This window comes from Ramlibacter pallidus (assembly GCF_015070875.1).
In the GTDB taxonomy this organism is placed as follows: Bacteria; Pseudomonadota; Gammaproteobacteria; order Burkholderiales; family Burkholderiaceae_C; genus Ramlibacter; species Ramlibacter pallidus.
Genome location: NZ_JADDIV010000005.1, coordinates 439270 through 531084, shown reverse-complemented (window position 1 = coordinate 531084; position 91815 = coordinate 439270). Strand labels below are relative to the sequence as shown.

The following is a 91815-nucleotide window of genomic DNA, read 5'->3' as shown; positions in this document are numbered from 1 at the left end:
GTCGGCGGCGGTGCCGGGGTCGGCGGCGGTGCCGGTGGCGGTGGCGCCGGCGCCGGCGCCGGTGCAGGCGTTGGCGGCGGCGGCGGTGGCGGCGTCGGCGGCGGCGGAGCGGGTGTCGGCGCGGGCGCCGGCGGCAGCGGCAGCGGCGGCGCGGGCGTCGGCGCCGGCGGCGTGGGCGTCGGTGCTGGCGGCACCGGGGGTGCAGGCGTCGGCGTCGGCGTCGGCAGCGCCAACGGCGGGGGTGCCGGCGGTGCGCCGGCCGGCAACGCAGGCGGCAACGGCGGTGCCAACGTCGGCACGGGCAACAGCGGCAACGGCGTGGGCAACACCGGCCTGGGCAACCAGGGCAACGGCCCGAACGCGGACACCGCCGGCAACGCATGCTGCGGTGGCGGTGCGAACGCCGGCGTCGGCGGTGGCGCGAACGCCGGTGGTGGTGCCAGCGTCGGCGGCGGTGCGGCAGTGGGCGGCACCGGATCCGTCGGCACGGTCGGCACGGTCGGGACCACCGGCACGGTCGGAACCACGGGCACCGTCGGAACGACGGGCACGGTGGGCACCGTTGGAACGACGGGCACGGTGGGCACCACCGGCACGGTCGGCGTGACCGCACCGGACACGGTCACCGTCACCGGCCCGGCCACGGTCACGACCGTCCCGGGCTCGCTGAGCGCACCGTCGGTGGTCGCCGTTCCGGGCGCACCGGCCACCGTCCTCGGCGGGCCGGCCACCGTGACCACGGTCCCCGGCAATGCACTCAGCCAGGACGTGGGCGCCAGTTCCACGGCGCTCGGCGCCGGCAACAGCACGGCGATGGGTGCGGGCGCCGACAGCGGCGCTTCCTCCGCGATGGGTGCGAACGCGGGCAGCACCAGCATGGGCGCGCCCATGAGCCGTGGCCGCCTGCCGGCCAAGGCGGACCGCGGCTGAGCACGCAGCGTCCATGAAAAAAGCGGCCCGCGGGCCGCTTTTTTTTGGACAGCGTGGCCGCTCAGGCCGCCACTTCCCGCGCCGTCTCGGCGTACTCCTCGATCTGGTCGAAGTTCATGTAGCGGTAGACCTTGTCGCCCTGGCTGTTGATCACGCCCATGTCGGACGCGTACTCGGCGACCGTCGGGAGGCGTCCGAGCTTCGACGCGATCGCGGCCAGTTCGGCGGAGGCGAGGAACACGTTGGTGTTCTTGCCCAGGCGGTTGGGGAAGTTGCGCGTGGAGGTCGACACCACGGTGGCGCCTTCCTTCACCTGCGCCTGGTTGCCCATGCACAGGCTGCAGCCGGGCGACTCGGTGCGTGCGCCGGCACCGCCGAAGTTGGCGTAGTGGCCTTCGCGCGTCAGCTGCTCCGCGTCCATCTTGGTCGGCGGCGCGATCCACAGCTTCACCGGGATGTCGCGCTTGCCTTCCAGCAGCGTGGAGGCCGCGCGGAAGTGGCCGATGTTCGTCATGCACGAACCGATGAAGGCCTCGTCGATCTTCGTGTTCTGCACTTCGGACAGCGGCTTGACGTCGTCCGGGTCGTTCGGGCAGCACAGCAGCGGCTCGGTGATCGTGTTCATGTCGATCTCGATCACCTCGGCGTACTCGGCGTCACGGTCGGCCTCCAGCAGCTGCGGGTTCGCGAGCCACGCTTCCACCGCCTTGATGCGGCGCTCCAGCGAACGCTTGTCCTGGTAGCCCTGCGCGATCATGTTCTTCATCAGGACCACGTTCGACTGCAGGTACTCGGCGATCGGCTCCTTGTTCAGCTTCACGGTGCAGCCGGCGGCGGAGCGCTCGGCCGACGCGTCGCTGAGTTCGAAAGCCTGTTCCACCTTCAGGTCCGGCAGGCCCTCGATCTCGAGGATGCGGCCGGAGAAGGCGTTGACCTTGCCCTGCTTGGCGACGGTCAGCAGGCCCTGCTTCATCGCGAAGTAGGGGATGGCGTGCACCAGGTCGCGCAGCGTGATGCCGGGCTGCATCTCGCCCTTGAAGCGGACCAGCACCGACTCGGGCATGTCCAGCGGCATCACGCCCGTGGCCGCCGCGAAGGCGACGAGGCCGGAGCCTGCCGGGAAGCTGATGCCGATGGGGAAGCGGGTGTGGCTGTCGCCGCCGGTGCCCACGGTGTCGGGCAGCAGCAGGCGGTTCAGCCAGCTGTGGATGACGCCGTCGCCCGGCTTCAGCGCGACGCCGCCGCGGTTGCTGATGAAGGCCGGCAGCTCGCGGTGCGTCTTGACGTCCACGGGCTTCGGGTAGGCGGAGGTGTGGCAGAACGACTGCATCACCATGTCGGCGGAGAAGCCCAGGCAGGCCAGGTCCTTCAGTTCGTCGCGCGTCATCGGGCCGGTCGTGTCCTGGCTGCCGACGGTCGTCATGCGGGGCTCGCAGTACGTGCCCGGGCGCACGCCCTTGCCTTCCGGCAGGCCGCAGGCGCGGCCGACCATCTTCTGGGCCACGGTGAAGCCCTTGCCGGAATCGGCGGTGGGCTTGGGCAGGCGGAACACGGTGGAGGCGCCCAGGCCCAGGAATTCGCGGGCCTTCGCGGTGAGCGAGCGGCCGATGATCAGGTTGATGCGGCCGCCGGCGCGCACTTCGTCCAGCAGCACGTCGTTCTTCAGCTGGAAGCGCTCGATGACCGCGCCGTCGCGCTCGATCGTGCCTTCGTACGGATAGATGTCGATGACGTCGCCCATGTTCAGCTTCGCCACGTCGACTTCGATCGGCAGGGCGCCGGAGTCCTCCTGCGTGTTGAAGAAGATCGGCGCGATCTTGCCGCCCAGGGTGACGCCGCCGAAGCGCTTGTTCGGCACGAACGGGATGTCCTGGCCCGTCGCCCAGATCACGCTGTTGGTAGCGGACTTGCGCGAGGAGCCGGTGCCGACCACGTCGCCGACGTAGGCGACCTGGTGGCCCTTGGCCTTGAGCTCCTCGATGAATTTCATGGGGCCGCGCTTGCCCTCTTCCTCGGGCTGGAACGCGGCGCCGGGACGGCTGTTCTTCAGCATCGCCAGCGTGTGCAGCGGGATGTCGGGACGCGACCAGGCATCGGGCGCGGGCGACAGGTCGTCCGTGTTCGTCTCGCCCGGCACCTTGAAGACGGTGACGGTGATCTTCTGCGGCACTTCGGTGCGGGTGGTGAACCACTCGGCCTCGGCCCAGGACTGCATCACTTCCTTGGCGAACGCGTTGTTGGCCTTGGCCTTCTCCGCGACGTCGTGGAAGTAGTCGAACATCAGCAGCGTCTTCTTCAGGCCGTCGGCGGCGACCTGTGCCACCTCCGCGTCGTCCAGCAGGTCGATCAGCGGCTTGACGTTGTAGCCGCCGACCATGGTGCCGAGCAGTTCGGTCGCCTTGGCCTTCGAGATCGCGTTGACGGTGAGGTCCCCATGCGCGACGGCCGCCAGGAAGCTGGCCTTGACCTTGGCCGCGTCGTCCACGCCCGGCGGCACCCGGTGCGTCAGCAGGTCCAGCAGGAAGGCTTCTTCCTTGGCCGGGGCCGACTTGATCAGCTCGATCACGTCGGCGGTCTGCTTGGCGGACAGGGGCAGCGGGGGAATGCCGAGCGCAGCGCGTTCGGCAACGTGTTCAACGTAGGCTTGCAACATGGGGTTCTCCGTTCAAATCGGTGTCGGCGTCATCGCGCCGGCGCCGGGGCCGCCGCGGGTGCGGGCGCGGCCGGCGCGGCGGAGGGCGCGGTGTCGGTGGGGGCCGGCGTCGCGGCAGGCGCGGCGGCGGGTGCGGTGGTGGCAGGTGCGGTCGCGGCCGGTGCGGCGGCAGCGGCAGGGGCCGGTTCGAGCAGGTTGACCGCCTTCATGTTCTTCGCGAACTCGGCCTGCTCGGGGCTCACGCACTCGTCGGCGAGGCGCTTGCCTTCCTTCTGGTTCATGAGCATGGACTTGTTGCCGATCTGCAGCCACAGCGCGCCGCGGGCGGGATCCTCCAGGCGGATCGCGCCGGTCTTGCTCTCCACCGGGTGCATCACGAAGCGGTTGATGCCGTGGGACACCAGGAAGTAGCCGGCGCGGCGGCGCGGCGTGACCTTCACGTGCGCGCCCAGTTCGCACTTGATCTCGCCGGTGTAGACGCGCTTGGCGATCTCGAGTTCGGCGGGCGTGAGCTTGTCGGCCGGATCGTTCTCCTCCAGCGGCGTGGACAGCTCGATGGCCTCGCGGCGCGAAGCCGGTGCCGCCTTGGCGGCCGCCGGCTTGCCGGACTTGGCCGCGGGCTTCGCGGCGGGCTTGCCGGCCGGCTGCGCCGGCGCCTGCGCGAACGCGGCGGTGCACAGCGAGGAAATCAGGACGGTGGCGAACAGGAACTTCATTGACGTCTCTCCGTTGGACTGGGGACGCGGGCGGCGAACCATTCCCGCGCTTCATCGGGGAGCTGCCTGCCGGTCTGGTGTGCCCTCTCCAGCACCTGCCAGTAGTAGCGGTAGCTCGCCCTGTCCTCGAGTTTGCCGTCGAAGCTGATGGGCGCCCATTGCGCGGCTTCGGCGGCCCGCAGAAGTTGTGACGCCTTGTGTATTTCGTCAGCAGCGGGAGCGAACACTTCGACGATGGCCCTGATCTGGTCGGGGTGGATGCTCCACATGCGCGTGTAACCGAACTCGTTGGCCGCACGCGACGCCGCGGCGCGGAAGGCGGCCTGGTCGCGGATCTCGGTGACGACGCCGTGCGACGGCACCTTGCCGTGCGCGTGGCAGGCGGAGGCGATCTCCAGCTTGGCGCGCACCACCAGCGGATGCGTGAACTGGCCCTGCACGCCCATGCCGGCGGACGGGATCGCGCCGCCGTGCGCCGAGACGAAGTCCATCAGCCCGAAACTGAGGGACTGCAGGCGCGGATGCGCGGCGATGTCGAAGGCGCGGTGCACCGCCGCCGGCGACTCGACCAGGCCTTGCAGCGGCAGCTGCTTCGCGCCGGCGGCATCGAGCGCACGGGCGGCACGTTCCACGTCCTCGGGCCGTTCGACCTTCGGCAGCATCACGTGCACGAGGCGGTGGCCCGCCCGCCCGGCGATGGTGGCGATGTCGGCTTCGAACGCCGGATGGTCGACGGGATGGACGCGGACCGCGACGCGGGCGTCGGGCGCGGCGCCCAGCGCGAGCTCCACCACCAGGGCGGCGTGCTCGGCCTCCCCGCCGACCGGCGCGCCGTCCTCGCAATCCAGCGTCACGTCGAACACGCACGCGCCGAATTCCTGCGTCATCTCCTGCTGGAGCTGCAGGCTCTTGCGCATGCGCGCCTCCACGCCGCTGTAGTGGTCGCACACCGGCAGGGTGCCGGTGCGCGCCTGGGCGCCGAGGAGGATGTCGCGCGGGTGGGCCATCCGTCCGTTTGCCTTACAGGAGGTGCGCCACGCCCTGCTGCTCTTCCTGCAGTTCCTTCAGCGTGATGTTGATGCGTTCCTGCGAGAAGGCGTCGATCTCCAGGCCTTCGACGACCTTGTACTCGCCGTTCTGCGTCGTGACCGGGAAGCCGAACATGGTGTCCTTGGGGATGCCGTACTGGCCGTCCGACGGGATGCCCATGGTGACCCACTTGCCGTTGGTGCCCAGGGCCCAGTCGCGCATGTGGTCGATGGCGGCGTTGGCGGCGGAAGCGGCGGACGACAGGCCGCGCGCCTCGATGATGGCGGCGCCGCGCTTGCCGACGGTGGGCAGGAAGGTGTTGGCGTTCCACTCCTGGTCGTTGATCAGGTCCTTGACGGCCTTGCCGTTGACCGTGGCGAAGCGGTAGTCGGCGTACATCGTGGGCGAGTGGTTGCCCCACACCGTCAGCTTCTCGATGTCCTTGACCTGGGTGCCGGTCTTGGCGGCGACCTGCGACAGCGCGCGGTTATGGTCCAGGCGGAGCATGGCGGTGAAGTTCTTGCGCGGCAGGCTGGGCGCGCTCTTCATCGCGATGTAGGCGTTGGTGTTGGCGGGGTTGCCCACGACCAGCACCTTCACGTTGCGCGACGCCACCTTGTCGAGGGCCTTGCCCTGCGCGGTGAAGATGGCGGCGTTGGCGGACAGCAGGTCCTTGCGCTCCATGCCGGGGCCGCGCGGGCGGGCGCCGACCAGCAGCGCGTAGTCGGTGTCCTTGAACGCCGTCATCGGGTCGCCGTGGGCTTCCATGCCGGCCAGCAGCGGGAACGCGCAGTCTTCCAGCTCCATCATCACGCCCTTGAGGGCCTTCTGCGCCTTCTCGTCCGGGATCTCCAGCAGCTGCAGGATCACGGGCTGGTCCTTGCCCAGCATCTCGCCGGAGGCGATGCGGAACAGCAGGGCGTAACCGATCTGGCCGGCGGCGCCGGTGACGGCGACGCGAACGGGCTTCTTGCTCATGGGAATCTCCGAAGGAAGGTTGGCGAATACGGCAGTCGCAAGGGGCGCGGCGGGGGTGGCGGAGGCCCTGCGGACAGCCTGCGAGTTTACCCGTAGCCCCGCAGGCGGTCAATTTGTCTTATGTCTTATATAAGATATGATTGCCCGCACCGACGGCGTCCGCGCCGTCCCGTCGCCATGGCCGTGCACCAACCCTCCTCCACCGAACCCGCGAGCGATGCCGCGGGGCCGGCGACGCCCGCCTTCAGCCCGCTGTACCAGCAGATCAAGGGGCTGATCCTGCAAAGCCTGCAGGCCGGCGAGTGGAAGCCCGGCGAGGCGATCCCCAGCGAGATGGACCTTGCCGCGCGCTTCCGCGTGAGCCAAGGCACGGTGCGCAAGGCCATCGACGAACTCGCGGCCGAGAACCTCGTGGTGCGCCGCCAGGGCAAGGGCACCTTCGTCGCCACGCACGCCGAGCAGCACGTGCGCTACCGCTTCCTGAAGCTCGTGCCGGACAGCGGCGACGAGGGTCCGGCGCAGCGCACGATCCTGGAATGCCGCCGCGGCCGCGCCAGCGCCGAGATCGCGCGCGCGCTGGCCCTGCGCACCTCCGACCCCGTGGTGCAGGTCCGGCGCGTGCTGTCCTTCGGCGGCGTGCCGACCATCCTGGAGGACATCTGGCTGCCGGGGAATGCCTTCAAGGGGCTGACGGCCGAACAGCTGGCCAGCCACCAGGGCCCGACCTACGTGCTCTTCGAAGTGGAGTTCGGCGTGCGCATGGTGCGGGCGGAGGAAAAGATCCGGGCGGTCGCCGCCGACGCGCAGCATGCGCGGTTGCTCGCGGTGGACGCGGGCGCGCCGCTGCTGTCGGTGGAACGCCTTTCGCACACCTACAACGACGTCCCGATGGAACTGCGCCGGGGGCTGTATCGCACCGACACGCACCACTACCGCAACGACCTGAGCTGACCCGCCGGCGGGTCGCGAAAACGCAACCCTGGTGTCAGGTTGTTGCGTTGCAATAGAATTTTGGGCTGTCCGCCTTTCCTCCCCCTTCCCGTTTTCCCGCGCAGCCCCTGAAAGAACCACCCATGACAGTCGCCCAGAAGCGGCCGGAATTCCGCAACATCAACGCGTTCAAGGATTTGCCGACCTACCGGCTGCCCGCCCCCGGCTGGGTGTCGATCCTGCACCGCATCAGCGGCGTGCTGATGTTCGTGCTGCTGCCGCTGGTGATCTGGATGTTCGACACCTCGGTGTCCTCCGAGATCTCCTTCGCGCGCTTCCGCAACGCCTTCAACAACGGCGCGCTGGGCGTGCTGATGAAGCTGGTCGCGCTGGGCCTCATCTGGGCCTACCTGCACCACTTCATCGCCGGCCTGCGCCACGTCTGGATGGACGTGAGCCACAAGGCGGTGAGCAAGAGCTGGGGCGGCAGCTCCGCCAAGTTCACCCTCGTCGCCAGCCTCGTGCTGACCGTCGTCCTCGGCGCGAAGCTGTTCGGCGTCTACTGACCCCCGGAGCAAGAACCCCATGGCAGTCAACTACGGTTCCCGGCGCACGGTCGTCGGCGCGCACTACGGCACCCGCGACTGGCTGGCGCAACGCGTCACCGCCGTCCTCATGGCGCTCTTCACCCTGGTGGTGCTGGCGCAGGTGATCTTCTCCCGCGGCCCGATCGGCTACGACAGCTGGGCCGGCATCTTCCACCCGCAGTGGATGAAGGCCCTGACCTTCGCCACCGTCGTGGCCCTGATCTACCACGTGTGGGTCGGCATGCGCGACGTGCTGATGGACTACGTCAAGCCGGTCGGCATCCGCCTCGCGCTGCAGATCCTGGTGATCGTGTGGCTGCTGGGTTGCGCGGCTTGGGCCATCCAGGCCCTGTGGAGAGTCTGAAGAACATGGCATACACCACCAACAACATCACGACGCGCAAGTTCGACGTCGTCATCGTCGGCGCCGGCGGCTCCGGCATGCGCGCCTCCCTGCAGCTGTCCCTGGCCGGCCTGAATGTGGCCGTGCTGTCCAAGGTGTTCCCCACCCGCTCGCACACCGTGGCGGCGCAGGGCGGCATCGGCGCCTCTCTCGGCAACATGTCCGAGGACAACTGGCACTACCACTTCTACGACACCGTCAAGGGCTCCGACTGGCTCGGCGACCAGGACGCCATCGAGTTCATGTGCCGCGAGGCGCCGAAGGTCGTGTACGAGCTCGAGCACTTCGGCATGCCCTTCGACCGCAATCCGGACGGCACGATCTACCAGCGTCCCTTCGGCGGCCACACCGCGAACTACGGCGAAAAACCGGTGCAGCGCGCCTGCGCCGCCGCCGACCGCACCGGCCACGCGATGCTGCACACGCTGTACCAGCAGAACGTCAAGGCACGCACCAGCTTCTTCGTCGAGTGGATGGCACTGGACCTGATCCGCGACGCCGAGGGCGACGTGGTCGGCGTGACCGCGCTGGAGATGGAGACGGGCGACCTGCACGTGCTGCACGCCAAGACCGTGCTGCTGGCGACCGGCGGCGCCGGCCGCATCTACCAGGCTTCGACCAACGCCTTCATCAACACCGGCGACGGCCTGGGCATGGCGGCCCGCGCCGGCATCCCGCTGGAAGACATGGAGTTCTGGCAGTTCCACCCGACCGGCGTGGCCGGCGCGGGCGTGCTGCTCACCGAAGGCTGCCGCGGCGAGGGCGCGATCCTGCTGAACAGCAAGGGCGAGCGCTTCATGGAGCGCTACGCCCCGACGCTGAAGGACCTGGCGCCGCGCGACTTCGTCTCCCGCTCCATGGACCAGGAGATCAAGGAAGGCCGCGGCTGCGGGCCGAACAAGGACTACGTGCTGCTCAAGCTCGACCACCTGGGCGCCGAGACCATCCACAAGCGCCTGCCTTCCGTCTACGAGATCGGCGTGAACTTCGCCAACGTCGACATCACGCGCGAGCCGATCCCGGTCGTGCCCACCATCCACTACCAGATGGGCGGCATCCCGACCAACATCCACGGCCAGGTCGTGGTGCAGAAGCCGGGCGACGACAACCAGCCCCTCAACGGCCTGTACGCGGTGGGCGAATGCTCCTGCGTCAGCGTGCACGGCGCCAACCGCCTGGGCACCAACTCGCTGCTGGACCTGCTGGTGTTCGGCAAGGCTGCCGGCAACCACATCGTCGACTTCGCCAGCCGCACCAAGTCGCACAAGCCGCTGCCCGCCGGCGCCGCCGACCGCACGCTGGAGCGCCTGAACCGCCTGGAGAACGCTTCCAGCGGCGAGTACGCGCAGGACGTCGCCAACGACATCCGCGCCTCCATGCAGGCGCACGCCGGCGTGTTCCGCACCCAGGCCAGCATGGACGAGGGCGTGCGCAAGATCGCGGCCATCCGCGAGCGCGTGAACGCGATCGGCCTGAAGGACAAGTCGCGCGTCTTCAACACGGCGCGCGTCGAGGCGCTGGAAGTCGAGAACCTGATCGAGGCCGCCCAGGCCACCATCGTCTCGGCGGCCGCCCGCAAGGAATGCCGCGGCGCCCACACGGTGAGCGACTACGAGCGCCCGGCCGACGACGCCACGGCGCCGCTGGGCCGCGACGACGCCAACTGGATGAAGCACTCGCTGTTCTACAGCGAAGGCGCGCGCCTGGCGTACAAGCCGGTCAAGCTGAAGCCGCTGTCGGTGGACTCGGTGCCGCCGAAGGTCCGCACTTTCTGAGCACCTTCGCGTTACGTACTTCTGCGGACCTGCAAACGGCCTAGATTCAAAGAGATCCAACATGCAAAAGCGCACCTTCCACATCTACCGATACGACCCGGACAAGGACGCCAAGCCGTTCATGCAGACGGTGGAGATCGAGCTCGAGGGCAACGAGCGCATGCTGCTCGACGCGCTGATGAAGCTCAAGGCGCAGGACCCGACGCTGTCGTTCCGCCGCTCCTGCCGCGAGGGCGTCTGCGGCTCCGACGCGATGAACATCAACGGCAAGAACGGCCTGGCCTGCCTGACCAACCTGCTGCAGCTGGGCGACAAGCCGATCGTGCTCAAGCCGCTGCCGGGGCTGCCGGTGATCCGCGACCTGATCGTGGACATGACCGACTTCTTCAAGCAGTACCACTCGATCAAGCCCTACCTCGTGAACGAGGACATCCCGCCCGAGAAGGAGCGGCTGCAGTCGCCCGAGGAGCGCGACGAGCTGAACGGCCTGTACGAGTGCATCCTGTGCGCGAGCTGCTCCACCAGCTGCCCCAGCTTCTGGTGGAACCCGGACAAGTTCGTCGGCCCGGCCGGCCTGCTGCAGGCGTACCGCTTCATCGCCGACAGCCGCGACCAGGCCACCAACGACCGCCTGGACAACCTGGAAGACCCGTACCGGCTGTTCCGCTGCCACACGATCATGAATTGCGTCGACGTCTGCCCCAAGGGCCTGAATCCGACCATGGCGATCGGCAAGATCAAGGAGCTGATGGTCCGCCGGTCCGTCTGAGCGGGTGCAAAATGACCGAAGCGCTGCTGGATGAACGGGGCCTGAGCAAGCTGCGCTGGCGCTGCCGGCGCGGGCTGCTGGAGAACGACCTGCTCATCGAGCGGTTCTTCGACCGCCATGCCGTGGGCCTGACCGTGCGGCAGGCCGACGCGCTGTGCGAACTGATGGACCTGGCGGACAACGACCTGCTGGACCTGCTGCTGCGGCGCAAGGACCCGGAAGGCGCGCTGGACCGGCCGGACGTGAAGGAAGTGCTGGAGATGCTGCGCATGCCGCCGGCCGCATCCCAGGTTGGGCATTGAAACTGACTAGGAATCAACCATGAAACTCGCCGACAACAAGGCCACCCTGTCGTTCAGCAACGGCGGCCCGAGCGTGGAGATGCCCGTCTACCAGGGCACCATCGGCCCGGACGTGATCGACATCCGCAAGCTGTACGCGCAGACGGGCATGTTCACGTACGACCCGGGCTTCATGTCCACGGCGTCGTGCCAGTCGACCATCACGTACATCGACGGCGACAAGGGCGAGCTGCTGTACCGCGGCTACCCCATCGAGCAGCTCGCGACCTCGTGCGACTACCTCGAGACCTGCTACCTGCTGCTGTACGGCGAGCTGCCCAACCCGCAGCAGAAGTCCGACTTCGTGGCCCGCGTGACCAACCACACGATGGTCAACGAGCAGATGCAGTTCTTCCTGCGCGGCTTCCGCCGCGACGCGCACCCGATGGCCGTGATGACGGGCCTGGTCGGCGCCCTGTCGGCCTTCTATCACGACAGCACGGACATCAACAATCCCGAGCACCGCGAGATCTCCGCGATCCGCCTGATCGCGAAGATGCCGACGCTGGTGGCCATGGCGTACAAGTACTCCATGGGGCAGCCGTACATGTACCCGAAGAACTCGCTGTCCTATACGGCGAACTTCATGCGCATGATGTTCGCCACGCCGTGCGAGGAGTACGAGCCCAACGACGTGCTGGTGCGCGCGATGGACCGCATCTTCATCCTGCACGCCGACCACGAGCAGAACGCCTCCACCTCCACGGTGCGCCTGTGCGGCTCCTCCGGCACCAACCCGTTCGCGGCCATCGCGGCCGGCGTGGCCTGCCTCTGGGGCCCCGCCCACGGCGGTGCCAACGAAGCGGCGCTGAACATGCTGGAAGACATCCAGAAGATGGGCGGCGTGGCCAAGATCGGCGAGTTCGTGGCCAAGGTGAAGGACAAGAACAGCGGCATCAAGCTGATGGGCTTCGGCCACCGCGTGTACAAGAACTACGACCCGCGCGCCAAGCTGATGCGCGAGACCTGCCACGAGGTGCTGTCGGAGCTGGGCCTGGAGAACGATCCCCTCTTCAAGCTGGCCATGGCGCTGGAGAAGGTCGCGCTGGAAGACGAGTACTTCGTCTCCCGCAAGCTGTACCCGAACGTCGACTTCTACTCCGGCATCGTGCAGCGCGCGATCGGCATCCCGGTCAGCCTGTTCACCGCGATCTTCGCGCTGGCCCGCACCGTCGGCTGGATCGCCCAGCTCAACGAGATGATCGGCGACCCCGAGTACAAGATCGGCCGCCCGCGCCAGCTGTTCACCGGCGCGACCAAGCGCGACGTGGCGCCCATCGGCAAGCGCTGATCGAGCGCTCGCAGGAAGAGGCCCGCTCGCGCGGGCCTTTTCTTTTGTGAAGGCCCTGGATCCCCGCCTGCGCGGGGATGACGGTGGCTTGGGCGGGGCCATTCGGGGAATCCGTCATTCCCGCGCAGGCGGGAACCCAGGGCATTCAAGGCCGCGCCAGCGGATACCGAGGCTTTTCATCCGCTCCCACCATCAGCTGGTTCACCACGCCCATCACGTCGTCGACCAGCAGCACGGCCCGCTCCATCTCCTCCTTTTGCCGGGCGGTCCGCACGCAGCCCATCAGCGTCACCAGCCGGCGTTCGCCTTGCACCCACACCGTGGTGTCGTCGAAGCGGCCGTCCATGCGCAGGTACTGCTGCACGCGCGGGATGATCTCCTTGTCGTAGAGGTAGCTGTTCGGCAGCCGGCAACGGCCCACGCGGTAGCAGCTGCCGCCGTGCTGCGAGCGCACGTGCGCTTCCTTGCGGACCTCTTCCTCGGTGAATCCCGGCGGCCGGGGCGCCGGGCAGCCGGCCAGGGCGGAGGTGACCTGCAGGGAGGGGTCGTCGAAGGCGTTGCGGCGGTCCTGCGCGCTGGAAGGCAGCACCAGCAGGAGGGCCAGGAGGCAGGGCAGGAATTTCATGGCGCCGGATGCTCGCGCGAACCGACCCGGCCAGGCAAGGAGGGCATCGCGGATCGCGATGGCGGAGCAGGCGCTTCTCATGGACAATCCGCATTCGCCATCGCCATCCGCGATGCCTCACCGCCATGCCCGCCTCCGAACGTTCCTTCGCCCGCCGGATCGACCTCACCTCGCTGCAGCTGTTCGTGGCGGTGTGCGAGCTCGGCTCCATCGGCAAGGCGGCCGAACGCGAATTCATCGCCGCCTCCGCGGTGAGCAAGCGGCTGTCGGACCTGGAGGCGACGCTGGAGACGCCGCTGCTGTATCGCCACACGCGGGGGGTGAAACTCACGCCGGCCGGCGAAAGCCTGCTGCACCACGCACGCACCGTCCTCTTCAGCCTGGAGAAGATGCAGGCGGAACTGTCCGAGTACGCGGACGGCGTGCGCGGACACGTGCGCATCCACGCCAACATTTCCGCCATCGTGCAGTTCCTGCCGGAGGACCTGGGCGCCTTCAGCCGCGAGCACCCGCAGGTCAAGATCGACCTGGAGGAACACCTGAGCAACGAGGTGGTCCGGGCCGTGCAGGAAGGTGCGGCGGACCTCGGCATCTGCAACGTCCCCGCGGCCGGCCGCGACCTCCAGACCCTGCCCTACCGGCGCGACGAGCTGGTGCTGATCGTGCCGCGCGGCCATGCCTTGGCCGGCCGCCAGCGGGTGCCGTTCGAGGCTTCCCTGGAGTTCGACCACGTCGGGCTGCACGCCAACAGCTCCATCCACCTGGCGATGCGCGAGGCCGCCGCCGCCGCGGGCCGGGCGATCCGCCTGCGCATCCACGTCACGGGGCTCGACGCCATGTGCCGCATGATCCACAACGGGCTCGGCGTCGGCGTCATGCCGCACCGCGCCTTCACGCTGATGCACGGCGTCGGCGACCTGGAATGCGTGCGCCTCGCCGACCCCTGGGCGACGCGCGACATCCGGCTCGTCGCGCGCGATTTCTCCACCCTGCCCCTCACCGCCCGCCTGCTGGTCGACCACCTGCGGTCGCGCGCCGAAGAGGGCGAAGCGCTGGCCGCATAGAATTTCTCGCAAAGGAAAGCCCCCCATGGGACGCACGCTGTACGACAAGATCTGGGACGAGCACGTCGTCCACACCGAGGAGGACGGCACGGCCGTCCTCTACATCGACCGCCACCTGGTGCACGAGGTCACCAGCCCGCAGGCCTTCGAAGGCCTGCGCGAAGCCGGCCGCAAGGTCTGGCGCATCAGCTCGGTGGTGGCCACTGCCGACCACAACACGCCCACCACCGGCTGGGACCGCGGCTACGACGGCATCACCGACCCGATCTCCAAGCAGCAAATCACCACGCTCGACCAGAACATCGGCGAGTTCGGCGCGGCCGCCTACTTCCCCTTCCTGTCCAAGCGCCAGGGCATCGTGCACGTCATCGGCCCGGAGTCCGGCGCGACGCTGCCCGGCATGACCGTGGTCTGCGGCGACTCGCACACGTCCACCCACGGCGCGTTCGGGGCGCTGGCCCACGGCATCGGCACCTCGGAGGTCGAGCACGTGCTGGCCACGCAGACGCTGCTGGCCAAGAAGGCGAAGAACATGCTGGTGCAGGTGGAGGGCAAGCTCCCCCTGGGCGTGACCGCGAAGGACATCGTGCTGGCCATCATCGGCCGCATCGGCACCGCCGGCGGCACGGGCTACACCATCGAATTCGCGGGCTCGGCCATCCGCAGCCTGTCGATGGAAGGCCGCATGACCGTCTGCAACATGGCCATCGAGGCCGGCGCCCGTGCCGGCCTGGTGGCCGTCGACGAGAAGACGATCGAGTACGTCCGCGGCCGGCCGCTGGCGCCCAAGGGCGTCGAATGGGACCAAGCGGTCGCGTACTGGAAGACGCTGCAGTCGGACGCCGACGCGAAGTTCGACGCGGTGGTGAAGCTGGACGCCGCGCAGATCGTGCCGCAGGTCACCTGGGGCACCTCGCCCGAGATGGTGACATCCATCGACGGGCGCGTGCCCGACCCGGACAAGGAAAAAGACGCCAACAAGCGCGACGCGATCGAGCGGGCGCTGACTTACATGGGGCTGCAGCCCGGCAAGCGGATGGACGACATCTACGTCGACAAGGTGTTCATCGGCTCCTGCACCAACAGCCGCATCGAGGACATGCGCGAGGCCGCCGCGATGGTGAAGAAGCTCGGGCGCCGCGTCGCGCCGAACATCAAGGCGGCGCTGATCGTGCCCGGTTCGGGCGTGGTGAAGGACCAGGCCGAACGCGAGGGCCTGCACGAGATCTTCCAGGCCGCGGGCTTCGAATGGCGCGAGCCGGGCTGCTCCATGTGCCTGGCCATGAACGCCGACCGGCTCGAGCCCGGCGAGCGCTGCGCCTCCACCAGCAACCGCAATTTCGAAGGCCGCCAGGGCGCCGGCGGCCGCACGCACCTCGTGAGTCCCGCCATGGCGGCCGCTGCCGCTGTCCATGGCCATTTCGTCGACGTCCGGCAGTTCGCCTGAAACCTGAAGGAGCCCCCATGACCAAGACCATCGCCACCCTCCTCGCCGCCGCGTTCGTGCTGGCCGGCTGCAACACCGTCCGCGGCGTCGGCCAGGACGTGCAGAAGGCCGGGGAGAAGATCGAAGACGTGGGCAAGAAGAAATAAGGACCTGGGGACGGACCACCAGCGAAGCGGTGCTCGGCCCCTCTGATCATGGAATCATTTCAAATCCACAAGGGCGTGGTCGCCCCCATCGACCGCGAGAACGTCGACACCGACGCGATCATTCCCAAGCAGTTCCTCAAACGCATCACCAAGACGGGGTTCGGCCCGAACCTGTTCGACGAGTGGCGCTACCTGGACCCGGGCCAGCCCGATTCCGACCCGGCGTCCCGCAAGCCGAACCCGGACTTCGTGCTGAACCAGCCGCGCTACCGCAACGCTTCGGTGCTGCTGGCGCGCCGGAACTTCGGCTGCGGCTCCTCGCGCGAGCATGCGCCGTGGGCGATCCAGCAGTACGGCTTCCGCGCCCTGATCGCGCCCAGCTACGCCGACATCTTCTTCAACAACTGCTTCAAGAACGGCCTGCTGCCGATCGTGCTGCCGGAATCCACCGTCGCGAAGCTGTTCGACGAGGTCTACGCCTTCCCGGGCTACGAACTCACGATCGACCTGGAGCGCCAGGTCGTGGTGAAGCCGCAGGGCGAGGAGATCCCGTTCGAGGTCCAGGCGTTCCGCAAGTACTGCCTGCTCAACGGGCTGGACGACATCGGCCTCACGCTGCGGCAGTCCGACAAGATCAAGGCCTTCGAGGCCCGGCGCCTGGCCACCAAGCCCTGGCTCGCCCACACCCTGCAAGGATAGGAAAGCAATGAAGATCGCAGTGCTGCCGGGCGACGGCATCGGCACCGAAATCGTGGCCGAGGCCGTGAAGGTGCTCCAGGTCCTCGACCTGCAGTTCGAGATGGAGACCGCGGACGTCGGCGGCGTGGCCTACGACCGCCATGGCCATCCGCTGCCCGAGGCGACGCTGAAGCTGGCCAAGGAAGCGGACGCCGTGCTGTTCGGCGCCGTGGGCGACTGGAAGTACGACAAGCTGGAGCGGCAGTTCCGCCCGGAGCAGGCCATCCTGGGCCTGCGCAGGAACCTCGGCCTGTTCGCGAACTTCCGCCCGGCGATCTGCTACGAGCAGCTGACGCACGCCTCCAGCCTCAAGCCGGAGCTCGTGAGCGGCCTCGACATCCTGATCATCCGCGAGCTGACCGGCGACATCTATTTCGGCCAGCCGCGCGGCCGGCGCGCCTCGCCCGACGGCGCGTTCGCCGGCGCGGAGGAGGCGTTCGACACGATGCGCTACACCCGCCCGGAGATCGAGCGGATCGCGCACGTTGCCTTCCAGGCCGCGCGCAAGCGCAGCAAGAGGGTGACCAGCGTCGACAAGGCCAACGTGCTGGAAACCTTCCAGTTCTGGAAGGACGTGGTCACGGAAGTCGGCCAGCAGTATCCCGACGTGAAGCTGGACCACATGTACGTGGACAACGCGGCCATGCAGCTGGTCAAGCAGCCCAAGGCCTTCGACGTGGTGGTCACCGGCAACATGTTCGGCGACATCCTGTCCGACGAGGCCGCGATGCTGACCGGCTCCATCGGCATGCTGCCCTCGGCCAGCCTGAACGCGTCCAGCCAGGGGCTGTACGAGCCGTCCCACGGCAGCGCGCCGGACATCGCCGGCAAGGGCATCGCCAATCCTTTGGCTACAATACTGTCAGCCGCCATGATGCTCCGCTTCTCCCTGAACCAGCCCCACGCCGCCGACCGCATCGAGTCCGCGGTGAAGGACGTGCTGGCGCAGGGGCTGCGCACGGCCGACATCTGGTCGGAAGGCACCCGCAAGGTCGGTACCCGCGAGATGGGCGACGCGGTGGTTGCGGCCATCACCAAGAAGACGATTACCAAGAGCTAGCAGGCTCCGGTTCGTCGCGCCCGTTCCCCGGCCAGACGAGCCGGGGAAACACAGGACTTCCACTGAAAGGCGCGACGATGACTCTCTCCAACGCACAACAACCGCTGGTCGGCCTCGTCGGCTGGCGCGGCATGGTCGGCTCGGTCCTCATGGACCGCATGCAGGCCGAAGGCGACTTCGGCCTGATCGAGCCGGTGTTCTTCTCCACCTCCAATGCCGGCGGCAAGGCCCCGGCCATGGCGAAGAACGAGACCGCGCTGAAGGACGCCTTCGACATCGAGGCGCTGAAGAAGTGCGACATCGTCATCACCGCCCAGGGTGGGGACTACACCACCGAGGTGTTCCCCAAGCTCCGCGCGGCCGGCTGGAGCGGCCACTGGATCGATGCGGCCTCCACCCTGCGCATGAAGGACGACGCGGTCATCATCCTGGACCCCGTCAACCTGCCCGTCATCAAGAACGCCCTGGGCAAGGGCGGCCGCAACTGGATCGGCGGCAACTGCACCGTCAGCTGCATGCTGATGGGCGTGGGCGCGCTGTACAAGGCGGGCCTGGTCGAGTGGATGACCAGCATGACCTACCAGGCGGCGTCCGGCGGCGGCGCCCAGCACATGCGCGAGCTGCTCACGCAGTTCGGCACGCTGAACGGCGAGGTGCGCGCGCTGCTGGACGACCCGAAGTCCGCGATCCTCGAGATCGACCGCAAGGTGCTGGCGCGCCAGCAGTCGATGTCGGGCGAAGAGACCACCAACTTCGGCGTGCCGCTGGGCGGCTCGCTGATCCCCTGGATCGACAAGGACCTGGGCGGCGGCGTGTCGCGCGAGGAATGGAAGGCCGGCGCCGAGACCAACAAGATCCTGGGACAGGGCGAGGCGTTCGGCACGCAGGCCGTACCGGTCGACGGCTTCTGCGTGCGCGTGGGCGCCATGCGCTGCCACTCGCAGGCGCTCACCTTCAAGCTGAAGAAGGACGTGCCGCTCGCCGACCTCGAGGCCATGATCGCCGCCGACAACGAGTGGGTGAAGGTGGTGCCCAACACGCGCGAAGCAACGCTGCAGGGCCTCACGCCGGTGGCCGTCACAGGCACGCTGCAGATCCCCGTGGGCCGCATCCGCAAGCTCGCGATGGGTTCCGACTACGTCGGCGCGTTCACCATCGGCGACCAGCTGCTGTGGGGCGCGGCGGAGCCGCTGCGCCGCATGCTGCGCATCCTGCTCGACGCCTGAACGGCGTCGCGCGGGGTGACGAAAAGCGCCGCGATGCGGCGCTTTTTTCTGGACCATCGGCTGTATCCACGCGTTACGGCGCGTTGTCCAGCGACAACAAGGACGCGTGCGACAAGCTGTGTGCAAGCGTTCCACGGACGTTAAGCGGTGTCTCAGCTTGTCAGTCTAAGACGTTGCTGCTATGGTCCTTTTTCGAATTAAGCCTCGAGGCAATGGCCCGCATGAAGAGAACAAGACTGCCTCTCGAACGAGCAGTGGGGACGCCGAATCCGAAGAGCCTGCCGAAGCACCGGCTGTCCGCGCTAGCACTGGCCGCGGCAGTCACCTTCGGCTTCGCGCCTTCCGACGCGCAAGCCCTGGCCCTCGGCCGTGTGCAGGTCCAGTCCGCGCTGGGCGAGCCGCTGCGTGCCGAGGTCGACGTGCCGCAGATCTCGCCCGAGGAGATCAACTCGCTGCGCGCGAACATCGCCGCGCCGCAGGCCTTCCGTTCGGCAGGCCTCGAATACAGCCCCGCGCTCGCCAACGTCAGCATCACGCTGCAGCGCCGTCCGGACGGCAGCTACTTCCTGCAGCTGGCGAGCGACCGCGCCGTCAACGAACCCTTCGTCGACGTGATCCTGGAAGCCGCCTGGTCGTCGGGCCGCGTGCAGCGTGACTTCACCATGCTGTTCGACCCGCCGAGCCTGCGCCAGCCCGGCGCCCCGCTGACGGCCCGGGTCACCCCGCCGGCGCAACGCGCGCCCGGCGGCTCCGCCACCACGCGACCGGCCCCTGCCCCGCGCGCCGCCAGCCCGGCGCCCGCCGCGCCGGCGCCCTCGTCTTCCGCTCCCGCGCCTTCCGCCTCCGCCCCGGCACCCGCCGCCGCGCCCACGCCTTCCGGCGACGGCAAGCGCGTGACCGTGCAGGCCGGCGACACGGCCGGCCGCATCGCGGCGGCCAACAAGCCGGCCAGCGTCTCGCTGGACCAGATGCTGGTGGCGCTGCTGCAAGCCAACCCCGACGCATTCGTCGACGGCAACGTGAACCGCTTGCGCGCCGGCGCCGTGCTGGAAGTGCCCAGCGGCGACCAGGCCAGCGCCGTGGCGCCCGAGCAGGCCCGCCAGACGCTGGTGGTGCAAAGCCGCGACTTCAACGAGTTCCGCCGCCGCCTCGCCGAAGGCGTGCCCGCCTCCTCGGCGCCCACCGCCGGCCGTGCCGCCAGCGGCCAGGTGCAGGCGCAGGTGGAAGACCGCCGCGCCGGCCAGGCCAACGCCGACCGCCTGCAGCTCTCCAAGGGCGCCGTGCAGGGCAAGGCCGCCGCCGACCAGATCGCCCGCGACCGCGCGGCCCGCGATGCCGCCACGCGCGTCGCCGAGCTGAACAAGAACCTCTCGGACCTGAACCGGCTGCAAGGCGCCACGCCGGGTGCCGCCGGTACCGGCACGGGAACGGGCACCCGCCCGGGCGCCGGCATCCCGACGCCGCCCGGCGTGACCGCACCCGCACCCGCACCCGCGCCCCGCCCCGGCACGACCACGGCCGCGGCGCCTGCCGCGGGGACGCCCGCCACCGCCGCGCCGCGCGCTGCGGCGCCCGCCCCGACGCCTGCACCGACCCCGGCGCCTACGCCGGCGCCCACTCCGGCTCCGACGCCGGCCCCCACTCCGGCTCCGACGCCGGCACCGACGCCTGCCCCCACGCCCGCACCCGCACCCGCGGCAGCGGCCGTGACCACGCCGGCGGCGAGCGCCGCCGCCCCGGCTCCGTCCGAAACCCCGGCCGCCGCCGGCACGCCCGCTGCGTCCGCGGCGGCCGCGGCCGTGGCGCCCGCCGCAACGACCGCTGCCGCCCCCGCGGCGGCGCCTGTCCGCCGCCCGCCGCCGCCGCCCGAACCCGAGCCGAGCCTGCTGGACGACCTGCAGGAGAACCCGCTGGTGCCCGCGCTGGCCGTGGCCCTGCTGGCCATCCTGGCGGGCTTCGGTTTCTACAAGCTGCGCCAGAAGCGCAAGACGGCCGCCGTCGACAGCTCCTTCCTCGAAAGCCGCCTGCAGCCGGATTCCTTCTTCGGCGCCAGCGGCGGGCAGCGCATCGACACCGCCGAGACCAACAACCCCACGGGTTCGTCGATGGTCTATTCGCCCAGCCAGCTCGACGCCGCCGGCGACGTCGACCCGGTGGCCGAGGCCGACGTGTACCTGGCCTACGGCCGCGACCTGCAGGCCGAGGAAATCCTCAAGGAAGCGCTGCGGATCAACCCGCAACGCGTCGCGATCCACGCCAAGCTGCTCGAGATCTACGCGAAGCGGCGTGACGTGAAAGCGTTCGAAGTCGTCGCCGCCGAGGCCTACAACCTCACGCGCGGCTCCGGCCAGGAGTGGGAGCACATCTGCGACCTGGGCCGCGACCTCGATCCGCAGAACCCGCTGTACCGCGGTGGCCAGCCCGGCGCAGGGGCCGTGGCCGCCGCCGCCGGTGGTGCCGCTCTGGCAGCCGCCGCGCGCCCCGCGCCGGCCCCGGCTCCCGCCGCGTCCGACATCGACCTGGACCTGGACTTCTCCCTCGGGGACGAGCCGGAGACGCTGCAGCCGCCGGCACCGGCGCCCGTGGCGGCCGCCCGCCCGGCGCCCGCGCCGGCACCGGTGGTGGAACCGCCGCCGATGGTCATGGACTTCAGCAGCGCGCCCAGCCTGGACCTCGGCAAGACGCAGCCGGTGCAGCTCGAATCGCCCTCGCTGAACGTCGATGCCAACAGCCTCGACTTCTCGCCGTCCCCGGTCCCCGCTCCCGTCGCCAAGGCGGCACCGGCCCCGGCACCGGCCGCTCCCGACAACGGGATGATGGAGTTCGACCTCGGCGGCCTGTCCCTGGACCTGCCCGGCAGCGCTGCGCCTGCGCCCGCACCGGCCGCGAAGGCCCCGGCGTTCGCCGCGGACCCGGCGCTGAACCTCGACGTCGCGCCCCCCGCTGCCTCCGGTGACGCGGACGGCGACAGCCCGCTGGCCACCAAGCTGGCCCTGGCGGAGGAGTTCAACGCGATCGGCGACGCCGACGGCGCCCGCAGCCTGGCCGAGGAAGTGCTGGCCGAAGCCTCGGGCGACCTGAAGTCCCGCGCGCAGCGCCTGCTGGCCGAAATCGGCTAAGGTCGCCATCCGCAGACGCAAGAAGGGCCGCGCAGCGGCCCTTTCCTTTTGGCTCCAGTGAGAATCGCCCTCGGCATCAGCTACAACGGACAGGCCTATGACGGCTGGCAGAGCCAGCCGTCGGGCCGCACCGTGCAGGACCACCTGGAGGCGGCGCTCGGGCGCTTCACGACGCAGCAGGTCGCCACCGTCTGCGCCGGCCGCACCGATGCCGGCGTGCACGGCCTCATGCAGGTGGTGCACTTCGACACCGAACTGGCGCGCGAGCCGTTCTCCTGGGTGCGCGGCACCAACACCTTCCTGCCCGCGGACATCGCCGTGCAGTGGGCGCACTCCGTGCCCGAGGCCTTCCATTCGCGCGCCAGCGCCAGGGCGCGCCGCTACGCCTACGTGCTGCTCGAATCGCCGGTGCGGCCGAGCGTCGACGCCGGCCGGGTCGGCTGGGTCTTCCGGCCGCTCGACCTCGCGGCGATGCAGGCCGCCGCCGCGCACCTGGCCGGCGAGCATGACTTCACGTCGTTCCGCGCGTCCTCCTGCCAGGCGAAAAGCCCGGTGAAGACGCTGGAGCCGGTGCGGATCACGCGCCGCGGCGCCTACTGGCGCTTCGATTTCCAGGCCAACGCGTTCCTGCACCACATGATCCGCAACCTCATGGGCTGCCTGCTGGTGGTGGGCCAGGGACTGCAGCCGCCCGGTTGGATGCGCGAAGTGCTGGCGGCACGCAGCCGCGACGCGGCGGCGCCGACCTTCTCGCCCGACGGCCTGTACTTCCTCGGCCCGCTGTACGACGCGCACTGGGGCCTGCCCGACCGGGTGGCTGCGTATGATGGACTGCCATGAGCCCCCTGGCGCACCGGACACGCATCAAGATCTGCGGCCTCACGCGCGAGCAGGACGTGGATGCCGCGGTGGAAGCCGGCGCGGACGCCGTCGGATTCGTGCTCTATCCGAAGAGCCCGCGCTTCGTCGAAGCCGCGCGCGCCGCTGAACTCGCGCGGCGGCTGCCGCCTTTCGTGACGCCGGTGCTGCTGTTCGTCAACGAAACCCCGGAGCGCGTGCGGGACGCGTGCGGGCAGGTGCCGGCGGCGATGCTGCAGTTTCATGGCGACGAGACACCGGCCCATTGCGCGCAGGCGAGCGCCGGCCGCCCCTACCTGCGCGCCGCCCGGATCCCGCTCGACCCGTCGGCCTCCTTCGACTTGCTAGAATTCGCGGCAGATCACTCCCGGGCGACCGCCCTGCTCCTCGACGCGCACGTCGAAGGCTACGGCGGCGCCGGCAAGACATTCCCTTGGTCACGCCTTCCTCCAAGCGCCAGCTTTCACGCCGTTTTGTCTGGTGGGCTCACACCTGCAAACGTGGGCGATGGCATCACGCAGGTGCGGCCGCGTTTCCGGACGCTGGCCGTTGACGTGAGCTCCGGCGTCGAGTCCGACAAGGGCATCAAGGACGCCGGCAAGATCCATCGGTTCGTCGCGGCCGTGCGGGCCGCCGACGCGCTTCTTGCAAGGTCCCCGAATGTCCAGCTACCACCAGCCTGACGCCACCGGCCACTTCGGCATCTACGGCGGCAGTTTCGTCAGCGAGACGCTGACCCACGCGATCAGCGAACTGCGCGACGCGTACGCGAAATACCGGAACGACCCGGAGTTCCTGCGCGAATTCCACTACGAGCTCAAGCACTTCGTCGGCCGGCCCTCGCCGGTCTACCACGCCGAGCGCATGAGCCGCGAACAGGGCGGCGCGCAGATCTACCTCAAGCGCGAGGACCTGAACCACACCGGCGCGCACAAGATCAACAACGTGATCGGGCAGGCGATGCTGGCGCGGCGCATGGGCAAGCCGCGCATCATCGCGGAAACCGGTGCCGGCCAGCACGGCGTGGCGACGGCGACGATCTGCGCGCGCTACGGCCTCGAATGCGTGGTCTACATGGGCAGCAACGACGTGCAGCGCCAGAGCCCCAACGTCTACCGCATGAACCTGCTGGGCGCCCGCGTGGTGCCGGTGGACTCGGGCAGCAAGACGCTGAAGGACGCGCTGAACGAGGCCATGCGCGACTGGGTCACGAACGTCGAGAACACGTTCTACATCATCGGGACCGTCGCCGGCCCGCACCCCTATCCGATGATGGTGCGCGACTTCCAGAGCGTGATCGGCAAGGAATGCATCGAGCAGATGCCGGAACTGGCCGGCGGCCAGCCGGATGCCGTGATCGCCTGCGTCGGCGGCGGCAGCAACGCCATGGGCATCTTCCACCCGTACATCCCCTTCGGGAAGACGCGGCTGGTCGGCGTGGAGGCGGCGGGGGAAGGCCTCGAAAGCGGCAAGCACTCGGCGTCGCTGCAGCGCGGCAGCCCCGGCGTGCTGCACGGCAACCGCACCTACATCCTGCAGGACGCCAACGGGCAGATCACCGAGACGCACAGCGTGAGCGCCGGCCTCGACTATCCCGGGGTCGGCCCCGAGCACGCGTGGCTCAAGGACAGCGGCCGCGCCGAATACGTCGGCGTGACGGACGCGGAGGCGCTCGAGGCTTTCCACTACCTGTGCCGCACGGAAGGCATCATCCCCGCCCTCGAATCCAGCCACGCGATCGCCTATGCGATGAAGCTCGCGAAGACGATGCGCAGCGACCAGTCCATCCTGGTCAACCTCTCGGGCCGCGGCGACAAGGACATCGGCACCGTCGCCGACCTGGCCGGCGTCGATTTCTACGACCGCCCCTCCATGCGCGGACTCTCGCTCAAGGGAGGGCCCAAACAATGAGGTGCCCCCACGCTCCGCACTTCGTGTCGTCGCTGCCCCCCGAGGGGGCGCCTGCCCCCCTAGAGGCGGCTCGTCGGGAGGCAGAATGAGCCGCATCGGAAAGACCTTCGAGCGGCTGGCGCGCGAACAGCGCAAGGCCCTCATCCCCTACATCACCGCCGGCTTCCCCTTCGCCGACATCACGCCTTCGCTGATGCACGCGATGGTCGAAGCCGGGAGCGACGTGATCGAACTGGGCGTGCCCTTCTCCGACCCCATGGCCGACGGGCCGGTGATCCAGAAGGCCGGCGAGCGCGCCTTGGCCCTGGGCATCGGGCTGGCGCAGGTGCTGGAGATGGTGCGCACGTTCCGGACGAAGGACGCGGACACGCCGGTCGTGCTGATGGGTTACGCCAACCCGGTGGAGCGCTACGAGCTCACCCACGGTGCGGCAAGCTTCGCGCGCGATGCCGGCGCGGCCGGCGTCGACGGCGTGCTGATCGTCGACTACCCGCCGGAGGAATGCGAGGCTTTTGCCGCGCAGCTGAAGCAGCACGGCCTCGACCTGATCTTCCTGCTGGCCCCCACCAGCACGGAGCAGCGCATCCAGCAGGTCGCGCGCGTCGCCAGCGGCTACGTCTACTACGTGTCGCTCAAGGGCGTGACCGGCGCCGGCCATCTGGACACGGCGGCGGTGGAAGAGGCGCTGCCGAGGATCCGCAAGCACGTGAAGATCCCGGTCGGCGTCGGCTTCGGCATCCGCGACGCCCAGACGGCGCGCGCGATCGGCCGCGTCGCCGATGCCGTCGTGATCGGCACGAAGGTCATCCAGGTCGTGGAAGAGCAGCCGCGCGAGCAGGTGCTGCCGGCCCTGTCCAGCTTCCTGTCCGGCATCCGGAACGCGCTAGACTCCAGAGGTTGATGGAGGTACCCAGATGAGCTGGTTGGAAAAACTGCTGCCCCCGAAGATCCAGCCGACGGATCCGAACGAGCGCCGCAGCGTGCCCGAGGGCTTGTGGATCAAGTGCCCCAGCTGCGAGTCGGTGCTTTACAAGAACGACCTGGAGCAGAACCAGAACGTCTGCCCGACCTGCAGCCACCACCATCGCATCGGGGCCCGCGCCCGCCTGAACGCCTTCCTCGACCCGGAAGGCCGCTACGAGATCGGCCAGGAAGTGCTGCCGGTCGACGCCCTCAAGTTCCAGGACAGCCGCAAGTACCCGCAGCGGCTGAAGGAAGCGCTGGAGAACACCGGCGAGACCGACGCGCTGATCGTGATGGGCGGCTCGGTGCACAGCATCAGCCTGGTGGCCGCCGCCTTCGAGTTCGACTTCATGGGCGGCAGCATGGGCAGCGTGGTCGGCGAGCGTTTCGTGCGCGGCGTCGAAACCGCCATCGAGCAGAAGGTGCCTTTCCTCTGCTTCACCGCCACCGGCGGCGCCCGCATGCAGGAAGGCCTGCTGTCGCTCATGCAGATGGCCAAGACCAACGCCGCGCTCACGCGCCTGGCGAAGAAGGGCCTGCCCTACATCAGCGTGCTGACCGACCCGACCATGGGTGGCGTGAGCGCGGGCTTCGCCTTCGTCGGCGACCTCGTCATCGCCGAGCCGAAGGCGCTGATCGGCTTTGCCGGCCCCCGCGTGATCGAGTCGACCGTGCGGGTGAAGCTGCCGGAAGGCTTCCAGCGCGCCGAGTTCCTGCAGGAAAAGGGCGCCGTCGACTTCATCTGCGACCGCCGTGAACTGCGCAAGACCGTGGCCAACGTGCTGGCGATGCTGACGCGGCAGTCGGCCGACGCGGTCGACTGATTTTTCCGCTGCGAGTGACAGGGCGGGACCGGGGAGCCTGGACCGGAGGGCGGGCCCCCGGCCCCCGACCTCGCCCTGAACACCGGAGAGCCACGGAACGGCAGCCCTACCGCAACACCGCCGCCTGCAAGTTCGCCAGGATGATGAGCAGTACCTGCAACACCACCAGCAGCGCCAACGGCGACAGGTCGAAGCCGCCCACCAGCGGAATGATCTTCCGGAAAGGCCGCAGCATCGGCGCGGCCAGCCGGTCGATCACGTCCGTGATCGGCGAGTCCGCGCGCACCCACGACAGGATCGCGTAGACGATCACCAAGCCGATCGCACCGGAGATCGCCAGCCGCACCAGCCCGAACAGCGCCAACGCCGGCAGCACCGCGGGCGAGCCCCGCACGAACAGCCAGAGGATGGCGAACTGGGACAGCTCGATGAGGTAGGCCGCCACGATGCTCGCGAGGTCCCAGCGCTTCACGGATGGCAGCACCCGCCGCAGGGGCAACACGATCCAGTCCGTCAGCGCGAAGACGAAGCGCCCGACCGGGTTGCCGAAGGGGATGCGCTGCAGCTGCATGTAAAGCCGCAGCAGGCAGGCGCCGCCGAGCAAGCCCGCCGCGACGTCGAGCAGGAAGGAAAGGATCTGGAAGAACATGGATCAGGTGGGTCGTGGGATGATAGCGGCAGCCACTGGACCCGTCGTGCCCGCTCCCCTCACCCTGCAGTCGCTCCCCCTCTTCCCGCTCGGCGCCGTCCTCTTCCCGGACGGGCTGTTGTCCCTGCGCGTGTTCGAGGTGCGCTACCTCGACATGATCTCCAAGTGCCACAAGGCCGGCGCGCCGTTCGGGGTGGTGTCGCTCACCCAGGGCAGCGAAGTGCGGCAGCCCGGCATGCAGGAGGCCTTTTCGCAGGTCGGCACCCTGGCCACCATCCACGAGTTCGAGAACCCGCAGGCCGGGCTGATGCTGGTGCGCGCCAAGGGCGCGCAGCGGTTCCGCATCACGGCCAGCGACCAGCTCAAGCACGGCCTGTGGGTCGCCGACGTCGAAAGCATCCCTGCCGACCTGTCGGTACCGGTGCCCGAGGACCTGCAGCCGACCGCCGAGGCCCTGCACCGCCTGATCCAGTCGCTGCAGCTGAAGCCCGACCAGGCGGGACCGATGCCGCTGCTGCCGCCCTGGAAACTGGACGACTGCGGCTGGGTGGCGAACCGCTGGTGCGAGCTGCTGCCGTTGCCGGTGGCCCTCAAGCAGCGCCTGATGGAACTGGACAACCCCCTGGTGCGGCTCGAGCTGGTGAGCGACGTCCTGGCCCGCACCGGCATCACGATCTGAGGCCTCCGGGCGCCGCCGGCGGGGCCGCGGCGGCAAAAACTTAGAATCGACGGTTTCGCCTTCTCGCGGCGCCGCCGCGCGCCCGCCCCCGATGTCCGACCAGACCACCCCGCCCACCGACGAGAACCAGCTCATCGCGGAACGCCGCGAGAAGCTCAAGGCCCTGCGCCAGGCCCACCGGCAGGGCGGCGTGCCCGCCTTTCCCAACGACTTCAAGCCGGGGCAGCACGCGTCGCAACTGCACGCGCTGCACGCCGCAAAACCGGCCGAGCAGCTGGAAGCCGACGCGCCGGCCGGCAGCGTGGCCGGCCGCATGATGCTCAAGCGGGTGATGGGCAAGGCGAGCTTCGCCACGCTGCAGGACCAGAGCGGCCGCATCCAGATCTACGTCACGCGCGACGCGGTCGGAGAGGAAGCCTACGCGGCGTTCAAGCACTGGGACCTGGGCGACATCGTCGGCGCCGAGGGGCGCATGTTCAAGACGCGCACCGGCGAGCTGTCGCTGCACGCCACCTCGATCCGCCTGCTCACCAAGAGCTTGCGCCCGATGCCGGACAAGTTCCACGGCGTCGCCGACCAGGAGGTGAAGTACCGCCAGCGCTACGTCGACCTGATGACCGACGAGGACGCCCGCAAGCGCTTCGTCGCGCGCAGCAAGGCGCTGTCGGGCATCCGGGAGTTCATGGTGCAGCACGGCTTCCTGGAAGTGGAGACGCCGATGCTCCACCCGATCCCCGGCGGCGCCAACGCGAAGCCCTTCGTCACGCACCACAACGCGCTGGACCAGGAAATGTACCTGCGCATCGCGCCGGAGCTGTACCTCAAGCGCCTGCTGGTGGGCGGCTTCGAGCGCGTGTTCGAGGTGAACCGGAACTTCCGCAACGAGGGCATCTCCGTGCGGCACAACCCCGAGTTCACGATGATGGAGTTCTACGCGGCCTACTGGAACTACCGCGACCTGATGGACTTCACCGAGGCGCTGGTCCGGGACGCGGCGCAGAAGGCCGTGGGGACGCTGCAGCTGTCGTACGGCGGCAAGGCCATCGACCTGTCGCAGCCGTTCGAGCGGCTGACCATTCCCGAAGCGATCGTGCGCCACGGCGACGCCGGCGACAACGTCGGCAACCGCGAGTGGCTGGTGCAGCAGCTGCGCAAGCTGGGCATGACGGAGGAGAAGGAGCGCCTGTCGGCACGTTCGCTGGCCTCGCTGCAGGTGCTGTTCTTCGAGGAGAAGGTGGAGGAGAAGCTGTGGCAGCCGACCTTCATCATGGAGCACCCGACCGAGATCTCGCCGCTGGCGCGCGCCAACGACGAGCGCCCGGAGGTGACGGAGCGCTTCGAGCTGTACATCACGGGACGCGAGATGGCGAACGGCTTCTCCGAGCTGAACGACGCCGAGGACCAGGCGGCGCGGTTCCAGGCGCAGGTGAACGCCAAGGATGCGGGCGACGACGAAGCCATGTTCTACGACCATGACTTCGTGCGGGCGCTGGAGTACGGCATGCCGCCCGCCGGCGGCTGCGGCATCGGCATCGACCGGCTGATGATGCTGCTGACCGACAGCCCGAGCATCCGCGACGTGATCCTGTTCCCGGCCCTGCGCCGGGAATCCTGAACCCGCGCGCGCCGGCCACGGTCGGCATCGATTTCGGCACCTCCAATTCCGCCGTCGCCTGGCTGGACGCGGAGGGAGCCGCGCGCCTCGTGCCGCTCGAGGGCACGGCCACGGGGATGCCCACGGCCGTCTTCTTCAATGCGGAAGACCGCACGACGCACTTCGGGCGCCAGGCGATCGGCCTGTACCTGGCCGGCGTCGAAGGACGGCTGCTGCGTTCGCTCAAGAGCCTGCTGGGAAGCAGCCTCCTCGAGGAGGAAACGGCGATCGGCAGCGGCGCGCTGAGCTTCCGCGCGATCATCACGTTGTACCTGTCCCGCCTGCGGGCGCAGGCCGGCGCGCACCTCGGGACGGTACCGGCGCAGGCGGTGATCGGCCGGCCCGTCCACTTCGCCGACGACGCGCCCGAGCGGGACCGCCGCGCGCAGGCGGCGCTGGCGGACTGCGCCGCGGCCGCCGGATTCACCGGCGTGCGCTTCGAGCTGGAGCCCATCGCCGCGGCGCTGGACTACGAACGGCGCGTCACGCGCGAAGTGCTGGTGCTGGTGGTCGACATCGGCGGCGGCACGTCCGACTTCACGGTGGTCCGCCTGGGACCCGAGCGCGCGGCACGGGCGGACCGCAGCGGCGACGTCCTGGCGACGGCCGGCATCCACATCGCCGGCACCGACTACGACCGGCGCCTGAACCTGCGCAACGTCATGCCGCTGCTGGGCTACCACCACGAGGGGCCGGAAGGCCGCGAAGTCCCGAGCGGGCCCTTCATCGACCTTTCCAGCTGGCACCTGGTCCAGTGGATGTACGTCCCCCGCCGCGTGCGCGAAGTGCGTGCGCTGCGCAGCGACTACGCGGACCCGCGCCTGCACGATCGCCTGATGGCGGTGCTGGACCAGCGCCTCGCGCATCTCGTGCTGGACCAGGTCGAACGCGCGAAGATCGCCAGCTCCACCAGCGGGGGCCGCGCGCCGATCGACCTGCCGGCCGTGGAACGCGGACTGCAGGCGCAGCTGGACGCGGAAGGCATGGCACGCGACCTCGATCCCCTGCTCCTGCAGGTCGTCGACCGCGCGGCCGACTGCGTGCGTGCGGCCGGATTGCAGCCGGACCAGCTGGACGCGCTCTACCTCACCGGGGGTTCGTCGTCGCTGCGGCCGTTCCTGGCCAGGCTGCGGCAGCGCTTCCCGGGCACCGACATCGTGGAAGGCGACCTGTTCGGCGGCGTGGCCACTGGCCTGGCATACGCCGGGGGGCGCGCATGATCCTGCGCTACCTGGCGCACTACCCGGCCGCCGTGCAGGACGAGGTGCGGCAACTGCTGGCCGCCGACCGGGTGGGCGCCCTGCTGCTGCGGAAGTACCCCTGCGCGCACGACGTGCGCACCGACGGGGCCCTCTACACCTACGTCATGGGCCTCAAGGCGGAGTACCTGCGCAGCTCGGAACCCCTGAGCAAGGTGGTCTACGACGGCCAGCTGCACGTGATCCGCAATGCGTTGGGCACGCACACCACGGTGTCGCGGGTGCAGGGCGGAAAGCTCAAGGCCAAGCGGGAGATCCGCATTGCCGCGCTGTTCCGCGAGGGGCCGCCGGAGTTCCTGCGGATGATCGCCGTCCACGAGCTGGCGCACCTGCGGCAGCGCGAGCACGACAAGGCCTTCTACCAGCTTTGCACGCACATGGAGCCGCGCTACCACCAGTTCGAGTTCGACCTGCGCCTGTACCTCACGCACCTGGAGACCCACGGCAAGCTGGCGTGGGGCTGAGGGGCGCCGGGCGGGTTTACGGCAGCAGCTGCAGCGCGCGCATGTAGCGCGGCTCGGTCATCAGCGCGTCCCAGGTGATGGAGGGCCCGCAGGGCAGGAGCGCGAGGCGGCGCTGCTCGCCGGCTTCGCTCGCCTGCCACTCGCCGCGCGCCTGCGCTTCCGCGAGACCGTCGAGCAATTCGTCGATCGACTGCCCGCCGGGGCTGTTCACCGACTCGTTGCACAGCAGCACCATGTCGCAGCCTGCATTGAGCGCCACCACCGCCGCCTCGGTGTAGCTCACGTCGCGCCCCTCGATCCGGCGTGCGCCGGCCATGCTGAGGTCGTCGCTGAAAATCGCGCCCTGGAACTGCAGCTGCTCGCGCAGGATGTCGTTCAGCCAGCGCGGCGAGAAGCCGGCCGGCCGCGGATCGACCTTGCGGTAGATCACGTGGGCCGGCATCACGCTGGTGAGGGTGTTGCCCAGCCACTCGTACGGGATCGCGTCGTCCTGCAGGATGGCCTTGAGGCTGCGGTCGTCGACCGGGATCTCCAGGTGCGAGTCGGCCTTGACGAAACCGTGCCCCGGGAAGTGCTTGCCGCAGTTCGCCACGCCGGCCTGCAGCAGGCCGTGCATCAGGCTGCGCGCCAGCAGCGTCGCGACGCGCGGGTCGCGGTGGAACGACCGGTCGCCGATGACGGAACTCGCGCCGTGGTCCAGGTCGAGCACCGGCGTGAAGCTGAAATCCACGCCACAGGCGCGCAGCTCGGCACCCAGCACGTAGCCAGCGGCCGTCGCGGCGGCCATCGCCTTCATCGCCCCGCTGCCTTCGCCGGCCTTGCCGTCCTTCATCCACAGATCGCCGAAACGGCGCATGGGCGGCAGGTGCGTGAAGCCGTCGGTGCGGAAGCGCTGCACCCGTCCACCCTCGTGGTCGACGGAGATGAGGAGGTCGCCGCGCACCTCCTTGACCTCGGCGCAAAGGGCGGCCAGCTGCTCGCGGCTTTGCCAGTTGCGCCCGAAGAGGATCATGCCGCCCACCAGCGGGTGCGCCAGGCGGCGGCGGTCGTCGGCACTGAGTTCGAGGCCGGCGACGTCGATGACCACCGGTGCGTGTTCGCTCATGTTCTGGCTTCTTTCTGTTCCACCACCACGAAGCTGGCGGCGTAGTCGGTTTCGTCGGTGACGCTCACCTGCGCGCTCAGGCCGCGCGCGGCGCACCAATCCTTCAATTCCCCGTGCAGCACGATCACCGGCTTGCCGCTCGCGAGCTTGCCCACTTCGCAGGAACGCCACGTCATCGGCATGCGCATGCCCAGGCCCACGGCCTTGCTGAAGGCCTCCTTGGCCGAGAAGCGCGTGGCGAGGTAGCGGAGGCCGCGCTCCGGCCAGCGGGCGCTGCGCGCCTGCCAGGTCGCGAATTCGGCGTCGCTCAGGATCTTGCGCGCGAAGCGGTCGCCGTGGCGCTCCAGCGAAGACCGGATCCGCCGCACGTCGCAGATGTCGGTGCCGATGCCGTAGATCACCGCGTGCCCGGCTCCATGGCCTGGAGGTAGGCGCGCACCGTGGCGGCGTAACCGAGCTCCAGCGCGTCGGCGACCAGTGCATGGCCGATGGAGACCTCCTGCACGCCGGGAACGGCCCGCAGGAAGTCGGGCAGGTTGGCGCGGCTGAGGTCGTGGCCCGCATTGACGCCGAGGCCCGCCGCCTGCGCCGCGCGCGCGGCAGCGGCGAAGCGCTCCAGCTCCTGCGCCTGCCGCGGCGTGCCCCAGGCGGCGGCGTACGGCTCGGTGTAGAGCTCGATGCGGTCGGCGCCCACCGCCTTCGCCAGCGGCATCGCCTCGGGATCGGCATCCATGAAGAGGCTGACGCGCACGCCCAGCGCCCTGGCTTCCTCGATCAGCGGCTGCACGCGCCGCGCATCGGCCCGCAGGTCCCAGCCATGGTCGCTGGTGAACTGGCCTTCGCTGTCGGGCACGAAGGTGCACTGGTGCGGCCGCAGTTCGCGCACGAAGTCCATCAGGTTGTGGAAGGGGTTGCCCTCGATGTTGAACTCGGCGCGGGGCCAGTCCCGGCGCAGCAGCGCGTGCAGTTCGCGCACGTCGCCGGCGCGGATGTGGCGCGCGTCCGGCCGCGGATGGACCGTGATGCCGTGGGCGCCGGCCTCCAGGCACAGCTGCGCTGCGCGGGTGACGCTCGGGATGCCCAGGTGGCGGGAATTCCGCAGCAAGGCGACCTTGTTGACGTTCGCGGACAGCAGCGTGGTCATAGGGCTTGCAGGTCCATCATCAGTTGCCGGGTGCGCAGGGTGTTCACGCCGCAATGGTAGTGCAGCAGCGCGCGCAGCTGCGGCTTGAGCTCGCCGAGGACCGCGGCCTCCCGCAAGGTGGCGTGGAAGGGCGCCGGGTCGTCCAGCGCGGCCTGCAACGCCCGCCACTGGGCGCCGGCGAGGCTGCCGCGCTCCTCGCCGTCGTGCGCCTCGACCAGTCCGCCTTCCGGGCGCAGGGTGTAGGGCACATCGTCGCCGAGGGGCGCCAGGGTGGCGGTCTGCAGGTCGAGCGACGGCAGCAGGCCGATCTCGCGCAACAGCAGCAGCTCGAAGGCCCGCAGCGCCGCCTGCAGCAGCGTGCCCTCTTCTCCCGCGAGGATGCGCACGGCCGCCGCGTACACGTCGAACAGCACGGGGTGCGGGTCGTCGCGGGCCAGAAGGCGCAGCAGCAGCTCGTTGAGGTAGTAGCCGGACAACAGCGCATCGCCGGTCGGCATCACCTGCCCGCCCATCCATTCCGCGGACTTGAGCGTGCGGATCTCCGCGTCGCCGCCGAAGGCGATGTGCAGCGGCTGCAGCGGCAGCAGGACGGGCCGGAAGTTGGAGCTCGGCTTCTTCGCGCCCTTGGCGACCACGGCGATGCGCCCATGGTGGCGGGTGAGCACCTCCAGGATCAGGCTGGACTCGCTCCAGTCGTAGCGGTGCAGGACGAAGGCGGGCTCGTCGCCGATGCGCCTGGCCATGGCGTCAGGCCTCGCGAAGCATGGTCACTCGTAGCCGAAGGACCGCACGCGCGCCTCGTCGTCGGCCCAGCCGGAGCGGACCTTCACGAACAGCTGCAGGAAGACCTTGGCGTCGAACAGCTGCTCGAGTTCCTGCCGCGCCTCGGTCCCGACGCGCTTGAGCTTTTCCCCGCCCTCCCCGATCACCATGGCCTTGTGGCTGTCGCGCTCGACCACGATGGTGGCGGCGATCCGCACCATGCGCTTGAACTTGGGACTGGGCTCTTCCTCGAACTTGTCGATCACCACCGTCGAGGTGTACGGCAGCTCGTCCCCGGTCAGGCGGAACAGCTTTTCGCGGACCATCTCGCCCGCCATGAAGCGCTCGCTGCGGTCGGTGAGCTCGTCCTCGCCGTACCACCAGGGCTGCTGCGGCAGGTATTTCGCGCAGACATCCAGCAGGCGGTCGACGTCCTTGCTCGCCTTGGCGGAGATCGGCATGAACTCGGTGAAGGCATGGCGCTGCTGCATGTCGCGCAGCCAGGGCGCCAGTTCGCCGCGGCGGTGCACCAGGTCGAGCTTGTTCGCCACCAGGATCGCCGGGATGCCGGGGCGCAGCAGCGACAGCACCTTGGCGTCGCCCAGCGTGAAGCTGCCGGCCTCCACCACGAACAGCACGACGTCGACGTCGCCGATCACGCCGGTGACGGCCTTGTTCAGCGAGCGGTTGAGCGCGGAGCTGTGGCGCGTCTGGAAGCCGGGCGTGTCGACGAACACGAACTGCGTGTCGCCCTGGGTGCGCACGCCGGTGATGCGGTGGCGGGTGGTCTGCGCCTTGCGGGAGGTGATGCTGATCTTCTGGCCGACCAGCGCGTTGAGCAGGGTGGACTTGCCCACGTTGGGCTTGCCCACGATCGCGACCAGGCCGCAGCGCTGCGCGGGGGCGTCCGGCGCGCCCTCGGGTGCCGGGGGACGTTCCTGCTCTGTCATTTGATTCGGGCCTTCAATGCCAGCAGCATAGCCGCTGCCGCGGCCTGTTCGCCCGCGCGGCGCGAGGCGCCGATCCCGCGTTCGACCAGGCCGAGCTCGCCCACCTCGCATTCCACGTCGAAGGTCTGCTTGTGGGCGGCGCCCAGGGTGCCGACGACCCGGTACACGGGCAGATGCATCTTGCGGCCCTGCAACACTTCCTGCAGTTCCGTCTTCGGGTCCTTGGCGGCCGCCTGCATCTCCGGCTTGATCTCCACCTGCGCGAACAGGCGGTGCACCAGGGCCTCGGCCGCCGGATACCCCGCATCGAGATGCACGGCGCCGATCAGGGCCTCGAGCGCGTCGGCGAGGATGGAGGGGCGCTTGTGGCCGCCGGAGCGGGCTTCGCCCTCCCCCAGCTTGAGCATGCCCGGCAGGCCGAGCTCCACGGCCACCTTGTGCAGGGTGTCCTGCTTCACGAGGTTGGCGCGCACGCGCGAAAGATCGCCTTCCGGCAGGTCCTTCAGGCGCTGGTAGAGCAGCGCCGCCACGGCGAGGTTCAGGACGGAGTCGCCCAGGAACTCCAGCCGCTCGTTGTGTTCGGCGGAGAAGCTGCGGTGCGTGAGCGCCCGTGCCAGCAGGCGGGGATCCTGGAAGCGGTGCTGCAGGCGCTCCTGCAGCGCCGCGAGCGCGTCAGCCACGGGCGATCCGCACCCCGCTACCGGCCGGGGCGCGAACGCCCCTCGTACTTGAGCGTCAGCCAGGCGGGCCCGACCATGTGGAATTCCTTCTGGTAGGCGAAGGACACCACCGCCTGGTCGCCGTCCTTGGCGATTTCCAGGTCCTTGCCCGCGATGGACGTGATGTTGTCGATGTCCGCGGCGCGGTCGAAGGACTGGCGGATGGCTTGCGGCGTCCCCTCGGACTTGGCCTTGTTCACCGCCTTGACCACGGCCTGGTATTCGAGAAACGAGGGAAACGCCTTGATGCCCACCGCGCCGACCACACCCAGCACCGCCAGGATGAAGATCAACGTGATCATCGAGATACCGCGCTGCCGCGACTTGCCTGCCATCGAACCCTCCGTCCAGCTTATTAGTCGAATGTGCCCACGCGCCCGAGGTCGCCGAAGTTCATCCAGATCAGGAAGGCTTTCCCGACGATGTTCCGGTCCGGCACGAACCCCCAGTAACGCGAGTCGAGCGAATTGTCCCGGTTGTCGCCCATCACGAAGTAGTGCCCCTCCGGCACCTTGCAGACGACCCCCTCGACACTGTAGCGGCAATTCTGCCTGTTCGGAAAGGGCTCCGCGCCGGGGATGAAGGCCGGCCTGTCGTCATCGTTCAACAGCCTGTGCGTCTTGTCCCCCAGCGTCTCCTCGAAGTGCTTGAAGTAGCGCATGGCGTCGCGCTCGAAGTAGTCCGGCAGCCGGCGCTGCTCCACCGCCTGGCCGTTGATGGTCAGCTTCTTGTTCAGGTAGGCCACCTCGTCGCCGGGCACGCCGATGACGCGCTTGATGTAGTCCAGCGAAGGCTTGGGCGGGTAGCGGAACACCATCACGTCCCCGCGCCGGGGCGCGTTGCCCTCGGTGAGCCGCGTGTGGAGCACGGGCAGCCGCAGGCCGTACGTGAACTTGTTCACGAGGATGAGGTCGCCGACGAGCAGCGTGGGGATCATCGAGCCCGACGGGATCTTGAAGGGCTCGAACAGGAACGAGCGCAGCACGAACACGGCCACGATCACCGGGAACAGGCCCGCCGTCCAGTCCAGCCACCAGGGCTGCGCCAGGACCTTCTGCTTCGCCTCCGCGATGTCGGCATCTTCGCCGTCGGTGCCGCGGCGCTGCGCCGCGCGGGCCTCGAGTTCGGCGGCCGCGCGCCGCCGGCGCGGCAGGTACCAGAGGCGCTCGGCCACCCAGTACACCCCGGTGACGATGGTGGCCAGGAACAGCAGCAGCGCGAAGTTGCCTTCGACGAGCTCCATGTACCAGGCGGCGGCGTAGCCGACGAAGGCCGCGAGGACCGCGGCCGTGATGAAAGGCATCATTCGTTCTGTTCTTCTAGTCTTCGACCTGGAGGATGGCGAGGAACGCTTCCTGCGGCACTTCCACGGAGCCGATCTGCTTCATGCGCTTCTTGCCCGCCTTCTGCTTCTCGAGCAGCTTCTTCTTGCGGGTGATGTCGCCACCGTAGCATTTTGCCAGCACGTTCTTGCGCAGCGCCTTGACCGTCTCCCGGGCGATCACGTTGGCGCCGATCGCCGCCTGGATCGCCACGTCGAACATCTGCCGGCTGATGATCTCGCGCATCTTCGCCACCACCGCCCGTCCGCGGTACGGCGCCTGGCTGCGGTGCACGATGATCGAGAGCGCGTCGACCTTCTCCCCGTTGAGCAGGATGTCGACCTTCACGACGTCGGAAGCCCGGTACTCCTTGAACTCGTAGTCCATGGAGGCGTAGCCGCGGCTCACCGACTTCAGCTTGTCGAAGAAGTCCAGCACGATCTCGCCCAGCGGCAGTTCGTACGTCAGCATCACCTGCCGGCCGTGGTAGGCCATGTTCATCTGCACGCCGCGCTTCTGGTTGGCCAGCGTCATGACGGCGCCGACGTACTCCTGCGGCATGTACAGGTGCACGGTCACGATCGGCTCGCGGATCTCCTGGATCCGCCCGACGTCCGGCATCTTGGCCGGGTTCTCCACCATCAGCAGTTCGCCGTCCGGCTTCAGCACCTGGTAGACGACGCTCGGCGCCGTGGTGATCAGGTCCTGGTCGAACTCGCGCTCCAGCCGCTCCTGCACGATGTCCATGTGCAGCAGGCCGAGGAAGCCGCAGCGGAAGCCGAAGCCCAGCGCCTGGCTGACCTCCGGCTCGTAGTGCAGCGACGAGTCATTCAGCTTGAGCTTCTCCAGGCTGTCGCGCAGCGAGTCGTACTGGTTGGCCTCCACCGGGTAGAGGCCGGCGAACACCTGCGGCTGGATCTCCTTGAAGCCCGGGAGCGGCTCGGTGGCCGTGAAGGCGGCGCCGCCGGTGCCGGGCTTGATCAGGGTGACGGTGTCGCCGACCTTGGCCGCCTGGAGCTCCTTGATGCCGGCGATGATGTAGCCCACCTCGCCCGCCTCCAGCGCTTCGCGCGGCGCGTTCGCCGGCGTGAACACCCCCAGGCTGTTGGCCTCGTAGGTGGCTTCCGTCGCCATCAGCTTGATGCGGTCGCCCTTGGCCACGCGGCCGTCCACCACGCGCACCAGCATCACGACGCCCACGTAGCTGTCGAACCAGCTGTCGATGATCATCGCGCGCAGCGGCGCATCCGCCTTGCCCTTCGGCGCCGGGATGCGGGCGACGATCGCCTCGAGGATCTCGTCGATGCCCATGCCCGTCTTCGCGGAGCAAGGGATCGCCTGGCTCGCGTCGATGCCGATCACGTCCTCGATCTCCGCCTTCGCGTTCTCCGGGTCCGCCTGCGGCAGGTCCATCTTGTTCAGGACCGGCACGACTTCGACGCCGAGGTCCAGTGCGGTGTAGCAGTTGGCGACGGTCTGCGCTTCCACGCCCTGGCTCGCGTCCACCACCAGCAGCGCGCCCTCGCATGCGGACAGCGAGCGGCTCACCTCGTACGAGAAGTCGACGTGGCCCGGCGTGTCGATCAGGTTCAGGTTGTAGACCAGTCCGTCACGCGCCTTGTACGACAGTGCGGCGGTCTGCGCCTTGATGGTTATCCCACGCTCCTTTTCGAGATCCATCGAGTCCAGCACCTGCTCTTCCATCTCGCGGTCGGAGAGTCCGCCGCAACGCTGGATCAAGCGGTCGGCGAGCGTGGATTTGCCGTGGTCGATGTGCGCGATGATCGAAAAGTTTCTGATGTGATTCATCAACGGGAACGTTCAAGTGATTGATTCAAAAGGCGCGCACAAAGAAAAAAGGGCGCGTCAAGAAGGTGACGCGCCCTGAACCAACAATCTATGGCAACTGCGATAGTTGGAACTTCATTGTAGGCAAAACGGGCCGGGCGTACAGTCTCGGGGCCGGCCGGACTCGGCCGTTGCGGGTCAGCAACTCGCATCTTGTTCACAGCTTTTCAACAATCCGTGGAGACCCCTGGTGGGACAACATGTGGGCGATCTGTGGATCGGCGACGTGACTTACGCCACGCATCTCGCATGGTGGTGGACCGTGCCCCCGATATGCCCTGAATGCCTGCTGGGCTGGCCAGATTCTACCCAATCCGGTTCTTAGGGCCCGCCAAGTTAGCGGCTGCCAACTGCTTTGCACCCCGCCGAGGCCTCCAGCAAATCTTCAGGAGGGCCTGTCTTTTTTTGACCATGAGGCGAAAAAAAGCCCCAAACCCGACCGCGGGCTGGGGCTTTGGACGAAGCCGAAAGATTTAACCGCGCGCGGGACGGATGAGCAGATAGCTCGCCATCTCGCCGCGCCGCAGCAGGATGGGCACCGCCTTGCTCTTGTCCACCCGGGCCACCGCCGCCTCGAACTCGCGCACGTTGTTCACCTCGGTGTTGCCGATGGCGACGATCACGTCGCCCTCGCGGATGCCCGCGCGCTGCGCGCCCTCGGTGGCGGTGTCCACGCGCACGCCGCCCTTGACCTTCGCTTCGCGCTTTTGCGCTTCGGTCAATTCGCTCACGGCCAGGCCGAGCGTCTGCGCGGCGGGGCTGGTGGCGCGTGCCGGCTCGCCGCCCTGCGGTGCGTTGCGGCGCGGCGTGGCCGCCGCCGTGCGCTCCGGCTCGATCTCCGCGACGGTGACCGCCAGGTCACGCTGGCCGCCGCGGCGGAACACCGTGAGGTTCACGCGGCTGCCCGGCTTGGTGTTGCCCACGAGGCGCGGCAGCTCCGTCGCGCGGTCGATGGCCTGCCCATTGAACTTGGTGATGATGTCGCCCGCCTCGATGCCGGCCTTCTCCGCCGGGGAACCGGTCTCGACGTTGCGCACCAGGGCGCCCTGCGGGCGGCCGAGGCCGATCGATTCCGCGACGTCCCGCGTGACCTGGTCGATCTGCACGCCGATCTTTCCGCGCGAGACGCGGCCGGTGGCGCGCAGCTGCTCGGCGACGCGGGTGGCCTCGTCCATCGGGATCGCGAAGGAGATCCCCATGAAGCCGCCGGAACGCGAGTAGATCTGGCTGTTGATCCCCACCACCTCGCCGCGCATGTTGATCAGCGGCCCGCCGGAGTTGCCCGGGTTGATCGCCACGTCGGTCTGGATGAAGGGCAGGTAGTCGCCGGTGTCCCGGCCGATCGCGCTGACGATGCCCGCCGTCACGGTGTTGTCCAGGCCGAAGGGCGAACCGATCGCCATCACCCATTCGCCGACCTTCAGCCTGCGGACGTCGCCGACGCGCACGTGCGGCAGGCCGGCCGCCTCGATCTTGACCACCGCCACGTCGGTGCGCTTGTCGGCACCGACGATGCGCGCCTTGAACTCGCGCTTGTCCGACAGCGTCACGATGACCTCGTCCGCGCCCTCGACCACGTGCGCGTTGGTCATCACGAACCCGTCGGGGGTGAGGATGAAGCCGGAGCCCACGCCGCGCGGGCTCTCGTCCTCGCCCCGGGGATTGGGCCGCTGCTGGCGCGGTGCGTTCGGGTTCGGGCTCGGCATCGGCACGCCGAAGAAGCGCCGGAAGAACTCCTGCATCTCCTCGTCCATCGGCCCGCCCCCGGGTCCCGCGCCCGGGCCGGCCGGGGTGCGCGCCCGTTCGGTGGTGCGGATGTTGACGACCGCCGGGCTCACCTGGTCCACCAGCTCGGTGAAATCCGGCAGCGAACGGGGTTGCGGGGCGGACTGCGCGAACGCCGGCGCGGCCGGCGTGAGGGCGGCGGCGCCGGCGATGGCGAGGGCCATCGCCAGTCCGCAGCTGCGCAAGTTGTTCAGATCCATGCGGAACATACAGACCTCTCCAGAAGGGTCGACAAAGGGTAATGGCTGAGACTATGCGAAAGACGCAAAGTTGCGCGTCAGCGGAGGACGCGTCGCGCTTTACACCCCCGCGCGGCGCCAGGCACCAGTTGGGGGCCTACTTGCGCCGCTCAAGGCCGAGCGCGAACGCCTTGAGCGTCTGCATGGGGACTTCGCCCACGGCCGTGACCCACCAGTCCTGCAGCCGCCGCGTGAGGGTGTGCGTCGCGCCGCTCGCGAACACACCTTCCTGCTGGTGCCGCCTGGCATCGTACTCCTCGACGAAGAGGGACACCGAAGCCAGGCCGTCCGAGAAGATCCACTGCAGAACGCCCTCCGCCGGGCGCTTGTAGCAGCTCTGGGGCCGGAAGCCCGCGACCGGGCGGCTGAGCGCCCAGCCCTCGGCGGCCGCGGTGGTTTTCACCGCTTCGGCCTTCTCGACACGCCAGCCGTCGGGCACGGCCATCATCTGCTTGAGCTTGTCCATGCGGACCGGCGCGTCGAGCTGGAGTTCGGAGAACGCCGCCTGCTCCAGCACCTTGCCGCTCTCGTCGAGCGTCTGCATCTTCACGACCAGCCCGCTCTTCTTCTCGCTCCAGATCCGGTAGCCGAAACGCAGCGCGTCCCTGGGCAGCACCTGCACGATGTCCGCATCGAAGCCGGCCACCCGGTCGGACCCGACGCGGCGCGCGGTGTAGACCTCGGGGATGCCCGTCTCGTCGGGCTTGATCTCGGGGAACAGGCCGAGCGACTCGCGCCTTTCGCTGCGGACGGTCTTGCTCTCCGGCAGGAAGGTCAGCACCTCGTCGTCGCGACGGAACGTCGAGCGCGGCGCGCCCGAGAGCGATTCCACCCTTTCCACCTGCCGCTGCCCGTCGCAGGCATGCCAGATGCGCGCGCTGGACATCTGGCCCGACGAGGACATGACCACGAACGTGCCGACGTAGTTCCGCTGGCGCGAGGCCTCGTGCATGCGCGTGAGCCACTCCGTGATGGAGCGTTCGGCGCGCCCGTCCGGCCGCGGGTCCGTCACGCGCGGCGACGCGGCGGCCTGGCTGGCGGCCAGCGCGAACGCCGCGGCGGCCCCGAGCGCGAGCAGGCCCTGGGCGAAGCGGATGCGGGGAAAGGCGGGCGCGGTCAGCGTCATGCGCTCGGGCCTCAGCGGGCCGGCCCTTCGAACGTGGCGTTGCGCAGGAAGCCCGAGCTGCCGCCCAGGGCGGTCCCGCCGCCGAGCTGGCGATGCGCCTGCAGCAGCTGGTCGAGCCGCGGATCGCGCAGCATCGCCGGCGCCTCGGCCGACGCGGACACGACCGCGGGCGCGCCGGGCGCGGCCGCGAGCTGCGGCCGGCCGCCGGCAGCGCCACCGGCGCCCCACATGTTCCAACCCACCGCCGCGACCGCCATCACGGAGGCCAGGCCGGCGACCATCTTCCAGCGCCAGTCGTTCGCGGCCGCCTCCGGCCGTCCGGCCGCCGCTGCGATCGCCACCGGCAAATCGGCCACCTGGGGCTCCTCGCGCAGGCGTTGCTGCAGCCGGGCCAGGAAGGCCTCCGGCGCGCTGCCCCCCGTTACGGCACGGCCGGTGCGCAGCACCTCGCCGACCACGTGATAGGCGCACCAGGCCTCGCGCGCACGCGCATCGCCCGCCGCCAGCTGCACCGCGCGGGCGAAGTCCTCGCCGCGCAGGTGCCCGTCGGCGAGCGCCGAAATCATTTCCTGGTTGTCCATCTTGTCCATCGCTTCCATCTTGCGCCCGTCACCAGCGCTTGCCCGACTGGTTTTCCAGCATGGGCTTGACCTTCGCCGAAATCGCCTCGCGGGCCCGGAAGATGCGGGAGCGGACGGTGCCTATGGGGCAGTTCATCACTTCCGCGATCTCCTCGTAGCTCAGGCCTTCGATCTCGCGCAGGGTGACCGCCTGCCGCAGTTCGTCGGGCAGCGCCTCCATGGCAGAGTTCACCGTGGCCGCGATTTCCTTGGCCGCGAGGACCGTTTCCGGCGTCTCGGCGGAGGTTAGTTCGTTCTCGACGCCGGAAGTTTCTTCCTCATCATCGCCGCCGCGCAAGGAACTCTCGGAAACGACCGGATCCCGCTTCATGTCGACGAGGGCTTTTTTCGCGGTGTTGACCGCAATCCGGTACAGCCAGGTGTAGAACTGCGCCTCGCCGCGGAACTGGGCGAGCGCCCGGTAGGCGCGGATGAACGTTTCCTGCGCGATGTCCTCGATCAGGTCGGTGTCGCGCACCATCCGGCCGATCAGCCGCTCGATCCGGCGCTGGTACTTCAGCACCAGCAGCTCGTACGCCTTGTGGTCGCCGGCCACCGTGCGCTCCACCAGCATCAGGTCGGTGTCGGCAGGAGAAGGTGGGGATGCGGCGGGAGGCGTCTTGGTCATTGTTCGGCCGCGGGGGGCTTGCCGGCGGGGGGCAAGGGCGGGCTGGCGCGCGAATATACCGCACGGCGCAGCGCCTCCCAGTGGGCGGAATCCGATTCACGCTCCATCCAGAGCCACTGCGTGACGCCCTCCTCGCCGCGCCAGCGCAGGAGCAGGCGCGACTGCAGGTCCAGGGCAGCGACCACGCTGCCCGCCCGCTCCTGCCATTGCCACGCGCTGCCGTCCCAGCGCAGCACGCCGGCCGGCGAGCGAAGCCAGCTCGCCAGGGCGAACGCGCCCAGGGACAGGGTGGCGAGACCCGCCAGCGCCTGGCGCCAGCCCGGGGCGTCCGCGCTGGCGGTCCACGCGGCGGCGGCGGCAAGTGCGAGCAGGAAGACGGCCGCATGCAGCGCCCCGGCGAAGGCGCTGCGCCCCACCGGATAGCTCACCGATGGGGCTGCATGCATGGGAAAGTGGGGGAGCGGCCCGCGGGCGCGCTCAGATGCGCCTGAAGACCAGCGAACCGTTGGTGCCGCCGAAGCCGAAGTTGTTCTTCAGCGCCACGTCGATCTTCACGTCCCGCGCCTCGTTGGCGCAGTAGTCCAGGTCGCATTCGGGGTCCTGGTTGAAGATGTTGATGGTGGGCGGGCTCTTCTGGTGGTGGATGGCCAGGACCGTGAACACCGACTCGATGCCGCCGGCGCCGCCGAGGAGGTGGCCGGTCATCGACTTGGTGGAGTTCACCACGACCTTCTTCGCGTGGTCGCCCAGCGTGTTCTTGATCGCGTTGGTCTCGTTCACGTCGCCCAGCGGCGTGGAGGTGCCGTGCGCGTTGAGGTAATGGACCTGGTCGGGGTTGACGCCGGCGTTCTTCAGCGCGGCGGCCATGGAACGGCGCGGGCCGTCCACGTTGGGAGCGGTCATGTGGTACGCGTCGGCGCTCATGCCGAAACCGGCGAGCTCGGCGTAGATCTTCGCGCCGCGCTTCTTCGCGTGTTCGTACTCCTCGAGCACCATCACGCCGCCGCCTTCGCCGAGCACGAAGCCGTCGCGGTCCTTGTCCCACGGGCGGGAGGCGGTCTTCGGGTCGTCGTTGCGGGTCGACAGCGCGCGCGCCGCGGCAAAGCCGCCGATGCCCAGCATCGAGACGCAGGACTCGGCGCCGCCCGCCACCATGACGTCGGCGTCGCCCGACTCGATCATGCGGCCGGCCAGGCCGATGGCGTGCAGGCCGGTGGTGCAGGCCGTGACGACGGCGATGTTCGGCCCCTGGAAGCCGTGGCGGATCGAGACGTGGCCGGAGATCATGTTGATGATCGACGCGGGCACGAAGAAGGGCGAGATGCGGCGCGGGCCGCGGTTCACCATCTCGGTGTGGGTTTCCTCGATCATCGGCAGGCCACCGATGCCGGAGCCGATGTTCACGCCGATGCGCGTGGCGAGTTCCGGGTCCAGCTGGTCACCGCTCGGCAGGCCCGCATCCTTGATCGCCTGGTCGGCCGCGGCCAGCCCCAGGTGGATGAAGCGGTCCATGTGCCGGGCTTCCTTCTCCGGCATGTACTGCGTGACGTCGAAGCCCTTGACCTCGCCGGCGAACCTGACCGAAAGCGTGCTGGCGTCGAAGGACTGGACCAAGTCGATGCCGCTCTGGCCCCTGATCAGGTTGGCCCAGGACTCCTCGACCGAATTGCCGACCGGGCTCACGCAGCCCAGCCCCGTCACGACGACACGGCGGCGCATGCTGGGCTCAGGCCTTCTGGTGGGCGTTGGCGTAGTCGATGGCGTTCTGCACCGTCGTGATCTTCTCGGCGTCCTCGTCCGGGATCTCGATGCCGAACTCGTCCTCGAGGGCCATGACCAGTTCCACGGTGTCGAGCGAGTCCGCGCCGAGGTCGGCCACGAAGGCCTTCTCGTTGGTGACCTGGGACTCTTCCACGCCGAGCTGCTCGGCGATGATTTTCTTGACACGTGCTTCGATATCGCTCATGGGGTTCCCTCTAAGGGTTGTGTTGAATCCGCGATTTTAAGCCGGGCGGAGGGTCCGGCTGGGGTGGGAGGCGCCGGCGGTCCGGTGAGGCCTGTCAGGCCATGAACATGCCGCCGTTCACATGGATTTCCTGTCCGCTCACGTAGCCGGCCTGCGGCGAGGCCAGCCAGGCGACGGCATGGGCGATGTCGGCAGGCTTGCCGAGGTGGCCCAGCGGGATCTGACCCAGCAGCGCCTTCTGCTGGTCTTCCGGCAGGGCGGCGGTCATGTCGGTCTCGATGAAGCCCGGCGCCACGCAGTTGACCGTGATGCCCCGACTGCCGAGTTCGCGGGCGAGCGCCCGCGTCATGCCTGCGACACCGGCCTTGGCGGCCGCGTAGTTCGCCTGGCCCGGGTTGCCGGAGGCGCCGACCACGCTGGTGATGCTGACGATGCGGCCGTAGCGCTGCTTCATCATCGTGCGCATCACGGCGCGGCTCATCCGGAAGACGGCCTTGAGGTTGGTGTCCAGCACGGCGTCCCAGTCCTCGTCCTTCATGCGCATGGCCAGGGTGTCGCGCGTGATGCCGGCGTTGTTCACCAGCACGTGCAGCGCGCCGTGCTCCTTGGCGATGGCATCCACCAGGGCCTCGCCGGCCTTGGCGTCGTTCACGTCCAGCCTGGCGCCGCGGCAGCCCGCGTGCTGCGACAGGGCCTGCGACACCTTGGCCGCGCCTTCGTCGGTGGTGGCGGTGCCGATCACCTTCATGCCGCGCACCGCGAGTTCCTGCGCGATGGCGGCGCCGATGCCGCGCGAGGCGCCGGTGACGAGGGCGACCTGGCCCTGCAGCGTGGACGTGGTCATGCGAGCAGCCCTTTCGCTTCGGCGAGCGTCGCCGGGTCGTACACGGCGCCGGACACCAGGGCCGGATCGACCCGCTTCACCAGGCCGGCCAGCACCTTGCCCGGACCGCATTCGATGATCGTCGTCACGCCGCGCTGCTGGATCGCGCGCACGCATTCCACCCAGCGCACCGGGCCGAACGCCTGCTGGTACAGGGCGGCGCGGATCCGGTCCGGATCGGTTTCGACCTGCACCTCGATGTTGTTCACCACCGGGATCCGCGGCGCCTGCAGCGGCGTGGCGGCCAGGCGCTCGCGGAGCTTCTCGGCCGCCGGCTTCATCAGGCTGGAATGGAAGGGCGCGGACACCGGCAGCAGCAACGCACGCTTGGCGCCCATGCCCTTGAGCATCTCGCAGGCGCGGTCGACGGCGGCCTTGCTGCCGGCGATCACCGTCTGCGCGGGATCGTTGAAGTTCGCGGCTTCCACCGCTTCGCCGCTGTTGGTGCCCAGGCTGCGCAGCGCTTCGGCGCAGCCTTCGATGACCTTCTGCGCGTCGAGGCCGAGGATCGCGGCCATCGCGCCCGTGCCCACGGGCACGGCTTCCTGCATGGCCTGCGCGCGGAAGCGCACGAGAGGCGCGGCATCGGCCAGCGTCAGCGCACCCGAGGCCACCAGCGCGGTGTATTCGCCGAGGGAATGGCCGGCCACGACGGCCGGTTCGGCGCCGCCCTCGGCGCGCCATGCGCGGTACGCCGCGATGCCGGCCACCAGCATCACGGGTTGCGTGTTGGTGGTGAGCGCCAGGGCTTCCTTCGGGCCCTCGCGGACCAGGCGGCCGACGTCCTCGCCGAGCGCATCGGACGCTTCCTTCAGCGTGTCGCGCACGGCGGGGTGGTCGCCCCACGCGTCCAGCATGCCGACGGCTTGCGAGCCCTGTCCCGGAAAGACGAAAGCGAACGGTTTCATGTCGTCCTCGAATGTTCGTGCCGAAGCCGGGTCCCGGCTTCAGAAATCCAGCAGCACCGCGCCCCAGGTGAAGCCGCCGCCGACGCCTTCCAGCATGAGCGTGTCGCCCTTGCGCACCTTGCCGCTGCGCACCGCGACGTCCAGCGCGAGCGGGATCGACGCGGCCGACGTGTTGCCGTGCTGGTCCACGGTGACGACCAGCTTGTCCATCGGCAGCTTCAGCTTCTTCGCCGTGCCCTGCATGATGCGGATGTTGGCTTGGTGCGGGATGAGCCAGTCGATGTCGGCCTCGGTCTTGCCGGCCTTGGCCAGCGTGGCGCGGGCGGCCTCTTCCAGCACGCCGACGGCCAGCTTGAACACGGCCTGGCCGTCCATGCGCAGCAGCGGGTTGCCGTGCACCTTGCCGCCGAACACGGTGCCGGGCACGCACAGGATCTCGACGTGCTTGCCGTCGGCATGCAGGTCGCTCGCCAGGATGCCGGGCGTGTCGGACGCCTCCAGCACCACGGCGCCGGCGCCGTCGCCGAACAGCACGCAGGTGGTGCGGTCGCCGAAGTCGAGGATGCGCGAGAACACCTCGGCGCCGATCACCAGCGCGCATTTCGCGCTGCCGGTGCGGACCATCGCGTCGGCGACGGTCAGCGCGTACACGAAGCCGCTGCACACGGCCTGCACGTCGAACGCGGCGCAGCCGGCGATGCCGAGCTTGTTCTGCAGGATGGTCGCCGAGGACGGGAACACCATGTCCGGCGTCGAAGTGGCGACGATGATCAGGTCGACGTCGGACGGCTTGCGGCCCGCGGCTTCCAGGGCGTTGCGCGCGGCCTGCACGCCCAGGTCGCTGGTCGAGACCTCCGGTTCGGCGAAGTGGCGCGCGCGGATGCCCGTGCGCTCCACGATCCATTCATCCGAAGTCTCGACGCCGGTGGCGGCCAGCTGGGCCGCCAGCTCCGCATTGGTCACGCGCTTCGGGGGCAGGAAACTGCCGGTGCCCGTGATCCGGGAATACTTGTTCATTCTCAGGTGACCGCCGCTTCCACGGGCCGGGCATCCTCGTCGCCGCCCGCCAGCAGGGGCCGGGCATGCGCGATCCGGGCCTGGACGCGGTCGAGCAGATTGTTCCGGGCCGCATCATACGCGCGGTTCAGCGCCTGCTCGAAGGCCAGTTCGTCGGCCGAACCGTGGCTCTTGAACACCAGACCGCGCAGCCCCAGCAGGGCGGCGCCGTTGTAGCGGCGGTAGTCCACGCGCTTCTTGAGCGCGGACAGCACCGGATACGCGGCGATGGCGGCCAGCTTGGTGAGCGGGTTGCGCGTGAACTCTTCCTTCAGGAAGCCGCTGATCAGGGAGGCGACGCCTTCGCTCGTCTTGAGCGCGACGTTGCCCACGAAGCCGTCGCACACCACGATGTCGGTCGTGCCCTTGAAGATGTCGTTGCCTTCCACGTTGCCGTAGAAGTTGAGGTCGCCCGCCGCGCCAGCCGCCCGCAGCAGTTCGCCGGCGCGCTTGATCACCTCGTTGCCCTTGATCACTTCCTCGCCGATGTTCAACAGGCCCACCGACGGGCTGTTGTCCTCGCCGAAGGCGGACACCAGCGCGGAGCCCATCACCGCGAACTGCAGCAGGTGGTGCTCGGTGCAGTCGACGTTGGCGCCCAGGTCCAGCACCGTCGTCGCCCCGCCCTTCGCATTGGGCAGGTGCGTGGCGATCGCGGGGCGGTCGATCCCGTCCAGGGTCTTCAGGAGGTAGCGCGCGAGCGCCATCAGCGCGCCGGTGTTGCCGGCGGAGACCGCCACCTGCGCCTGGCCGTCCTTCACCTGCTGGATCGCCACGCGCATGGACGAATCCTTCTTGCGGCGCAGGGCGACCTCGACCGCGTCGTCCATGGTCACCACCTCGGTGGCGGGCACGATGCGGGCGCGGGGATGCTGCAGGGCGGCCAGTTCGGCGGGCAGGCCGACCAGCAGGAGCTGCGCTTCGGGGTGCGCCTCCAGGAAGTTGCGGCAGGCCGCCAGCGTGACGCGGGGGCCGTGGTCGCCGCCCATGCAATCGACAGCCAGGGTGGTCGTCGTCATGGCGTGAACTGTAGGGGCAAACGGAAGAGGTGCGGGGCGCGCAAGAAAAAAGGCCCGGCCTGCCTTGCGCAGCCGGGCCCCCTGCCTGGACCGGTGGTCAGGCGTCGTTCTTGGTCTTCAGCACCTTGCGGCCACGGTAGAAGCCGGTGGGGCTGATGTGGTGGCGCAGGTGGGTTTCGCCCGTGGTGGGCTCCACCGCGATGCCCGGCACGGTCAGCGCGTTGTGCGAACGGTGCATGCCGCGCTTGGAAGGCGACTTCTTGTTTTGCTGGACGGCCATGACGGGCTCCTGGATTCAATGCGCCGCAGGACGGGGCCCTGGCTGGCAGCGGGTTGGACGGTTGGACGAGGCGCGCTCTGGCCGGCTCCCCGCGATGTGCGAAGCATGCCCTGGCGGCGCGAAGCCCACGATTATAGCCCAAGCCGCCTCCCGCGCTACTTGCCGGTCTTGAGCCGTCCCAGCACCGCGAACGGATGCACCTTTTCGGCCACGGCCTCCTCGAAGCCGGCGTCGGCCGCGGACATTTTCACGGGCTCGGGGCAGGTGCCGTGCATCGGGGCCACCGGCACCTCCATCAGCAATTCGTCTTCCACCAGTTCCTTCAGGTCGAAACTGCGCGACAACCCCAGCAGGTCCTCCTCCGTCGCGTCATCCTCGGCGGCGGCCGTGGCTTCGTCGGCGACGAAGCGGAAGGAACGGTTCACCTCCAGCGGCACGTCCACCGGGCCCAGGCAGCGCTGGCACACCAGCGGCAGCGAGGCGTCGGCCTCGAGGTGCACCCAGACCTGCGGCTGGTGGTGGTGCGGGTTGAGGATCTCGCCGCGCGCCTGCCAATGCACGCTGCGCGCGAGGTCGGCCCCTTCGGTTTCGGCCACCAGCCGGCGGTATTCGCGCAGGGCGTCGGTGGATTCCAGCGCGGCGCCTTCCTCGGCGAAGCGGCGGACGTCCAGGCGGTGCGGGTCGTGGTCCTTGGCCATCCGGCCAGTGTAAGAGAATGCGGCGGATGCAGCCTCCCCGTCCTGCCTCTGCGGCACGCCCCCTGGTGCTCGGGTCCACCTCCGTGTACCGGCGCGAACTGCTCTCCCGGCTGCGGCTGCCCTTCACCGTGGAGCCGCCGCACGTCGACGAGACGCCGCACGCCGGCGAGGCGCCTGCGGAGCTCGCGCGCCGCCTCGCCGCGGCCAAGGCCGCCGCCGTCGCGGCGCGGCATCCCGGCGCCGTCGTGATCGGGTCGGACCAGGTGGCGGACCTCGACGGCGAGCCGCTCGGCAAGCCGGGCAACCACGCCAACGCGGTCTCGCAGTTGCGCCGCATGAGCGGCCGCACCGTCATCTTCCAGACCGCGCTGGCGGTGCTGTGCCTCGACAGCGGCTTCGCGCAGCACGACCTGGCGCCGGTGCGCGTGCGCTTCCGGACGCTGGACGATGCGGAGATCGAGGCCTACCTGCGCGCCGAGCAGCCCTACGACTGCGCCGGCAGCGCCAAGAGCGAAGGACTCGGCATCGCGCTGCTCGAAGCCATCGAGAGCGACGATCCCACCGCGCTGGTCGGCCTGCCGCTGATCCGCACCTGCCGCATGCTGCGGGCGGCCGGGCTGCCCGTCTTCTGATGCCGCACGGACGCCTCTACCTCGTCCCGACGCCGCTCGACTTCGGCTGCGACCCGCAGGGCGACCTGCGCGACGTGCTGCCGGTCGGAACGGTCGCCGCCGCGGCCCGCCTGACGCACTGGATCTGCGAGAACGCGAAGTCGGCGCGCGCCTTCCTCAAGCGGGTCGGCGAAGTCCAGCCGCTGGCGGCGCCTCTGCAGCAGCAGGCGATCACCGAACTCCCGCGGGAGGTGCACAAGAAAGGCGACCACGGGCCCGCTGCCTTCGATGCGCGCGGCCTGCTGCAGGCGGCCCTGCAGGGCCATGACGTCGGGCTGATCAGCGAAGCCGGGATGCCCGCGGTCGCCGACCCGGGCGCATCCGTCGTTCGCGCCGCGCACGAGCTCGGCCTGGAGGTGGTTCCCCTCGTCGGGCCCGTGTCGCTGCTGCTGGCCCTCGCCGCCAGCGGCCTCAACGGCCAGAGCTTCGCCTTCGTCGGCTACCTGCCGCAGGACGCCGCGGCGCGCACCCAGCGCCTGCGCGAACTGGAAGCGCTCGCCGTGAAGACAGGCCAGACGCAAATGTTCATCGAAACGCCTTACCGCAACGCGGCACTCTGGCAGGCGCTGCTGCAGGGCCTGAAGCCAGCCACGCGGGTGGCGATCGCGTCGGGACTGACCCTGCCCGACGCGCAGTGCCGCACGGCCAGCGTGGCGGACTGGAAGCAGCGGCCGGCGCCGGTCGGTGGCCGGCCCGCCGTGTTCGCAATCGGCCCCTGACGCTCAGCGCATCGGCTGCGTCGCGCGGAGGGCCTTGATGGCGCCTTCGCCGATCGCCGCGCCGAAACGCTTGACCAGCTTCTCGCCGATGTTCTCGCGGCGCGTGTAGTCCACCAGTTCCTCGGCCTTCACCACCTCGCGGGCGACGAAGTCGAGATTGCCCAGCTGGTCGGCCAGGCCCAGTTCCACCGCCTGCTGGCCGGTCCAGAACAGGCCGCTGAACAGCTCCGGCATGTCGGCCTTCAGGCGCTTGCCGCGGCCGGTCTTGACCACGTCGATGAACTGCTTGTGCACCTGGTCCAGCATCTGCTGCGCGTGCAGGCGGTGCGTCTCCGTCTGCGGGCTGAACGGGTCGAGGAAGCCCTTGTTCTCGCCCGCGGTGAGCAGCCGGCGTTCCACGCCCAGCTTCTCCATCAACCCGACGAAGCCGAAGCCTTCCATCAGCACGCCGATGCTGCCGACGATGCTGGCCTTGTCGACGTAGATGTTGTCGGCCGACGCCGCGATGTAGTACGCGGCCGAGGCGCAGGACTCCTCCACCACGGCGTACAGCGGCTTCTTGTAGCGCGCCTTCAGCCGGCGCAGTTCGTCGCTGATGATGCCCGCCTGCACCGGGCTGCCCCCCGGCGAGTTGATCAGGAGCACCACGCCCTGCGCGCCCGCATCCTCGAACGCCGCCTTGGCGGCCGCGATGATGAATTCGGCGTTCGCCTCCTGGTCGGGGCCGATCTCGCCTTCGATCTCGATGACGGCCGTGTGGGCCAGTGCCTTGTCGGCGGCCGGCGCGCCGCCCTTGAAGCCCAGCGCCCAGATGACGAACAGGAACAGCGCCAGCCAGGTGAGCCGCGAGAACATGCGCCAGCGGCGCTGCGCGCGCTGCTCCGCCAGCGTGGCGAACAGCAGCTTCTCCAGCGTTTCGCGCTCCCAGCCGGGCGTGAGGCCGCGCGGCGCGGCATGACCGGTGGCGGGGGGGGCCGCCGGCGGGTTTGCCGGCGGCGGCGGCAGGTCGTTCTCGTTCATGTCAGAAGGCAATCGGTTGCAGGTTCCAGGCAGTATGCCAGTGCACCACCCCGTCGCTCTCGCTGAGCTCGATGCCCACCAGGCCGCCCCGGCAGGGGCCGCCCGCGCAGGCGCCGGTGTCCGGCCGGTAGGCGGCGCCGTGGGTGCTGCAAAGCAGCCAGCGCCCGGTGTCGTCGAAGAAGCGGTTCGGCTGCCAGTCCATTTCCATCGCCACGTGGGTGCAGCGATTCAGGTAGGCGAGCACGCGACCTTCGTAGCGGATGGCGAAGGCGCGGCAGGTCTGGCCGCCGTACACCACGTCGAACGGCACCGCCAGGCCGCCGTCGACGAGGTCGGCCGAATGGCACAGCGGCACGCGGTCCGCGTCCTCCGCCAGGCCTTTCATGCGTGCTCCAGCAGCCAGGCGTGGAGCTCGGGGACGGAATGGACGACGGCACGCGGCCCCAGCGCCTCGAAACCGTCGATGGCATGGGCGCCGTAGCCCACGCCGATGCTGGCGCAGCCGGCGTTCACGGCCATCTGCAGGTCGTGCGTGGTGTCGCCGATCATCAGCGTGCGCTCCGGTTCCGTGCCGAACTCGCGCATCAGCTCCTGCAGCATCAGGGGATGCGGCTTCCCGGCCGTCTCGTCCGCGGTGCGCGAACCGTCGAACACGCCCTTGAGCTGCACGCTGTGCAGGACTTCGTCGAGCCCGCGGCGCGACTTGCCCGTGGCGACCGCCAGCCAGTGGTTCCGCTTGCGCAGGTCGGTCAGCATGGGGAGCACGCCGTCGAAGAGGACCAGGTCCTCGTGGTGGGCGATGTAGTACTTGCGATAGGCCGCGCCGAGCTCGGCGTATTTCTCCCGCGGCACGTCGGGCGCCGCATGGGCCAGCGCCTCCATCAGCCCCATGCCGATCACGTACGCGGCAGCGTCGTCGGTGGGCACCGTCCCGCCGACGTCGGCGACCGCGCGCTGGATGCAGCGCACGATGATCTTCGTCGAGTCGAACAGCGTGCCGTCCCAGTCAAAGGCGATCAGGTCGTACTGGCGCGGGCGCGTGGCGGGCATGGTCGACGAATTTCTGCAGCTCGGGGGGAAGGGGGGCCTGCAGGGCGATGCGCTCGCCGCTGGCGGGGTGGTCGAACTGTAACCTCCACGCATGCAGGAACATGCGCTTGAGGCCGGCCTTCTGCAGCGCCTTGTTCATCTCGAAGTCGCCGTACTTGTCGTCGCCGGCGATGGGGTGGCCCTGCGCGGCGAGGTGCACGCGGATCTGGTGGGTGCGGCCGGTCTTGATGGTGACTTCGAGCAGGCTCGCCTCGCTGCCGCCCCCGCCCCGGCCCTCCCCCGGAAGGTGCAGGAGCGGCAGCCGCTCCTGCACCTTCACCAGGGTGATGGACCGCATCCCGTCCGGGTCGTCCTTCGCCACCACCTTCACCCGGCGTTCGCCGTCGGCCTGCAGGTACTTGTGCAGCGGCTGGTCGATCACCTTCAGCTTCGCCGGCCAGGCCCCGGTGACGAGCGCCAGGTAGGTCTTGCCGGTCTCGCGGTCGCGGAACTGGTCCTGCAGCTTCGTGAGCGCCGACCGCTTCTTGGCCACCAGCAGGATCCCGGAGGTTTCCCGGTCCAGCCGGTGCACCAGTTCGAGCAGCTTCGCGTCCGGCCGCGCCTGGCGCAGCTGTTCGATGACGCCGAAGCTCACCCCGCTGCCCCCGTGCACCGCGGTCCCGGCCGGCTTGTCGATGGCCAGCAGGTGTTCGTCCTCGAACAGGACGGGGAATTCGCGGGCCGGCGCCGGCCGGGCGTCCGCCGCCGTCTCGGCGACGCGCACCGGCGGCAGCCGCACGACGTCGCCTGCCGCCACCCGGTCATCCGCCGCCGCCCGCCCCTTGTTCACCCGCACTTCGCCGGAGCGGATGATCCGGTAGACGTGGGTCTTCGGCACGCCCTTGAGCGTGCGGATGAGGAAATTGTCCAGCCGCTGACCTGCCGATTCCTCCCCCACGGTCAGGAACCTGACCCCGGCGCTTGCAGGAGGCGGTCCGCCCCCTATAATCAGTTTCACCAGAGTTACGCTGTAAGTGGTTGATTTGGCTGGCAGTTTAGTCCACGCACCCCACTGAAGGCGACTGGCAGGTCGATGCCACCGGCACCGCGCCGCGCAGATCCCGGGCCACAGCCCGCCATGGCGCACGCGACTGCCGCACGGTCCGGCTCTTCGAAACACTGATACGGAATACAAGTCCGCAAGCCCTCCGGCTCGTGGACGGATCAAAGCGAGACAACGCGGTGCTGATGGTTCTCCTCCTGGCTTTCTGGCGCTGGCTCCTGCCGGCGCCCGCCATGCAGGCACCCTGGCCCCTCGTCGGCGTCAACCCCTCCGCAGCCCCTGCGGTGCAGCGCCGTCGTCCCCTCGCCCCCATCCCTGTGCCCTTGCCACGGTTGCTGAGCTAGCTCGGCAGGCCGCGTCGCACTCCGGCAATTCCATTCCGTTTCGAAGCGCCTGTCCGGCATCGAGTTCGCGCCCCCTGGGGGCGCGTTGGAAGTTTGAAGGACACACGCGATGAAGCGGATGCTGATCAACGCCACGCAGGCGGAAGAACGCCGGCTGGCGATCGTCGATGGACAGAAGCTCCTCGACTACGAGATCGAGATCGAAGGGCGCGAACAGCGCAAAGGCAACATCTACAAGGCGGTCGTCACCCGCGTCGAGCCATCGCTCGAGGCGTGCTTCGTCGACTACGGCGAGGACCGCCACGGCTTCCTGCCGTTCAAGGAAATCTCCAAGCAGTACTTCGCCCAGGGCGTCTCGGTCTCGCAGGCGCGCATCAACGAGGCGATCCGCGAAGGCCAGGAACTGCTGGTGCAGGTGGAGAAGGAAGAGCGCGGCAACAAGGGCGCGGCGCTCACCACCTTCATCTCGCTGGCCGGCCGGTACGTGGTGCTCATGCCCAACAACCCCCGCGGCGGCGGCGTCAGCCGGCGCATCGAGGGCGACGACCGGGCCGAGCTCAAGGAGAACATGGACCAGCTGGAGTACCCGAACGGCATGTCCATCATCGCGCGCACCGCCGGCATCGGCCGCAGCGCGCCGGAACTGCAGTGGGACCTGAACTACCTGCTGAAGCTGTGGACCGCCATCGAGGGCGCGTCCAAGGGCGGCAAGGGCGCCTTCCTGATCTACCAGGAGTCCAGCCTCGTCATCCGCGCCATCCGTGACTACTTCAACCACGACATCGGCGACATCCTGATCGACACGGACGACATCTACGAGCAGGCGCACCAGTTCATGGCGCACGTCATGCCCGAGCATGCCGCCCGCGTGAAGCGCTACCGCGACGACGCGCCGCTGTTCAGCCGCTTCCAGATCGAACACCAGATCGAGTCCGCCTACGCCCGCGAGGTCAAGCTGCCTTCCGGCGGCGTGGTCGTGATCGACCACACCGAGGCGCTGGTCTCGATCGACGTCAACTCCGCGCGCGCCATCAAGGGTGGCGACATCGAGGAAACCGCGACCCGCACCAACCTGGAAGCCGCCGACGAAGTGGCGCGCCAGATGCGCCTGCGCGACCTCGGCGGCCTGATCGTCATCGACTTCATCGACATGGAGGAGTCGAAGAACCGCCGCGAAGTGGAGAACCGCCTGCGCGACGCGCTGCGGCAGGACCGCGCCCGCGTGCAGTTCGGCTCCATCAGCAAGTTCGGCCTGATGGAAATGAGCCGCCAGCGCCTGCGCCCGGCCCTGTCCGAAGGCGCGTCGATCCCCTGCCCGCGTTGCGGCGGCCACGGCCACATCCGCGACACCGAGAGCTCCGCCCTGCAGATCCTGCGGATCATCCAGGAAGAGTCGATGAAGGACAGCACGGCCGCCGTGCACGTCCAGGTGCCGGTGGAAGTCGCCTCGTTCCTGCTGAACGAGAAGCGCCCCGAGATCGCCAAGATCGAGCTGAAGCAGCGCATCAACGTGCTGATGGTCCCGAACAAGACGCTGGAGACGCCGAACTACCGGCTCGAGCGCCTGAAGCACGACGACCCGCGCCTCGACAGCATCAAGGCCAGCTACCACATGGCGGAGGAGGTCGAGGACCCGACCGCCGTCACGCGCCGCTCGCACGAGCGCACCAACAAGCAGGAGCCGGTGATCAAGGGCGTGCTGCCCGACGCGCCGGCCCCGATGCCCGTGGCCAAGCCGCCGGTGCAGGAACCGGTGGCGGCCAAGGCCGTGGCCGCCCCGGCACCGGTCGCGGCGCCGGCACCCGCGCCGGCGGCCGCCGAGAAGGGCTTCTTCTCGTGGCTCAAGAGCGCGCTCGGCCTGGCCCCCGCGGCCGAGCCGGTGGCTGCACCGGCGCCCGCCGTGCAGGCGAAGAAGGAAGAGCGCCGCGACGGCGCCCGCGGCGAGGGCCGCGGTGAGCGTGGCGACCGCGGCGGACGCGGACGCGGCGGCGAAGGCCGGGGCGAGCGTGGCGACCGCGGCGGCCGTGGCCGTGGCGGTGAAGGCCGCGGCGGCGAAGGGCGGCGTGACGAGCGCCGCGAACCGCGCGTGGCCGCGGGCGAAGGCGCCGAGGCCGGCGTGCCGCAGGGCCAACCGCGTGGCGAAGGCCAGGCCGGCCGAGGCGAAGGCCGGCGCGAGCGCGGTGAACGCGGCGAACGCGGCAGCCGTGGCGAGGGCCGCGAGCCGCGCGAAGGCCGCGACAACCGCGAGCCGCGCGAACAGCGCGAGCCACGGGAAGCGCGGGAGCCGCGCGAGCCGAGGGAGCAGCGCGAAGCACGTGAAGGCCGCGAGCCGCGGGAAGTGCGGGAGCCGCGTGAACCGCGCGAGAACCGCGAGGGCCGCGAGCCGCGCGAAGGCCGCGACGACCGTGAGCCGCGCGAGAGCCGCGAGCGCTTCGAGGCGCGCCAGCGCCGCGAAGCCGAGCGCGCCGCGCGCGAAGGCAACCGCGATGCCGTCGAAGCCCGGGGCGACATGCCGGAAGGCATCGTGCCGGCGCCGCAGGAAGGCGCCGATGCCGGCGCACCCGAGCAGCGCGAGGAGCGCCAGCCGCGCGGCGAGCGCGGGGGTCGCCGTGAACGCGGAGAACGTGGCGAGCGGCGCGAACGCGCGCCGCGCGAGGGCCTGCCGGCCGACGCCGAAACCGAAGCGACGGCCCTGGCCGGTGCCGCCGGTTCCGTCGGCGCCGTCACCGAGTCGGCCGACGCGCAGCAGCCGCCGATGGCCAATGCCGTCATGGAGTCGCACACGCACTTCGACGAGGGCCGTCCGGCCGAAGGCACCGACGGCGATGGCCGGCGTGACCGCGGTCGTTCGCGCGACCGCTACGGACGCGACCGCCGCGAGCGGGGCGAGCGCGGCGACCGGCCAGCCGACCTGAACGTCGCGACGGGCGCCGAGGTCTCGCCCGCCGAGATGGAAGTGTTCGCCGGCCACGCGCCGCTGCCGCAGGAGCACCACGCACGCAGCGAGGCCCGCCCTGCCCCTGCCCCTGCCCCTGCCGCCGCTCCGGCGCAAGCGGAATCCGCCCGGACTTCCCTGCCCCGCGTGCGCGCCTTCCAGCTGCCCGTCGAGGACCTGAAGAACGTCGCCGAAGGCTCGGGCCTGCAGTGGGTGCTGTCGGACGCGGAGAAGATCGCCGCCGCCCAGGCCGCGATGGCCGCCGAGCCTCGCCCGCAGCACGTGCCGCGCGAGCGGCCGCCGGCGGTGGTCGTGGACGAAGGCCCGCTGGTGCTGGTGGAGACCAAGCGCGACCTGCGCAACCTGCAGCTGCCGTTCTGACGATCCACTCTGGAATCGCTGCGCGATTCCAGAACGGCCACTGAACGAACGAAAAAGCCCGGCAGAGCCGGGCTTTTTCATTGGAGGAAGCGGTTATTCCCCGGCCGCCCGCTTCCAGGCCTGCGCCGCGGCGGGCGCGTCCTCGCGCTGTTCCGCCAGTTCCGCCAGCGCCCGCCACGCATTGCGGTGCAGGGCGGCATCCTGCAGGCCCAAGGCCGCCTGCGTCAGCAACTGCTGGGCCTTGCCCCACAGCTGCCGCTTCATGCAGGCCATGCCGGCCAGGTACTGCAGCGTCGCATCGCGCGGATTCGCCTTCTGCGCCGCCTCGATGCGCGCCAGCCAGCCGCCGTCGATGGAGTCCAGCCCCTCCTCGAGCGCGCACACCAGCTTCACGCGCAGCGAGTCGCCGAGCTCGGCCTGCTTCTCCCACACCGGCAGCAGCCAGTCGCGGGCCAGGCGCGGGTCGCCGCGCAGCGAGGTGAGCCGCTGCGCCGCATGGATGGCGACTTCCGGCATCACGCGTTCCGGAGGCTCCAGCGCGAGCCAGGCACGCTGCAATTGCGCGACGTCGTAGGCGCCGTTCAGGAGGTCGATGGCGAGGCCGCGCAGGATCCCGCGGGCGGCGATGTCGGAGAAGGCATGGTGCTTGGCCAGCAGGCGCGCCGTCTCCAGGGCCTCCAGCGGACGCCCGGCCTGGCGCGAAGCGCGCAGCCGCGTGCGCAGCGCCACCGTGCGGCGGCCGGCGCCCTGCGGCAGGCCCTGCAGCCATTGCATGGCGGCCTCGGGGTCGCGGTCCTCCAGCGACCAGCGCGCCGCGCGCAGCAGTGCACCGTCGCGCGTCTCCTGGGCGTCGCGGGCCGACGTGGCCTGGTCCAGCGCCTTCTGCAGGTGGCGCTCGCGCGCCGCCCGGTCCTGCAGCGCCTGCGCCGATTCGGCCGCCAGCAGGTGCGCGATGGCGCGCAGCTGGCCCGCGTTGGCGGGCTTCTGCCCGGAAGCGGTGAGCGAAGCCTCCTGGTCGAGCAGCGTCTGCGCGGACTTGCGGGCGCGGATGTAGCGCCCCGCGATCAGGTGCGACAGGGCGTCGAGCAGCGCACCGTGCATCGCGCGCTCCTTCTGCTGCGTGCGCCAGCGCAGCGCCTGCCGCGGCATGTCGAGCAGCGCGGTGATGGCGCCCATGGCGGTGTGCACCACGAGGAAGGCGCCCACCAGGAGCAGCAGCACCAGGTTGAGCGACAGGTCGATGCGGTAAGGCGGCCAGAACAAGGCGACCGAGCCCTGGTTGTTGCCGGCGAACAGCGCCGCCGCCGCGGCGATGGCGAACAGCACCAGGAGCCAGAGCGCGCCCCGCATCGCCGCCTACTTCCCGCCGGCGACGGTGGCCAGCACCGCCAGCGTCTCGTCCACGCGCGGCAGTTCGGCGGCGCGCACCTGCGTCTGCACCTGTTGCAGCTGCTGCAGCACGCCCTGCGTGCGCCGCGAGCCCATGTCGAAGTACTTTTGCACGGCCGCAGACGCCCCCGCGACGTCGGCCCTGGCGGATTCGTTCTGCCGCGCCAGCAGCGACAGGCGCGCGTTCAGCAGCTTCAGCTTGAGGTTCTCGCGCAGGAAGAAGGCCTGCTCGGGCACGACGAGCACGGCATCGGGCTCCTCGATGCGGCTCACGCGCACCAGTGCCCGCAGTTCCCCGGTGACGGCATCACGCCAGCTTTCCCACCACATGCGGGCGGGAGACACCGGCGTCGCCGGCGCCGGACGGGCCGCCGGCGCCTGGGTGCGCAAGGGCACGGCATTGGCCAGGGGCAGTTCGTCGACCTGCCTCACCACTTCGTCCAGCCGGGCCAGCAGGCTCGGGACGTCCGTCACGGCCGCGGAGCGGATGCGGTCGATGTCGCGCGTGATCGCGGTGCGCACCCGGGCCAGGCGCGGCAGCGCGGCGCGCGACAGGCGGTGGTCGGCGGTGCGCAGCGCGGCCAGCAGCGGCTCGGAACTGCCGGTCAGCTGGGCTTGCTGCTGCGCCAGCCGCAGCGCCGATTCGATCTCCACCACCAGGTTCTCGTCGCGGGTGCGCGAGAGGCTCTGCATCAGGTCTTCCAGCTGCGTGCGCTGCAGCGCCACCTCGGACAGGCGCGCTTCCAGCACCGCCTGCCGCGCGACGGCATCCCGTGCGATGTCCTGCGCCTGCCGCGCCAGCGCCCGCGCTTCGATCGCGTTGGCACCCGTGTCGGCGCTCTGCCGCGCCAGCTGCTCCTGGATGGTGGACAGGCGCTGCCACAGCATCAGGCTGGACAGGAGCGCGGCGCTGGCCAGCAGGCCCAGCACCAGCAGGGTGGCCCGCGAGACGGTGGCCGCGCGCACCGGGGTTTCGACGCTGGCGGGCAGCGGCGCCGCCGCCGGCAGCGCCGGCGCGAGCTCGGGCGTTGGCGGTGGGGGCTGGGAACTCATCGCGCCGATTCTATCGACGCGAGCACGTCCGGCAGTCCGGGGCGGGCGGTCCGGACCTCGCCGAAGCCGAGCGACTGCACGGTTTGGGCAATCCGTGGGTGGGTGGCCACGGCGCGGGCGCCGGACCAGTCCTGCCCCGGCAGCAACTGCGCCAGGTGGGCGGCGCCCTCGGAACTGCTGAACAGCCACCACGTGCCATCGCCGGCCGCGCGCCGGGCGACGGAACGTTCCGCTTCGGACCAGGTCGGGGACCGCCGGACGTAGGCCACCACCGTCTCGACCGCCACGCCCCGGGCGGCGAGCTGCTGCACGATCCAGTCGCGCCCTTGCGGCCGCCCCTGCGCATCGCCCCCGCGCACCAGCAGGAGGCGGTCGCCGGCCCGCAGCTGGTCCCGCACCTGCTGCCAGAGGCTTTCCGAATCGAACTGCTCCGCGTCGGCGGCAGGCGCGTCGATGCGTTGCGCGGGCAGCCCGGCGGCCAGCAGCGCGTCGCGGGTCGCGGGTCCCGGTGCCCAGCAGCGCGTGCGCTGCGGGCGCGCGCCGGCGGCGAGGAAGCCGTGCACGGCGTTCGCGCTCACGAACATCACGGCGGCGTACCGGTCCACCTGTTCGGCGGCCTGGCGCAAGGCCGGCAGGTCGGGCGCCGGCGCGATGTCGATCAGGGGCAGGAGGACGGCGTCCACGCCGTGTTCACGCAAGCGTTCGGCCCAGCGCCGCGCCTCCTGTAGCGGCCGGGTGAGGACCACGGCCATGCCGGCGCTCAGCCGGCGCCGCCCGCCCGCAGGCGCGCCGCCACGTGTTCGCCGACCGCGTTGGCCTCGGCCAGGTCGGCCACCACTTCCGCGGACCGCACGCGCACCAGCGTGCCGGGGCGCTCGGGATCGCCCCAGGCGGCGGACAGCTGCAGGTACTCGCCGTCGAAGTGCGCATGCGCCGCCAGCGGCATGGAGCAGCTGCCGCCCATCGCGCGGCTCACCGCGCGTTCGGCGGCGACGCACAGCCAGGTGGACTGGTGCGACAGGGGCGCGAGGGCCGCGGCGACATCCGCGCGCGCGCCGCGCACTTCGATGCCCAGCGCACCCTGCCCCGCCGCGGGCAACATCTCGGCCGGCTCGAACACCTGGCGGATGCGGGACGCCAGCCCGAGCCGCTTGAGCCCGGCGCTCGCGAGCACGATGCCGTCGTACTGCCCGTCATCGAGCTTGCGCAGGCGGGTGTCGAGGTTGCCGCGCAAGGGTTCGATCCGCAGGTCCGGGCGCAGCGCCCGCAGCAGCACGAGCCGGCGCAGGCTGGACGTCCCGACCACCGCACCCTGCGGCAGGGCGGCCAGGTTCTCGTAGCGGTTGGAGACGAAGGCGTCGCGCGGGTCCTCGCGCTCCATCACGCAGGCCAGGTGGAAGCCTTCCGGCAGTTCCATCGGCACGTCCTTGAGGGAGTGCACGGCGAGGTCGGCGCGGCCTTCCTCGAGCGCGACTTCCAGTTCCTTCACGAACAGGCCCTTGCCGCCCACCTTGCTCAGCGACCTGTCGAGGATCTGGTCGCCCTGGGTCGTCATGCCCAGCAAGGCCACTCGGTGGCCGCGCTGCTCCAGCAGCGCCTTCACGTGCTCGGCCTGCCAGAGGGCGAGCCGGCTTTCGCGCGTGGCGATGGTGAACTGGCTCACGTCGTGACCTGCTTGTCTTCCATGGGGAAAGTCGATGCTAGCATCCCCGGCATCTCCCCACCGGAAGCTTCCGCATGCCGCCCACCGAGCAGCCGCCCGTCCGGCGTGCCAAGGACAACGAACGCCCGCTGCTCGAGGACATCCGCCTTCTGGGCCGCATCCTGGGCGACGTGATCCGCGAGCAGGAAGGCGTCGACACCTTCGAACTGGTCGAACGCATCCGCAAGCTATCGGTCGCCTTCCGCCGCGATGCCGACCACGAGGCGGACCGCGCGCTGAAAGGCCTGCTCAAGTCCCTCACCGGCGACCAGGCGGTGCGCGTGATCCGCGCCTTCACCTACTTCAGCCACCTGGCCAACCTGGCCGAGGACCGCCACCACATCCGGCGGCGGCAGGTGCACGAACGTGCCGGCGACACGCAGGAGGGCAGCATCGAGGTGGCGCTGGCGCGCCTGCGCTGGGGCGGCATCCACGCGAAGACCGTGGCGCAGACCCTGGCGCACAGCTATCTCTCGCCGGTGCTCACGGCCCACCCGACCGAAGTGCAGCGCAAGAGCATCCTCGACGCCGAACGCGACCTCGCGCGGCTGCTCACCGAGCGGGACGAGATCCGCGCGCGGGCCCAGCCGCGCGACGCGCTGGCGCCGCGCGAACTCGCCGCCAACGAAGCGCAGATGCGCGCGCGCGTGGCGCAGCTGTGGCAGACGCGCCTGCTGCGCTTCACCAGGCTGACCGTCGCCGACGAGATCGAGACCGCCCTCAGTTACTACGAAGCCACGTTCCTGCGCGAGATCCCGAAGCTCTATGGCCAGCTGGAGCAGGAACTGGGCAACCAGCCGGTGGCGAGCTTCCTGCGCATGGGCCAGTGGATCGGCGGCGACCGCGACGGCAACCCGAACGTGAGCGCCGAGACCCTGGAGTACGCGCTGCGGCGGCAGTGCGAAGTGGCCCTGCGCCACTACCTCACCGAGCTGTTCTGGCTGGGCAGCGAGCTGTCGCTGTCGGCCATGCTGGTGCAGGTGACGCCGGAAATGCAGGCCCTCGCGGAGCGGTCGCCCGACGTGAACGAGCACCGCATGGACGAACCGTACCGGCGCGCCGTCACCGGCATGTACGCGCGCCTGGCCGCCACGTTGCGCGAGTTCACCGGCGGCGAGGCGGCGCGCCACGCGGTGCCGCCGCAGAACCCGTACCTGCGCGCGGAGGACCTGCTGGCCGACCTGCGCACCATCCGCGACTCGCTGCTCGCCCACCACGGCGCCGCGATCGTGCAGCAGCGCCTGCGGCCCCTGATCCGCGCGGTGGAGGTGTTCGGCTTCCACCTCGCCACCGTGGACCTGCGGCAGAACTCCGAGCAGCACGAGGAGGTCGTGGCCGAACTGCTCGCCGCGGCGCGCATCACGAAGGACTACCGCGCGCTGGACGAAGCGGGCAAGCAGCAGGTGCTGCTGCAGCTGCTGAACGACGCGCGGCCGCTGCGCGTGCTGGATGCGGACTACGGCGAACTCGCGCGCAAGGAACTGGCGATCTTCGAGACGGCCCAGCGCATGGTGCGCCGCTACGGGGGCGCGGCGATCCGGCACTACATCATCAGCCACACCGAAGCGGTCAGCGACCTGCTGGAGGTGATGGTGCTGCAGAAGGAGGTCGGCCTGCTGCACGGCACGCTGGACGACCATGCCCGCTGCGACCTGATCGTGGTGCCGCTGTTCGAAACCATCGCCGACCTGCGCAACGCCGCGGCGATCATGCGCGACTTCTATGCGCTGCCGGGCATCGCGCGCATGGTGCAGCGTTCCGGCGCCGAGCAGGACATCATGCTGGGCTACAGCGACAGCAACAAGGACGGCGGCATCTTCACCAGCAACTGGGAGCTGTACCGCGCCGAGATCGCGCTGGTGGACCTGTTCGACCGGCTGGCGAACGCGCACGACATCCAGCTGCGGCTGTTCCACGGCCGCGGCGGCACTGTCGGGCGCGGCGGCGGCCCCAGCTACCAGGCGATCCTGGCGCAGCCGCCCGGCACGGTGCGCGGACAGATCCGCCTGACCGAGCAGGGCGAGGTGATCGCCTCCAAGTACGCCAACCCGGAGATCGGCCGGCGCAACCTGGAGACGCTGGTCGCGGCAACGCTGGAAGCCACCTTGCTCCAGCCGACCAAGCCGGCTTCGAAAGCCTTCCTCCAGGCGGCGGAAACGCTGTCGCAGGCGAGCATGAAGGCGTACCGCGGGCTGGTGTACGACACCCCGGGCTTCGCCGACTATTTCTTCAGCGCCACGCCGATCCGCGAGATCGCGGAGCTGAACATCAGCTCGCGGCCGGCCTCGCGCAAGGCGCTGCAGAAGCTCGAAGACCTGCGCGCCGTGCCGTGGAGCTTCAGCTGGGGCCAGAGCCGCGTCACGCTCAACGGCTGGTTCGGCTTCGGCTCCGCGGTGGAGGCCTTCCTGGCGGCCGGCGACCGCAAGGAACAGGCCGCGCTGCTGCAGAAGATGTACCGGCAGTGGCCGTTCTTCCGGGCGCTGCTGTCGAACATCGACATGGTGCTGGCCAAGAGCGACCTCGCGCTGGGTTCACGCTACTCGGGCCTGGTGCCGGACGCGCGGCTGCGCAAGCGCATCTTCGGCGCGATCGAGGCCGAGTGGCAGCGCACGGTCGTCGCCCTGAACCTCATCACGGGCGAGAAGCAGCGCCTGGCCGGCAATGCGGCGCTCGCGCGCTCGATCCGCCACCGCTTCCCCTACATCGACCCGCTGCACCACCTGCAGGTCGAGCTGGTGCGGCGCTGGCGCGAAGGGCAGGCCGACGAACGCGCCCGCCGCGGCATCCACCTGTCGATCAACGGGATCGCCGCGGGCCTGCGCAACACCGGCTGAGCCGCGGGGGCGCCTGGCTCTGCCGCGCGGACGCGCCCGCGGCCTACAAGGCCGTGCCGCCTGCACCGGCATCGTTGCGGCGATGAACGCACCGGCGGCTCCCGAACTCCTGCTCACCTCGTCCCTGCTGCGCCTGGCCGGCTGGCTGCAGGGCGAGGGCTACGGCTTCACCACCGTCACGCCGGCGACGCACGCGCGCGTGAACGCGCGGCCGGGGAACGCGGTGGCCCGCAGCCTGCGCGACGTGTTCGGCTGGAGCCGGCCGTTCCCCGCATCGCTGCTGCCGGAGGCCGCGACCGAGCCGCTGCGGGCCGCCGGACTGCTGGTACCCGGCGAGAGCGGCCTGCTGCGCAGCGCGGTGCGGTTCTCCACGCTGCGCGGCCACCTCTTCGCGCATTCCGCCTTCCCCACGCTGGAAGAAGACGCGGTGTTCTTCGGCCCCGACACGTACCGCTTCGTCGACCTCATCGAACAGGAACTGCGCCGGCAGCCCCTGCCGCCCGGGAGCCGCATCCTCGACGTCGGCTGCGGCGCCGGCCCCGGCGGCATCCTCGCGGCGATCGCAGCTGCGGTCGCGGGCCCCACCCTGGCGCTCACCGACATCAACCGCCGCGCCCTCGCCTTCGCGGCGGCCAACGCCGCGCACGCGAACTGCGGCCATGCCGAGCTGGCGCAGGGCGACCTGTTCCGTGCGCTCGACGGCCAGTTCGACCTGATCGTCGCCAACCCGCCCTACCTCAACGACGGGCAGCAGCGGCTGTACCGCCACGGCGGCGGCCGCTGGGGCGAAGCGCTGTCGGCGCGCATCGTGCGCGAAGGCATCGAGCGCCTGGCACCCGAAGGACGCCTGGTGCTCTACACCGGCGCCGTGATGGTGGACGGCCGCGACCCGCTGCTCGAGTCGCTGCGCCCGCACCTCGAGGCCGGCGGCCACCCGTGGAGCTACAAGGAGCTCGACCCGGACGTGTTCGGCGATGAGCTGGACGAACCGTCCTACGCCGATGCCGACCGCATCGCCGCCGTGGCGCTGGTGGTGCAGAGGCACGACCATCCGATGAAGGTGCACCTTCATCCTGCAATGGCGTAGGAACCCGACCACGGCGCGGCGCGCGCCGCCCCGATAGCGCCCCTGTCATGCGACACCCACACTGGTGCGATGCACATCGGACAACAAGAATGGCGCCAGCTGCAGTCGGCACCAAGCGGCGAACGGCCCGCAACATTCAAGTCGCAGTACCACGCGCTGGCCGACCGCGAACCCGACCCGGCACAACGTGAAGCGGCGGCAGGGTTCCTGCGGGCGAAGCTCGCCGAGCTGGAGGGCATGGACTCCGGCCTTCCCGCTTCCCCCGAGGACCTGCTCGCATGGATGGAAGGCAATGCGCGCCGTGTGCACGAGAACTATGCGCGCTACCTCGAGGAGCGCAAGGCCGGCGGGCCGCGCCGCTTCTTCAGCAACCGTGCCCACGCCCTGTACGTGCTGCGCTCGGTCGCGCCGACGAAGCTGGTCGACGGCGCCTGGCTCTACGGCCTGCTGCCGCACTGGCGCAGCGCCCGCGCCTCGGACCTGGTCCGCACGTACGTCGAGGAGCTCGGCGAGGGCGCCGCGGACAAGAACCATGTGGTGCTGTACCGCAACCTGCTCGCGCGCTACGCGCTCGACCCGCTCGACGACCTGCCCGATGCGCTCTACGAGCAGGGGCTGATCCAGCTCGCACTCGGCTGGAACGCCGAGGCCTTCCTGCCCGAAGTGGTGGGATTCAACCTCTCCTATGAGCAGCTGCCGCTGCACCTGCTGGTGACCGCGTACGAACTCAACGAACTCGGCATCGATCCCTACTACTTCACGCTGCACGTGACGGTCGACAACTCCGACACCGGCCATGCACGACGGGCCTGCCAGGCCGTGCTGGACATGCTGCCGAAGATGGACGACGGCGGCGCCTTCTGGCGCCGCGTGCAGGCGGGCTGCAAGCTGGCGGATGCCGGCCTGGGCACGGCCGACGTCGTCGAGAGCTTCCATGTCGGCCAGGAGGCGCTGCGCATCCTGGGCCAGAAGTCGAAGGCGGGCGGCGGCGCCCACTCCGACTACTGCCGCGTGGCCGGCCGCAGCGTCAACGACTGGCTGCGCGACCCGCGGGAGATCGGGGCTTTCGTGCAGGCGCTGCAGCAGGCCGGGTGGATCCGCTTCGGCGAGCCGGTGGAGAACAGCCGCTTCTGGTCGCTGCTGCAGGGGGACCGCGCCGAGATGTTCGGCGTCTTCTCCAGCTACGAGCTGCAGGTGCTGCACGACTGGATCCGCGGGGCGGCCAGCGCCGACGGCCGCGCCTACACCGAGGCCGCGCCGTCGGGGCCGCCCAAGCGGCGCGCCACCTTCCGCGCCCTGGTGCGCAACGCGCGGCCGCTTGCCGACGACGCCACCGACACGCTCGACCCGGACCTCGCCCTCTTCCGCGAGCAGCTGGCGCGGGCCGACGATGCGGAGCGCAGCACGCTGCTGGTGCGGGCCATGTCGCCGGCGCAGCACTGGACGCCCGCGGGACTGGAAGCGACGCGCCTGTTCTGGCGCACGCTGGCCGCCTAGGCCCCGGCGCTGCCCTCTTCCTCGTTGTAGAACGCTTCGACCTGGCCCTTGAGCTTGATCAGCAGGGGCTTGCCCTTGCGGTCCAGCGTCTTGCCAGCGGGCACGCGGATCCAGCCTTCGCTGATGCAGTACTCCTCGACGTCGTGCCGCTCCTTGCCGTTGAAGCGGATGCCGATGTCGAACTCGCAGACCGCGGCGTCGTGGTGCGGGCTGCGGGGGTCGACGGAGAGGTGGTCGGGGAGCGGGGGCCGGGTGGAAGGTTCGGTCATGGGCGTGATTGTCCCGAATTTCCTCAGGTCCCGAGCAGTTCGCCCACCGGCTTCAGGTGGTCGACCCGGTCGCACACCGCCTTGACCGCCATCAGGATGGGGATGCCGAGGAGCAGGCCCCACACGCCCCACATCCACCCCCAGGCGAGCACGCCGATGAACACCGCCACCGGGTTCATGCTGCTCGCCTTGCTCGTGGCCCAGGGCACCAGCAGGTAGCCTTCCACCGTGTTGATCAGGAGCGAACTGCCGGCGACGATCAGCGCCATGTTGACGTCGCCGTTGAACTGCAGGAAGGCGACCAGCCCGGCGCCCGCGGTCACCACGATGGACCCCACGTAGGGCACCAGGTTCAGGATGCCGGCGGCCACGCCCCACACCGCGGCGTGCTTGACGCCGATGACGGCGAAGCAGATGCCGGTGGCCAGGCCCACGCCCACGCTGGCGATCAGCTGCACCATCAGGTAGCGCTGCATCTGCGCGTTGATCTCGTCGAGCGCCTGCACGGTGAGCTTCTTCTCCGCCAGCCCCGGCCCGGCGATCTTGACCAGCTTGCGGCGGAAGGTGCTGCCGGACACCAGCATGAAGTAGGTGAGGAAGGTGACCATCACGATCTGGCCCAGGATGCTCGCCAGCCCCAGCGTGCCGCTCCACAGGTAGTTGCGCAGGTCGAAGCGCGGCTCCTCCACCACCACGCGCGAGACACCGCGGGCGGGGGCGGCGGTGTTGCCGCCGGCCGCCTCGGCGGCCTTCTGCAGTTCGGCCGCCGCCTTCTGCATCGTGTCCAGGGTGGTGTCCTGCTGGCGTGCGCTGCGCTGCACGGAGTCGCGCAGCTTGCGCGCCGCGTCGGGCAGCGACTGCACCAGCTGGTTGGCGTCGTCGGACAGGGAGTAGATGGCGCCGCCCATGCCGCCCAGGATCCCGAGGATCAGCACGCCGGCGCTGATCGCGCGCGGGATCCTCAGCCGCTCGAGCCCGTCCACCAGCGGCCAGAGCGCATAGGCGAAGACCAGCCCGAGCATGAGGGGGATGAAGAAGCCGCTGGCCCAGCGCAGCATCGCCAGCACCACCAGGACCACGAGCACCACCATGGCCACGTTGCGCGCCTCCTGCGGCGGCATGTGCAGCAGCACGTGGGGCGGCTGGCGCGGGTCGATGCGCGTGCGGGGGAGATCGTCGATCTCGGAGGGATCGACGGCGGTTTCGGGCGTGACGGCCGGGACGCCCTGCGGGTCCTGGGGAACGGAACTCACGGTGCCTGCAACTCCATCGAGTCCCCTGTTCCTCGGATTGATCGAATCAGCTGGCCAGTGCCTCCCGCACTGCGCTCAGCTGCCGGCGCGAGACGGCGAGGGATTCGTCGACCCCGTTCAGCCGCACCGCCCAGCCTTCGCCTTCCTCGGCGTCGAAATGCTTCTCGAGGGCCCTCACGGCGCGGCGCGACACCAGCGCATTGCGGTGGACGCGCAGGAACGCGGCGCCATGGCGCTCCTCGAGGTCGCTGAGCGAGCCATCGAGAATATAGCTCCTGGCGGCGGTGCGCACCGTGATGTACTTCAGTTCCGCCTTGAAATAGAGCACCTCGGTCACCGGCACGCGCTCGGTGCGGCCGCGGTCCTGGATCACCAGCACCTCCTGTTCCAGCTCGGCGCCCGAGCGGCCCTGGCGGGCCCGCTCCACCCGGTCCAGGGCGGTCTGCAGCCGCTCCAGGCGCACCGGCTTGGTCAGGTAGTCCACGGCTTCGAGTTCGAAGGCGGTCACCGCGTGCTCGGCATACGCGGTGACGAACACCACCGGCGGCGATTCCGGCAGCGAGCGCAGGACCTGCGCCAGCGCCAGCCCGTCGGCGCCCGGCATGTGGATGTCGAGCAGCACGGCGTCGAACGACTGCCGCCGCAGGTGCTCCATCGCCTGGGCCGCGTTCGCGGCCTCGCCCGCGACTTCCGCCGCGGGGGACTGGCACTCGGCCAGGAGCGTCCGCAGGCGCGCGCGCGCCAGCGGTTCGTCGTCGACCAACAGCATCTTCAGGCCCATCGTTGTCCTCCGTCCGTCTCGTTCATGCCGGGACCTCCAGGCGCACCTGGTACCGCCCGTCGATCAGGGCGGTCTGGAATTGCGCCTGCACGTCGTGCAGCAGCCGCAGGCGGTCGCGCACGTTCCCCAGTGCCACGCCGTGTCCGGGGCGTCCCTGCCCCGCCGGCACGGTGTTCGTCACCTTGATCACGACCACGCTGCCCCTCCGCTGCGTGGTGACCTTCACGTCGGCCCCCGTCGGGCTCGGCTCGACCCCGTGCTTCACCGCATTCTCCACCAGCGGCTGCAGGAACAGCGCGGGCACCCGGGCGCTGCCGGCGCGCGGGTCGATGGCCCATTCCACGCGCAGGCGTTCGCCGAAGCGCACCTGCTCGATGGCGAGGTAGTGGCGGGCGACCTGCACTTCCTCGGCCAGCGTCACCGCGTCGCTCTTGCTCACGAGCGCATGCCGGAACAGTTCGCTCAGGTCCTCGAGCAGCGTCTCGGCCTGGCCGGGATCCTCGCGCACCAGCGCGATGGCGCTGTTCAGGCTGTTGAAGAGGAAATGGGGGCGGATGCGCGCCTGCAGTTCCGCCAGGCGCGCCGCGGTCTCGGCCGGCATGCGTCCCTTGGCGCGCAGCACCAGCGCGCCGACCAGGACGCCCGAGAGCATGGCCCCGGTGGCCGCCGACGCGACCCAGGGGACCGGCCCGCCGGGGACCGCCAGGGCGATCAGCGCGCAGCCGTACAGGCCGGACACCGCGCCGAGCGCGACCCCGGTGGCCTGCTGCGCCCAGGGCGGCAGGCGCGCCAGCAGCCGCTTGCAGCTGCAGGTGATCACGAGCCACCCGAGCACGCCGGGAAAAGCCGCACCGGACAGCACCGCCAGCCGGGTCACCCATTCCGCGAAACCGCCGGGCCCGAACAGCGCGCCGACCGCCATCACGCCCTCGACGAACAGCACCGCGCGCAACACCACGCCGATCTGGCAGGCGTCGAAGATGAGGTCCGGCCGCGGGCGCGCCGGCTGCGGCGGCTCCCGGGACAGATCCTGGAACGCGGATAATAGTTGCGAGTCGTTCATCGTTCCTGGGCGCGCCGTGGCGCGGCCGCTGCGGCCCTCCTGAGGCCTTCATTATTGGTGAATCGACGCCCGAGCCCATCCGTTTCCTGCCCGCCAGCACCCCCTATGAGCCAACTCGATCACAAGTCCGAGGCGTGGTCCGCCCTCTTCAGCGAACCCGTGAGCGACCTCGTGAAACGCTACACCGCCAGTGTCTTCTTCGACAAGCGCCTGTGGCTGGCCGACATCACGGGCTCCCTGGCGCACGCCGCCATGCTGGAGCGACAGGGTGTCATTTCCGCAACAGACGGGGCCGAAATCCGGCGCGGGATGGCCCAGGTCCGGTCCGAAATCGAGTCCGGCGCCTTCGAATGGAAGCTGGACCTGGAGGACGTGCACCTCAACATCGAGGCCCGCCTGACGCAGCTGGTGGGGGATGCGGGCAAGCGCCTGCACACCGGCCGCAGCCGCAACGACCAGGTCGCCACCGACGTCCGCCTCTGGCTGCGTGGCGAGATCGACCTGATCGCCGGCCTGCTGGAGGACCTGCAGAAGGCCCTGCTGGACCTCGCGGAGAAGAACGCCGAGGTCGTGATGCCCGGCTTCACCCACCTGCAGGTGGCGCAGCCCGTGAGCTTCGGCCACCACATGCTGGCGTACGTGGAGATGTTCGCGCGCGACCACGAGCGCATGCTCGACGTGCGCAAGCGCGTGAACCGGCTGCCGCTGGGCGCCGCGGCGCTGGCGGGCACGACCTATCCGCTCGATCGCGAATGGGTGGCGCAGGAACTGGGCATGGAAGGCGTCTGCCAGAACTCGCTGGACGCCGTGAGCGACCGCGACTTCGCCATCGAGTTCACGGCCGCGGCCAGCCTGGTGATGGTGCACGTGAGCCGGTTCTCCGAGGAGCTGATCCTCTGGATGTCGCAGAACTTCGGCTTCATCCGCATCGCCGACCGCTTCACCACCGGCTCGTCGATCATGCCGCAGAAGAAGAACCCCGACGTGCCGGAGCTCGCGCGCGGCAAGACCGGCCGCGTGGTCGGCCACCTCATGGGCCTGATCACGCTGATGAAGGGCCAGCCGCTCGCCTACAACAAGGACAACCAGGAAGACAAGGAGCCGCTGTTCGACACGGTCGACACGCTCAAGGACACGCTGCGCATCTTCGCGGACATGGCCGGCGGCATCACGGTGCAGCCGCAGGCGATGGAGCAGGCGGCGCTGAAGGGCTATGCCACCGCCACCGACCTGGCCGACTACCTGGTGAAGAAGGGCCTGCCCTTCCGCGACGCGCACGAAACCGTGGCGCATGCGGTCAAGGCCGCCACTTCGCACAACTGCGACCTGTCGGAGCTGCCGCTGGCGGTGCTGCAGCAGTTCCACCCGCAGATCGAAAAGGACGTGTACGACGCCCTGTCGCTGCGCGGGTCGCTCAATGCCCGCAACACGCTCGGCGGCACGGCCCCGGCCCAGGTGCGCGCGCAGCTCGCGCGGCACCGGGCCCGGCTGGCGGCCTGATCAGGCCACGCGCAGCAGCGGGTTGCCCCGCGCCGGCCGCGCGTCGATGGTGGCCGTGGGCAGCTGGTAGTTGCGGTCATCGAACAGGTCGATGCCGCAGCTGAGCGACTCCACCCAGTCGTAGAAATCCGCGATCGCCTTGCTGCCGGTGATGGGCGCCCCGTGCTGCGGCACGAGCATGCGCACGTCGAGCCGGCGCGCCATCTGCACCCACAGGCGCAGGATCTTGTTCGACACCATGTAGCGGCGATGGAAGCCTTCCATCTTCGGGATGTGGGGTTTCAGGTCCTTCACCGGCGTGCGTGCCTGCTCGCCGTTCATCATCGAGACGCCCAGGTCGCCCGTGAACAGGATGCGGCTGACCGGGTCGTAGAAGTGGAAGTTGCCTTCCGAATGCAGGAAATGGGCGGGCACCAGCCACAGCTCGCTGCGGCCCAGGGCCAGCCGGCCGCCGGTGTCGGGCACGCCGATCACGCGGTCCTCGGTCTTGCCGGCCTTGGTGAAGTGCGGGACGAAGCGTTCCCAGATGCGCGAGATCACCAGCTTGGCGTTCGTGGAGCTCATCCAGCGGTCCAGCGAGGCGATGATGTCGGGGTCGGCATGCGACGCGAGCACGTAGCTCAGCTCGCGCGGCGCAAACCAGCGCGAGAGCGCCAGGTACAGCTCGTTGTACGCCAGGTTGCCGCCCGGGTCGATCACGGCGCCGACGCCATGGTCGACGACGAGGAACTGGTTGGCCTGCACCGCCTGGCCGTCTTCCTCCATGAGGTCGGTGAACATGAGGCAGGCATGGTGCTCGTCGCGATAAAGCTCGATCGGGGACACGGGAGGCGCTCCGGTGGTGGGGACGCTGCACTGTAGGTGCGGCTCCTGCCCCGGGGCTTGACCGGCGTCAACCGGGCGCGGGTTCGCTGCCCGCGCCGCGCGGTGCTACTGCGACAGCCGGACCTGGTAGGTGACCACCAGCACGCCGCCGGAAGGCAGCGTGCCCGTGAAGGTCCAGCGCAAGGCACCGGTGCCGCCCACCGCGGGCTGCGTGCTGATCGCGCACGCGCCGATGCCCGAGGGCAGCGGGGATGGGCAAGCCGCCGACACGTGCGTGGTGAAGGCCGGCGTGGAATCGTTGATCACCAGCGTGGACACCGCGCTGCCGCCGTTGTTCTGCGCGGTCAGCGTGTACTGCAGCACCTCGCCCGGCGTGGCGTTCACCGACGTGGCCGCCGGTCCGCCGCGCGTGATGTTGCTGACGGTCTTGCGCAGCGAAAGCGCCGACGCTTCGCCGGCGGTGGTCACGTCGGTCACGACCAGCGTGGCCGACAGGGCCGGGTTCGCATTGGTGTAGGTGAAGGTCGCCGTCACCGTCACCGTGTTCTGCGCACCGTAGGTGATGCCGGCCGGCACGAACTGCTTGACCACCACGCAGACCGGCTGGCCGGCGGTCACGGTGAGCGCCGTGCCCAGCAGCGGCTCCGCGGCGTCGAGGTTGCCGCTGCAGTTGGTGTCGCGATAGAGCACCATGTTCCACGTCGGGCTGGCGGGGTTGGACGCGCCCGACAGAGCGAACGCCACCTGCCCGCCGCTGCCGGCCTGGAACGTGTGCGCGTAGAAGACGACGGTGCCCGGCTGCGCGGTCTGCGCGCCGTCCGGCGCGAACGTGGCGGGCGGGGCCAGTCCGAAGCCGACTCCCGCATAGGACTGGCCGGCCGCCGGGACGTAGCTCAGGTTCGGGCGCACGTAGCTGCCGCCCGTGGTGCCGGCGCTGCCGGACGTGGGGAGCGCGCCGGACGGCGGCGTGGGAACGACGGTGACGGTGCCGGTGACGGTCGCCGGGATCCAGAGCGTGAAGCCGCCGTCGCCGGTCGTCACGGCGCTCTCGATCACCGTCGCGCCCGAACGCGCCGTCACGGCCAGGCCGGCATAGCCGGCTTCGGTGCCGTCCTTCACGCCGTTGTTGGGAACCCCCGAACCGAGGCCGGTGTCCGCGAACACGGTGCCGGTGAGCCGCGAGCCGTTGTACACGCCGAACATCTGCGGCGGCGGCGGTGGCGAACCGGCGGGCACGGTCAGCTGCAGCACCCCGCTCGCGTTCTGCGTTCCGATCCAGCCTGCCGGCAGGTTGGGCGTGACGTCGGTCAGCGTGTTGTTGTTGTCGAGGATGAGGCAGTAGGTGCCCTGCTGCAGTTCCGGCAGGGTGTAGGCGCCGGTGGCGGGGGTGACCGCCACCGCCTGGCTGGCCGAGGCGGCGCAGGTGCCGCCCGAGGACGTGGCGATCTTGACGAAGAAGCCCGCGACGGCCGGCCCGCTCTCCGTGCCGTCCTGCGACCCGTTGTGGTTGGCGTCTCGGTACACGGTGCCGGTCACCGTGTTGAAGATCGGCGTGTTGGTGAAGGTGCAGAGCACCGAATCGCCGTACAGCAGGTTGTTGAAGGTGTGCGAACTGCCCGCGGCGTTGGTCGGCATCGGCGTGGCGGACGGGTTCGCGTTCACGCAGGTGAGCGAGGTCGTGTAGTTGGCCAGCGTGCCGATGCTGCCCGCGGCCATGCTCTGGGACACCACGAACTGGTAGCTCGCCGCCACCGTGGGCATGATCGCCGGCGTGAAGCCGTTCAGGGCCGTGCCGCTCGTGCTGCCGGAGACGAGCGAGGTGCCGTTGGCGGTCGAGAGGCGGTAGGTGAACTGGTCGGCCGGGTTGTAGCGCTTGTTCACGATCTGCGAGACGACCGACACCGAGGCGTAGCGCATGCCGACGATGATTCCCTGGAGGCCGCCGCCCTGCAGCGTGGCCGTGATCGTGCGCGGGTTGTTGTCCGAGCGGAAGACGTAGCTGCCGACGGTGCCGTCGGCGCCGGTCTCCATCACGGTGCGGTTGGCGTTGCTGTAGGTCAGCGCGGGATAGGTGTTGCTGGTGCCGTTGCGGATCTGGGCGATCTGCTGCCAGGGACCGCCGTCGGTGGTGAACGTCAGGCGTTCGCCGCCGTTGCTGGATTCGCCGTCGCCCACCACGATGGAATAGGTGGAGAACGACGCGCCGGCCGGCGGCGTCACCTGGATGTTGCTCAGGGTGACGACCGGCGTGGTCGCATTGGTGGCCGTGTACAGGATGGGACGGCCGGGGATGTTGTTGAACGCGGCGTTGCCGAAAGCCGAGCCTGTCCAGGACGGCACCGCGACCGAGGTGAGGCCGCCCGCGCCCGTGGTGCGCACGTTCATGCTGACCGCGGTGCCGTCCGGGAGGTTGAAGACGAAGTTCTGCCCGCCGGCCGTGCTGGCCGTGGCGTTGTTGTAGCCGGCGAAGTTGAGCCAGCAGTAGTCGCGGAAATCGTTGGGCGCGGTGCCCTGCACGGCGGCGGCGCCGCAGGTGGACGCGGTCTGCGCCGCGGCCGGCGCGAGCCAGCCGGCGGCCGCGGCGACGCCGAGGGCCAGCAGAAGGCGACGGGCCATGGCGAGGACGGTGTTCACGGCTTGCCCGCGGCCGCGGCGGCCTCGTTGCGCTGGCCGTCGGCCTTGCCCTCGAACAGCGCTTCGTCGAACTTGTAGCGCAGGCGCAGGTAGGCGCCCTTCATGGTGGTGGCATCGCCCGCCAGGTCCTTGGCCGAGAAACCCGTGAAGTTGTAGCCGACGGAGACCCAGAGGTTCTCCCAGGCGAGGTAGCCCACTTCCAGGCCGACGGCGGCCTGGCGCACGCCGTCGCCCCACATCGCATACGCCTGCAGGCCGACGTCCCAGCGTTCGGTGACGTCCCAGGTGACCCGGCCACCGAGCAGTTGCGTGAAGGAGCGGCTTTCCAGGCCGTTGGAGCGGTCGCGTGCAAGGCGCGCAGCATAGCGCGCGTTCACCAGCCAGTGCCGCTGCGGCTGCATGCTCAGGTGCGTGGAGAGGATCCAGGCGCTCTGGTCGGTGCCCTGCACCACGGTCGTGTCCTGCTCGCGCTTGTACTCGATGCGGGCGAGCGCATTCACGTCGTCGCTGTCGCCGGGGCGGAAGGCGACGCCGGACTGCGCGGTCGTCACCTTGCGCGAACCGCCGGCGGCGCCGTTGCTGGACTGGTCGCTGTACAGGAAGCGGTTCAGCAGCGTGACGTCGCGATCGAGCTTGTTCACCACGGCGCCGCTCAGCAGCCAGCTGCTGGAGGCGGTGGAAGTCTGCCACTGCACCTGGCCCGAGGCCTTCCAGTCGGCGGCGGCCGTGTACTCGGCGCCCAGGGCCACCGCGCTCGAGTCCTCGGCGCGCGGGCCGGCGATCGGCTTGATCCGCTGCACGCTGGCGGTGACGTTCAGGCCCACCGGCAGGCGGAAAGTGCGGCGCAGGCCGATCGCGGCTTCCGCGGTGCGGCCGTCGATCGCGTCGCCCATGCGGTATTCGTTGAACAGCTGGGTGTCGCCGGGGAGCACGGTGGTGACGCCGGCGACGGTGGTGTAGCGGGACACCTCGGTGCTGAGCGTGTACGGGCCGTTCAGGCTGTTGATGAAGCTGTGGCGCAGGTACAGCTTGGTGCCCGCACTCACCGCGTAGTTCGCGCCGATGCCCACTTCACGGCCGCCGCTGCCGTCGATCGCATGCTCCACCAGCGCGTACATGTCGGCTTCCGGCACGCCAGGCACCGGCACCGTCAGCTTGACGCGAGCGCTCGTGTAGCCCTCCTGGTCGGTCGGGGCGGCCGGGTCCGCGGCGGTGGCCACCAACGGGCCGGCCGTGCCCGGGGCGGCGGGGCTGGACAGGGCCGCCTGCACGTTGGCGCTGCTGTGGCGCACGCCGACTTCCAGCTTGGCGTTGCCGGGCAGCGCGTGCTCCAGCTTCAGCTCGGCGCCGGTCTGCTCCGCGCCCGTCGTGGCGTTGGAGGTGCGCAGCGCCTCGCCCACGATGCGGTTCTTCGCGTCGATGGTGTAGCCCACCTTGGCGCCGTACTCCGACTGGCCGCCGGCCTGGGGGCTGCCGGGGTTCTGGAAGCCGGCGTCGGTGCGCACGCCCCAGACGTGCGCCTGCACGGTGGGGCCGTGGTGGCGGGCGTCGACCCGCACGCCATGGCCTTCGCCCTGCAGGTCGGTGCGGGTGCGGGCCACTTCGGCGGCGATGGCGGTGTTCGGCCCGATGCGGCTGGCGAGCGTCACGCCCTGCAGCGTCATGGCGTTGGCCGGGTCGCCGTCGCGCACGACCACCGCGCCCACGCGCGTGCCGGGCACGACTTCCACCGAAGCCTCGACGCCGGCCACGGTGTGCTTGGGGCCGCCGGAGTCGATGTCGTAGCTCACGCGGATGAAGACCGGGTTCAGGTCGGCGTCCACGCTGGGCACGGGCGCCTTGAGCAGCAGCACGCCGCTGTACGGTTCGATCGTGTAGTCGGTGAAGGCCGCGAGCGGCGTGTCCTTGCGCACCACGGCGGGCTGGTCGCGGTCGCGCACGATCACGTGCACCTGTTCGCTGTTGACCACGCCGTCGGCGTCCAGGTTGAACGGACCCGACGTGCCGTTGGCGCGGAACTCCTGCACCAGCTGGGTCGCGGAGGTGCGGCTGGCGAAGCCCTCGACCTGCACCTTGCCGTCGCTCCAGCGGCCCTTGGCGCCGTTGAGCGCGCGCGCGTACTGCGTCAGCTGCCGTGCCGGGCTTTCGCCCTGTGTGTGGAAGTCGCCGACCAGCGCGTAGTTGCTGCCGTTCTGCAGCAGCACGTAGAGCTTGCCGGACGACTGGCCGTCGAAGCCGCGCGCGGAAGAATCGCCGTAGACCGGATAGAACAGGTTCGGCTGGATGTCGCGGAACAGGCGGGTATCGGAAGCCTTGTCGGAGTCGTAGGCGACCGTCAGCAGGCTGGAACCGAGCACCTTGCCCTTGAGGAACAGCGCGGCGCGCGCGCCGGCCTCGCCCTTGCCGTCCTTGAAGCTGCGCGAGACGGCGCGGATCTCGCGCTCGAAGACGTCGCCGCTCTGCACCGGCTGCACCGCGGCCGGGTTCAGGTTGCGCAGGTTGATCGTGCCCTCGACGATGCCGGCGGCGATCAGCGGCCGCAGGTTCGGAACGAAGTCCACCGTCGCCGTGCCCTTGGCCGTGCCGGCCAGCACCACCAGTTCGGCCTTGCCCGGCTGGGCCGGGGGCAGCAGCAGGAAGCGGCCGGCGCCGCCTTCGAGCAGGACCTGGATGCCGGCCTGGCGCGGGTCGGCGTCCGTGACCTGCCACAGCCCGGCGCTGGTCGACAGCGTCAGCTGCGCGCGCGCGGTGACCGGCACGCCCTCGGCATCCCGCAGCGAGACCGTCACCGGCACCGGCGTGGTCGCGTCGGCGACGGGGCGCTCCGGCACGTCGATGCGCACGGCGGCGAGCGGTCCGGGTGCGACGACGGTGACCTGCGCGCGGCCCCGCACGTTGCCGAAGCCGTCGGCCACCTTCACCTCCAGCACGTTGCGGCCGGGACGCAGGTCGACGCCGATGTATTCCCAGGCCGTCACGCGCACCTGCTCCAGGCTGCTGCGCTTGCCCACCTGGGAGGCGGGGACGGGCTGGCCGTTGACCTGCAGGTCGAAGGTGGCGCCGAGCGGCCCCTTCACGCGCACACGGGTCTGGGCCGTCGGCAGCACCTGGCCGTCGCGCAGGGCGACGAAGCCGGTCTCCGGGGTCATCTGCGGCAGCAGGTCCTCCAGCGGGCGCGCGGCGTCCGGGTCCTGCGCGGGGGCGCCGGCCGGCGCGTCGGCGGAATCCTGCAGCAGGCTGGCCGCGGGGCGGTAGATCGGCTGCGGCAGGCCCTGCAGGCGGGCCGCGGTCGAACCGCCCGTGTCGCCCACCGCCCCGAGCGAAGGCATGCCGGGCATGGCGTCGGGCAGCGTGGCGGCGGTGCCGCCGCCGGCGCGGGCCGCGCCCGGCAGGCCGAGGCCGCCGGTGGCGGGCAGCGTGCGCGTGTCGGTGGCGCCGGCGGCTGCCGAGGGCGACAGCAGGACGCCCGCGGCCTGGCTGATCTCCGACGGGTTCTGCAGCGCCTTGCGCCGGGCGGCGACCTGCTCGCGCACACCCGCGTCGCACTGCTCGATCGCGAAGTCCGCCTTGTGCAGTTCGCCGTTCTTCAGGTCCACGAAGCGGCTGCCCGCGTCGCGCGCGTTGCGGTTGTCCAGCACGCGCAGCGTCGCGCCGGCGGGCAGGGTCGTGGCGTCGACCTTCGCCACGTGGGTGCGCGGGCTCAGGCCGTACAGGCTGTACTTGCCTTCCTCGTCGGTGATCGCGTACGTGCCGTCCTCGAGGTAGATGCGCACGCCCGGGATGCCGGGCTCGCCCGCGTCCTGCAGGCCGTTGCGGCTGCAGTCGGCGTACACCTTGCCGATCACGTAGCCGTCGCTGGAAAACACGCCGCCGAGCACCAGCACCCGGGCCGTTGCGCGGTTGGACGTGACGCCCTGCCCCGCCGCCTGCGCGGTGTTGATGCCGGTGCCGTTCTGGCTGCCGGGGCCGACGCGCAGGCGATAGGTCAGCACCACCTGCGAACCGGCTTCGATGCGGCCGGCGTTGAAGGCGAGCTGCGGGCCCGGCGCGCCGTCCGGATCGGGCGTCGCCTGGCCGGCGAGCCGCGCCGTGCCGCCGACGTACACGAAGCCCGCGGGCAGCGCGTCGCGCACCATCACCTGGTGCAGCGGCACCGCCATGACGTTGCGCACGGTCACCGTGTAGTCCACGAAGTCGCCGACCTCCGCGGTGCTGCGGTTGGCGACCTTCTGCACCGTCAGGCCGTTGATGCCGCCGGTGTCGAGGGGCACGTCGAAGCGCACGGCGGCCAGCGCCACGGTGAAGTTGCCGCCGTAGGAGCCGGGCGTGTCGATGATGCGGTTGGCCGGCTGCAGCGCGACCGGCAGGGCCGAAGGGAAGACGAAGCCGGCCGGCGGCGTGACCCGCAGGCGGTAGGTGCTGGGTTGCACCAGCGGGAAGGCGTACACGCCGTCCGCGCCGGTGACGACGGTGGACGGCGCCGGCGTGACGCCGTCGATGGCCAGCACCACGGCCGCCTGCCCGGGGCGGCCGCCGTTGCCCGCGCCGGTCACGTCGATCAGTTCCACCGTCGCGCCGGCCAGCGGGGTGTTGCTGCGGGTGTCGTAGACCACGCCGCTCGGGTCGATCAGCAGGGTCGTGGTGGCGGTCGCGGAACCGCCCGCGCAGGTGGCGATGGTGGCGGTGACGACGTCGTTGCGCAGCACTTCCAGGATGCCGTCGCCGGAGACCACGGTGCGGATCGCGCCGTTGGCCGTCGGCACCTCGGGCTGGATGCGGAAGATGCCGGTGTTGGGCCCGGTCTCGACGCCGGTGAAGGTCTCCACGTCGCCGGTGAGCTGGCTGGTGACGGTGACCGGCACGGTGTCGACGACGCCGTTGGACGCGTTGCAGATGGCGGCATCGGCCTGCACGAACAGCGGCCGGCCCGGCGTGTTCTGGGCGGCCGTCAGCGCATAGGCGTTGCTGGTGTAGAAGCGGATCTGCGCGGCGCGGCCCGGCAGGGGCAGGACCACGGGATTGCTGGAGGTCAGGCGCACCGTGCCGGCATCCGACCAGTCGGCCTGCGCCGTGGCCGAGATCACGCCGGTCGCGTTGTCGTTCACCTGCACGCGGAACTGGCCCTGCAGCGAACCGCCCGACGGCAGGTCGGCCAGGGTCCAGGCCACCGCATCGACGACGGCACCCGCCGGCACCGTGCTCACGTAGCTGCCCGCGGGCGCGCCGGCGAGGTGGTAGCGGGTGGCGGCCGAGACGTTGGCCGCCGGCGAGGCGGAGACGAAGCGCGTGTTGACCGGCACCGGCACGCGCAGCACGAACACGCTCGTGGCCGCGCCGTCGACCGACACCAGCAGGGGCGCGGCCGCCGCGCTGCCGTTGTTCACCGCCACCGGGGTCCAGTCCACCATGCCGCCAGGCACCGGCGCGGACGTGGATGCGGCCAGCGTGACCTGGACGGCCGCGCCGCTGGTGAGCGTCAGCGTGTCGGTGTTGCTGGCGGTCGCGCCCTGCGCCACGCTGGTGGCGGTCAGCACGACCTGCCCGCTCTGGCCCGCGGTCGCGGTGGCGGGCGCCTGCCCCGTGAGCACCAGGGTCGCGGAAGCACCCATGGGAAGGTCGATGCCGGCCGGGCCGATGACGGGCTCGCCCGGATCGATGCGCCCGTTGCCGTTGGCGTCCCGCACCACCTGCAGGTTGATCGCGGCGAAGCCGCTGCCGCCCGACACGGTGGCGGCCAGCCGGAACGTGGAGTCCACGTTGCCGGTGTTCGTCAGGGTGTGGGTGGCGTTGAAGGGCGCGCCGGTGGCGATCAGCAAGCCTTGCGACGCCGTCAGCGTCAGCGCCTCGAGCGCCGAGACGCGGGTGTGGACCGTGTTGGAGTTCAGGCGGGCCGAGATGCCCGTCGGCGTGTCGACGAAGGTGGCCGTGGCCGTGTTGCTGATCACGACGCCCGCGGCCGGCGCCGCCTGCCCCGCCACCCACCAGAGCAGCAGGAAGCAGCAGGCGAGCAACTTGTGCAGCAGGCGGCAGGTGGTCATGAGGAAGGCATTGCGGTGGCCGTGACGGGCCGTCGGTCCGCTTCCGGCAACCCGCAGCGCGCGGGCTCCCGGAAGCGGGGGAAGGGCTCGCGCCCTCCCCCGCGACGTCGTGCGAGGCTTACGGCGTGATCCGCACCCCGAAGGTGATGACCGCGGAGGCGCCCGGGGCGAGGGTGCCGCCCGAGCTGGCCGTGGCCGTGTCGCCGATGTAGCCGGTCACCGTGCCCGAGGCGCCGACGGCGGGGCCGCTGGCGAAGTTCGGTGCGGTGGTCGACGCGGTCGTGCTGATGGTCGTGTAGCTCGGGGTCGCATCGGACACCACCACGTTGGTCGCGTTGGCGGCGCCGACGTTGGTCACGGTGATGCGGTACAGCACGCACTCGCCGGGACGGGCGTTGAGGCCGGCCTGGCTGTACACGCCGTCGGCGGTGCCGTCACAGGCGGCATCCAGCGCCTGGGTCTTCACCAGCGTCAGGTTGCCGGCGATGACAGTGGTGCTGTCGGTGGCGACGGTCGGCGCGGGAGCCGTGGTGGTGTAGGTGCCGTTGACCGTGGTCACCGTGATGGTCGTCGTGTTGACCGTGCCGGGCACGGCGCCGCTGGGGGCGATGACGCGGTTGAACAGCGTCACCGCCTGGCCCTTGGCCAGGCCGGTGGGCAGCACCGCGTTCAGCGAACCGCTCACCAGCACGTCGGCCGCGTCGAGCACGCCGTTGCTGTTGCTGTCGATGTACAGCGTCGCGGTCCAGCCGGAGCCGTCGTTCACCAGCGCCGGGGTCAGCGTGCTGTTGGTGGTGCCTTCGGCCACGTTGCCGTTGTTGGTCAGCGTGTGGGTGTAGACGAAGGAGCCGCCCGGGTAGGTCTGGCCCGTGCCGTTGGGCGTCAGGCTGACGGAGCGCACCGCGTTGACGGTCACGCCGTCGTGCAGGCGGTCGCCGGCGCCGGAGGTCGGCGACAGGGCGCGGAAGTACAGGCTGGTGGTGCCCGCGTCATAGCCGGCGGGGATGGTGACCACCGCGCAGACCGTCGCCGTGCCCGTCGTCGCCGCCACCGTGCCGGTGTTGGTGATCGTGGCGCCGGTGGTGGCGCAGGAGCCGCCGCCGCCGTCGGCGCGGAACGTCACCGTCCAGCCCGTGGGCAGGCCCGTGCTGAAGTCGCTGGACGTGCTGGCCGCCAGGTTGTAGGTGTCGGGCGTCGGGCCCTTGTTGCTGGCCACCAGCGTGAACACGGTGGTCGTGCCCGGGTTGGTGGTGTTGGTCACCTGGCGGGTGGCTTCGGGGCCGGCACCGACGCCGGGGCCGGTGGAGGTGTTGTTCGTCAGGTCCATGCTGGCGCCGGTGATGGCGTTCAGCGTGTCGGTGGCGTCGGCGAACTTGGTGGAGTCCAGCACCGAGCGGGCGGTCTTCACGATGGAAGACGGCGTGGCCTTGGACGCGTTCGGCGGCAGCGTGGCGCGCACGATCACGTTGTAGACCGCGCCGGCGGCCAGGGGACCCGTGTCCTCGGTGCCGTCACCGTTGGTGTCGACCATCGGCGTGGTGCCGTCCGGACGGAACAGCTGGAAGGTCGTGCCCGCCGGGAAGCTGTTCGTGGCCGCGAAGGTCACGTTGAAGGTGTCCGTGCCGTTGCCGGTGTTGGTCAGCACGTTGGTGAACGTCACCGTGGAGCCGGCGGCCGCGGCCGTGGCGATGGTCTGGCCCGTCAGCGTCACGTTGGCGGTCTGCGTGACCGTGAACGGGACCGAGTTGGAGCTGCCGGACACGGTGGCCGCGCCGTTGTTGTACGAGACGGTGCCGGTGTTGGTCAGCACGCCGGGCGCGACGCCCGCGTTCACGTTCACCTGGAAGGTCAGGAAGCCGGACTGGCCGGGCGTGACCGTGGCGATGGTCGCCTGGAAGGTGTAGGGGCCGGTCGGGCCGCCCGTGACCGTGGAGGTCAGCGTGTTCGCGCCGGCGCCGGAGGAGCCGCCGGTGTCGCTCAGCGCGGTCGTGCCGCCGGTGACGCTCCAGCGCGCGGAGCCGGCCACGTAGCTCATGCCGGCCGGGATGGCGTCGGTGATGGCCACGGCGGTCGCGTTGCTGTTGCCGGTGTTGGTGTACGTCAGGGTGTAGGTGTACGGACCCGAGTTCGGCGCACCGGAGGAAGCGCTGATCGCCTTCGTCAGCGTGACGACGGCGTTGCTGGTCAGCGTGGTCGTGTCGGTGTTGCTGGCGGTGCGGGTGACGTCGCCGGTGCTGGTGGCCGTCACGGTCAACTGGTTGGTCGCCGGCGGGGTGGCGGTCGTCGGCACCGTGCCCTGCACGATGAAGCGGAACGTGCCGTTGGAGGCGACCGGGCCGCTGGACGTGATCGCGGCGCCCGTGGGCTGGCCGCTGCCGTTGTCCGCGAAGATCTGGATGCTGCCCATCACGAAGCCGGTGGCGTTGACCGCGCTCAGGTTGAACGTGTCGGTGCCGTTGCCGGTGTTCGTCAGGGTGTGCGGGTAGTACACCACGCTGCCCGGCGTCGCGTTCTGCGCGCCGTTGGCGGTCAGCGTCAGGCTGTACACCTGGGTGACCGTGGTCTGCACCAGGTTCGACGTGACGGTGCGCGCCACGCCGGAACCGTCGGAGTAGGTCGCCGAGGCCTGGTTGCTGATGGAGGTGCCGGCCGGCGGCGGCGCGGCGTCGGCGCGCGTGCCGGCCAGGGCCAGCACCAGCGCGACGAACAGGCCCGCGACGAAGCGGGCCAGGGTCAGCCACGACGGCAACTGCCGCGGGCTCGGGAAGGCGATGTTCATGGAAGTCCCTCTTCTTTCTTGCGCGTGTGTATTCAGGGCTTGGCGGCGGCGGTCGTGGCGGCCACCGCGTCGATGCGGACGCGCAGCTTCACCACGGCGTCGGTGCCGGCGGCGAGCGTTCCCAGCTCCCAGCGGACGAATCGGTATTCGGACAGGGGCACCGGTTCCTGGCGGCTGGTGCCGTCGGGCAGGCGCACGGTGCGCATCAGCGGCAGCGCGGCGAAGCGGGTGCCGTCGGTGGAGGCCTGGGCGGCCGCCGGCTGGGCGCTGCCGGCCACGAAGGTCGTGCCGGCGGGCACCGGGATGGTGGCGACCAGCTTCTCGACGCCGTTGCGGCCCTCGTTGCGGTAGGTGCCGCTGTACTCGACGAGGTCTCCCGGCTTGCCGGAATCGGCGGGGTTCAGCACCACCTTCCCGGAGACCGTCTCGACGCGCTTGGCGACGAGGGTGGACGTCACGGACGGGGTCTGGGCGAAGCCTGCCTGTGCCAGGATCACTCCGGCAACCAGCAGGCAAGAGGTCAACAAGGCTTTGCGCATCGGGCTACTCTCGGTTTCAGGGCCATGGACGGCGCGACCGCGCCGCCTCCTCCGCCGGCTCCACGCACGGGTTCCAACGGTCCGGGTGAATGTAACGATGTATTTCTGCCAGTAACGAATAGGCGTAAGGGAGGCCTAAGGGAACGCCCTAAGCGGTCGCCCATCGGGGATGAAGGGCGGGACTCGAGGGGCGTCCGAGTTGCGCGGTTGCAACAGGGGTCGGCGCCGGTCCGAAATTTCAGGGGAGCACCAGATTTCGTCCGCGGCGGGCAGCGCGCCGCCGCTTACGATCGCGACCGCCGAGGAGACTTGTCTTGCCAGTGATCACCAACATCGAGGACCTGCGCGTCCTCGCCCGCCGGCGCGTGCCGCGCATGTTCTACGACTACGCGGACTCGGGGTCGTGGACCGAGAGCACCTACCGCGCCAACGAAGCGGACTTCAACCGCATCCTGCTGCGCCAGCGGGTGGCCGTGAACATGGAAGGCCGCAGCCTGCGCACCACCATGGTGGGCCAGGATGTAGCGATGCCCGTGGCGATCGCACCCACCGGCCTCACGGGCATGCAGCACGCCGATGGCGAGATCCTCGCCGCGCGGGCCGCCAGGAAGATGGGCGTCCCCTTCACGCTGTCCACCATGAGCATCTGCTCGCTGGAAGACGTCGCCGAGGGCACGGACCGGCACCCGTTCTGGTTCCAGCTGTACGTGATGCGCGACCGCGGCTTCATCGAGAGCCTGATCGACCGCGCCAAGGCGGCCAACTGTTCGGCGCTGGTCCTCACGCTGGACCTGCAGATCCTCGGGCAGCGGCACAAGGACCTGAAGAACGGCCTGTCGGCGCCCCCCAAGCCGAGCCTGGCCAACCTGCTCAATCTCGCCACCAAGCCGCGCTGGTGCCTGGGCATGCTGGGCACGAAGCGCCGGCAGTTCGGCAACATCGTCGGCCACGTCAAGGGCGTGGAGAACATGGGATCGCTGTCGGAGTGGACGGCCAAGCAGTTCGACCCGCGCCTGTCCTGGCAGGACGTGGAGTGGATCAAGAGCCGGTGGGGCGGCAAGCTGATCCTCAAGGGCGTGCAGGACGTCGAGGACGCCAGGCTGGCGGCGGACTCCGGCGCCGACGCGGTGATCGTCTCCAACCACGGGGGCCGCCAGCTCGATGGCGCGCCCTCCTCCATCTCCGCGCTGCCCGAGATCGTGGCGGCGGTCGGCGACCGCATCGAGGTGCACATGGACGGCGGCATCCGTTCCGGCCAGCACGTGCTCAAGGCGATCGCCCTGGGCGCCAAGGGCACCTACATCGGCCGCGCGATGCTGTACGGGCTGGGCGCCATGGGACAGGAAGGCGTGGAGCGGGCGCTGGAGATCATCCGCAACGAGCTGGACCTCTCGATGGCGTTCTGCGGCCGCACCGACATCCGCCAGGTCGACCGCAGCATCCTGCTGCCCGGCACCTACTGAGGAAATCCCCAGTAGGCGAGAATCGGCGGGTGACCGCCGTGCGCCGCATCGCCCACCTGGACATGGACGCGTTCTTCGCGTCCGTGGAGCTTCTCCGCTATCCGCAGCTCAAGGGACTGCCGGTCGTGATCGGCGGCGGGCGCCGCCGGGTGGACGAACAGGTGCTGCAGCGCTACCCGGACGTGCCGCTGTCGCGGATCCCGGTCGAGGCCTTCCCGCTGCTGAAGGACTACGTCGGCCGCGGCGTCATCACCACCGCGACTTACCCGGCCCGCCAGTTCGGCGTGGGATCGGCCATGGGCATGATGAAGGCGGCGAAGCTGTGCCCGCAGGCCATCGTGCTGCCGGTGGACTTCGAGGAGGTGCGCCGCTTTTCCCGCACGTTCAAGGGCGTGATCCGCGACATCGCGCCGCTGGTGGAGGACCGCGGCATCGACGAGGTCTACATCGACTTCACCGAGGTGCCCGGCGGCCAGCGCGACGGCGGGCGCGTCCTGGCCCGCCTGATCCAGAAGTCGATCCACGAGGCGACGGGCCTCACCTGCTCCATCGGCGTCGCGCCCAACAAGCTGATCGCCAAGATGGCGAGCGAATTCAACAAGCCGAACGGCATCTCCATCGTGTACCCGGAAGACGTGCAGACCCGGATCTGGCCGCTGCCGGTGCGCAAGATCAACGGCATCGGCCCGAAGTCCGAAGCCAAGCTGCACCGGCTGCACCTGCACACCATCGGCGACATCGCCGCGCAGTCGCGCGAGTGGCTGGTGGACAACTTCGGCCAGGCCTACGGCCACTGGATGCACGATGCGGCCTGGGGCCGGGACGACCGGCCGGTGGTCACCGAGAGCGAGCCGGTGTCCATGAGCCGCGAGACCACCTTCGACCGCGACCTGCACGCGGTGCGCGATCGCGCCGAACTCGGCGCCATCTTCACCGACCTGTGCACGCGCGTGGCCGAGGACCTGCGGCGCAAGGGCTATGTCGGCAAGACCATCGGCATCAAGCTGCGCTACGACGACTTTCGCACCGCCACGCGCGACCACACGCTGGACCACTTCACCGACGACCCCGCGCTGATCCGGCGCACGGCCGGCCAGTGCCTCAAGCGCGTGGACCTGGCGCCGCGGCTGCGCCTGCTCGGCGTGCGCGTCGGCAAGCTGGCGCGCGCCGGCGAGGTGCCGCAGGCCGCGCCGCCGGCGGCACCGCTGCAGGTGGCGGAGCACACGCCCGACCTGTTCCAGGGCGGTTGACCTTCGCTGACGCCGAACTTACAGTGGCTGCAGCCCCCGCGCCGGCGGGAGGCGCCTGCGGAGGACGCCATGACCCTTGCGGAGTTGCAGCGGATCAAGCAGTGGCACGCGCGCCACCACCACGACCACCCGGTCGAATACCACCTGTGGGACGCGATGCTGACGCTCTGGCTGATGGGCTGGGTCGGCTGGCTGCCGGCCTTCGCCTTCGATGCGCTCTGGACGGCACCACTGCTGTTGCTGGGCATGTCGGCGCCCACTCTCTATGCCGGCTGGCGCGGCCGTGCCCATCGCGCGAACAGCCTGCGCTGCGACTGGCTGCGCTGAGGGCTACTGGCGGGCCGTCCGCACGTTCGCGGGCAAGGCCATCGGGTGGCTGGTGCGCAGCGGGTTGATGTCCAGCCCGCCGCGCCGCGTGTAGCGCGCATACACGGCCAGCCGGGTCGGCCGGCAGCGGCGCCACACGTCCATGAAGATCCGCTCCACGCACTGCTCGTGGAACTCGTTGTGGTTGCGGAAGCTCACCAGGTAGCGCAGCAGCCCGGCCTGGTCGATTGCGGCGCCGGTATAGCGGATCTGGATGCTGCCCCAGTCCGGCTGGCCGGTCACCAGGCAATTGCTTTTCAGCAGGTTGCTGGTGAGCGTCTCCTCCACCGGCGGTTCCTCGAAGGCAGCGGTGAGGAGTTCGGGCGCCGGCGTGTACGCGTCGCACTCGATGTCGAGGCGGTCGAGGCTCAGGCCGTCGAGTTCGTGCACCGGCTCGCGGTCGAAAGCGTCCGGCAGCAGCAGTTTCACGCCGATGGTCGCCGGCGCCGGCGCGCCGCGCCACACCACTTCGCTCACGTCCGCGCGCAGGCGGTCCCGCACCGCGTCGGCGCTGGGGAACACCGTGGCGTTGAAGCTGCCGAGGTAGAGCTTGAGCGACTTGCTCTCGACGATGTTGGGCGTCTCGCAGGGCACGGTGAAGTGCGCGATCGCCACCTGCGGCTTGCCGCGCGGGTTCAGCCAGCTCAGCTCGAAGGCCGTCCACAGGTCGGCGCCGAAGAACGGCGGCGCGCCGGAGATGCCGATCTCCTCGCGCTTGGTTGCGCGCGCAATGGGGAACAGCAGGGAGGCGTCGTACCGGTCGGCGTACGGGACCGGCTTGCCCAGCTGCGACTGTTCGGGGGAATTCATGGCGGCGAGCCTAGCCGCAAATGCGGCAGCAGGGGATCGAGCAGGCGCTCGACCACGCCCGGCGGAAGGTCGTGGCCCATGCCCGGGATGGCGACGAAGCGTGCGCCGGGAATGCGCCGCGCGGTGTCTTCGCCGCAGGCGACCGGCACCAGCGGATCGTCCGTGCCGTGCAGCACCAGCGTCGGCGCGGTGATGCGCGCGAGTTCCGCGGCGCGGCCGGTGTCCGAAGCGACGGCGGCCATCTGGCGCGCGGTGCAGGCGGGCCGGTAGCCGCCGCGGCGCACCGAGTCGAGGATGCGCTTGCGCAGCTCCGCCGGCGGCGTCGGGTACGCGGGGCTGCCGATCGCCTGGAACACGCGCACGTAATGCGCCAGCAGCGACGGTTCGCTGTGGTCCTTCGGCCGGCTGAACAACACCTGCAGCACGTCCCGCTTCGGCCCCGGCAGGTGCCGCGCGCCGCTGGAACCCATGATGCTGGTGAGCGTCAGCACGCGTTGCGGTGCCGCCAGCGCCATGCGCTGCGCGATCATGCCGCCCATGCTGGCGCCCACGACGTGTGCCTGCGCGATGCCCAGCGCGTCGAGGACGCCGAACGCATCGTCCGCCATCGCCTGCAACGGATACGGTGCCCGCACGCCCAGGCCCATGCGCAGCTTGACGCTCTCCCACAGCAGGTTGGGCGTGCCGAGATGGTCCAGTCGCGTGGACAGGCCGATGTCTCGGTTGTCGAAGCGCACCACGCGGTGGCCGGCATCCACGAGTGCGCGCACGAAGGCGGCGGGCCAGGCGGTGAGCTGCATGCCCAGGCCCATGACCAGCAGCACCGGCGGCAGCCCGCCGCCCGCGCCGTGGTCCTCGACTTCGATGGAAAGGCCGTTGGCCTGGACCTTCATGCGGCGCCGCTTACTCGAAGCGGCGCTCGCGCAGCCACTTGGTGGCGATCCACTTCTCGCCCGCGAGCACCGGCGAACCGCCGTGCAGCGTGCGGGTGGACGGGTGCGCGCGCTCGTAGCTGAAGAACACGGCGTTGCCGCGCTTGGGCGAGACCTCCAGGTGCACGTCGGGGAACACCGTGCCGCCGCCCTTTTCCGGTTCGGCGAGGTACATCACGATCGTGCCCACGCGCTGGCCGCCGCGCTTGAGGATCGTCGGCGTGCCGGGTTCCGCGGGGTCGAAGTAGTCGTAGTGCGGCTTGTACTCGGCGCCGGGGCCGTATTGCAGGATCTGCAGGCCCTCGCCGTTCTCCTCCGGCCAGTTCACCAGCCGGGCGATGCGCTGTTCGATGCGGCGCACGAGGTCGTTCTCGCCGCGCTGGAAGAACATGCCGTTGCTGGTGCGGTCGGCATTGACTTCCTCGCCGCCGGTCTTGGTGGCCACGGTGAGCGAACGCGCCAGGCGGGGCTTGGCCAGGGCGATCAGTTGCTCGCATTCCTCGTCCGACAGCAGGTTGCCGAACACCACCACGCGCGGGTTGTACATCGCCTGCAGCACGGCGACCTGGCGGTCGCCCGCATCCACGTAAAGCGGGGACTCGTCGAGAGCAGCGTCCGGAACCGGAACCGCCGGCGGCAATCCCTGCGCGACGGCCTGTTCCTCCAGGTGCCCGCGCAGCGTGGACTCCATCGCGTCGATGGCGACGTCCTCCGTCCAGCCCGAGGCCATCATCGCCTTGACCACGGACTCGGGACCGTGGCCGGCCTGGGCCTGGTCCACGATCCACTTGCGCAGCTCGGGGGTGACCTGCTGCCTCGCCTGCGTCGTACTCATGTCGTCGTCCTGCGCCTGAAGACCAGCCGCTCGGGTTGCGAGGCGGCCGGGTCGAAAGCATAGCCTTCGAGGTTGAACTGTTCCAGCCTGCGCGGGGTCTCCACGCGCTTCTGGATGGCCCAGCGCGCCATGAGGCCGCGGGCCTTCTTGGCCGAGAAACTGATGATCTTGTACCCGCCCGGCCGCCACTCCTCGAAGACGCATTCGACCACGCGGGCCTTGAGCACCTGGCGATCGACGGCGCGGAAGTACTCCTGCGACGCGAGGTTGACGACGACCGGCGTCTTGTCGGCGGCGACCGCCTCGTTCAGGTGCTGGGCGATGCGCCCGCCCCAGTACTGGTAGAGGTTGGCGGCGGACCCCACCTTCAGCGCGGTGCCCATCTCCAGCCGGTAGGGCTGCATCCAGTCCAGCGGCCGCAGCACGCCGTAGAGGCCGCTCAGGATGCGCAGGTGCTGCTGCGCCCAGTCGAGGTCGGCCGGCGGCAGCTGGCGTCCCTTCAGGCCGTCATAAACGTCGCCGTCGAAAGCCAGGACCGCCTGGCGCGCGTTGCGGGCCGTGAACTTGCGGCTCCAGCCCTGGTAGCGGGCCACGTTCAGGGCCGCCAG

At 70.1% G+C, this 91815-nt stretch carries 82 protein-coding genes and 1 pseudogene (1 of these 83 only partly in view); 34 read left to right on the top strand and 49 right to left on the bottom strand.

The window, feature by feature from the left end; translation table 11 throughout:
* Positions 1-930: pseudogene (locus tag IM787_RS19600) on the top strand (hypothetical protein); the annotation flags it as partial.
* A gap of 61 nt (positions 931-991) precedes the next feature.
* On the opposite strand, the gene acnB reads toward IM787_RS19600, so the two are convergent.
* From acnB to IM787_RS19580, 4 genes are read right to left on the bottom strand one after another with little or no spacing between them, the layout of a single operon-like run.
* Positions 992-3583: a bifunctional aconitate hydratase 2/2-methylisocitrate dehydratase gene (gene acnB, locus IM787_RS19595; protein ID WP_193678379.1), complete on the bottom strand. Its 2592-nt coding sequence runs from the start codon at positions 3581-3583 to the stop codon at positions 992-994.
* A gap of 29 nt (positions 3584-3612) precedes the next feature.
* Complete coding sequence (locus IM787_RS19590) at positions 3613-4299, bottom strand: hypothetical protein (RefSeq protein WP_193678378.1); 687 nt, start codon at positions 4297-4299, stop codon at positions 3613-3615.
* Positions 4296-5306 (bottom strand): HpcH/HpaI aldolase/citrate lyase family protein, encoded by a 1011-nt coding sequence (locus IM787_RS19585; RefSeq protein WP_227494477.1) that lies wholly within the window; start codon positions 5304-5306, stop codon positions 4296-4298. The genes IM787_RS19590 and IM787_RS19585 overlap by 4 nt, the downstream gene beginning before the upstream one ends.
* 13 nt (positions 5307-5319) lie before the next feature.
* Positions 5320-6306: a malate dehydrogenase gene (locus IM787_RS19580; protein ID WP_193678377.1), complete on the bottom strand. Its 987-nt coding sequence runs from the start codon at positions 6304-6306 to the stop codon at positions 5320-5322.
* 177 nt (positions 6307-6483) lie between these two features.
* Between IM787_RS19580 and IM787_RS19575 the strand changes: the two genes are divergently transcribed.
* From IM787_RS19575 to gltA, 7 genes are all read left to right on the top strand, one after another.
* The gene (locus IM787_RS19575; RefSeq protein ID WP_193678376.1) at positions 6484-7257 is read left to right on the top strand and encodes a GntR family transcriptional regulator; all 774 of its coding nucleotides are present in this window, start codon (positions 6484-6486) and stop codon (positions 7255-7257) included.
* 122 nt (positions 7258-7379) lie between these two features.
* On the top strand, positions 7380-7802 hold the full coding sequence (sdhC, locus tag IM787_RS19570; RefSeq protein ID WP_193678375.1) for a succinate dehydrogenase, cytochrome b556 subunit: 423 nt from the start codon (positions 7380-7382) through the stop codon (positions 7800-7802).
* 19 nt (positions 7803-7821) lie between these two features.
* Positions 7822-8187, top strand: coding sequence for a succinate dehydrogenase, hydrophobic membrane anchor protein (gene sdhD, locus IM787_RS19565; protein ID WP_193678374.1), 366 nt, complete (start codon positions 7822-7824; stop codon positions 8185-8187).
* A gap of 5 nt (positions 8188-8192) precedes the next feature.
* On the top strand, positions 8193-10001 hold the full coding sequence (gene sdhA, locus IM787_RS19560; protein WP_193678373.1) for a succinate dehydrogenase flavoprotein subunit: 1809 nt from the start codon (positions 8193-8195) through the stop codon (positions 9999-10001).
* 61 nt (positions 10002-10062) lie between these two features.
* Positions 10063-10770: a succinate dehydrogenase iron-sulfur subunit gene (locus IM787_RS19555; protein WP_193678372.1), complete on the top strand. Its 708-nt coding sequence runs from the start codon at positions 10063-10065 to the stop codon at positions 10768-10770.
* Positions 10771-10781: 11 nt separating this feature from the next.
* Positions 10782-11072, top strand: a complete 291-nt coding sequence (locus IM787_RS19550) for an FAD assembly factor SdhE (RefSeq protein WP_193678371.1) — start codon at positions 10782-10784, stop codon at positions 11070-11072.
* Between the two features lie 19 nt (positions 11073-11091).
* Positions 11092-12402: a citrate synthase gene (gltA, locus tag IM787_RS19545; RefSeq protein WP_193678370.1), complete on the top strand. Its 1311-nt coding sequence runs from the start codon at positions 11092-11094 to the stop codon at positions 12400-12402.
* A gap of 145 nt (positions 12403-12547) precedes the next feature.
* On the opposite strand, the gene IM787_RS19540 is transcribed toward gltA, so the two are convergent.
* A complete protein-coding gene (locus IM787_RS19540; RefSeq protein WP_193678369.1) occupies positions 12548-13027 on the bottom strand; it encodes a BON domain-containing protein in 480 nt (159 codons plus the stop codon).
* Positions 13028-13152: 125 nt separating this feature from the next.
* Between IM787_RS19540 and IM787_RS19535 the strand changes: the two genes are divergently transcribed.
* The 12 genes from IM787_RS19535 (at position 13153) to accD (ending at position 26383) form a co-directional block, all read left to right on the top strand.
* Positions 13153-14091, top strand: coding sequence for a LysR family transcriptional regulator (locus tag IM787_RS19535; protein WP_193678368.1), 939 nt, complete (start codon positions 13153-13155; stop codon positions 14089-14091).
* 25 nt (positions 14092-14116) lie between these two features.
* Positions 14117-15538: a 3-isopropylmalate dehydratase large subunit gene (gene leuC / locus IM787_RS19530; protein ID WP_193678367.1), complete on the top strand. Its 1422-nt coding sequence runs from the start codon at positions 14117-14119 to the stop codon at positions 15536-15538.
* Between the two features lie 17 nt (positions 15539-15555).
* Positions 15556-15684 (top strand): entericidin A/B family lipoprotein, encoded by a 129-nt coding sequence (locus tag IM787_RS19525; RefSeq protein ID WP_193678366.1) that lies wholly within the window; start codon positions 15556-15558, stop codon positions 15682-15684.
* A gap of 48 nt (positions 15685-15732) precedes the next feature.
* Positions 15733-16383, top strand: coding sequence for a 3-isopropylmalate dehydratase small subunit (gene leuD, locus IM787_RS19520; protein WP_193678365.1), 651 nt, complete (start codon positions 15733-15735; stop codon positions 16381-16383).
* 7 nt (positions 16384-16390) lie between these two features.
* Positions 16391-17482, top strand: coding sequence for a 3-isopropylmalate dehydrogenase (gene leuB, locus IM787_RS19515; protein WP_193678364.1), 1092 nt, complete (start codon positions 16391-16393; stop codon positions 17480-17482).
* 77 nt (positions 17483-17559) lie between these two features.
* A complete protein-coding gene (gene asd, locus IM787_RS19510) occupies positions 17560-18708 on the top strand; it encodes an aspartate-semialdehyde dehydrogenase (protein WP_193678363.1) in 1149 nt (382 codons plus the stop codon).
* Between the two features lie 221 nt (positions 18709-18929).
* Positions 18930-21827, top strand: a complete 2898-nt coding sequence (locus tag IM787_RS19505; protein ID WP_193678362.1) for a motility hub landmark protein FimV — start codon at positions 18930-18932, stop codon at positions 21825-21827.
* 57 nt (positions 21828-21884) lie between these two features.
* Positions 21885-22667, top strand: coding sequence for a tRNA pseudouridine(38-40) synthase TruA (gene truA / locus IM787_RS19500; RefSeq protein WP_193678361.1), 783 nt, complete (start codon positions 21885-21887; stop codon positions 22665-22667).
* Positions 22664-23368: a phosphoribosylanthranilate isomerase gene (locus IM787_RS19495; RefSeq protein ID WP_193678360.1), complete on the top strand. Its 705-nt coding sequence runs from the start codon at positions 22664-22666 to the stop codon at positions 23366-23368. The genes truA and IM787_RS19495 overlap by 4 nt, the downstream gene beginning before the upstream one ends.
* The gene (gene trpB, locus IM787_RS19490; protein ID WP_193678359.1) at positions 23346-24596 is read left to right on the top strand and encodes a tryptophan synthase subunit beta; all 1251 of its coding nucleotides are present in this window, start codon (positions 23346-23348) and stop codon (positions 24594-24596) included. Before IM787_RS19495 ends, trpB begins: the two co-directional genes overlap by 23 nt.
* Positions 24597-24681: 85 nt before the next feature.
* The gene (gene trpA / locus IM787_RS19485) at positions 24682-25497 is read left to right on the top strand and encodes a tryptophan synthase subunit alpha (RefSeq protein WP_193678358.1); all 816 of its coding nucleotides are present in this window, start codon (positions 24682-24684) and stop codon (positions 25495-25497) included.
* A gap of 13 nt (positions 25498-25510) precedes the next feature.
* Entirely contained in the window at positions 25511-26383 is an 873-nt protein-coding gene (accD, locus tag IM787_RS19480) for an acetyl-CoA carboxylase, carboxyltransferase subunit beta (RefSeq protein WP_193678357.1), read from the top strand.
* A gap of 106 nt (positions 26384-26489) precedes the next feature.
* Here accD and IM787_RS19475 read toward each other — a convergent pair whose 3' ends face one another.
* On the bottom strand, positions 26490-27032 hold the full coding sequence (locus tag IM787_RS19475) for a YggT family protein (RefSeq protein ID WP_193678356.1): 543 nt from the start codon (positions 27030-27032) through the stop codon (positions 26490-26492).
* Between the two features lie 46 nt (positions 27033-27078).
* Here IM787_RS19475 and IM787_RS19470 point away from each other — a divergent pair, with 46 nt between their 5' ends.
* The 4 genes from IM787_RS19470 (at position 27079) to IM787_RS19455 (ending at position 31088) form a co-directional block, all read left to right on the top strand.
* Entirely contained in the window at positions 27079-27711 is a 633-nt protein-coding gene (locus IM787_RS19470; protein ID WP_193678355.1) for an LON peptidase substrate-binding domain-containing protein, read from the top strand.
* Between the two features lie 91 nt (positions 27712-27802).
* Entirely contained in the window at positions 27803-29326 is a 1524-nt protein-coding gene (lysS, locus tag IM787_RS19465) for a lysine--tRNA ligase (RefSeq protein WP_193678354.1), read from the top strand.
* On the top strand, positions 29320-30585 hold the full coding sequence (locus IM787_RS19460; RefSeq protein WP_435531174.1) for an Hsp70 family protein: 1266 nt from the start codon (positions 29320-29322) through the stop codon (positions 30583-30585). The genes lysS and IM787_RS19460 overlap by 7 nt, the downstream gene beginning before the upstream one ends.
* A complete protein-coding gene (locus IM787_RS19455; RefSeq protein ID WP_193678353.1) occupies positions 30582-31088 on the top strand; it encodes a YgjP-like metallopeptidase domain-containing protein in 507 nt (168 codons plus the stop codon). The genes IM787_RS19460 and IM787_RS19455 overlap by 4 nt, the downstream gene beginning before the upstream one ends.
* A 16-nt stretch (positions 31089-31104) precedes the next feature.
* Here the strand turns inward: IM787_RS19455 and nagZ are convergent, their stop codons facing one another.
* The 22 genes from nagZ to IM787_RS19345 all read right to left on the bottom strand — a co-directional run bounded on the left by nagZ (position 31105) and on the right by IM787_RS19345 (position 50146).
* Positions 31105-32193 carry a beta-N-acetylhexosaminidase gene (gene nagZ / locus IM787_RS19450; protein WP_193678352.1) on the bottom strand — a complete coding sequence of 363 codons (1089 nt, stop codon included), beginning with the start codon at positions 32191-32193 and terminating at the stop codon, positions 31105-31107.
* A complete protein-coding gene (gene acpS / locus IM787_RS19445) occupies positions 32190-32594 on the bottom strand; it encodes a holo-ACP synthase (protein WP_193678351.1) in 405 nt (134 codons plus the stop codon). Before acpS ends, nagZ begins: the two co-directional genes overlap by 4 nt.
* Complete coding sequence (locus IM787_RS19440) at positions 32591-33337, bottom strand: pyridoxine 5'-phosphate synthase (protein WP_193678350.1); 747 nt, start codon at positions 33335-33337, stop codon at positions 32591-32593. The genes acpS and IM787_RS19440 overlap by 4 nt, the downstream gene beginning before the upstream one ends.
* The gene (gene recO / locus IM787_RS19435; protein ID WP_193678349.1) at positions 33334-34080 is read right to left on the bottom strand and encodes a DNA repair protein RecO; all 747 of its coding nucleotides are present in this window, start codon (positions 34078-34080) and stop codon (positions 33334-33336) included. The genes IM787_RS19440 and recO overlap by 4 nt, the downstream gene beginning before the upstream one ends.
* A 24-nt stretch (positions 34081-34104) precedes the next feature.
* A complete protein-coding gene (era, locus tag IM787_RS19430; protein ID WP_193678348.1) occupies positions 34105-35049 on the bottom strand; it encodes a GTPase Era in 945 nt (314 codons plus the stop codon).
* Positions 35046-35729 (bottom strand): ribonuclease III, encoded by a 684-nt coding sequence (gene rnc, locus IM787_RS19425; RefSeq protein ID WP_193678347.1) that lies wholly within the window; start codon positions 35727-35729, stop codon positions 35046-35048. The genes era and rnc overlap by 4 nt, the downstream gene beginning before the upstream one ends.
* 17 nt (positions 35730-35746) lie before the next feature.
* On the bottom strand, positions 35747-36103 hold the full coding sequence (locus IM787_RS19420; protein WP_193678346.1) for a DUF4845 domain-containing protein: 357 nt from the start codon (positions 36101-36103) through the stop codon (positions 35747-35749).
* 20 nt (positions 36104-36123) lie between these two features.
* The gene (gene lepB / locus IM787_RS19415) at positions 36124-37071 is read right to left on the bottom strand and encodes a signal peptidase I (protein ID WP_193678345.1); all 948 of its coding nucleotides are present in this window, start codon (positions 37069-37071) and stop codon (positions 36124-36126) included.
* Between the two features lie 16 nt (positions 37072-37087).
* Positions 37088-38899, bottom strand: coding sequence for a translation elongation factor 4 (gene lepA / locus IM787_RS19410; RefSeq protein WP_193678344.1), 1812 nt, complete (start codon positions 38897-38899; stop codon positions 37088-37090).
* Positions 38900-39411: 512 nt separating this feature from the next.
* Positions 39412-40932 (bottom strand): DegQ family serine endoprotease, encoded by a 1521-nt coding sequence (locus tag IM787_RS19405; protein WP_193678343.1) that lies wholly within the window; start codon positions 40930-40932, stop codon positions 39412-39414.
* 127 nt (positions 40933-41059) lie between these two features.
* Positions 41060-42088, bottom strand: a complete 1029-nt coding sequence (locus tag IM787_RS19400; RefSeq protein ID WP_193678342.1) for a MucB/RseB C-terminal domain-containing protein — start codon at positions 42086-42088, stop codon at positions 41060-41062.
* 11 nt (positions 42089-42099) lie between these two features.
* Positions 42100-42678: a sigma-E factor negative regulatory protein gene (locus IM787_RS19395; protein ID WP_193678341.1), complete on the bottom strand. Its 579-nt coding sequence runs from the start codon at positions 42676-42678 to the stop codon at positions 42100-42102.
* A gap of 19 nt (positions 42679-42697) precedes the next feature.
* Positions 42698-43336, bottom strand: coding sequence for an RNA polymerase sigma factor RpoE (rpoE, locus tag IM787_RS19390; protein ID WP_193678340.1), 639 nt, complete (start codon positions 43334-43336; stop codon positions 42698-42700).
* Positions 43333-43782, bottom strand: coding sequence for a hypothetical protein (locus tag IM787_RS19385; RefSeq protein ID WP_193678339.1), 450 nt, complete (start codon positions 43780-43782; stop codon positions 43333-43335). The genes rpoE and IM787_RS19385 overlap by 4 nt, the downstream gene beginning before the upstream one ends.
* Before the next feature lie 31 nt (positions 43783-43813).
* Positions 43814-45055 (bottom strand): beta-ketoacyl-ACP synthase II, encoded by a 1242-nt coding sequence (gene fabF / locus IM787_RS19380; RefSeq protein ID WP_193678338.1) that lies wholly within the window; start codon positions 45053-45055, stop codon positions 43814-43816.
* 7 nt (positions 45056-45062) lie between these two features.
* Entirely contained in the window at positions 45063-45302 is a 240-nt protein-coding gene (gene acpP / locus IM787_RS19375) for an acyl carrier protein (RefSeq protein ID WP_013902185.1), read from the bottom strand.
* Between the two features lie 94 nt (positions 45303-45396).
* Positions 45397-46146, bottom strand: coding sequence for a 3-oxoacyl-ACP reductase FabG (fabG, locus tag IM787_RS19370; protein ID WP_193678337.1), 750 nt, complete (start codon positions 46144-46146; stop codon positions 45397-45399).
* A complete protein-coding gene (gene fabD, locus IM787_RS19365) occupies positions 46143-47093 on the bottom strand; it encodes an ACP S-malonyltransferase (protein WP_193678336.1) in 951 nt (316 codons plus the stop codon). The genes fabG and fabD overlap by 4 nt, the downstream gene beginning before the upstream one ends.
* A 39-nt stretch (positions 47094-47132) precedes the next feature.
* Complete coding sequence (locus tag IM787_RS19360) at positions 47133-48110, bottom strand: beta-ketoacyl-ACP synthase III (protein WP_193678335.1); 978 nt, start codon at positions 48108-48110, stop codon at positions 47133-47135.
* A 2-nt stretch (positions 48111-48112) separates the two neighbouring features.
* Positions 48113-49168 carry a phosphate acyltransferase PlsX gene (gene plsX, locus IM787_RS19355; protein WP_193678334.1) on the bottom strand — a complete coding sequence of 352 codons (1056 nt, stop codon included), beginning with the start codon at positions 49166-49168 and terminating at the stop codon, positions 48113-48115.
* Between the two features lie 97 nt (positions 49169-49265).
* Positions 49266-49448 (bottom strand): 50S ribosomal protein L32, encoded by a 183-nt coding sequence (gene rpmF / locus IM787_RS19350; protein ID WP_027101192.1) that lies wholly within the window; start codon positions 49446-49448, stop codon positions 49266-49268.
* Positions 49449-49603: 155 nt separating this feature from the next.
* Entirely contained in the window at positions 49604-50146 is a 543-nt protein-coding gene (locus IM787_RS19345; RefSeq protein ID WP_193678333.1) for a YceD family protein, read from the bottom strand.
* 26 nt (positions 50147-50172) lie between these two features.
* Here IM787_RS19345 and IM787_RS19340 point away from each other — a divergent pair, with 26 nt between their 5' ends.
* Positions 50173-50778 (top strand): Maf family nucleotide pyrophosphatase, encoded by a 606-nt coding sequence (locus tag IM787_RS19340; protein ID WP_193678332.1) that lies wholly within the window; start codon positions 50173-50175, stop codon positions 50776-50778.
* Positions 50778-51536 carry an SAM-dependent methyltransferase gene (locus tag IM787_RS19335; protein WP_193678331.1) on the top strand — a complete coding sequence of 253 codons (759 nt, stop codon included), beginning with the start codon at positions 50778-50780 and terminating at the stop codon, positions 51534-51536. The genes IM787_RS19340 and IM787_RS19335 overlap by 1 nt, the downstream gene beginning before the upstream one ends.
* 3 nt (positions 51537-51539) lie before the next feature.
* Here the strand turns inward: IM787_RS19335 and IM787_RS19330 are convergent, their stop codons facing one another.
* From IM787_RS19330 to IM787_RS19315, 4 genes are read right to left on the bottom strand one after another with little or no spacing between them, the layout of a single operon-like run.
* A complete protein-coding gene (locus IM787_RS19330) occupies positions 51540-52556 on the bottom strand; it encodes a S49 family peptidase (protein ID WP_193678330.1) in 1017 nt (338 codons plus the stop codon).
* Position 52557: 1 nt separating this feature from the next.
* On the bottom strand, positions 52558-52941 hold the full coding sequence (locus tag IM787_RS19325; protein ID WP_193678329.1) for a Rieske (2Fe-2S) protein: 384 nt from the start codon (positions 52939-52941) through the stop codon (positions 52558-52560).
* A complete protein-coding gene (locus IM787_RS19320) occupies positions 52938-53606 on the bottom strand; it encodes an HAD family hydrolase (protein ID WP_193678328.1) in 669 nt (222 codons plus the stop codon). Before IM787_RS19320 ends, IM787_RS19325 begins: the two co-directional genes overlap by 4 nt.
* Positions 53563-54603 (bottom strand): RluA family pseudouridine synthase, encoded by a 1041-nt coding sequence (locus IM787_RS19315; protein ID WP_193678327.1) that lies wholly within the window; start codon positions 54601-54603, stop codon positions 53563-53565. The genes IM787_RS19320 and IM787_RS19315 overlap by 44 nt, the downstream gene beginning before the upstream one ends.
* A 498-nt stretch (positions 54604-55101) precedes the next feature.
* On the opposite strand from IM787_RS19315, the gene IM787_RS19310 reads away from it, so the two are divergent.
* A complete protein-coding gene (locus IM787_RS19310) occupies positions 55102-58308 on the top strand; it encodes an Rne/Rng family ribonuclease (protein WP_193678326.1) in 3207 nt (1068 codons plus the stop codon).
* Positions 58309-58401: 93 nt separating this feature from the next.
* Here the strand turns inward: IM787_RS19310 and IM787_RS19305 are convergent, their stop codons facing one another.
* Genes IM787_RS19305 through hemC form a run of 4 tightly spaced genes read right to left on the bottom strand, consistent with a single transcriptional unit; the run spans position 58402 to position 62413 of the window.
* Positions 58402-59658: a heme biosynthesis protein HemY gene (locus IM787_RS19305; protein ID WP_193678325.1), complete on the bottom strand. Its 1257-nt coding sequence runs from the start codon at positions 59656-59658 to the stop codon at positions 58402-58404.
* A 6-nt stretch (positions 59659-59664) separates the two neighbouring features.
* Positions 59665-60750: a uroporphyrinogen-III C-methyltransferase gene (locus tag IM787_RS19300; RefSeq protein ID WP_193678324.1), complete on the bottom strand. Its 1086-nt coding sequence runs from the start codon at positions 60748-60750 to the stop codon at positions 59665-59667.
* Positions 60747-61502 (bottom strand): uroporphyrinogen-III synthase, encoded by a 756-nt coding sequence (locus tag IM787_RS19295; RefSeq protein ID WP_193678323.1) that lies wholly within the window; start codon positions 61500-61502, stop codon positions 60747-60749. Before IM787_RS19295 ends, IM787_RS19300 begins: the two co-directional genes overlap by 4 nt.
* Before the next feature lie 8 nt (positions 61503-61510).
* On the bottom strand, positions 61511-62413 hold the full coding sequence (gene hemC / locus IM787_RS19290) for a hydroxymethylbilane synthase (RefSeq protein WP_193678322.1): 903 nt from the start codon (positions 62411-62413) through the stop codon (positions 61511-61513).
* Between the two features lie 74 nt (positions 62414-62487).
* Here hemC and ppc point away from each other — a divergent pair, with 74 nt between their 5' ends.
* The 3 genes from ppc (at position 62488) to IM787_RS19275 (ending at position 67870) form a co-directional block, all read left to right on the top strand.
* Positions 62488-65286 carry a phosphoenolpyruvate carboxylase gene (gene ppc, locus IM787_RS19285; RefSeq protein ID WP_193678321.1) on the top strand — a complete coding sequence of 933 codons (2799 nt, stop codon included), beginning with the start codon at positions 62488-62490 and terminating at the stop codon, positions 65284-65286.
* 82 nt (positions 65287-65368) lie between these two features.
* Positions 65369-66373 carry a methyltransferase gene (locus IM787_RS19280; RefSeq protein ID WP_193678320.1) on the top strand — a complete coding sequence of 335 codons (1005 nt, stop codon included), beginning with the start codon at positions 65369-65371 and terminating at the stop codon, positions 66371-66373.
* A 69-nt stretch (positions 66374-66442) separates the two neighbouring features.
* A complete protein-coding gene (locus IM787_RS19275) occupies positions 66443-67870 on the top strand; it encodes an iron-containing redox enzyme family protein (RefSeq protein WP_193678319.1) in 1428 nt (475 codons plus the stop codon).
* Here the strand turns inward: IM787_RS19275 and IM787_RS19270 are convergent.
* The 4 genes from IM787_RS19270 to IM787_RS19255 are packed head-to-tail and all read right to left on the bottom strand — an operon-like array spanning position 67867 to position 71236.
* On the bottom strand, positions 67867-68139 hold the full coding sequence (locus IM787_RS19270) for a DUF3297 family protein (protein WP_193678318.1): 273 nt from the start codon (positions 68137-68139) through the stop codon (positions 67867-67869). The two genes, IM787_RS19275 and IM787_RS19270, sit on opposite strands and share 4 nt — an antisense overlap.
* Positions 68140-68162: 23 nt before the next feature.
* Positions 68163-69392: an AI-2E family transporter gene (locus IM787_RS19265; RefSeq protein ID WP_354004451.1), complete on the bottom strand. Its 1230-nt coding sequence runs from the start codon at positions 69390-69392 to the stop codon at positions 68163-68165.
* Between the two features lie 46 nt (positions 69393-69438).
* Positions 69439-70173 (bottom strand): LytR/AlgR family response regulator transcription factor, encoded by a 735-nt coding sequence (locus IM787_RS19260; protein ID WP_193678317.1) that lies wholly within the window; start codon positions 70171-70173, stop codon positions 69439-69441.
* Between the two features lie 22 nt (positions 70174-70195).
* Positions 70196-71236, bottom strand: a complete 1041-nt coding sequence (locus tag IM787_RS19255; RefSeq protein ID WP_193678316.1) for a sensor histidine kinase — start codon at positions 71234-71236, stop codon at positions 70196-70198.
* A 105-nt stretch (positions 71237-71341) separates the two neighbouring features.
* Between IM787_RS19255 and argH the strand changes: the two genes are divergently transcribed.
* Positions 71342-72736 (top strand): argininosuccinate lyase, encoded by a 1395-nt coding sequence (gene argH, locus IM787_RS19250; protein ID WP_193678315.1) that lies wholly within the window; start codon positions 71342-71344, stop codon positions 72734-72736.
* Here the strand turns inward: argH and IM787_RS19245 are convergent, their stop codons facing one another.
* From IM787_RS19245 to IM787_RS19225, 5 genes are all read right to left on the bottom strand, one after another.
* A complete protein-coding gene (locus IM787_RS19245; RefSeq protein WP_193678408.1) occupies positions 72737-73516 on the bottom strand; it encodes an oxygen-binding di-iron domain-containing protein in 780 nt (259 codons plus the stop codon). It lies immediately after the preceding gene.
* Positions 73517-73666: 150 nt separating this feature from the next.
* A complete protein-coding gene (locus IM787_RS19240) occupies positions 73667-76177 on the bottom strand; it encodes a CshA/CshB family fibrillar adhesin-related protein (protein ID WP_193678314.1) in 2511 nt (836 codons plus the stop codon).
* 14 nt (positions 76178-76191) lie between these two features.
* On the bottom strand, positions 76192-82233 hold the full coding sequence (locus IM787_RS19235; protein WP_193678313.1) for an SdrD B-like domain-containing protein: 6042 nt from the start codon (positions 82231-82233) through the stop codon (positions 76192-76194).
* Between the two features lie 118 nt (positions 82234-82351).
* A complete protein-coding gene (locus IM787_RS19230) occupies positions 82352-85012 on the bottom strand; it encodes a beta strand repeat-containing protein (RefSeq protein WP_193678312.1) in 2661 nt (886 codons plus the stop codon).
* Positions 85013-85044: 32 nt separating this feature from the next.
* Positions 85045-85470: a DUF11 domain-containing protein gene (locus IM787_RS19225; RefSeq protein WP_193678311.1), complete on the bottom strand. Its 426-nt coding sequence runs from the start codon at positions 85468-85470 to the stop codon at positions 85045-85047.
* Between the two features lie 395 nt (positions 85471-85865).
* On the opposite strand from IM787_RS19225, the gene IM787_RS19220 reads away from it, so the two are divergent.
* The 3 genes from IM787_RS19220 (at position 85866) to IM787_RS19210 (ending at position 88591) form a co-directional block, all read left to right on the top strand.
* Positions 85866-87014 carry an alpha-hydroxy acid oxidase gene (locus IM787_RS19220; RefSeq protein WP_193678310.1) on the top strand — a complete coding sequence of 383 codons (1149 nt, stop codon included), beginning with the start codon at positions 85866-85868 and terminating at the stop codon, positions 87012-87014.
* 62 nt (positions 87015-87076) lie between these two features.
* The gene (gene dinB, locus IM787_RS19215) at positions 87077-88264 is read left to right on the top strand and encodes a DNA polymerase IV (RefSeq protein WP_193678407.1); all 1188 of its coding nucleotides are present in this window, start codon (positions 87077-87079) and stop codon (positions 88262-88264) included.
* 69 nt (positions 88265-88333) lie between these two features.
* Positions 88334-88591: a hypothetical protein gene (locus IM787_RS19210; RefSeq protein WP_193678309.1), complete on the top strand. Its 258-nt coding sequence runs from the start codon at positions 88334-88336 to the stop codon at positions 88589-88591.
* A 3-nt stretch (positions 88592-88594) separates the two neighbouring features.
* Here the strand turns inward: IM787_RS19210 and queF are convergent, their stop codons facing one another.
* The 4 genes in view from queF to yaaA are tightly spaced (at most 10 nt apart) and all read right to left on the bottom strand, a layout consistent with a single transcriptional unit that may run on beyond the window.
* On the bottom strand, positions 88595-89440 hold the full coding sequence (gene queF / locus IM787_RS19205; protein WP_193678308.1) for an NADPH-dependent 7-cyano-7-deazaguanine reductase QueF: 846 nt from the start codon (positions 89438-89440) through the stop codon (positions 88595-88597).
* A complete protein-coding gene (locus IM787_RS19200) occupies positions 89437-90333 on the bottom strand; it encodes an alpha/beta fold hydrolase (RefSeq protein ID WP_193678307.1) in 897 nt (298 codons plus the stop codon). Before IM787_RS19200 ends, queF begins: the two co-directional genes overlap by 4 nt.
* A gap of 10 nt (positions 90334-90343) precedes the next feature.
* Positions 90344-91207, bottom strand: a complete 864-nt coding sequence (locus tag IM787_RS19195) for a 2OG-Fe(II) oxygenase (protein ID WP_193678306.1) — start codon at positions 91205-91207, stop codon at positions 90344-90346.
* Positions 91204-91815, bottom strand: the 3' portion of a protein-coding gene (yaaA, locus tag IM787_RS19190; RefSeq protein ID WP_193678305.1) for a peroxide stress protein YaaA. It continues 165 nt past the right edge of the window; only the last 612 of its 777 coding nucleotides appear in the window; the start codon falls outside the window, past its right edge — the gene reads right to left on this strand; its stop codon occupies positions 91204-91206. Before yaaA ends, IM787_RS19195 begins: the two co-directional genes overlap by 4 nt.

What these genes read in the sequence shown, in the direction of transcription:
- IM787_RS19590 (WP_193678378.1), bottom strand. Translation starts at nt 4,299, where the DNA reads ATGAAGTTCCTGTTCGCCACCGTCCTGATTTCCTCGCTGTGCACCGCC.
- IM787_RS19200 (WP_193678307.1), bottom strand. Translation starts at nt 90,333, where the DNA reads ATGAAGGTCCAGGCCAACGGCCTTTCCATCGAAGTCGAGGACCACGGC.
- gltA (WP_193678370.1), top strand. Translation starts at nt 11,092, where the DNA reads ATGAAACTCGCCGACAACAAGGCCACCCTGTCGTTCAGCAACGGCGGC.
- IM787_RS19525 (WP_193678366.1), top strand. Translation starts at nt 15,556, where the DNA reads ATGACCAAGACCATCGCCACCCTCCTCGCCGCCGCGTTCGTGCTGGCC.
- IM787_RS19455 (WP_193678353.1), top strand. Translation starts at nt 30,582, where the DNA reads ATGATCCTGCGCTACCTGGCGCACTACCCGGCCGCCGTGCAGGACGAG.
- acnB (WP_193678379.1), bottom strand. Translation starts at nt 3,583, where the DNA reads ATGTTGCAAGCCTACGTTGAACACGTTGCCGAACGCGCTGCGCTCGGC.
- IM787_RS19535 (WP_193678368.1), top strand. Translation starts at nt 13,153, where the DNA reads ATGCCCGCCTCCGAACGTTCCTTCGCCCGCCGGATCGACCTCACCTCG.
- IM787_RS19405 (WP_193678343.1), bottom strand. Translation starts at nt 40,932, where the DNA reads ATGTTCCGCATGGATCTGAACAACTTGCGCAGCTGCGGACTGGCGATG.
- IM787_RS19550 (WP_193678371.1), top strand. Translation starts at nt 10,782, where the DNA reads ATGACCGAAGCGCTGCTGGATGAACGGGGCCTGAGCAAGCTGCGCTGG.
- IM787_RS19555 (WP_193678372.1), top strand. Translation starts at nt 10,063, where the DNA reads ATGCAAAAGCGCACCTTCCACATCTACCGATACGACCCGGACAAGGAC.
- lepA (WP_193678344.1), bottom strand. Translation starts at nt 38,899, where the DNA reads ATGAATCACATCAGAAACTTTTCGATCATCGCGCACATCGACCACGGC.
- recO (WP_193678349.1), bottom strand. Translation starts at nt 34,080, where the DNA reads ATGGCCAGGCGCATCGGCGACGAGCCCGCCTTCGTCCTGCACCGCTAC.
- leuD (WP_193678365.1), top strand. Translation starts at nt 15,733, where the DNA reads ATGGAATCATTTCAAATCCACAAGGGCGTGGTCGCCCCCATCGACCGC.
- IM787_RS19345 (WP_193678333.1), bottom strand. Translation starts at nt 50,146, where the DNA reads ATGGCCAAGGACCACGACCCGCACCGCCTGGACGTCCGCCGCTTCGCC.
- IM787_RS19540 (WP_193678369.1), bottom strand. Translation starts at nt 13,027, where the DNA reads ATGAAATTCCTGCCCTGCCTCCTGGCCCTCCTGCTGGTGCTGCCTTCC.
- lysS (WP_193678354.1), top strand. Translation starts at nt 27,803, where the DNA reads ATGTCCGACCAGACCACCCCGCCCACCGACGAGAACCAGCTCATCGCG.
- lepB (WP_193678345.1), bottom strand. Translation starts at nt 37,071, where the DNA reads ATGCCTTTCATCACGGCCGCGGTCCTCGCGGCCTTCGTCGGCTACGCC.
- IM787_RS19240 (WP_193678314.1), bottom strand. Translation starts at nt 76,177, where the DNA reads ATGGCCCGTCGCCTTCTGCTGGCCCTCGGCGTCGCCGCGGCCGCCGGC.
- IM787_RS19300 (WP_193678324.1), bottom strand. Translation starts at nt 60,750, where the DNA reads ATGAGTTCCCAGCCCCCACCGCCAACGCCCGAGCTCGCGCCGGCGCTG.
- IM787_RS19575 (WP_193678376.1), top strand. Translation starts at nt 6,484, where the DNA reads ATGGCCGTGCACCAACCCTCCTCCACCGAACCCGCGAGCGATGCCGCG.
- IM787_RS19310 (WP_193678326.1), top strand. Translation starts at nt 55,102, where the DNA reads ATGAAGCGGATGCTGATCAACGCCACGCAGGCGGAAGAACGCCGGCTG.
- plsX (WP_193678334.1), bottom strand. Translation starts at nt 49,168, where the DNA reads ATGACGACGACCACCCTGGCTGTCGATTGCATGGGCGGCGACCACGGC.
- IM787_RS19260 (WP_193678317.1), bottom strand. Translation starts at nt 70,173, where the DNA reads ATGGGCCTGAAGATGCTGTTGGTCGACGACGAACCGCTGGCGCGCGCG.
- IM787_RS19295 (WP_193678323.1), bottom strand. Translation starts at nt 61,502, where the DNA reads ATGGCCGTGGTCCTCACCCGGCCGCTACAGGAGGCGCGGCGCTGGGCC.
- trpA (WP_193678358.1), top strand. Translation starts at nt 24,682, where the DNA reads ATGAGCCGCATCGGAAAGACCTTCGAGCGGCTGGCGCGCGAACAGCGC.
- queF (WP_193678308.1), bottom strand. Translation starts at nt 89,440, where the DNA reads ATGAATTCCCCCGAACAGTCGCAGCTGGGCAAGCCGGTCCCGTACGCC.
- IM787_RS19360 (WP_193678335.1), bottom strand. Translation starts at nt 48,110, where the DNA reads ATGAACAAGTATTCCCGGATCACGGGCACCGGCAGTTTCCTGCCCCCG.
- sdhC (WP_193678375.1), top strand. Translation starts at nt 7,380, where the DNA reads ATGACAGTCGCCCAGAAGCGGCCGGAATTCCGCAACATCAACGCGTTC.
- argH (WP_193678315.1), top strand. Translation starts at nt 71,342, where the DNA reads ATGAGCCAACTCGATCACAAGTCCGAGGCGTGGTCCGCCCTCTTCAGC.
- IM787_RS19395 (WP_193678341.1), bottom strand. Translation starts at nt 42,678, where the DNA reads ATGGACAAGATGGACAACCAGGAAATGATTTCGGCGCTCGCCGACGGG.
- IM787_RS19340 (WP_193678332.1), top strand. Translation starts at nt 50,173, where the DNA reads ATGCAGCCTCCCCGTCCTGCCTCTGCGGCACGCCCCCTGGTGCTCGGG.
- IM787_RS19230 (WP_193678312.1), bottom strand. Translation starts at nt 85,012, where the DNA reads ATGAACATCGCCTTCCCGAGCCCGCGGCAGTTGCCGTCGTGGCTGACC.
- IM787_RS19475 (WP_193678356.1), bottom strand. Translation starts at nt 27,032, where the DNA reads ATGTTCTTCCAGATCCTTTCCTTCCTGCTCGACGTCGCGGCGGGCTTG.
- fabF (WP_193678338.1), bottom strand. Translation starts at nt 45,055, where the DNA reads ATGCGCCGCCGTGTCGTCGTGACGGGGCTGGGCTGCGTGAGCCCGGTC.
- trpB (WP_193678359.1), top strand. Translation starts at nt 23,346, where the DNA reads ATGTCCAGCTACCACCAGCCTGACGCCACCGGCCACTTCGGCATCTAC.
- IM787_RS19495 (WP_193678360.1), top strand. Translation starts at nt 22,664, where the DNA reads ATGAGCCCCCTGGCGCACCGGACACGCATCAAGATCTGCGGCCTCACG.
- ppc (WP_193678321.1), top strand. Translation starts at nt 62,488, where the DNA reads ATGCCGCCCACCGAGCAGCCGCCCGTCCGGCGTGCCAAGGACAACGAA.
- dinB (WP_193678407.1), top strand. Translation starts at nt 87,077, where the DNA reads ATGGACGCGTTCTTCGCGTCCGTGGAGCTTCTCCGCTATCCGCAGCTC.
- IM787_RS19420 (WP_193678346.1), bottom strand. Translation starts at nt 36,103, where the DNA reads ATGGCAGGCAAGTCGCGGCAGCGCGGTATCTCGATGATCACGTTGATC.
- nagZ (WP_193678352.1), bottom strand. Translation starts at nt 32,193, where the DNA reads ATGAGCGAACACGCACCGGTGGTCATCGACGTCGCCGGCCTCGAACTC.
- IM787_RS19320 (WP_193678328.1), bottom strand. Translation starts at nt 53,606, where the DNA reads ATGCCCGCCACGCGCCCGCGCCAGTACGACCTGATCGCCTTTGACTGG.
- IM787_RS19580 (WP_193678377.1), bottom strand. Translation starts at nt 6,306, where the DNA reads ATGAGCAAGAAGCCCGTTCGCGTCGCCGTCACCGGCGCCGCCGGCCAG.
- rpoE (WP_193678340.1), bottom strand. Translation starts at nt 43,336, where the DNA reads ATGACCAAGACGCCTCCCGCCGCATCCCCACCTTCTCCTGCCGACACC.
- IM787_RS19255 (WP_193678316.1), bottom strand. Translation starts at nt 71,236, where the DNA reads ATGAACGACTCGCAACTATTATCCGCGTTCCAGGATCTGTCCCGGGAG.
- IM787_RS19400 (WP_193678342.1), bottom strand. Translation starts at nt 42,088, where the DNA reads ATGACGCTGACCGCGCCCGCCTTTCCCCGCATCCGCTTCGCCCAGGGC.
- IM787_RS19280 (WP_193678320.1), top strand. Translation starts at nt 65,369, where the DNA reads ATGAACGCACCGGCGGCTCCCGAACTCCTGCTCACCTCGTCCCTGCTG.
- IM787_RS19335 (WP_193678331.1), top strand. Translation starts at nt 50,778, where the DNA reads ATGCCGCACGGACGCCTCTACCTCGTCCCGACGCCGCTCGACTTCGGC.
- acpP (WP_013902185.1), bottom strand. Translation starts at nt 45,302, where the DNA reads ATGAGCGATATCGAAGCACGTGTCAAGAAAATCATCGCCGAGCAGCTC.
- asd (WP_193678363.1), top strand. Translation starts at nt 17,560, where the DNA reads ATGACTCTCTCCAACGCACAACAACCGCTGGTCGGCCTCGTCGGCTGG.
- IM787_RS19245 (WP_193678408.1), bottom strand. Translation starts at nt 73,516, where the DNA reads ATGTTCACCGACCTCATGGAGGAAGACGGCCAGGCGGTGCAGGCCAAC.
- IM787_RS19195 (WP_193678306.1), bottom strand. Translation starts at nt 91,207, where the DNA reads ATGAGTACGACGCAGGCGAGGCAGCAGGTCACCCCCGAGCTGCGCAAG.
- fabG (WP_193678337.1), bottom strand. Translation starts at nt 46,146, where the DNA reads ATGACCACGTCCACGCTGCAGGGCCAGGTCGCCCTCGTCACCGGCGCC.
- sdhD (WP_193678374.1), top strand. Translation starts at nt 7,822, where the DNA reads ATGGCAGTCAACTACGGTTCCCGGCGCACGGTCGTCGGCGCGCACTAC.
- fabD (WP_193678336.1), bottom strand. Translation starts at nt 47,093, where the DNA reads ATGAAACCGTTCGCTTTCGTCTTTCCGGGACAGGGCTCGCAAGCCGTC.
- IM787_RS19270 (WP_193678318.1), bottom strand. Translation starts at nt 68,139, where the DNA reads ATGACCGAACCTTCCACCCGGCCCCCGCTCCCCGACCACCTCTCCGTC.
- IM787_RS19235 (WP_193678313.1), bottom strand. Translation starts at nt 82,233, where the DNA reads ATGACCACCTGCCGCCTGCTGCACAAGTTGCTCGCCTGCTGCTTCCTG.
- IM787_RS19210 (WP_193678309.1), top strand. Translation starts at nt 88,334, where the DNA reads ATGACCCTTGCGGAGTTGCAGCGGATCAAGCAGTGGCACGCGCGCCAC.
- IM787_RS19440 (WP_193678350.1), bottom strand. Translation starts at nt 33,337, where the DNA reads ATGACCACGCTGCTGTCCGCGAACGTCAACAAGGTCGCCTTGCTGCGG.
- era (WP_193678348.1), bottom strand. Translation starts at nt 35,049, where the DNA reads ATGACAGAGCAGGAACGTCCCCCGGCACCCGAGGGCGCGCCGGACGCC.
- leuC (WP_193678367.1), top strand. Translation starts at nt 14,117, where the DNA reads ATGGGACGCACGCTGTACGACAAGATCTGGGACGAGCACGTCGTCCAC.
- IM787_RS19305 (WP_193678325.1), bottom strand. Translation starts at nt 59,658, where the DNA reads ATGCGGGGCGCGCTCTGGCTCCTGGTGCTGTTCGCCATCGCCGCGGCG.
- sdhA (WP_193678373.1), top strand. Translation starts at nt 8,193, where the DNA reads ATGGCATACACCACCAACAACATCACGACGCGCAAGTTCGACGTCGTC.
- accD (WP_193678357.1), top strand. Translation starts at nt 25,511, where the DNA reads ATGAGCTGGTTGGAAAAACTGCTGCCCCCGAAGATCCAGCCGACGGAT.
- IM787_RS19585 (WP_227494477.1), bottom strand. Translation starts at nt 5,306, where the DNA reads ATGGCCCACCCGCGCGACATCCTCCTCGGCGCCCAGGCGCGCACCGGC.
- IM787_RS19385 (WP_193678339.1), bottom strand. Translation starts at nt 43,782, where the DNA reads ATGCATGCAGCCCCATCGGTGAGCTATCCGGTGGGGCGCAGCGCCTTC.
- IM787_RS19330 (WP_193678330.1), bottom strand. Translation starts at nt 52,556, where the DNA reads ATGAACGAGAACGACCTGCCGCCGCCGCCGGCAAACCCGCCGGCGGCC.
- IM787_RS19275 (WP_193678319.1), top strand. Translation starts at nt 66,443, where the DNA reads ATGCACATCGGACAACAAGAATGGCGCCAGCTGCAGTCGGCACCAAGC.
- leuB (WP_193678364.1), top strand. Translation starts at nt 16,391, where the DNA reads ATGAAGATCGCAGTGCTGCCGGGCGACGGCATCGGCACCGAAATCGTG.
- rpmF (WP_027101192.1), bottom strand. Translation starts at nt 49,448, where the DNA reads ATGGCCGTCCAGCAAAACAAGAAGTCGCCTTCCAAGCGCGGCATGCAC.
- IM787_RS19325 (WP_193678329.1), bottom strand. Translation starts at nt 52,941, where the DNA reads ATGAAAGGCCTGGCGGAGGACGCGGACCGCGTGCCGCTGTGCCATTCG.
- IM787_RS19505 (WP_193678362.1), top strand. Translation starts at nt 18,930, where the DNA reads ATGAAGAGAACAAGACTGCCTCTCGAACGAGCAGTGGGGACGCCGAAT.